Annotated in this window: 105 protein-coding genes (1 of these 105 cut by a window edge); 43 read left to right on the top strand and 62 right to left on the bottom strand. The window is 59.9% G+C overall.

Annotation, left to right across the window (positions count from 1 at the left end):
• The 5 genes in view from BV034_RS09190 to BV034_RS09175 are tightly spaced (at most 55 nt apart) and all read left to right on the top strand, a layout consistent with a single transcriptional unit that may run on beyond the window.
• Positions 1-1,128: the 3' portion of a hypothetical protein gene (locus BV034_RS09190; RefSeq protein WP_050026263.1), read on the top strand. Its footprint begins 258 nt before the window's first position; the window shows 1,128 of its 1,386 coding nt (coding positions 259-1,386); its start codon lies off the left edge, out of view; it ends in the stop codon at positions 1,126-1,128.
• 55 nt (positions 1,129-1,183) lie between these two features.
• Positions 1,184-2,290 carry an aminotransferase class III-fold pyridoxal phosphate-dependent enzyme gene (locus BV034_RS09185; protein ID WP_265592806.1) on the top strand — a complete coding sequence of 369 codons (1,107 nt, stop codon included), beginning with the start codon at positions 1,184-1,186 and terminating at the stop codon, positions 2,288-2,290.
• Entirely contained in the window at positions 2,208-2,528 is a 321-nt protein-coding gene (locus tag BV034_RS35880) for an aminotransferase class III-fold pyridoxal phosphate-dependent enzyme (RefSeq protein WP_265592805.1), read from the top strand. The genes BV034_RS09185 and BV034_RS35880 overlap by 83 nt, the downstream gene beginning before the upstream one ends.
• A 31-nt stretch (positions 2,529-2,559) precedes the next feature.
• Positions 2,560-4,065 carry an aldehyde dehydrogenase family protein gene (locus BV034_RS09180; RefSeq protein ID WP_265592804.1) on the top strand — a complete coding sequence of 502 codons (1,506 nt, stop codon included), beginning with the start codon at positions 2,560-2,562 and terminating at the stop codon, positions 4,063-4,065.
• A gap of 3 nt (positions 4,066-4,068) precedes the next feature.
• Positions 4,069-5,457: a hypothetical protein gene (locus tag BV034_RS09175; RefSeq protein WP_050026260.1), complete on the top strand. Its 1,389-nt coding sequence runs from the start codon at positions 4,069-4,071 to the stop codon at positions 5,455-5,457.
• A 61-nt stretch (positions 5,458-5,518) separates the two neighbouring features.
• On the opposite strand, the gene BV034_RS09170 is transcribed toward BV034_RS09175, so the two are convergent.
• The gene (locus tag BV034_RS09170; RefSeq protein WP_050026258.1) at positions 5,519-5,980 is read right to left on the bottom strand and encodes a YbaK/EbsC family protein; all 462 of its coding nucleotides are present in this window, start codon (positions 5,978-5,980) and stop codon (positions 5,519-5,521) included.
• Between the two features lie 148 nt (positions 5,981-6,128).
• On the bottom strand, positions 6,129-6,944 hold the full coding sequence (locus tag BV034_RS09165) for an arginine deiminase-related protein (protein WP_050026256.1): 816 nt from the start codon (positions 6,942-6,944) through the stop codon (positions 6,129-6,131).
• Between the two features lie 133 nt (positions 6,945-7,077).
• Here BV034_RS09165 and BV034_RS09160 point away from each other — a divergent pair, with 133 nt between their 5' ends.
• Positions 7,078-8,646: a hypothetical protein gene (locus BV034_RS09160; RefSeq protein WP_050026255.1), complete on the top strand. Its 1,569-nt coding sequence runs from the start codon at positions 7,078-7,080 to the stop codon at positions 8,644-8,646.
• A 15-nt stretch (positions 8,647-8,661) separates the two neighbouring features.
• On the opposite strand, the gene BV034_RS09155 is transcribed toward BV034_RS09160, so the two are convergent.
• Positions 8,662-9,012 carry a hypothetical protein gene (locus tag BV034_RS09155; RefSeq protein WP_265592803.1) on the bottom strand — a complete coding sequence of 117 codons (351 nt, stop codon included), beginning with the start codon at positions 9,010-9,012 and terminating at the stop codon, positions 8,662-8,664.
• 114 nt (positions 9,013-9,126) lie between these two features.
• On the bottom strand, positions 9,127-10,884 hold the full coding sequence (gene polX / locus BV034_RS09150) for a DNA polymerase/3'-5' exonuclease PolX (protein WP_050026251.1): 1,758 nt from the start codon (positions 10,882-10,884) through the stop codon (positions 9,127-9,129).
• 242 nt (positions 10,885-11,126) lie between these two features.
• Here polX and ilvB point away from each other — a divergent pair, with 242 nt between their 5' ends.
• The 10 genes from ilvB to BV034_RS09100 all read left to right on the top strand — a co-directional run bounded on the left by ilvB (position 11,127) and on the right by BV034_RS09100 (position 26,751).
• Positions 11,127-12,854: a biosynthetic-type acetolactate synthase large subunit gene (ilvB, locus tag BV034_RS09145; RefSeq protein WP_050026249.1), complete on the top strand. Its 1,728-nt coding sequence runs from the start codon at positions 11,127-11,129 to the stop codon at positions 12,852-12,854.
• A 43-nt stretch (positions 12,855-12,897) separates the two neighbouring features.
• Positions 12,898-13,269, top strand: a complete 372-nt coding sequence (locus BV034_RS09140) for a four helix bundle protein (RefSeq protein ID WP_343123286.1) — start codon at positions 12,898-12,900, stop codon at positions 13,267-13,269.
• A gap of 46 nt (positions 13,270-13,315) precedes the next feature.
• Positions 13,316-13,861: an acetolactate synthase small subunit gene (ilvN, locus tag BV034_RS09135; RefSeq protein WP_050026245.1), complete on the top strand. Its 546-nt coding sequence runs from the start codon at positions 13,316-13,318 to the stop codon at positions 13,859-13,861.
• 240 nt (positions 13,862-14,101) lie between these two features.
• A complete protein-coding gene (locus tag BV034_RS34590; RefSeq protein WP_265592802.1) occupies positions 14,102-16,330 on the top strand; it encodes a PAS domain S-box protein in 2,229 nt (742 codons plus the stop codon).
• A gap of 316 nt (positions 16,331-16,646) precedes the next feature.
• Positions 16,647-17,972, top strand: coding sequence for a hybrid sensor histidine kinase/response regulator (locus BV034_RS09125; RefSeq protein WP_050026244.1), 1,326 nt, complete (start codon positions 16,647-16,649; stop codon positions 17,970-17,972).
• Between the two features lie 296 nt (positions 17,973-18,268).
• Positions 18,269-20,533 (top strand): TonB-dependent receptor, encoded by a 2,265-nt coding sequence (locus BV034_RS09120; RefSeq protein WP_050026242.1) that lies wholly within the window; start codon positions 18,269-18,271, stop codon positions 20,531-20,533.
• Between the two features lie 67 nt (positions 20,534-20,600).
• Positions 20,601-21,209 carry a YfiR family protein gene (locus BV034_RS09115; protein ID WP_050026241.1) on the top strand — a complete coding sequence of 203 codons (609 nt, stop codon included), beginning with the start codon at positions 20,601-20,603 and terminating at the stop codon, positions 21,207-21,209.
• Positions 21,210-21,227: 18 nt separating this feature from the next.
• A complete protein-coding gene (locus BV034_RS09110; RefSeq protein ID WP_050026239.1) occupies positions 21,228-22,910 on the top strand; it encodes a methyl-accepting chemotaxis protein in 1,683 nt (560 codons plus the stop codon).
• A 13-nt stretch (positions 22,911-22,923) separates the two neighbouring features.
• Positions 22,924-25,290, top strand: coding sequence for a response regulator (locus BV034_RS09105; RefSeq protein WP_265592801.1), 2,367 nt, complete (start codon positions 22,924-22,926; stop codon positions 25,288-25,290).
• A gap of 6 nt (positions 25,291-25,296) precedes the next feature.
• Positions 25,297-26,751: a fused response regulator/phosphatase gene (locus BV034_RS09100; RefSeq protein WP_050026237.1), complete on the top strand. Its 1,455-nt coding sequence runs from the start codon at positions 25,297-25,299 to the stop codon at positions 26,749-26,751.
• Between the two features lie 137 nt (positions 26,752-26,888).
• Here the strand turns inward: BV034_RS09100 and BV034_RS09095 are convergent, their stop codons facing one another.
• Genes BV034_RS09095 through BV034_RS09075 form a run of 5 tightly spaced genes read right to left on the bottom strand, consistent with a single transcriptional unit; the run spans position 26,889 to position 31,809 of the window.
• A complete protein-coding gene (locus BV034_RS09095; protein WP_063768722.1) occupies positions 26,889-28,145 on the bottom strand; it encodes a response regulator in 1,257 nt (418 codons plus the stop codon).
• Positions 28,146-28,159: 14 nt separating this feature from the next.
• Positions 28,160-29,242: a chemotaxis-specific protein-glutamate methyltransferase CheB gene (gene cheB, locus BV034_RS09090; RefSeq protein WP_050026233.1), complete on the bottom strand. Its 1,083-nt coding sequence runs from the start codon at positions 29,240-29,242 to the stop codon at positions 28,160-28,162.
• Between the two features lie 29 nt (positions 29,243-29,271).
• On the bottom strand, positions 29,272-29,826 hold the full coding sequence (locus tag BV034_RS09085) for a chemotaxis protein CheW (RefSeq protein WP_050026231.1): 555 nt from the start codon (positions 29,824-29,826) through the stop codon (positions 29,272-29,274).
• A complete protein-coding gene (locus tag BV034_RS09080) occupies positions 29,823-31,334 on the bottom strand; it encodes a CheR family methyltransferase (RefSeq protein WP_050026229.1) in 1,512 nt (503 codons plus the stop codon). Before BV034_RS09080 ends, BV034_RS09085 begins: the two co-directional genes overlap by 4 nt.
• Positions 31,324-31,809 (bottom strand): chemotaxis protein CheW, encoded by a 486-nt coding sequence (locus BV034_RS09075; protein WP_050026228.1) that lies wholly within the window; start codon positions 31,807-31,809, stop codon positions 31,324-31,326. Before BV034_RS09075 ends, BV034_RS09080 begins: the two co-directional genes overlap by 11 nt.
• A gap of 322 nt (positions 31,810-32,131) precedes the next feature.
• Between BV034_RS09075 and BV034_RS09070 the strand changes: the two genes are divergently transcribed.
• The 4 genes from BV034_RS09070 to BV034_RS09055 all read left to right on the top strand — a co-directional run bounded on the left by BV034_RS09070 (position 32,132) and on the right by BV034_RS09055 (position 34,004).
• Positions 32,132-32,560, top strand: coding sequence for a response regulator (locus tag BV034_RS09070; protein WP_050026225.1), 429 nt, complete (start codon positions 32,132-32,134; stop codon positions 32,558-32,560).
• A 96-nt stretch (positions 32,561-32,656) separates the two neighbouring features.
• Positions 32,657-33,049: a response regulator gene (locus BV034_RS09065; protein WP_050026224.1), complete on the top strand. Its 393-nt coding sequence runs from the start codon at positions 32,657-32,659 to the stop codon at positions 33,047-33,049.
• 58 nt (positions 33,050-33,107) lie between these two features.
• Positions 33,108-33,515, top strand: coding sequence for a rhodanese-like domain-containing protein (locus tag BV034_RS09060; protein ID WP_050026222.1), 408 nt, complete (start codon positions 33,108-33,110; stop codon positions 33,513-33,515).
• A gap of 165 nt (positions 33,516-33,680) precedes the next feature.
• Entirely contained in the window at positions 33,681-34,004 is a 324-nt protein-coding gene (locus BV034_RS09055) for an H-type lectin domain-containing protein (protein ID WP_050026220.1), read from the top strand.
• Between the two features lie 14 nt (positions 34,005-34,018).
• Here BV034_RS09055 and BV034_RS09050 read toward each other — a convergent pair whose 3' ends face one another.
• From BV034_RS09050 to BV034_RS09040, 3 genes are read right to left on the bottom strand one after another with little or no spacing between them, the layout of a single operon-like run.
• A complete protein-coding gene (locus BV034_RS09050; protein WP_050026219.1) occupies positions 34,019-34,426 on the bottom strand; it encodes a type II toxin-antitoxin system death-on-curing family toxin in 408 nt (135 codons plus the stop codon).
• A complete protein-coding gene (locus BV034_RS09045) occupies positions 34,423-34,650 on the bottom strand; it encodes a hypothetical protein (protein WP_050026217.1) in 228 nt (75 codons plus the stop codon). Before BV034_RS09045 ends, BV034_RS09050 begins: the two co-directional genes overlap by 4 nt.
• Before the next feature lie 55 nt (positions 34,651-34,705).
• Entirely contained in the window at positions 34,706-36,886 is a 2,181-nt protein-coding gene (locus BV034_RS09040; protein WP_050026393.1) for an ATP-dependent RecD-like DNA helicase, read from the bottom strand.
• A 156-nt stretch (positions 36,887-37,042) separates the two neighbouring features.
• Between BV034_RS09040 and BV034_RS09035 the strand changes: the two genes are divergently transcribed.
• Positions 37,043-37,846 (top strand): TerC family protein, encoded by an 804-nt coding sequence (locus tag BV034_RS09035; RefSeq protein ID WP_050026216.1) that lies wholly within the window; start codon positions 37,043-37,045, stop codon positions 37,844-37,846.
• A gap of 51 nt (positions 37,847-37,897) precedes the next feature.
• On the opposite strand, the gene BV034_RS09030 is transcribed toward BV034_RS09035, so the two are convergent.
• The 3 genes from BV034_RS09030 to BV034_RS09020 are packed head-to-tail and all read right to left on the bottom strand — an operon-like array spanning position 37,898 to position 39,727.
• The gene (locus BV034_RS09030) at positions 37,898-38,284 is read right to left on the bottom strand and encodes a hypothetical protein (RefSeq protein WP_050026214.1); all 387 of its coding nucleotides are present in this window, start codon (positions 38,282-38,284) and stop codon (positions 37,898-37,900) included.
• Positions 38,281-38,802 (bottom strand): CYTH domain-containing protein, encoded by a 522-nt coding sequence (locus BV034_RS09025; RefSeq protein ID WP_050026212.1) that lies wholly within the window; start codon positions 38,800-38,802, stop codon positions 38,281-38,283. Before BV034_RS09025 ends, BV034_RS09030 begins: the two co-directional genes overlap by 4 nt.
• 10 nt (positions 38,803-38,812) lie before the next feature.
• A complete protein-coding gene (locus BV034_RS09020) occupies positions 38,813-39,727 on the bottom strand; it encodes a hypothetical protein (protein ID WP_265592800.1) in 915 nt (304 codons plus the stop codon).
• 297 nt (positions 39,728-40,024) lie between these two features.
• Here BV034_RS09020 and BV034_RS09010 point away from each other — a divergent pair, with 297 nt between their 5' ends.
• Positions 40,025-41,539, top strand: a complete 1,515-nt coding sequence (locus BV034_RS09010) for a cellulose synthase family protein (protein ID WP_050026208.1) — start codon at positions 40,025-40,027, stop codon at positions 41,537-41,539.
• Between the two features lie 208 nt (positions 41,540-41,747).
• The gene (locus BV034_RS09005) at positions 41,748-42,896 is read left to right on the top strand and encodes a L,D-transpeptidase family protein (protein ID WP_050026206.1); all 1,149 of its coding nucleotides are present in this window, start codon (positions 41,748-41,750) and stop codon (positions 42,894-42,896) included.
• Between the two features lie 441 nt (positions 42,897-43,337).
• Here BV034_RS09005 and BV034_RS09000 read toward each other — a convergent pair whose 3' ends face one another.
• On the bottom strand, positions 43,338-45,905 hold the full coding sequence (locus BV034_RS09000) for a bifunctional serine/threonine-protein kinase/formylglycine-generating enzyme family protein (RefSeq protein WP_050026204.1): 2,568 nt from the start codon (positions 45,903-45,905) through the stop codon (positions 43,338-43,340).
• A gap of 68 nt (positions 45,906-45,973) precedes the next feature.
• Positions 45,974-46,726 (bottom strand): outer membrane lipoprotein-sorting protein, encoded by a 753-nt coding sequence (locus tag BV034_RS08995; protein ID WP_265592799.1) that lies wholly within the window; start codon positions 46,724-46,726, stop codon positions 45,974-45,976.
• Between the two features lie 90 nt (positions 46,727-46,816).
• On the opposite strand from BV034_RS08995, the gene BV034_RS08990 reads away from it, so the two are divergent.
• The 3 genes from BV034_RS08990 (at position 46,817) to BV034_RS08980 (ending at position 49,751) form a co-directional block, all read left to right on the top strand.
• A complete protein-coding gene (locus BV034_RS08990) occupies positions 46,817-47,863 on the top strand; it encodes a glycosyltransferase family 39 protein (protein ID WP_050026194.1) in 1,047 nt (348 codons plus the stop codon).
• 103 nt (positions 47,864-47,966) lie between these two features.
• Positions 47,967-48,674: a glycosyltransferase family 2 protein gene (locus BV034_RS08985; protein ID WP_050026192.1), complete on the top strand. Its 708-nt coding sequence runs from the start codon at positions 47,967-47,969 to the stop codon at positions 48,672-48,674.
• Positions 48,675-48,803: 129 nt separating this feature from the next.
• On the top strand, positions 48,804-49,751 hold the full coding sequence (locus BV034_RS08980) for a hypothetical protein (RefSeq protein ID WP_009964013.1): 948 nt from the start codon (positions 48,804-48,806) through the stop codon (positions 49,749-49,751).
• Positions 49,752-49,781: 30 nt separating this feature from the next.
• Here BV034_RS08980 and BV034_RS08975 read toward each other — a convergent pair whose 3' ends face one another.
• The 5 genes from BV034_RS08975 to BV034_RS08955 form a co-directional block, all read right to left on the bottom strand.
• Positions 49,782-50,570 (bottom strand): hypothetical protein, encoded by a 789-nt coding sequence (locus BV034_RS08975; protein ID WP_050026190.1) that lies wholly within the window; start codon positions 50,568-50,570, stop codon positions 49,782-49,784.
• Positions 50,571-50,606: 36 nt separating this feature from the next.
• The gene (gene lpxB, locus BV034_RS08970; RefSeq protein WP_050026188.1) at positions 50,607-51,755 is read right to left on the bottom strand and encodes a lipid-A-disaccharide synthase; all 1,149 of its coding nucleotides are present in this window, start codon (positions 51,753-51,755) and stop codon (positions 50,607-50,609) included.
• Positions 51,752-52,690, bottom strand: a complete 939-nt coding sequence (locus BV034_RS08965) for a Gfo/Idh/MocA family oxidoreductase (RefSeq protein ID WP_009964017.1) — start codon at positions 52,688-52,690, stop codon at positions 51,752-51,754. The genes lpxB and BV034_RS08965 overlap by 4 nt, the downstream gene beginning before the upstream one ends.
• A gap of 73 nt (positions 52,691-52,763) precedes the next feature.
• Positions 52,764-53,645, bottom strand: coding sequence for a UTP--glucose-1-phosphate uridylyltransferase GalU (galU, locus tag BV034_RS08960; RefSeq protein WP_050026186.1), 882 nt, complete (start codon positions 53,643-53,645; stop codon positions 52,764-52,766).
• Between the two features lie 39 nt (positions 53,646-53,684).
• Complete coding sequence (locus BV034_RS08955) at positions 53,685-54,689, bottom strand: GHMP kinase (protein ID WP_050026184.1); 1,005 nt, start codon at positions 54,687-54,689, stop codon at positions 53,685-53,687.
• Between the two features lie 216 nt (positions 54,690-54,905).
• Here BV034_RS08955 and deoC point away from each other — a divergent pair, with 216 nt between their 5' ends.
• From deoC to BV034_RS08925, 6 genes are all read left to right on the top strand, one after another.
• Positions 54,906-55,700: a deoxyribose-phosphate aldolase gene (gene deoC / locus BV034_RS08950; RefSeq protein ID WP_050026183.1), complete on the top strand. Its 795-nt coding sequence runs from the start codon at positions 54,906-54,908 to the stop codon at positions 55,698-55,700.
• Positions 55,701-55,899: 199 nt separating this feature from the next.
• Complete coding sequence (locus tag BV034_RS08945; protein ID WP_050026181.1) at positions 55,900-56,577, top strand: hypothetical protein; 678 nt, start codon at positions 55,900-55,902, stop codon at positions 56,575-56,577.
• A 27-nt stretch (positions 56,578-56,604) separates the two neighbouring features.
• Positions 56,605-56,913 carry a transcriptional regulator gene (locus tag BV034_RS08940; protein WP_009964023.1) on the top strand — a complete coding sequence of 103 codons (309 nt, stop codon included), beginning with the start codon at positions 56,605-56,607 and terminating at the stop codon, positions 56,911-56,913.
• 63 nt (positions 56,914-56,976) lie between these two features.
• On the top strand, positions 56,977-57,867 hold the full coding sequence (gene ispH / locus BV034_RS08935; protein ID WP_050026178.1) for a 4-hydroxy-3-methylbut-2-enyl diphosphate reductase: 891 nt from the start codon (positions 56,977-56,979) through the stop codon (positions 57,865-57,867).
• A gap of 41 nt (positions 57,868-57,908) precedes the next feature.
• The gene (locus BV034_RS08930; RefSeq protein ID WP_050026176.1) at positions 57,909-58,697 is read left to right on the top strand and encodes a ferritin-like domain-containing protein; all 789 of its coding nucleotides are present in this window, start codon (positions 57,909-57,911) and stop codon (positions 58,695-58,697) included.
• Positions 58,698-58,744: 47 nt separating this feature from the next.
• Positions 58,745-59,803 (top strand): hypothetical protein, encoded by a 1,059-nt coding sequence (locus BV034_RS08925; protein WP_265592798.1) that lies wholly within the window; start codon positions 58,745-58,747, stop codon positions 59,801-59,803.
• A 740-nt stretch (positions 59,804-60,543) separates the two neighbouring features.
• Here BV034_RS08925 and BV034_RS08920 read toward each other — a convergent pair.
• The 14 genes from BV034_RS08920 to BV034_RS08855 all read right to left on the bottom strand — a co-directional run bounded on the left by BV034_RS08920 (position 60,544) and on the right by BV034_RS08855 (position 78,128).
• Entirely contained in the window at positions 60,544-62,505 is a 1,962-nt protein-coding gene (locus BV034_RS08920; protein WP_050026172.1) for a heavy metal translocating P-type ATPase, read from the bottom strand.
• Positions 62,506-62,601: 96 nt separating this feature from the next.
• The gene (locus BV034_RS08915; RefSeq protein WP_050026171.1) at positions 62,602-63,096 is read right to left on the bottom strand and encodes a hypothetical protein; all 495 of its coding nucleotides are present in this window, start codon (positions 63,094-63,096) and stop codon (positions 62,602-62,604) included.
• Positions 63,097-63,151: 55 nt separating this feature from the next.
• On the bottom strand, positions 63,152-63,631 hold the full coding sequence (locus BV034_RS08910) for a hypothetical protein (protein WP_050026169.1): 480 nt from the start codon (positions 63,629-63,631) through the stop codon (positions 63,152-63,154).
• 81 nt (positions 63,632-63,712) lie between these two features.
• Positions 63,713-66,844 (bottom strand): CusA/CzcA family heavy metal efflux RND transporter, encoded by a 3,132-nt coding sequence (locus BV034_RS08905; RefSeq protein WP_050026168.1) that lies wholly within the window; start codon positions 66,842-66,844, stop codon positions 63,713-63,715.
• Positions 66,845-66,847: 3 nt separating this feature from the next.
• Complete coding sequence (locus BV034_RS08900; protein WP_050026167.1) at positions 66,848-68,020, bottom strand: efflux RND transporter periplasmic adaptor subunit; 1,173 nt, start codon at positions 68,018-68,020, stop codon at positions 66,848-66,850.
• A 32-nt stretch (positions 68,021-68,052) separates the two neighbouring features.
• Entirely contained in the window at positions 68,053-69,366 is a 1,314-nt protein-coding gene (locus tag BV034_RS08895) for a TolC family protein (RefSeq protein WP_265592797.1), read from the bottom strand.
• A gap of 77 nt (positions 69,367-69,443) precedes the next feature.
• A complete protein-coding gene (locus BV034_RS08890; protein WP_050026164.1) occupies positions 69,444-69,893 on the bottom strand; it encodes a hypothetical protein in 450 nt (149 codons plus the stop codon).
• Positions 69,894-70,094: 201 nt separating this feature from the next.
• The gene (murQ, locus tag BV034_RS08885; RefSeq protein ID WP_050026162.1) at positions 70,095-71,945 is read right to left on the bottom strand and encodes an N-acetylmuramic acid 6-phosphate etherase; all 1,851 of its coding nucleotides are present in this window, start codon (positions 71,943-71,945) and stop codon (positions 70,095-70,097) included.
• Between the two features lie 310 nt (positions 71,946-72,255).
• Positions 72,256-73,137 carry a metallophosphoesterase gene (locus BV034_RS08880; protein WP_050026160.1) on the bottom strand — a complete coding sequence of 294 codons (882 nt, stop codon included), beginning with the start codon at positions 73,135-73,137 and terminating at the stop codon, positions 72,256-72,258.
• Positions 73,134-74,405, bottom strand: a complete 1,272-nt coding sequence (locus tag BV034_RS08875) for a PQQ-binding-like beta-propeller repeat protein (RefSeq protein ID WP_050026158.1) — start codon at positions 74,403-74,405, stop codon at positions 73,134-73,136. The genes BV034_RS08880 and BV034_RS08875 overlap by 4 nt, the downstream gene beginning before the upstream one ends.
• 30 nt (positions 74,406-74,435) lie before the next feature.
• Positions 74,436-75,230, bottom strand: coding sequence for a thymidylate synthase (locus BV034_RS08870; protein ID WP_050026156.1), 795 nt, complete (start codon positions 75,228-75,230; stop codon positions 74,436-74,438).
• A gap of 112 nt (positions 75,231-75,342) precedes the next feature.
• Positions 75,343-75,750 (bottom strand): peptide chain release factor-like protein, encoded by a 408-nt coding sequence (locus BV034_RS08865; RefSeq protein WP_050026392.1) that lies wholly within the window; start codon positions 75,748-75,750, stop codon positions 75,343-75,345.
• A gap of 118 nt (positions 75,751-75,868) precedes the next feature.
• Complete coding sequence (locus BV034_RS08860; protein WP_050026154.1) at positions 75,869-77,233, bottom strand: Gfo/Idh/MocA family oxidoreductase; 1,365 nt, start codon at positions 77,231-77,233, stop codon at positions 75,869-75,871.
• Between the two features lie 40 nt (positions 77,234-77,273).
• The gene (locus BV034_RS08855; protein WP_050026153.1) at positions 77,274-78,128 is read right to left on the bottom strand and encodes a sugar phosphate isomerase/epimerase; all 855 of its coding nucleotides are present in this window, start codon (positions 78,126-78,128) and stop codon (positions 77,274-77,276) included.
• Between the two features lie 196 nt (positions 78,129-78,324).
• Between BV034_RS08855 and BV034_RS35875 the strand changes: the two genes are divergently transcribed.
• Together BV034_RS35875 and BV034_RS08845 are read left to right on the top strand one after the other, a co-directional pair.
• Complete coding sequence (locus BV034_RS35875) at positions 78,325-78,852, top strand: LysM peptidoglycan-binding domain-containing protein (protein WP_050026151.1); 528 nt, start codon at positions 78,325-78,327, stop codon at positions 78,850-78,852.
• Between the two features lie 172 nt (positions 78,853-79,024).
• A complete protein-coding gene (locus BV034_RS08845; protein ID WP_050026148.1) occupies positions 79,025-79,813 on the top strand; it encodes an SDR family oxidoreductase in 789 nt (262 codons plus the stop codon).
• Positions 79,814-79,878: 65 nt separating this feature from the next.
• On the opposite strand, the gene BV034_RS08840 is transcribed toward BV034_RS08845, so the two are convergent.
• Positions 79,879-80,280: a hypothetical protein gene (locus BV034_RS08840; RefSeq protein WP_265592796.1), complete on the bottom strand. Its 402-nt coding sequence runs from the start codon at positions 80,278-80,280 to the stop codon at positions 79,879-79,881.
• 204 nt (positions 80,281-80,484) lie between these two features.
• Here BV034_RS08840 and BV034_RS08835 point away from each other — a divergent pair, with 204 nt between their 5' ends.
• A complete protein-coding gene (locus BV034_RS08835) occupies positions 80,485-83,952 on the top strand; it encodes a PVC-type heme-binding CxxCH protein (protein ID WP_050026144.1) in 3,468 nt (1,155 codons plus the stop codon).
• Between the two features lie 558 nt (positions 83,953-84,510).
• Here the strand turns inward: BV034_RS08835 and BV034_RS08830 are convergent.
• The 6 genes from BV034_RS08830 to BV034_RS08805 form a co-directional block, all read right to left on the bottom strand.
• Positions 84,511-85,302 carry a TatD family hydrolase gene (locus BV034_RS08830; protein ID WP_050026142.1) on the bottom strand — a complete coding sequence of 264 codons (792 nt, stop codon included), beginning with the start codon at positions 85,300-85,302 and terminating at the stop codon, positions 84,511-84,513.
• A 123-nt stretch (positions 85,303-85,425) separates the two neighbouring features.
• Positions 85,426-86,328, bottom strand: coding sequence for a formylglycine-generating enzyme family protein (locus BV034_RS08825; RefSeq protein WP_081887691.1), 903 nt, complete (start codon positions 86,326-86,328; stop codon positions 85,426-85,428).
• A gap of 215 nt (positions 86,329-86,543) precedes the next feature.
• Positions 86,544-87,749: a hypothetical protein gene (locus BV034_RS08820; protein ID WP_265592795.1), complete on the bottom strand. Its 1,206-nt coding sequence runs from the start codon at positions 87,747-87,749 to the stop codon at positions 86,544-86,546.
• 84 nt (positions 87,750-87,833) lie between these two features.
• Positions 87,834-88,775 (bottom strand): prolipoprotein diacylglyceryl transferase, encoded by a 942-nt coding sequence (gene lgt / locus BV034_RS08815; protein ID WP_050026138.1) that lies wholly within the window; start codon positions 88,773-88,775, stop codon positions 87,834-87,836.
• Positions 88,776-88,859: 84 nt separating this feature from the next.
• Positions 88,860-90,926, bottom strand: coding sequence for an FAD-dependent oxidoreductase (locus BV034_RS08810; protein WP_081887680.1), 2,067 nt, complete (start codon positions 90,924-90,926; stop codon positions 88,860-88,862).
• Between the two features lie 120 nt (positions 90,927-91,046).
• Positions 91,047-91,997, bottom strand: coding sequence for a DMT family transporter (locus tag BV034_RS08805; RefSeq protein WP_050026133.1), 951 nt, complete (start codon positions 91,995-91,997; stop codon positions 91,047-91,049).
• A 182-nt stretch (positions 91,998-92,179) separates the two neighbouring features.
• On the opposite strand from BV034_RS08805, the gene BV034_RS08800 reads away from it, so the two are divergent.
• Both BV034_RS08800 and BV034_RS08795 read left to right on the top strand, forming a co-directional pair.
• Complete coding sequence (locus BV034_RS08800; protein ID WP_343123285.1) at positions 92,180-93,067, top strand: aminotransferase class IV; 888 nt, start codon at positions 92,180-92,182, stop codon at positions 93,065-93,067.
• A gap of 94 nt (positions 93,068-93,161) precedes the next feature.
• A complete protein-coding gene (locus tag BV034_RS08795; RefSeq protein ID WP_009964100.1) occupies positions 93,162-93,623 on the top strand; it encodes an AP2 domain-containing protein in 462 nt (153 codons plus the stop codon).
• A gap of 265 nt (positions 93,624-93,888) precedes the next feature.
• On the opposite strand, the gene BV034_RS08790 is transcribed toward BV034_RS08795, so the two are convergent.
• A complete protein-coding gene (locus BV034_RS08790; RefSeq protein ID WP_050026130.1) occupies positions 93,889-94,167 on the bottom strand; it encodes a DUF167 domain-containing protein in 279 nt (92 codons plus the stop codon).
• A 279-nt stretch (positions 94,168-94,446) separates the two neighbouring features.
• Here BV034_RS08790 and BV034_RS08785 point away from each other — a divergent pair, with 279 nt between their 5' ends.
• Positions 94,447-95,088, top strand: a complete 642-nt coding sequence (locus BV034_RS08785; protein ID WP_050026129.1) for a DUF1080 domain-containing protein — start codon at positions 94,447-94,449, stop codon at positions 95,086-95,088.
• A gap of 113 nt (positions 95,089-95,201) precedes the next feature.
• Here the strand turns inward: BV034_RS08785 and BV034_RS08780 are convergent, their stop codons facing one another.
• From BV034_RS08780 to BV034_RS08690, 18 genes are all read right to left on the bottom strand, one after another.
• The gene (locus BV034_RS08780) at positions 95,202-95,957 is read right to left on the bottom strand and encodes an FkbM family methyltransferase (protein WP_050026128.1); all 756 of its coding nucleotides are present in this window, start codon (positions 95,955-95,957) and stop codon (positions 95,202-95,204) included.
• Positions 95,958-96,140: 183 nt separating this feature from the next.
• Positions 96,141-96,614, bottom strand: a complete 474-nt coding sequence (locus BV034_RS08775; RefSeq protein ID WP_050026127.1) for a hypothetical protein — start codon at positions 96,612-96,614, stop codon at positions 96,141-96,143.
• 205 nt (positions 96,615-96,819) lie between these two features.
• The gene (locus BV034_RS08770) at positions 96,820-97,233 is read right to left on the bottom strand and encodes a hypothetical protein (protein ID WP_050026126.1); all 414 of its coding nucleotides are present in this window, start codon (positions 97,231-97,233) and stop codon (positions 96,820-96,822) included.
• A 331-nt stretch (positions 97,234-97,564) separates the two neighbouring features.
• Positions 97,565-98,179 carry a hypothetical protein gene (locus BV034_RS08765; RefSeq protein WP_050026125.1) on the bottom strand — a complete coding sequence of 205 codons (615 nt, stop codon included), beginning with the start codon at positions 98,177-98,179 and terminating at the stop codon, positions 97,565-97,567.
• A 38-nt stretch (positions 98,180-98,217) separates the two neighbouring features.
• Positions 98,218-99,144, bottom strand: a complete 927-nt coding sequence (locus tag BV034_RS08760) for a M28 family peptidase (RefSeq protein WP_050026123.1) — start codon at positions 99,142-99,144, stop codon at positions 98,218-98,220.
• 46 nt (positions 99,145-99,190) lie between these two features.
• Positions 99,191-99,721 (bottom strand): L,D-transpeptidase family protein, encoded by a 531-nt coding sequence (locus BV034_RS08755; RefSeq protein ID WP_050026121.1) that lies wholly within the window; start codon positions 99,719-99,721, stop codon positions 99,191-99,193.
• 69 nt (positions 99,722-99,790) lie between these two features.
• Positions 99,791-100,504 (bottom strand): NlpC/P60 family protein, encoded by a 714-nt coding sequence (locus tag BV034_RS08750; protein WP_265592794.1) that lies wholly within the window; start codon positions 100,502-100,504, stop codon positions 99,791-99,793.
• An 8-nt stretch (positions 100,505-100,512) separates the two neighbouring features.
• Positions 100,513-101,178 carry a hypothetical protein gene (locus BV034_RS08745; RefSeq protein ID WP_050026119.1) on the bottom strand — a complete coding sequence of 222 codons (666 nt, stop codon included), beginning with the start codon at positions 101,176-101,178 and terminating at the stop codon, positions 100,513-100,515.
• A gap of 201 nt (positions 101,179-101,379) precedes the next feature.
• Positions 101,380-101,895 carry a hypothetical protein gene (locus BV034_RS08740; protein WP_050026117.1) on the bottom strand — a complete coding sequence of 172 codons (516 nt, stop codon included), beginning with the start codon at positions 101,893-101,895 and terminating at the stop codon, positions 101,380-101,382.
• Positions 101,896-102,041: 146 nt separating this feature from the next.
• Positions 102,042-102,539, bottom strand: a complete 498-nt coding sequence (locus BV034_RS08735; protein WP_265592793.1) for a YcxB family protein — start codon at positions 102,537-102,539, stop codon at positions 102,042-102,044.
• 230 nt (positions 102,540-102,769) lie between these two features.
• A complete protein-coding gene (locus BV034_RS08730) occupies positions 102,770-103,162 on the bottom strand; it encodes a VOC family protein (RefSeq protein WP_050026109.1) in 393 nt (130 codons plus the stop codon).
• Positions 103,163-103,189: 27 nt separating this feature from the next.
• On the bottom strand, positions 103,190-103,591 hold the full coding sequence (locus tag BV034_RS08725; RefSeq protein ID WP_050026107.1) for a hypothetical protein: 402 nt from the start codon (positions 103,589-103,591) through the stop codon (positions 103,190-103,192).
• Between the two features lie 13 nt (positions 103,592-103,604).
• The gene (locus BV034_RS08720) at positions 103,605-104,273 is read right to left on the bottom strand and encodes a hypothetical protein (protein WP_050026105.1); all 669 of its coding nucleotides are present in this window, start codon (positions 104,271-104,273) and stop codon (positions 103,605-103,607) included.
• Between the two features lie 121 nt (positions 104,274-104,394).
• Positions 104,395-104,934: a hypothetical protein gene (locus tag BV034_RS08715; protein ID WP_265592792.1), complete on the bottom strand. Its 540-nt coding sequence runs from the start codon at positions 104,932-104,934 to the stop codon at positions 104,395-104,397.
• 93 nt (positions 104,935-105,027) lie between these two features.
• Entirely contained in the window at positions 105,028-105,531 is a 504-nt protein-coding gene (locus tag BV034_RS08710) for a hypothetical protein (RefSeq protein ID WP_265592791.1), read from the bottom strand.
• Between the two features lie 375 nt (positions 105,532-105,906).
• Positions 105,907-106,623, bottom strand: a complete 717-nt coding sequence (locus BV034_RS08700; protein ID WP_265592790.1) for a hypothetical protein — start codon at positions 106,621-106,623, stop codon at positions 105,907-105,909.
• Positions 106,624-106,993: 370 nt separating this feature from the next.
• Positions 106,994-107,590, bottom strand: a complete 597-nt coding sequence (locus tag BV034_RS08695; RefSeq protein WP_265592789.1) for a hypothetical protein — start codon at positions 107,588-107,590, stop codon at positions 106,994-106,996.
• Between the two features lie 488 nt (positions 107,591-108,078).
• Positions 108,079-109,419 carry a class I adenylate-forming enzyme family protein gene (locus BV034_RS08690; RefSeq protein WP_050026094.1) on the bottom strand — a complete coding sequence of 447 codons (1,341 nt, stop codon included), beginning with the start codon at positions 109,417-109,419 and terminating at the stop codon, positions 108,079-108,081.
• A 354-nt stretch (positions 109,420-109,773) separates the two neighbouring features.
• Between BV034_RS08690 and BV034_RS08685 the strand changes: the two genes are divergently transcribed.
• The 5 genes from BV034_RS08685 to BV034_RS08665 all read left to right on the top strand — a co-directional run bounded on the left by BV034_RS08685 (position 109,774) and on the right by BV034_RS08665 (position 113,857).
• On the top strand, positions 109,774-111,048 hold the full coding sequence (locus BV034_RS08685) for a beta-ketoacyl-[acyl-carrier-protein] synthase family protein (protein WP_050026092.1): 1,275 nt from the start codon (positions 109,774-109,776) through the stop codon (positions 111,046-111,048).
• 17 nt (positions 111,049-111,065) lie between these two features.
• Positions 111,066-112,172, top strand: a complete 1,107-nt coding sequence (locus BV034_RS08680) for a beta-ketoacyl synthase N-terminal-like domain-containing protein (protein WP_050026090.1) — start codon at positions 111,066-111,068, stop codon at positions 112,170-112,172.
• Between the two features lie 67 nt (positions 112,173-112,239).
• Entirely contained in the window at positions 112,240-112,968 is a 729-nt protein-coding gene (gene fabG / locus BV034_RS08675; RefSeq protein ID WP_050026088.1) for a 3-oxoacyl-ACP reductase FabG, read from the top strand.
• Positions 112,969-113,049: 81 nt separating this feature from the next.
• Positions 113,050-113,313 (top strand): phosphopantetheine-binding protein, encoded by a 264-nt coding sequence (locus tag BV034_RS08670; RefSeq protein ID WP_050026086.1) that lies wholly within the window; start codon positions 113,050-113,052, stop codon positions 113,311-113,313.
• A gap of 364 nt (positions 113,314-113,677) precedes the next feature.
• Positions 113,678-113,857 (top strand): DUF6036 family nucleotidyltransferase, encoded by a 180-nt coding sequence (locus BV034_RS08665; protein WP_050026085.1) that lies wholly within the window; start codon positions 113,678-113,680, stop codon positions 113,855-113,857.
• The last annotated feature ends 129 nt before the right edge of the window (positions 113,858-113,986 follow it).

The raw sequence follows: 113,986 nt of genomic DNA, 5'->3' as shown, positions 1-113,986 counted from the left end.
GACAAACCCATCACCGTGGACGGCCATGGCGCCGTTCTGGATGGCAGCGAACCCGTGCGTGCTGCGGAGTGGGAGTCACTCGGTCAGGGCCTGTATCGCAAGATCAAGATCATCCCCTCCATGAACCCCGCCGTAGTCGGACGGTGGTTCTTCCTCTGGGACGGCAAGATGAATCACATGGGCCGCACCTCCAAAGGTCCCAGCGCCGCTTTGAAGAAGCCCGAGGACCTCAAACCCGACCAATGGACCTATGTCGCGGAGGAGAACGCCTTCTACCTGAAACTGCCGGAGGGACAGGACCTCGACACCGCCAACATCCGCTATCCCGCCCGCAGCAACGGCGTGATCTTCGCCGGAAAGGGCGCGCACGTGACAGTCCGGAATGTGACCAGCACCCATGTGTGGAACGACGGATTCAACGTTCACGGTGCCCAGCGCAGCCTGCGGTTCGAGAACATCGCCGCCATCGAGTGCGGCGATGACGGCTTCAGCGCGCATGAGGACGCCCAGTGCGAGATTGACGGCTTTGTCAGCATGGGGAACTCCACCGGCCTCTGCGACGTGGGCGAAAGCGTGACGCACTACCGCAACGTTTTCATCAAAGACTGCATCGGGCATGATGTCTTTTTCATCGGACTCGATCACTCATTGGAAAACGCCGTGGTGGAGAGCCGCGCCAGCTCTGCCTTCAGCTTCGACGGCGGTCGTCTGCCGGAGGGCAAGACCGCGAATCTCCGTGTGAAGAATCTGCACCTCCTCCGCACGGGGGACGGGATCAAGGAAATACGGCTCGGTTCCCGGGGCAAGTTTGAAGCAGACCGTTGCACCTTCGAGGGGCTGAACGTCACCGCCACCCCCGGGGCCTCCGTCCGATTCCAGTCATCCGTGATCACCGGTGCCCGCAAACCAAACATCGTGATCTGGGCGAACACGACCTGGGCAGGCGGCACCAATGTCTATGACATCGGCAGCCTGAGAGTGGACAAGGCCACGTTCACTGCCTCCACCTTCACCGAGTTCCAGAAGCTCGTCTCCAGTGAGACAGATTCAAGATGGGACGCCGCCTCCACCGCTCCCAGCTCGATCGGCGCTGACCCCGCCGTCCTCGCCAAGCTCCGTCGCGAGTAGCCCGTCACTTGCCGGGCTTGCCCCCGCAGGACCGTTCCGGTATAATGCGGGTGTTATGAGTGCGCGTAGGCTTCACAAGCCCGCGGAGGCTCTCCGCGAGCTGGGCGAACACGTCCTGTTGGACGGTTTCGGCGTGGTCTTGGACCTCGACAAGAGCCACGGTTGCTGGGTGGTAGATCAGGCCAGCGGCAGATCCTTGCTGGATCTGTATGGGTGCTTTGGTTCCCTCCCGGTGGGATTCAATCACCCTGACATGGAGGTGGATGCATTCCAGCACGACCTTCTCACTGCCAGCCGGGTGAAGACGGCCAACTCGGACGTGTACACCTTGCTGTATGCGAACTTTGTCCGAGCCTTCCATGATTTGGCGGGACTCCCTCCCCTGGAGCGCTACTTCTTTATCGAGGGCGGCGCCCTGGCGGTGGAGAATGCTCTGAAAGCTGCCATGGACTGGAAGGTCCGCCTCAACCTCGCCGCCGGTCATGGCGAGCGTGGCACCGCCATCGTTCATTTTGAAAAAGCCTTTCACGGACGCAGCGGCTACACTCTGAGTCTCACGAACACGGACCCCGTCAAGACCGACTACTTTGCCAAGTTCAACTGGCCACGACTGCCAGCCCCTGCGCTGGATTACAGCCTGCCGCCGGAGCTGCGCAACGCCCGGGCAGAAGCCGCCGAACAGCGCATCGAGTCGCAGCTCCGCACCCTGCTGGACTGGCAGGGCATCGATATCGCCGCCATCATCATTGAACCCATTCAAGGTGAGGGCGGTGACCGCCACTTTCGCGGTGAGTGGCTGCGCACCCTCCGTCGCCTCTGCGACGAGTATGAGGTGCTGTTGATCTTTGATGAAGTGCAGACAGGCGGAGGCACCACGGGCCGTATGTGGTGCGCCGAACACTTCCTGGTGGTGCCGGACCTGCTCGCCTTTGGCAAAAAGGCGCAAGCCTGCGGCGTGATGGCAGGGCCGCGACTCGATCAGGTGCCAGACAATGTTTTCCGGCTGTCCGGCAGGATCAACTCCACCTGGGGCGGCAGTCTGGTGGACATGGTGCGGGCGACTTATTTCCTGCGACTCATTGAAAAATCACCGGCTGCTCGACAACGCCCGCCGCGCCGGGAAGCTGCTCACTGCCGAGCTGGAGAAGCTTGCCGGGCGTGAGGCCCTGATCTCCGCCGTACGCGGACGCGGTCTCATGATCGCGTTTGACCTGCCCACCCGGGAACTGAGGGACGAGTTTCACCGGGGCCTCTTTGAGGTAGGCGTGCTCGCCTTACGCTGCGGAGACCGCTCCATCCGCTTCCGCCCTGCATTGGACCTCCCAATGGAAATCGTTCCGCACATCATCGAGCTTCTGGAGCGCCAGTGCCGGCGCATGAACGCCTCTTTGATCGTCTGATCCCCCACCCTGCTTCATCATGCACGCCGCCATGTCAGCCCTGGGTCTGGGCAAGATGAATGCGGGTGTCTTTGATGGCACCTGGCATGGGGCGGGGCCGGTGGAAGACGTGGTCACCCCAGTGGATGGAGAACTGATCGGGCACGTCCGGGAAGGTTCCGCGGCAAACTATGACGACGCCGTCTCGCGGGCCCAGGAAGCTTTTCTCCGCTGGCGAACAACCCCGGCACCGCTGCGCGGTGAACTGGTGCGCCGTTTTGGCCTGCTCCTGCGGGAGAACAAAAGCCGGCTTGCCGAACTCGTGACGTGGGAGACCGGGAAGATCCTGGACGAAGCCGAGGGTGAGGTTCAGGAAATGATCGATGTCTGCGACTTCGCCGTGGGGCTCTCCCGTCAGCTTCACGGGTTGACCATCGCTTCCGAGCGTCCGCAACATCGACTCATGGAGCAGTGGCACCCGCTCGGCCCTGTGGGCGTCATCACTGCCTTCAACTTCCCCGTGGCCGTGTGGGCCTGGAATGCCGCGCTGGCCTGCGTGTGCGGGGATCCTGTGGTGTGGAAGCCCTCCAGCCTCACTCCGCTCTCTGCCATCGCCGTTACGCGGCTGGCGGAGCAGGTATGCCGTCAGACCGGTATGTCGCCCGCGCTCTTCACGCTGGTATGCGGCACCGCCCGTCCCATCGGCCGGTGCATGGCCCGGGACCGACGCCTTCCGCTCATCTCCGCCACCGGCTCTTGTGCCATGGGCCGTCGCCTCGCCCGCACGGTGCACGCCCGGCTGGGTCGCACCCTGCTGGAGCTTGGAGGAAACAACGCCGTCATCATCACCCCCTCTGCCAGTCTGGAACTCGCCCTGCGCGCGGTGGTGTTTGGAGCGATCGGCACCGCCGGCCAGCGCTGCACCTCCACCCGCCGCGTCTATGTTCACGAGAGCGTCATGAGCACCTTCCGCCATCGGTTGCTGGATGCCTACAGCTCCCTGCGCATCGGCAGTCCGCTCGACCGCAGCACCGTCATGGGCCCACTGGTCAACCGGGATGCTGCCTTGCACTACCTCGACGCCGTGGAGCGGGCCAAACACCAGGGTGGCACGGTGCTTCATGGCGGCAAGCCTCTGGACCAGCCCGGCGGCTGCTACGTCACCCCCTGTGTCATGGAGTGTGGTCCGGATCTTCCCCTGCTCCGCACAGAGACTTTTGGCCCCCTCCTCTACCTCATCCCCTACCGCCACTATGCCGAGGCCATCGCCTGGCAGAACGACGTGCCGCAGGGCCTGAGCTCTGCCGTCTTCACCCGTGATTTCCTCGAAGCCGAAACCTTTCTCGGCCCGGCCGGGAGCGACTGCGGACTGGCCAATGTGAACAACGGCACCAGCGGTGCAGAGATCGGTGGCGCTTTTGGCGGGGAGAAGGACACCGGCGGCGGCCGGGAGAGCGGCAGCGATGCCTGGAAGAACTACATGCGCCGCCAGACCAACACCATCAACTACGGCACCACCCTGCCTCTCGCGCAGGGCATCCACTTCGGAGAATCCTGACCCATGAGCGCACTGCCCCCCAACCGCGAAAACCGCTTTGACTGGCCCGTGTGCCAGGAGGCCGAAGACTTCCTGCTGGCCCAGATGGAGCTCTTCCTCACGCACAACGCCTTTGCCCGCCTGCTGGCCGACCGCATGAGCTCAGACACCGGCACCCTGCTGCTGGACTGGGTGGACTACATTGTGCTTTCCGAGAACCACGGCCCCGTCTTGACCACGCTCGGTTTCGTGCCCGATACGACCGCAGAGACTCCTCCGGAGCATGCCGCCTGGCATCACCCGGAGGCCATGCTGCCCCGCATTATTCTGGAAGAAGGGCATGACCGATACCCCAACGCTCTTGCCATCCATGCCGAAAGCCTCCCGGATTTCATGGCAGTGCATGGTATTTCCCGGGAGATTGAAGGCCCGCCACTCAGCCGATTCCGTCGGGCGCTGATTTCCGATGAACACGGCACCTGCTTCTATGCGGTGGAACGCCGCGGGTATCGCGGTTTCCTGCCCGATCCTCATCCTGCCGAAGCTGCGATCGCCGCCCTGCTTCAGGCGATGGAGCTGTGGAAGATCCGTCAACGCCGCTTTGCCAGTGCCGAAGACGGCTACCAACTCACCTTTGCCTTGCTGGACGAGATCGTGTCCATGGTGGGCAGAGATCTGGCCTGCCATCTGGTTTTTGCTGGAGAAAGGGAGTACTGGCAGCGCCGCAATCGCGCCGCGCAAATACAGAAGATCCGGCAGGATCGCCTTGGCTTGGGATGGGCCAATCATGATCACCACACCTTCCGCAGTTCGCGGAGCCAGTTTGTGAATCTGATGCACGTGATGGAGAAACTGGGCTTCGAGCGGCGGGAGCGCTACTACGCTGGAGAACAGGCGGGCTGGGGTGCACAGATCCTCGAACAGCCGGTGGAAGGGATCGTCTCTTTCTGCGACGTGGACCTGCGTCCCGAGGACACGGAAATCGACTTCTCCCGCCAGACTCTGCCGCCCCAGCCCAAGCTGGGCACCATCGGACTCTGGACCGGATTGCATGGAGAAAGTTTCCTCGAATCGGGCATGCATCATCTGGAGTGCCGCTTTGACCACGCCCTGCTCCGCGAACAACTGGCCACTGAGGGCATCAACACCATGATGCCATTCTCTGACCTCCCCTTTCTCAAACAGGCCTTCACAGAGGGCGAACGCTGGCAGGTCCGGCCAGAGCGCGTGCAAGCCCTGCTCGATGCCGGCTCCATCGATTCCGATCAAGCCTCCCGCTTCCTCGCCGAAGGGGCCATCGGCAGCCACCTGGAGAACCTCCAGCGGAAGGGCGGATTCAAGGGGTTCAATCAAAAGTCCGTCAGCGCCATCATCGCGGCGGTGGACCCGCGGAAGATGATGTCAGCAACTTGAACCCTGTATCGACCGACCGCCCTGACACTTGCCAGGACGGCCGGCCTCGGATTGCTCTCGCCTACATCGTGAAGTTCACGACATGCGGCTTCACCAGTTGTTCATAGTCACGCCACGCCATCTTGATCACTTCATGGTGGGATCCGGCGCTGAAGACGATCTCGTGCCGTTCCGCCAGAGCTGGCGAGACATACACAGACATGTCATACAGGTTGCCGAACGGCGGCATGGCCCCCGGTTCACAGTCCGGAAAAGCCTCCCGGAATTCACTTTCATGGGCCAGATGCACATCCTCCGTCTCCGTGATGTCACGCAGGTCTTCGATCAGCACCCGTTGATTCGCAGGCAGCACCGCCATGGCCAGCGCCCCATCTATTTCCACCATCACCGTCTTGGCAAGGAACTGCCCCGGCACATGCACGGAGGCCGCTATTTCCTGGGCGGTGTAGGCGGGTGAATGGGCGACGACCACATACTTCACGTTCCGTTGATCCAGGAACGTTTTGAGCTTCTTCGCAATCATACGCACCTCCCTTCATTCATCGACAACGATTCGATTGTTTTCCGGCCCAGTCTGCCTCTGGGTCAGTCGGCAGGGCGGCGTCTTGGGCAGAGCCCTCGCACTACTTGATCGACCTCAATCCTACCAGTTGGGCATCGCACTGGCGAGGTCAAACTGCCCCACCGTCACGGTCGTGCTCCAGCACCAGCACGAGGCATTTGCAGGCCCCGCCCGCCCTGATGAATTCACTCATCGGCACCGCATGAGGCAGATACCCGCATCCCCCCAGCGTTTGCACCACCTCAGGGCACCCGTCTGGCAGCACCACCTCCCGCCCCAGAACAATCGCATTGCAGGCAAACCGCGCCGCTTCGTCGGCAGAAGCCTCAATGAGCTGAGGAATGGCATCCCTGAGCTTTTTCTGACTCCCGGCATCGAAGGCGTCCGGGTACCAGAGCGCCAACCTCTCCGCCAGAGGACAAAAGCAGGTATCGAGGTGGTAGTAGTGCGGATTCACGAGCCGCAGCCCCACCACGTCACACCCCAGCAGCTGTCCAAGCATCGCGGGTGCTCCCGGGTCAGTTCGAAATCCGTGTCCACAATAGAGTCGCTTCCCGCAAAACAATGCATCCCCCTCCCCTTCAAAGCAGACATCTCCGTTCAGGGTCGTCATCTCGTACCCCTCCCCACCCAGCCACTGGCGGTACCAACGGGTCTCGCCCTGTCGCTCTCTATGCATGAATCTGCTGAGCACACAACGCCGCCGGTGGATCAGCGCCGCATTGGCAGTAAAGACGAGATCGGGCCACTCCGGCTGCGGACGCATCACCTCCACCCTACATCCCAGATCCATCAGGAGCGCCTTCAAGGCCTCCCACTGCCGCACTGCCTGCGCGTGATCGACACTCTGGGAGAGGTCCATCCAGGGGTTGATGGAGTACCGCACCCCATAGAAGTCCGGCGGGCAGAGCAACACCCGGTTCATGAAACCAGTGTACCATGCCAGTCATCCCCCGCCCACCAGATTGCCCGGCCCGGCCCGCGCAAATGTCACCACAACCCCGCATATTGTCCTCTGCTTGGAACATTTGCCCCGGCTGCTCCCGTAAGCGATTCCCATGAAGCCACTCCATGCCCTGTGCCTCACGCTTGTCGCCGGCTTGTCCACCAGCGCGTTGATCTGGAACGCCTCTGCCGCCGCGCCCAGTGTTGCCGCCGCAGGAACGAAGCCTTCACCGGAAGCACTCTCTAAGGTGAAGGCCGGCTTCGCCGAGCGGGACATCACTCCAGCCATCGGCATGGAGCAGCCCGGCGGCTACGGCAAGTCCTTCCACACCACGTTCCACGATCCCTGCAAGGTCCGCATCGGCGTGTTTGACGACGGCACCAAGCGGGTCGCCCTCGTCGGACTGGATGCCCTCATCGTGCCCCGCAGCGTGGTCCTGGCCGCCCGGGAGCAGATCACCAAGAAATGCGGCATCCCGGGTGACGCGGTCATGATCGGCGCCTCGCACTCCCACTCCTCAGGACCCGTCGGGATGATCCAACCGGGGGAACTCGACTTCGCCAGCGATCTGGTCAAAAAACTCGCGTACGAGGAATCCTCCTGCGCCGACCCCGGTTATTTGCAGACCGTCATCAAGGCCATCGTGGACGGCGTGGTCTGGGCGGACAAGAACAAGGTGCCCGCCCAGCTTGGGTTCGGCGTTGGGACTGAGGACAAGGTCGCCTTCAACCGCCGTGTCAAAATGAAGAACGGAGAAGCCTGGAGCCATCCGGGCTCAGGCAACCCCGACAATGTGGACTACGCCGGCCCGATCGATCCCGATGTGGGCGTGGTGGCCGCATGGGACATGACGGGCAATCTCCTTGGCGTGATGGTCAACTTCTCCTGCCATGCCACCACCAACCCTGGCGGTATTTCCGCGAACTGGATCTATGATCTGGAGCAGACCATCCAGGGCGCTCTGCATACCCGGGTGCCGGTGGTCTTCCTCCAGGGAGCCTGTGGCGATGTCACCCAGGTGGACAACTTCAGCAAGTTCCAGCGCCCCGGCCCCGAGGAATGGAGCCGTCTGGTGGGTGGCCGCGTGGGTGCGGAGGCAGCTAAGGTCATCTTCTCCATGCCCAAGACCACTGAAGCCCGGCTCGACGCCAAACAGAAGGTCTGGAAGATCAAACGCCGCATCCCCTCCCCCGAGCGGGTCAAGGAAAGCACGGACCTCGTGCAACAGCCCAAGCCCAAAGGGGACACCACCGCCTGGATGTTCGCCAAGGAGATCGTCATGCTCGACGCCCTCGTGCAAAAGGAGCCCGAGTGCGAGGTGGAGGTGCAGGCCCTCCAGGTGGGACCGCTTGTCTGTGTGAGCAATCCCGCGGAGTACTTCGTTGCCAACGGGCTGCGCATCAAAAAAGAAACTGGCTTCCCCATGACCTTCCCCGTGGAGCTGGCCAACGGCTGCACCGGCTACGTCCCAACTGAGGAAGCCTTCGGCCCCAACGGAGGCGGCTATGAAACCCGCCTCACCTACTACAGCAATCTGGAAGTCACCGCTGGCACCCAGATGGCCACCGCAGGCATCGAGCTCGCAAAGCAGATGACACCTGACAAGATGCCTGAGCGCCTCCCGGCACCGCCCTTTGGCCGGGCGTGGACGTATGGCAATGTGAAACCCGAGGTGAAATAGACCCGTACCAGGCACCTACCCCAGCTCCGTGGCGGCCTGCTCAATCTGGTTCAGGCCTTCCCGGAGCATCTCCGGCCATTGCTCCACCAGCATCTTCTCCACGAGTTGCAGGAAACCATCTGTGCCATCGGCCCCGGCACTCCAGTCCAGGACCACGTACTTCTCACTGGTTGCCTCCGGGTACCAGTGCAGAGTCCGCATAGGATTCTCCAGGCCCAGTACGTGGACCAGATCGGGCTCTGCAGGATCGCGCGGCAGATCGACGCCCGCCCCCACGCCAGAAACCAGCTGATCCAGTCTTTCTGTCACGTATTCCGTAAGGCTGTTCCCCAGCACGAACACCCCTTGTCGGGGGCTACGGCTCATGATGGCGCAACTACGATTTCTCAAGTTTGCCCAGATGCGCGGATTCCCGCCCAGTTCAACGGTGACATACTTTTTGGACATATGTGGTTAGAGCACGAGTTCAGGCATCTCCCACTACCCTTGTCCCTCTTCCCTTAAACCTTTTCCCTCTTTCTTCCCCCTCAGTATTTCCTCGATCTGCCCCAGCGGGAGGCAGTTCACCACATCTGACCGGGTCAGCCAGCCTTTGCGCGCCAGCCGCACGCCGTAGAACACATCGTGGAGTCCGCGGGTCGAGTGGGCGTCGGGGTTGATGGAGCACTTCACGCCTTTTTCCTTGGCCAGCTTCCACCAGCGCCAGTCCATGTCGAGCCGCCAGGGGTTGGCATTGAGTTCGATGATGGTGCCAGTGGCTGCCGCCGCATCAATAATGGCCGGCACATTCACCGCATAAGAGGGGCGCTGCAAAAGCAGACGTCCCGTCAGGTGGCCCAGCATCGTCACGTGCGGATTCTCAATGGCACGGATGATACGCTTGGTCATCTCCGCCTCCGGAAGGGTGAAGACGTTGTGCACAGAAGCCACCACGTAGTCCAGCTCCGCCATCAGATCATCCGGAAAGTCCAGTGATCCATCCTTCAGAATGTCCACCTCACTTCCGGCAAACAGCCTGAACCCCTCATACGTGGCGTTCAGCCGCCGGATCTCCGCAATCTGCGCGCGCAGCCGTTTTTCATCCAATCCGTTGGCCTGGAAGGAGGCCTTGCTGTGATCGGCGATGCCGAGGTACTGCAGGCCCAGCTCCTGCGCCTCTGCTGCCATCTCCTCCAGCGAGTTCACGCCATCGCTCGCCGTGGTGTGGTTGTGAAACACCCCGCGCAGGTTCGAGATCTCCACCAGCCTGGGGAGGTCGCCTTCCTCTGCGGCCTTGATCTCTCCAGTATTCTCCCGCAGCTCTGGCTCCACGAAATCCAGGCCCAGGGCCCGGTACACATCGGCCTCATCGTAGCATTCGGGACTCTCCCCGCCCGGCTCCGTGGGGGTCAGCGCGTATTCATTCAGCGACAGACCACGTGCCAGAGCCCGCTGGCGCAAGGCCACGTTGTGTTCCTTGCTCCCGGTAAAGTAAACCATGGCGCAGGCGTATTCTGCACTGGTCACCGCGCGTAGGTCGCACTGCACACCGCTCTGCAGCAGCACGCTCGATTTCGTCTCCCCTTGCGCCAGGATCTTGGCCACCATCGGCATCTTCACAAAGTCCTCCATCACCGGGCCAGGCTTCTTGGTGGCAACGAGGAAGTCCAGGTCATGCACCGTCTCCTTGGCCCGGCGGTAGCTGCCCGCCACCCCGGCACGCGACACATTGGGATGCTCGCGCAGCATCTCCAGGATCACTTCCACCGTGGGGGCCACCTGTTCCAGGCGGAACTCGTCCGCATGGCTTTCACGGAACGCCAGGGACTCCAGGATCTTCGCCGCCGTCTTCTCCCCAAAGCCCGCCAGCTTGGCCACGGCACCGCTTTCACAGGCCGCCTTGAGGTCCGTCAGCGTGCCCACCTGGAGTTGCTCCCAGAGCAATTTGATCTTCTTGGCCCCCAGCCCCTGCACATCATAGAGTTCCAGAATCCCCTCTGGAAATTCCGCGCGCAGCCTTTCATAGAACTCCAGCTTCCCCGTGCTGGCCAGTTCATTCAGCTTCTGCTGCAGGGCATCGCCCAGCCCCTTCACCCCCTTGAGATCATTGGCGGCGGCGCGGGCCACAATGTCACCGCTAAAGGTCTCCACGATCTCTGCTCCCGTGTTGTACGCCCGGGTCTTGAAGGGGTTCTCCCCTTTAAGGTCGAGCAGGAGCGCGATGTTTCGCAAAACGGTGGCCATCACTTCAGCAGTCATAGTGCGAAGAGTGGCGATGAACTCGGCCGACGCAACGAAATGTGCGCCGCAGAGCAAACCGCTTCATGTTCATACGTCCGCGCCATGCTCTCGACGCAAATCGAGAGTCAATTCGCCAATTTTTAGGCCATCACAGTTTGAAAAAATGCCACTTTGACCAAAAAACTGCAATTTTCGATTGCCGATTGAACCTTTCGTGCGAATTTAACCCCCTAAATTCGCACTTTTCAGGAGACCAACTCATGACCACCGAAAAATTGGACGGCGCACAAGCGCTCATCAAGACACTCGACCAATTGGGGATCGAGTACGTGTTCGGGTATTCCGGCGGGGCCGCACTGCCGATCTTCGACGCTCTGGAAACCGTGAAGTCGAACATTAAGTTCGTCCTGGTGCGTCACGAGCAGGGTGCCGTGCACATGGCTGACGGTTATGCCCGCGCTACAGGCAAGCCCGCTGTGGTGCTGGTGACCTCCGGCCCCGGCGCTGGCAACACCGTGACGGGGATCATGACCGCCCAGATGGACTCCGTGCCCATGATCATCGTTTGCGGCCAGACCGTGTCGTGGATGCTGGGCAAGGACGCCTTCCAGGAAGCGGACATTTTCAACATCACCACACCTGTGTGCAAACACAACTACCTGGTGAAGAACACGAATGACCTCCCGCGCATCGCTCGTGAGGCCCATCACATCGCCACCACCGGCCGCCCCGGCCCCGTGCTCATCGACATTCCCAAGGACATCAGCCAGGGCCCCTTCACCGGTGACCTCAATGCTGAGATCGACCTCCCCGGCTACAATCCTGATGAGTCCCTCAAGATCGACAAGAGGTCTGTGCAGGAGGCCGCCAAGCTCATCATGCAGGCCAAGCGCCCGCTCATCCTCGCCGGCCACGGCGCGATGATCGCCCGCGCCGACAAGGAGCTCATGGCCCTGGCCGAGACCCTCAACTGCCCGGTGACCAACACGCTGCTGGGCAAGGGTGTGTTTCCTGAAACTCACCGTCTGAGCCTGGGCATGCTGGGCATGCACGGCACCGCCTACGCCAACAAGGCCATCTGCGAGTGTGACTGCATCATCAACATCGGCTCACGCTTTGACGACCGCATCATCGGCAAGCCGAGCGCCTTCGCCCGCAATGCCAACATCGTTCACTTCGATATTGATGAGGCCGAAGCCAACAAGATGATCAAGGCGGATGTGTTCGTGAAGGGCGACGCCAAGGCCGCCCTGAAGGAACTGCTCCCGCTCCTCAGCCCGATCGACACCACCACGTGGAATGAGACGCTGGACGGCTACAAGAAGAAATACCCGCTCAACTACAAGAAGCAGGGCGGCCTGCGCATGCAGCAGGTGATCGACGAGCTCTACCAGCTGACCAAGGGCAAGGCCATCGTTTCCACCGACGTGGGCCAGCACCAGATGTGGGCTGCCCAGTTCTACAAGAACGACGAAAGCTTCAAGTGGCTCAGCTCCGGCGGTGCCGGCACCATGGGCTTCGGCTTCCCCGCAGCCATCGGCGCCCAGCTCGGCTGCCCGAATGACATCGTGGTTTCCATCAGCGGAGACGGCGGCTTCCAGATGACCCTGTTTGAACTGGCCACCGCCGCCATCCTCAAGCTCCCCATCAAGATCATCGTGCTCAACAACCACTACCTCGGCATGGTGCGCCAGTGGCAGGAGTTGTTCTTCGACAACCGCGAAAGCGGCGTGGATCTCATCGGCAACCCTGACTTCGTGAAGCTCGCCGAGGCTTATGGCATCAAGGGCTTCCACATCCGCCGCCCCGCCGATGTGGAGCGCGTCCTCCAGCAGGCCCTCGACTACAACGAAGGCCCCTGCCTCATCGAAGCCGAGTGCATCAAGACCGAAAACGTGTTCCCCATGATCCCCGCCGGTGCGGCCCTGGAAGACATGTTGATCGAGCCTCCGAAGCACAAGATGGAGAAGCCCGTGGGTTCGACCTAGAACTCAGTAAAAAGTGGCAAGTAAAAAGTGAAAAGTGCCGGAGATGGCTGTCATGGGTGAGATCAAGAGTTATCGAGATCTGGTGGTTTGGCAAAAGTCGATGGCACTGGTGCGGGAGATCTACCTGGTGTCCCGCAATTTCCCAAAGGAGGAGCAGTTTGGACTCACACAACAACTTCGGCGAGCAGCCGTCTCCATCCCCTCAAACATTGCTGAGGGAAATGGACGCGGCTCAAACTCAGACTACGTGCGGTTCCTTCAATACTCCCGCGGATCACTTTTTGAAACCCAAACCCAGCTCGAACTTTGCCGAGACCTCGGCTTCTTGTCTGATCAGAATCACAACCCGCTAGCCGCCCTTGGCTCCGAGATCGAACGCATGCTCAACACGATCATCTCGAGATTCAGCAGCTAGCTCCCCACTTATCACTTTTCACTCTTAACTTTTTACTCTTTCACCCATGTCCGACCGCAACATCATCACTTCCGACCGCAAACCGGCCCCCCAGCCCGACATCGTGAACGTGCACACCCTCAGCATGTATGTGTCCAACAAGCCCGGGGTGCTCGGCCACATCTGCCAGGTGTTCAGCCGCCGTGGTTTCAATATCGACTCGCTCGTGGTTTCCCAGGGGCGTGACCCCCGCTACTCCCGCATGACCGTGGGTGTCAGCGGCCATCCCGAGGGCCTGCACCAGATCATCATGCAGTGCAACAAGCTCATCGATGTGATCCACTGCTATGAACACACCGACAAGGATTCGGTGGTGAAGGAGCTGGTGCTCATCAAGATCCTGGCCACGGCCGAGCACCGCACGGAGATCCTCCAGATCATCGAGCACTTCAACGGCAAGACGGTGGACCTGCAGGAGCAGTCCATGGTCATCATGATCACCGGCAACAGCGACAAGGTGGACGCCGCCGTGAACCTGCTGGGCCGCTTCGAAATCATCGAGACCGTGCGTACCGGCAAGGTCGTGATGGCACGTGGCGTGGCCGAGACCTAGGCCAGCTGGCATCGCCATCGAATTTCTCCTCCCCATCCACTATGCCCCGCCTGCCCTGCGCACGCGGGGCATTTTTTTGCCCGGGCGTCACCATACCACCAAAGTGGTAGTCAGATGCCTCCGACCCCATCGCCAGGCGGGTTGTGGCTGTTCGCCAATACCCAACTACGTTCTTGCCAAGCGGCAAAGCGTTTCGCTAATATTAGCGGACGTGGAACAAATTCCGGGGAGATAAGCACCATGAACAGTGACGAAGCCGACCTGAAAAGCTTCTTCGATCACTCGCTGGATCTGATGTGCATCGCCGGGTTTGACGGCTACTTCAAGCGGCTGAATCCCGCCTGGGAAAACACGCTCGGCTACTCCACGGAGGAGCTCATGGCCCAGCCCTACCGTGCCTTCATCCACCCGGATGATTTTGCCCGTACCGAGGCAGAGGCCGCTCGCATCAATACCGGAGCCAACACCATCGCCTTTGAAAACCGCTATCGGTGCAAGGACGGCTCCTACCGCTGGCTGGAATGGCGCGCCCAACCGGACATGGACCGGCAAATCATCTTCGCCGCAGCTCGTGACACCACCCGCTTCAAACAGCTTGAAGATGAACTCCGCGCCAAGAGCGCCCTGCAACGCGCCATGCTGGACGGGGCCAATCTTGCCATCATCTCGTGTCGAATTGACGGCATCATCCAGGGGTTTAACGTCGGAGCAGAGCAACTCCTGGGCTACAAAGCCGCAGAGGTCATCGGAAAAACCAGCCCCTCCATTTTCCATGATCCACAGGAGATCGCCCGCAGGGCTGCTTCCCTGACACAGGAGCTCGGCTACCCCGTGGAGGTTGGTTTCCACACCTTTGTCGCCAAGGCTCTCCTCGGGCCTCCAGACGAGAACGAATGGACGTACCTCCGCAAGGACGGCAGCCGGCTGCCCGTGATGCTCACCGTCACGATCATGAGGGATGACTCCGGCCAGCCCACTGGCTATCTGGGCATCGCCAGTGATCTCACTGCCAAACGCAAGGCGGTCCGGGCTCAACTGGAACTGGAAGCCCGCCTTCAAGCCATTCTCGACAACACCACCGCAGTGGTCTTCCTGAAGGACCGGGACGGGAATTACCAGATGGTGAACCGGCGTTTTGAAGAGCTGTTTCATCTGACCAGAGAGCAGATGGCGGGCAAAAGCGACTACGACATCTTCCCCCCGGAGTTTGCCCGGGCCTTTCGCGACAATGACGCGAAGGTGCTCGCCACAGGACAGGCCATGGTCGTGGAAGAAATCGCCCCCCATGCCGGCGAGGCCCATACCTATGTGAGCGTGAAGTTCCCGGTTCTGGACACGGACGGCCAGGTCATCGCCCTCGGTGGTATCGCCACGGACATCACTGACCGCAAGCGAGCAGAACTGGAACTCCGCGACCGCGAGGCGCGTCTCAGCTCCATCCTCGAAACAGCGGTGGAGGCCATTGTCACGATGGACGACAAGGGGCTCATTCAGTCCATCAATCCGGCTGCAGCCCAGATCTTCGGCTACCAGCGCGGCGAAATCATCGGCCGCAACATCAGCGTCATCGTCCCTGCGCCCCACCTGCTCTCCCCCGCCCACTCGAGCTCGGATGCGTCTGCCGCGCCCGATGCCGAACGGGTGGGCCAGAGCCGGGAGCTCCTCGGACGCCGCAAGGACGGCAGCATCGTTCCACTCATCATGTCGGTGAGCGAGACCCACACCGGAAACCGGGTCATCTGCACCGCCATCATGCACGACATCACGAAGCGCAAGCGGTTCGAGGAAGATCTGCGGCGCTCCAACCAGGAGCTGGAGCAGTTCGCCTACATCGCCTCCCACGATCTTCAGGAACCCCTGCGCATGATCACCAGCTACCTGCAACTCCTGGAACGCAGGTACAAGGGCGAGCTCAATGAGGAGGCGGGCCAGTTCATCGCCACGGCGGTGGATGGCGCCGCCCGCATGCGCAACCTCATCCAGGACCTGCTCTCTTATTCACGCGTCGGCACCCGGGGGCGGGAGTTGGGCCCCGTCTCCTGCGGCCAGCTCATCCAGTCTGTTCTGGGCGATCTGGAAGTCTCCATCAAAGAGTCTTCCGCGGTCATCACCGCAGACACGCTACCCACCGTAAATGCAGATGAGCTCCAGCTGCGCCAGGTGTTCCAGAACCTTGTCGGTAACTCCATCAAGTTCCGCAGCGAGCAGACGCCGCACATTCACATCAGTGCTCAGCCCTGTCGGGGCGAGTGGGTCATCTCCATCCGCGACAATGGCATCGGCATTGAGCCCAAGTTCTTTGACCGCATCTTTGTCATTTTCCAGCGCCTGCACGCCCGGGAGCAGTATCCAGGCACCGGCATTGGACTGGCTCTCTGCAAGCGCATCGTGGAGCGTCATCATGGCCAGATCTGGGTGGACTCGTCTCCTGGAAAAGGGGCCACCTTCTTCTTCAGTCTTCCCAGCTAGATCCCAATAAGTTCTATAAACGCATCGCGCGGATTATGACATTTACAACGACGTCGCCATTAAGATGGCGAGGAAACGCGTCTTTTAGGACAATTCCCGACCCTTCGATCTGCCATTTACTTATTAAATTGCATTTTTGAATAACTCTGTCATTAATGGTAAAAATCCGCCGATAACAATCCCGAATACCGGCTGATCTCCACCTGAGGGGCCAGAGCCCCTTCTCCACCCCACTCCCGGCCCGTCTCCACGTGCTGTTTAGGGCGCTGTTTGTTGCGCGTCTCCCGCTGTTTCAGGACTTCCCCTACGTGCTCACATGAATGCCGAAGAAACGCTGCTGGAGGGTGCCCAGCTCAAGGCCGTGGATCTGGCCCGCCTTCCCATCCGCATCCTCTGCATCGAGGACAATGACTCCGATTTCCTTCTGCTCCAGGAGCATCTTAAAGACGCGCCTTTCGAAAAAACGCCTCAGTTGATCCACGCCCGTTCTTTGAGCGATGCCAGCGCCAGGCTGGAGGAGGCGGGTGACGACCCGTTCCACGTCATTCTGCTGGATCTCAATCTCCCCGACGGCCACGGCCCAGAGACCTATCACCGGGTAAGGGAGCTGGCCCCACTCACGGCCATCACCATTCTCAGCGGCACCACGGATCACGAGTTGGCACTCACCTTTGTGCAGCAAGGTGCCCAGGACTATCTCCCCAAAGACTCGATCAACGGTGATCTGCTCATGCGCTCCATTCTCTACGCCGTGGAGCGCCAGCGCCACCGCCGGGAGATGGCTGAACTCAACGAGCGCCTCCGCGCTGCCAAGCTGGAACTGGAGACAGCCCAGATGCAGCTCATTCAGGCGGAAAAGCTCGACTCTCTGGGCCGTCTGGCCGCCAGCGTTGCCCATGAAGTGAAGAACCCGCTCGCCACTATTCAGATGGGTGTGGACTACTTCCAGCGACGTCGCACCACGTTGCCGGAACCCGCCTGCACCATGATCGACTACATGCAAGACGCGATCTCTCGTGCTGAACGCATAATCCACGAGATGCTCGACTTCTCCCGCTCAGAGACGTTGCAGATGCGGCCCTGCTCCATGAATGATCTGGTGACTGACGCCATTCACATGGTACAGCATGAACTTACCCGCCGGAAAGTGCAGGTCGTGACGGAACTTACCGAAAATGTGCCTGAGATTCGGGCGGATCGATCCAAGCTGGTTCAGGTCATCATCAATGTGATCATCAATGCTGCACAGGCCATGCCGAATGGCGGCGTCGTTCAGGTCCGCACCATGCATGGCGAGCTGATCACCATGCATCGCAACGAAGGCCTGCGTGAGATGGACCTGCTGCGTCCCGGAGATCAGGTGGTGTTGTTGGAAGTGATCGACCATGGGCCCGGCATCCCGCCGGAGATACTGCGTCGCATCTTCGAACCTTTTTTTACCACCAAGCCCACTGGTGAAGGCACTGGTCTGGGTCTTCCCGTGGCCAAACGCATCGTCGAGCTGCATCGCGGCCACCTTCAGGTGAAGAATCTTGAAGAAGGGCCCGGGGTGAGAGTGCGAATCATGCTCAAAGCAGACTTCACTAACATCTCCAAGATCCTACCCACTGTGGATACTCCGGCTGAAGGCGTGGCATCGTGAGTCACAGAGAGAGGTTGCTTTTTTACATGCCTAAACTTTTGAGCTTCCCAACTTATGTCATTTCCGCTATCCATTAATGCAGCAAGCAAACAATGGTCGCAGAAAGTTCAGCCCATGAGCATGCGCATACTGCCACAACATGGCGCTGTCTTCATGGTGAATGCAAGCTGGCACCGCCACGCGCCTTTTTGCTGCTGCCTCCCAGGCCGGGATTGATGACATGGCCATGGCCCATGCTCCGGCAATAGCGCGCACGCACAAGGATTTGTCAGTGCATCATCCATCCCAACCCAGCCATGAACTCTTACCATGCTCTGGCCCGGAGTGGCGCGGCAGCCGTCCCCAAGGCTGTCTGCCGCCCAGGCATCGCCGGAGCCTTCGCGCTCCTTCTCTACGCCCCCGACCTCACCGCCCAGGCTCCCGAAGGCGCGGCACAGATCAACCCACCCGCACAGACTCAGCAACTCAAGGAGCTGAGCCTTGAAGAACTGATGAAGGTGCAGGTGGCCACCGTCACCACCGCCTCAAAAAAGGCTGAAAAAGCCACGGATGCTCCCGGGACTGTCATCGTCATCGACAGCACCGACATCAACCTGCGAGGTTACACCCAGCTCAGTGATGTGGTGCGGGATCTTCCCGGCATGGATGTCTCGGAATATCTGTTCACAGAGATCGGCACCCAGGTTTCTGTTCGCGGCATCACCGGCAACAACAAGATCGTGGTGTTGGTCAATGGCATGAGGGTGAACCCGCCGGGCGGTGAATACTTCCCCCTGCGCTCCGATTTCAGCGTTCGTGGTGCCGAGCAGATTGAAGTGATCTACGGTCCCGGCTCAACCTTGTACGGGCAGGATGCCATCAGCGCGGTGATCAATGTCAAAACCAAGAACCCGCCTGCAGACGGTCGCTTTGCCATCCAGGGGGCGATTGAAGGCGGCTTCAATGCAGAACGCGAAGCCTGGGGCTCCTTCGGCAAGGTCTTCGATGCCGAGGAAAACATCTCTCTGACCGGCTATGTCCAGTATCACGACTCAGAACTCAGCCGGTTGGACCGCGAATATCCCGACTGGTGGAAGGAATTCCGGAACATCGCGAAGACCAAGGGCCATGGCACCAGCCTGGATCGCATGGACTATGGCTTGAATGCCTTTGCCAAGTTTGAGTACGGTGATTTCACCATTCAAAGCTGGTATCGAGAGTCCGAGCGCAGCAGTTCCGAGGGGTACGGTCCTGCCGTTCTCGGGTTCCTGCCTGAGGCACGATGGCAGGATCGCTCGTGGGTCACAGAAGCCAAGCACGTGTGGCACATGTCAGACAAAGTGACGCTGGATTCCGCCATCACCTACAACTGGTACGAAGTGGACCCCCACAGCCGGTACATCTTCCCCCAGGATCAGAACCACTGGTTCTTCAACGACTACAAGTACGCGAACGGTACCAGCCTCAGTATTGAGGAGACGCTGCGCATCGAGTTCTCCCCCACCGTTTCAGCACTGCTGGGCGGCATTTATACGAACTACGACATCATCCCCAAGTCCACGGTGCCAGGGGGAGCAAACCGCGGCAGTGATGGCAGCATCGTTCAGCAGGGCGGGAGCTTTGTTTACTACACTGAGGCCGGCAATCCCGAGTCCCGCCAGGAAATCCCCCGGGTGGTGGAGGTGGACTTTGAGCGTTATGGGGCCTATCTCGAAGTGGGCTGGGAGATCACCCCCTCCCTGAAAGTCATCGCCGGCGGCCGCGTGGACAAGGACACGCGCATCGAGGATCCCTCCTACACTCCGCGTGGCGCGATCATCTACAAGGTGACGGACGAACTCACCGCCAAGTACACCTACTCCTGGGCGTACATCTCCCCGGCACCATACTTCGGCTTCGCCACCTATGATCGCGGAGACGTGCTTAACACCTCGAACCCTGAGCTGCAGCCGGAGACGTCCAAGACCCACGAGCTCAGCTTCACCTATGTGAAGGACAAGGTGGATCTCGGGTTGAGCATGTACTACGGGGAGCAGAGCAACCTCATCCTCGTCTCCGATGTCGGCTCTGAGCCCAACATCCTCCAGGACCTGGTGTTCCTTGATGTCGCCGGCACCCAGACCCGCACCCTCACCCGCACGGTGAACAGCGGCACGAGCCACAACGCGGGCGTGGACCTCTACGGTCGTGTCAAACTCGCCCGTAGCCTCAGCACCTGGTTCTCCTACTCCTACACCACCTTCGAAGCGGAGACCGCAGGCGAATTCAGCGGGCTCAATGGCATCTCTGCCCACAATTTCCGCCTGGGTGCCACCTGGGCGGTGACCGACAAGTTCTTCATCACCCCGAGTCTCGTCGCCCGCTCCACTCCCAGGAATCTGCAGGCCGGGTATCTGGCAGACGAGATGAACACACCGTGGGAGCTCAATCTTCATCTGCTCTACAAGCCGACGGACCATGTCGAAGTCTATGCCAGCATCCGCAATCTGACCAACAACCAGAATGCCACCACCGCCTTCCTCCCCTATGCCCAGCCGCAGGAGACCTTCGGTGGGGTGCTTGGCCTCCGGATCAGCTTTTGACAATCGCCCGAGCCACTCACTGTTGTTTCCATCAACCTATTTCCGTCCCACTCGCTGCACTCCCTCCATGAATACCATGGCTAGCAACGCGCCCCACCATCCCGGGTTTCACCTCCGGCCCCGGGACTGCCGCGCCCCCCGGCCGCCTCTGTGTATTTTCCTCGCACTACTCCTCGCCATCCTCCTTCCGGCCCCTGCCGCAAAGGCCCAGTCCAAGGAATATGAGGTGAAGGCCGTGTTCCTCTTCAACTTCTCCCAGTTCGTCAAATGGCCGGCGCGTTCCTTCCCGGACGCCAATGCCCCGTTGATGATCGGCGTGCTCGGAGACGATCCTTTTGGCGGTGCCCTGCAATCCGCGACCCGGGGAGAAACATCCAACGGCCGCAAGATTGTGGTCCGGACCGGGCGCCGGGTCGATGACCTGCGCGGCTGCCAGTTCATCTTCGTCAGCCGTTCGGAGATCGGTCGTCTGGGGGAGATTCTCGCGGCCCTGCAAGGGTCTGGCGTCCTGACCGTGGGGGAGAGCGATCAATTTTGTGACCAGGGCGGCGTCATCAACTTCACCCTCCAGGGCGGCAAGGTCGGTTTCGAGATCAATGTGGCCTCGGCCCAGCGTGCCGGTCTGGAGGTCAGTCCCAAGCTCGTTCGGCTGGGAAAGATTCACCGTGGAGGCTGACCCAGGAAGGAACTCACCATGATTCGTTTTCGAGAAGTGCCCATCAAACGCAAGCTCATGCTGGGTGTGCTGCTGTCGAGCACGGCATCGCTCCTCCTCGCGAGCCTCGCCTACGTGACCTATGAGCGCGCCACCTATCGGGCGGACCAGACGCGCACCCTTACCATCCTGGCGGATGTACTGGCGGCCAACAGCACCGCCACACTTTCCCTCTCCGAGGCAACGGACACCAAGGGCGAAGCCGAAGAGATCCTCAGCGCCCTGAGCGCGGAGCCGGACATCGTCTCCGCAGCCCTCTATGGCGAAGACGGCAAGCTCTTCGCCACCTTCCTGCGCGAGCGGGGCGAGCCGCCCTCCGCCACCGCTCCCACAGACGAAAAAACGGTATTTACCGGGAACCGCATCATCCTGCCCCGTCCGGTCACCCTGGGGGGCAAACGCATCGGCACTATCTGCTTGGTCGCAGACACCCAGCGCATCAACGCCCATCTCCGCCGCTACGTGGAGATTGGGGTCGTGGTCTTGGTAGCTTCCCTGCTGCTCACGGCCTTTCTCGCATCCATCTTCCAGCGCATCATCTCCCGGCCCATCCTCGCGCTCGCCAGCGCTGCCCAGCAGGTGGCGGACAAGAAAGACTACAGCGTGCGTGCGGAACGCTTCGGTGGCGATGAGCTGGGCAAGTTTACCGATGTCTTCAACCAGATGCTCACCGCCATCGACCGGCAGAGCAGTGAACTGAAGACTGCTTTGAAAGAGATCGATGAAAAGCGGTTCGCCCTGGTCTCCGCCAATGAGGCCATGCATACGCAGACCAGCCAGATCACCGAGAGTGTGGATGTGCTGGGCTATTCCGCCCGGGAGATCCTGAACTTCACCACCCAGGCCTCCGCCACCGCCTCGCAAACCGCAACTGCCATCACGGAAACAACTGCCACCGTGGAGGAGGTGCGCCAAACGGTGCACCTTTCCAGTGAGAAGGCGCGCAATGTCGTAGAGTCATCTCAAAAGTCCGCCCAGATCTCTGAACTCGGTCGCAAGGCCGCCGGCGCCAGTGTGGAGGGCATGAACCGCATCCGCCAGCAGATGGAGGCCATTGCAGAGAGCATGGTACGACTCAGCGATCAAACCCAGGACATCGGCCAGATCGTCACTGCCGTGGAGGACCTTGCCGCCCAGTCCAATCTGCTGGCAGTGAATGCCGCCATTGAGGCCGCCAAGGCTGGTGAGCAGGGACGCGGCTTCGCCGTCGTCGCCCAGGAGGTGCGCAGCCTGGCCGAACAGTCCCGCCAGGCCACCACCCAGGTGCGCGCCATCTTGAAGGACATCCAGAACGCGACCAGTGCCGCCGTGATGGCGACAGAGATGGGCACCAAGGCCGTGGACGCCGGCGTGCAACAATCCACGCAGGCCGGCGACTCCATCGTGGCCCTCACCGAGAGCGTCAAACAAGCAGCGCAAGCCGCCGAGCAGATCTCCGCCTCCACCCAGCAACAGCTGGTGGGCATGGACCACGTGGCCACCGCCATGGAAAGCGTCAAACAGGCCAGCGGTCAGAATGTGGAGAGCGCACGCCACCTGGAAGCCGCGGCCCGTCGCCTCAATGAAATGGGCGAGAAACTGCAACACATGGCGAGCCAGTCTGCTGCTGCCGCCCTGGCCGTTCCCAAGACTGTGACAGGACCCGCCTCAAATGGGGTTTGAGACAGCCGTGGGCGTGTCTCCTCTCATCTCCCGACGTCAGCTTCACCGTTTCATGACCGACGACGAGTTCCTCGACAAACTCCGCGAGGCCTTCGCCGTGGAGGCGGGGGAACACATCCAGGCGCTGACATCCGGCCTCCTCGCAGCGGAGAAGTCAACAGATCCAGAAACTCGCAAGCCAATCTTCGAAACCATCTTCAGGGAGGCGCACAGTCTCAAAGGAGCCGCCGGAGCCGTGGATCACAGCAGCATCCAGACACTCTGCCAGGCGCTGGAGAGCGTCTTCTCCCACTGGAAGCAAAAGCCAACAGTGCACATCAGCCAGGAAAGCTTCGATGTGGTGAACGGTGCGGTTGACCTCATCACCCGGCTGCTGCAAGCGGCGCTCCCGGCCGCAGGAGCTGTGCCCGTGCACAACATCTCCGGAACCGTGCGGCGCATCCAGTCACTGCTGCGCCCTGCACCACCCGATTCAGCGCCCTCTCCAGGTAGGCTTCAGGAAGCTCCTGCCCCGGACGTGCCGCAGTCCTCAACCAGCGCCGCCCAACCCCTTCCCACTTTGCCTGCTGGGTTGGCAGACCGAACCCCACCTCCCCAGCAGAACGAGCCGGACATCGCCTACACCACAGAGACTGTCCGCATTCCCGTCAGCCGTTTGGATGCGCTCCTCCGCCAGGTGGAAGAGATGGTGGCGGCCAAGCTCGCCAGCCACCAGCATTCCGAGTCCCTGCGCGTGCTGTCCGACCACATGGTCACCTGGCAAAAGCGCTGGTCCAAAGTGCACCGCCTAGTCCGCCCCGCCCCAGGCGAAGACCATCGCGCAGCCCTCGACCGGTGCCAGGAATTCATCCAATGGACTGCGGAGCACCTCCGCCTCATGGAAAGGCAGCTCACCCTCTCCAGCGCTGCCGCCGCCCAGGACGAGCGTTCCATCAGCGCTCTGGTGGAACAATTGCTCGATGACACCAAGCGCCTCGTCATGCTCCCCTGCGCGACCCTGCTGGACTTCTTTCCCAAGGTGGTGAGGGATCTTTCCCGCGACCTCGGCAAGGAGGCCGAGCTTGTCATCCGTGGTCGGGAGGTGGAGATGGACAAACGTGTGCTGCAGGAGCTCAAGGATCCGCTGCTGCATCTCGTGCGCAATGCCATGGATCACGGAATTGAGGACAAACAAGTCCGTCGTGATCGGGGAAAGCGGCCGGGCGGCCGTCTGGAAATCACCGTCACCCCGCAAGATGGCAACAAGGTGGAGATTCGTGTGCAGGATGACGGTGGCGGCCTTGACACGGCCCGCATCAAGGCGGCCGCGGTGTCAGCCGGATATCTGACCAGCGAGCAAGCCACGCTGTCCGACGATACGATGGCCCATGAACTGGTCTTCAAGTCCGGACTTTCCACCAGTGCCATCATCACGGAAATCTCCGGCCGCGGCCTGGGCATGGCCATTGTTCAGGAGAAAGTCGAGAAGCTGGGCGGCAGGATCGCCATCACCAGCACGATGGGCTCCGGCACCTGCTTTACCATCACCGTCCCCGTGACCCTCGCCACCTTCAAAGGTATTCTTGTTGAGGTCGCCGGTCACGTGTTTGTCGTACCTACCGCCAGTGTGGATAGGGTGAACCGCCACCGGCGCTCTGACATCCAGACGGTGGAGAACCGTGAAACGGTGCTGGTGGACGAGCATCGCCTGCCCCTTGTGTCCATGGAGTCGGTGCTGGAGCTCCCCCCACGGGAGCATCCCTTCCCCAGCGAATTTGTTGTTTCCGTGGTCCTCGGCGACGGCGACCGGCGCGTCGCGTTCACGGTGGATGGCATCCTGAATGAGCAGGAGGTGCTGGTCAAACGGCTGCGCAAGCCCATTTCCCGGGTGCGGAATGTGGCGGGCGCCACCGTGCTACCCTCCGGCGCCCCGGCCATCATTCTCAACACCTCCGACCTGCTTCAGTCCGCCGCCCGCTCCCCCTCCCCGGTGCGCAAGCGGCATGCGGCCATGAAATCCCGTCGGATCGGGGCTCCCGCGCGCAAGATCCTTGTCACCGATGATTCCGTGACCTCCCGCATGCTTCTGAAGAACATCCTCCAGTCCGCCGGATACGACGTGTCCATCGCCGTGGACGGCGTCGAAGCTTATACCGCCCTCAAGACGCATGAATTCGACCTGCTCGTCTCCGATGTCCAGATGCCTCGCATGGATGGCTTCGATCTGACCGCCAAAATCCGCGCCGACAAGAAGCTGGCAGACCTGCCCGTTGTCCTCGTCACTGCCCTTGGTTCCCGTGAGGATCACGAGCGGGGTGTGGATGTGGGGGCGAACGCCTACGTGGTGAAGGGCAACTTTGACCAGTCGAACCTGTTGGATGTCATTCGCAAACTCCTCTAAATCGTCATGAGCGCCCTCGAAGAAATCAGCATGAAAAATGTGGTGGTCCTCAGTGTCGAGGACAGCCCCACCCAGGCGTTGCGCGTCCAGTACATCCTCGAGCGCCAGGGCTGCCGGGTGATCAATGCGCGCAATGGACGTGAAGCCCTGCAGATCATCGGCCAGAACCAGCCCACTCTGGTCATTACAGACATCAACATGCCGGAGATGGACGGGTACGAGCTCTGCCGCCACATCAAGGATGATCCCGCGCTCATCGGCCTTCCGGTCATCCTGCTGACCTCGCTCTCCGATCCCAAGGACATCCTCCGGGGACTGGAATGCGGCGCGGACAACTTCATCGTCAAGCCTTACGAGGAGGAGTTCCTGCTCTCACGCATCCAGTATGTGCTGGCCAACCTGGAACTGCGCAGGGCATCCGAAGGATCGCAGGTCAGAGAGATCTTCTTTGCCGGCCACAAGTACGAGCTCAATGCCAGGCGAATGCACTCCATCGACCTTCTCCTCTCCACCTACGAAACAGCCGTCCAGAAAAACCTCGAACTCAGCAGCGCCAAAAACAAGCTTGAGCAACAGGCCGGTCAGCTGCGCGAAAAGAATGCTGAAATGGAGGCAGATCTTGAGATGGCTCGCGAGTTGCAGTCGTCTTTTCTACCCCGCCACTATCCCGTCTTTCCAGCCTCAGCCTCTCCAGAACAAAGTGCCATTCAGTTCTGCCACCGCTACGCCACCACCACGGAGCTCGGAGGGGACTTCTTTGACATCCTCCGCCTCTCTGACCATCAGGCTGGCGTCTTCATTTGCGATGTGATGGGTCATGGGGTTCGTGCCGCCCTCGTCACCGCCATCATTCGCGGGCTGGTGGAGGAGATGGGGGCTGCCGCATCCGACCCAGGCAAATTCCTTACGGAGGTGAACCGTTCCCTCTGCTCCATCCTTCATCAGACCGTCACCCCGCTTTTCGCCACCGCGTTCTACCTCGTGGTGGATGTGGCCAACTCCCGTCTGCAATGGAGCAATGCCGGCCATCCCGCACCCTATCATGTAAACCGCATCACCCACGCCGTCTCTCCTCTGGAACTACCGGGTCAGAAGCCCTGCCCGGTGCTGGGCCTCATGGAGACCATCACCTATCCCAGCCTGAAATGCGACCTCGACGCCGGAGACCTCATCATGCTGTTCACAGACGGGCTCTATGAAATAGAGGCACCGGATGGTTCCTACTTCGAGCAGGAGCAACTGGCCCGGCTCGTGGCCCGGCATGTGAAACTGCGTACCCCCGACCTCTTCGACACCGTCATCGCCGAGCTCAAGAGTTTCTCCGCCTCCGGCAATTTTGAAGACGACATGTGCCTCGTGGGCGTGGACGTGCTCCATCTTCACACCGCAGCTCCGGCTGCCAGTCCGGGCACCGCAGTCGAAGAAGAATTGGCGGGCATTGGAGGCGCGTCACGCCCATAGCTGCTCCACGCTGCCCATGCCGAAGGCATCCCAGACGGTAGCCAGGGGCCGGGCGAGTTAGACGAGCCCTGCCCCTGGAAGATACAAGAAAAATTTGCACCCTGAAAGGGTGCCAGAACGCATCGCTCTCCCCCGGCTCACCGCCCCGGCTGCGCCCCCAAGGTGAAATGAAACGTGGCGCCCCGATTCAAGGCCCCATCTGCCCAGATCCTTCCGCCGTGGCGATTGATGATCCGCTGCACCGTCGCCAGGCCAATGCCCGTTCCCTCAAACTCATCATCCCGGTGAAGACGCTGGAACACACCAAAGAGCCGGTGCGTCTGGCTCGCGTCAAACCCTGAACCATTGTCTCGGATATAGATCACATCATCGCCGCCGCCCCCGTCTGCCGTGCCAATCTCAATGACCGCACGCTCCTTGAGGCGGGTGTACTTTATGGCGTTGGAAATCAGATTCACAAACACCTGCCGCAACAGCCCCGGATCCGCCCTCAACACCGGCAGGAGCCCCTGATGCCACTCAATGTACCGCCCGGCGGTTTCTGCCTCCATTTCCCTCCGCACTTCCGTTACCAACTTCCCTACATCCACCTCCTCCAGATTTAACTCCGCGTGCGCCGTCCGGGAGAAGGAAAGCAGATCATCGATCAGGCGCCCCATCTTGTCTGTCGCCTGCTGAATCAGTTCCAGATACTCCTTCCCTTGAGCATCCAGCCCTTCGCTGCAACGCTTCGCCAGCAACCCTACAAAGCCGCGCACATGCCGCAGCGGCGCCCGCAGATCGTGGGAGACGGAGTACGAGAAGGTTTCCAGTTCTTTGTTCGCCGCCTCCAGGCGGGCATTCAGCCGTTGCAGATCCTCCTGGGCCCTCGTCAACTCCCGGTTCCGGTGGATCGCCGCATCATAGGTGGAAAGCAGGAGATTCAGAATCTGCGTCCGGTTCGCGGAAATTTTATGCCTGCTCCCCGCCACCACGAAATCCACTCCAGGGCTGTCCAGATCCGCGGGCTCGGCCGGCCCGGCCGCCAGCACCTCCCTCACCCGCCCCAGCAGGTAAGCCTCGTCATAGGGCTTCAGGATGAAGTTGTCGGCATGACACTTCAATCCCATGATGACATCCTCCAGGTCAGACAGTGCCGTCACCAGGATCACCGGCACCTGTTTCAACTCCGGAGTCTCCTTCAGCCTGCGGCAGAATTCATAGCCATCCATCTCCGGCATGATGACATCGCTGATCACCAGTGTGGGTGGCCGGGACCGGGCCGACTCCAGGGCCAGCCTGCCGTTGGACTTGGTCGTGACGGAGTAGCCCTGTTGCTTGAGGATGTGCTCCAGCCTGCAGGCCTGCGTCGGACTGTCCTCCGCCACCAGGATTTCCACTTGTTCCGGTTTCATTTCACTGCCGGGGTTCATGTTGTTACCTCCCTCTTGCCTGTCTGGTTTGCCAGCGCCACGAGCGCCGCGGCGATTCCCTCGGGGGACAGTACGTACATGGCCGCCCCCAGCGTCATGGCCTCGCCGGGCATCCCGTTCACCACGCACGTCTCCTTGTCCTGCACTAGGGTCACCGCTCCCAGTTCCCGCATCTGGCGCAGTTCAGCCGCGCCATCCTTCCCCATACCGGTGAGCAACACGCCGATGGCGTCGCTGCCGCACACCTCTGCCAGTGACCGGAACAGGTGAGATACTGAGGGCCGCAGACCGTTCTCAGGGGGACGTTCATTCACACTCAGAAGCCCCCCGCCTGTCAGGGCCAGATGCCTGCTGTCGGGCGCCACATACACGTTTCCCGGTTGAGCCAGTTGCCCATCCACCGCCAGTTGCACCCGCATCCGGCTCTCCTTGCCCAGCCACTCGGCCATCCCTGCGGCGAATCCAGGCGTGATATGCTGTACCACCAGCACGGGGATGGGATAGTTTTGCGGCAAGGCAGAGACGATCGCCTTGATAACCGCTGGTCCTCCTGTGGAGGCCCCTATGCCGACAGCCTTGAACCGATGCTTGCCCGCCTCCGCAAGGATGGAATTCACCGGCAGCACAGGTGCCAACCCCATCGTGGGGGCCGGCCAATGGCGCACCACTTTCACCTCTGACATCAGCTTCACGGTCTGGAGCAAGTTGGCGATCTTCCGGCCGTCGTCAGCCGTGCCCGTCCCCACAGGTTTCGCGACACAGGCAACCGCCCCGGATTCCAAAACGCGGAACGTGGTCAGCATCTCTCGTGGGTCAGACACACCGGAGCAAATGACCACCGGGACAGGCTGCGTCTGCATGATGGACTTTGTCGCCTCGCTTCCGTCCATCCTCGGCATGTGAAAGTCCATGAGAACTAGATCGGGACGATGCATACGGACAAACTCCACTGCGGCCTTTCCATCCTTCACCGTCCCCACCACTTTGATTCTCGGATCCGTCTGCAGGATGTGAACCAGCACCAGGGTGGCCACGGCGGAATCGTCCACCACGAGCACCCGGATGTCGTCCTCAGTCATATGCAGTGAGTGGATGAAAACCTGGCAACTTACATTTCCTCATGGATCACGATGCCGGGATCCGCCATGACCCGGGCCAGATCAATGACGATGAGACAGTCTGCAGTCACGCCTTTGAGGAACTGGGCCTGAATGCCGGGCATCGCAGGCAGGGTCGTCTGAAGCTTACCCACCGGTAGTGTCACCATGCCGGTGACCACATCGGCAAGAAGCCCAAACTCCAGATCATTGCCCTGCACCAGGATCACACGATGCAGGTCTGTGATGCCGCGGCCCGGCAGATCGAAAAATCGGCGCAGATCCAGCACCGGGAGGATCCGCCCCCGCACGTTCACCACGCCAGCGACAAACGAGGGGGCGCAAGGCAGGGGAGACAGATCCTTGAGGGGATATACCTCACGTACAAATTTCGCCTCCACCGCATAGCGCTCGGATGCCAGGGCAAATTCCAGCACATGCAGCAAGGTGTCCGGTGCCACCGGTGATTCCGGCACCCGGGCCAACTCCTGCGCCCTGGCCCGGAGCGTCACCCGGTCAGCCTCAGCAGCCTGAAGGTCATCGTCTTGATGGATGGCAGCATTCATGAGTGAAGCGATTCTTCAGGCACCAGTGAGGCAATCGTCTCCATGAGCCGACCGGCCGTAAGGCCGTCCGACTCCGGCAGCAACTGATCATGGGGCAGTTCACGCAACAAACGCGTTGCCTGGATAAAATGCCGCGTGGCGTCCCGATGTCGGTGGGCTCCTAGAGCCAGATGCCCCATGGCAAAGTGGGCAAGAACGAAGTCTGGATCCAGATACAGAGCCTTGCGAAAGGAGACCCGCGCCTGAACATGATCCCCACTCTCCATGAGCACCATGGCACGCAGATAGTGACTGGCCCGGTTCATCTTGTCCGAGGCAATCCAAAGGTCACACCACTCCAGGGCTTCCGTCAGCCGGCCCTGATTCCCCAGCGACCTCGCCAGCAGCCCAAAGATCTCCGCCTGTTTCTTCGCTGGCTCTGCCAGTGCCAGCAGCATATCCGTCGCGCTGACATATCGTCCCGCCTGGAAGTGGGCAAGCGCTGCCTCGAAGCTGAGCGGCGCGGGCTCCTCATGAGACGGGGTAGAGTGTCCCTTGGACGACGTCAGCACGGGAGGGCTGACGGGCCGTGGGGATTCAGGTTGCATCGCCTCATACGCATGCCCGTGCCAGAGTTCCGTCGTGGCGCTCTCCCGCGATGCTTCGTGATGATCCTCCTCACTCGGCTTCTCATAGAAGGACAGCCCCCCATGGGAACGATGTATCCAACCTGGAAAATTCACCGCCGATGCCTCCGTTGGACTCACGCATAGAGTGCCTCCCACCACGAGACAATGCCTGACCCGCTCAATCACTTTGCTGATTTGCAACGGAGTAAAGTACATCAGGACATTCCGACACAACACCACGTCCATCGCGTTGGTATCTGTGGCGATGGAGGGATAGATGTCTTCCACCAGATTAAGATGGGCAAAGCTCACCAGGTCCTGCAATTCAGGAAGGATCTGATAGCGGCCCGGTCCCACCGGAGTGAAATATTTCTGTTTCACTGCCGCGGCCACTTCACGAAAGGACCACTCTCCATACACACCGCTGATCGCGTGCTTTAGGAACTTGGCATTCACGTCGGTGGCCAGGACGGTGACCTGCCATTTCTTCAAGTCAGGCAGCAACTGTGTGATCAAAATAGCCAGGGAATACGCCTCCTCTCCCGTACAACAACCCGCGCTCCACAGCCTCAGACGCTGCTCACTGCCCCGCCGCTCCCGAATGATCGCAGGCAACACCTTTTCCGCCAGGTATTGAAACGTTCGGGCATCACGGAAGAAATAGGTCTCACCGATGGTGAGATGATTCGCCAGCAGTTGCAGCTCCTTCTTTGCGGTGGGCTCCGAGAGCACCCGCTCAGCAAGAACTCCCGCATGATCCAGCCCCAATTCCGATGCAGCACGCCCCAGTCCACGTTCAAGATCGGGCCACCGCGTCTCAGGGTATGAAAGCCCCAGCCGGTCTGCCACCAGTGCGCTAAGTCGCGCCCAGTCCACGTTCTTTGCCAGACTACGCGTCATAGGCCCCTCTCCCTCCAGCGGCAGTCCTGTCCAATGCCAGTTCTTGATCCGGGGTCAGGCACCTTTCCAGATCGCAGATGACGATCAAACCACTCTCCAGTTTCACAAACCCTTGCACCGCCCCTTTGCCATCGATCATCTCATCTGCCTTCAAAATCATCTCCACAGCCACGTCGGTCACTTCCTCCACATCATCCACCAGCAACACCAGTGCACGGTGGCTGGAGTGCGCCAGAACAAAATGATCCGACACCCGCACGCTCCTGACGCTGGCGCTATCCTTGCGGAATTTTTGGCGCAAACTGATCACTGGCCTCATTGCACCTGCCACATCCACTGCACCAACAACCACTTCAGGGAGCTCGGGAATGGGGGTGACTTCCACGGCTCTCACCACTCTCTCCACATTTTCCAAAGGCAATCCATAACGGGATCCGTCGAGAGAAAACACCACAAGCTGGGAGGTGAGACTCATGCGGGATTGCGTCCATCCTCAATACGCGGTGGTCGGCCCTCGTTATTTGCCGCCCCTCAGTTCGGAACGCTCAAATCGCCAGATTTTCCCACACGTCATCATTTAAAACGATCCCTTCCCCGTCTGGCAAGGAATGTTTTCAGAACCAGTTTGGACAGGGTTCTCAGTGCATCCAGGATGAACAGCTTAGCATGATCCACACCACGAATTCGATGTATTTAATTTATATGGAAAAAATAACCACCTAATTGAATTGAAGTTTTGCATTACATAGCCAATACTTTCATCAGATTATTTTTGTACTGCAACCTGCTCGTTCGCCATGTTGGTACTACTGGTTGAAGACAATCCGGCTGAAGCCCGGCTGACACAAGAAGCGTTGCAGGAAACCGGATTCAAATATGATCTCCAGATTGTATCCGACGGCGAAATGGCCACGCAATTCCTTCGTAGGGAATGCGGCTTTTCCGAAATGCCCACCCCAAACCTGATCCTTCTGGATTTAAATCTTCCCCGCAAACACGGCCGGGAAGTACTGCAAGAGATCAAGTCCGACCCTCTGCTTTCCTTCATTCCCGTAATCGTCGTTTCCAACTCCCACGCGCCGGATGACATCAACGAAGTCTATCGTCTCCAAGGGAACTGCTACCTCACCAAATCTGCCGATCTGGACGAGTTTTTCTCCGCCATCAAAGCCCTCGCAGAGTTTTGGTTGAGCAAGGCCAAACTTCCAGGGGACTTCAATCGCTAGCTCGAACGCTCCACTCATTTAGCCAGTCTAATACGTTTAGCTTTTTCATTACCCGACATCCATCAGCCCATCCAAGACCCAGCACCTTTTCCCGTTATGAACACCAAGCGCATTCTGATCGTTGACGATGACATGCCACTGGCCCAGTCGTTGAAACTGAACCTCGAAGACACCGGCCTATTTGAAGTCTGGATTGAAAACCACCCTGCCCGGGCTCTCGCGACGGCCAGAGCATTTTCACCCGAGCTGATCCTGCTGGACTACATCATGCCGGGGATGGATGGCGGCGACGTCAGCTCCCTCCTGCATCAGGACCCATACCTCTCTCACGTACCGGTCATCATGATCACAGCGCTCATCTCCAACAGCGAGACAGGTGAAGCCGGCGTGGTCTATCGCAACGGACACTACATGGTGGCCAAGCCCATCAAGTTCGACAATCTCCTCCATTGCATCGAGACCTCGCTCAAGCCCGAGGCTGTCGCCTGAGCCGATCTTGAACTTTCCTGGCAATTGCACGGGGCACATCCTGTCGTAGGATGTCTGCATGCACCGTCGCACCGCTCTCGCCATACTGGTCTGCACACTCGCCTTGGGTCTCCCGAGCCGGGGCGCCGATCCCAAGTCTGTGCCGTCACAACCATTGGACGTCGATCCCGCAGAGGCAGAAAAGCTCATCCGTGAAGGAAAAGTCACAGTCATCGACGTGCGGACCAAAGATGAATTTGACGAAGGTCACATCGCCGGGGCGAAGAACATCGATATCAAGAACGCTGATTTTGAAAAACAGCTCAGCACCCTGGACAAGTCCAAATCCTATTTGGTCCACTGCCAGGCTGGCGGCCGCAGCAAGGCCTCGATGAAGATCTTTGAAAAACTCGGTTTCCAATCCATCTACCATCTCAACGAAGGCATCATGGGGTGGGAAGAAGCGGGCAAGCCGCTCCAGAAGTAGCGCCAGCCCCTCGTGACGCAGGTCACAGAGCCGGGCAGAACCTGTCGCCGCGGGTTCAAACTATCTGTATTCTTCTGACGTACAGGTCCGCATCTTGCTTGTTCAGTGCTCGGGCTGAGCTCTCCCGCCAGCCCGACTCACCACTCATTCTATCGATCACGCTTCATGGAAACACTTGTCCAGCCTTGGAAAACTTTCTCTGCAACCCTTGGCCTGGGAGTTCTGAGCGAAGGCTGGAACCTCGCAGCGGCGCCCGATCCGGGAACCGCTCGTGTCTTCACCGTTGAGATACCTTTCGCCGAATCCTTTGCGAATCCACCGGTGGTGCACGCAAGCCTCACCGGATTTGACATGGACCACGCCTACAGCGGCCGGCTCAGCCTGAAAGTCAGCGACATCACCCCTTCAGGTTTTTCCGTGAACCTGCACACCTGGGAAGACACCCGGGTCTATGCCGTCGAATTGAGCTGGTTCGCCATCGGGGCGTAGCCAGCGCTGAGCGACTATTCCTGTACCAACAATTCTTGAAGACGTTTCGTGGTGTCTTCGCGGCTCAAGCCTCCAGACGCCACATCAAGCACCATGGATTCCCATGCATCAATAGCATGGCTGGTGATTGCGTCGTCTGGAAGCAATCCGTTTTGTTCGAGGAAAACCAAACAGGAGGCGAGCGCCACCCGCTTGTTGCCATCAATGAAGGCATGATTGCAACACAGGTAGTATAAATAAGCTGCAGCGATTTCCATCGCATCCGTGAACATGGGTTGCCCCATCATGGACGCCTGGGGTGCCGCCACAGCGGATTCCAGCAAGGCTTCATCTCGAAGTCCGGGAGATCCGCCATGAGCAGCCAGAACTTCCTGATGAATGGCTTTTACCGATTCAACGGTCAGAAAGGTCCAAGCGATCATGACAGCCGCCTGAACACTTCAGAGTTCCGTGAAATGATCCGCTTTGCAGCTGCTGCAGCATCTTCGGTACGGATGGATTTGCGCAGCGGCGTAAGCGTAACCGTCCCGCCTTCATGCACTTCCACGTTCACCTTGTCCCCAACTTGAAAATGAGCCATGTCCATCAGGGCAGCATCGAAAATGAGGCCCTGTGAATTTCCGATTTTGGTAATCGTCTTGACCATGCCGTAAAACTACGTTTTACGACGCGATTTCGCAAGGGAAACTTCGTGACGCTGGTCAAGCCTTCAGCCTTGCCCCCAGTCCCGTCCACCTCTCCCGTGCCCCGGCCTGCCGGGCGGCCATACCCAGGGCCTTGGACTCTCCCACCACGACCACGAGCTGCTTGCCCCGCGTCACCGCCGTGTAGATGAGGCTGCGCTCCAGCATGACAAAATGCGCCATGGCGAAAGGGATGACCACACAGGGAAACTCGCTGCCCTGGCTCTTGTGGATCGTGATCGCATAGGCAAGCTGCAACTCGTCCAATTCGCCGGGCTCGTAGGCTACTTGTCGCCCTCCGTCGAATAGCACCGTGATTTTCACCGGCTCACTTTCGATGCTGGCAATGCGGCCGATATCACCGTTGAACACCTCTTTGTCATAGTTGTTCCGGATCTGAATCACCTTGTCCCCCGCCCGATAGACCTGGCCAAATCGCTCGACCTCAAACCCCATCTCGCTGCCGGGATTCAGGGCTTTCTGCAACACCAGATTCATGGACCTCGTGCCTAGCAGATTCCGGTTCATGGGGCACAGCACCTGGATGTCCCGCACGGGATCGAATCCATAGCGGGCGGGCAAACGGTCACGGACCAGAGAGACAATCGTATCCTGAATCTCCTGCCCTTCCCCCCGTTCGAGAAAAAAGAAGTCCCCATCCGCCGCCGGCTTCAGGTCCGGCAACTGCCCCTGGTTGATGGCATGGGCCGCGGTGATGATGCGACTCTCCGCTGCCTGCCGGAAGATCTCCGTGAGCCGCACGCTGGGGATAGCTCCACTGACGAGCAGACCATGCAGCACCGCGCCCGGCCCCACCGAGGGGAGCTGGTCAGCATCCCCCACCAGCAGCAGATGCGCCTCCTTGGGCAGGGCCGCCAGGTACTGCGCCATGAGCGGCGCGTCCATCATCGAGCATTCATCCACGACAAAATAGTCACCATCCAGCGGCTTTAGAGCGTTGCGCCCCCAGACTCCCTCCCCTTGGAACTCCAGCAATCGATGCACCGTCCGCGCCTCGCGACGCGTGCTCTCTGCCAGACGCTGGGCCGCCCGGCCCGTCGGCGCCGCCAGCACCATCTGCACCTTTTTGGCTCCTAGAACGGTCAGCACCGTGTTGACAATGGTCGTCTTTCCCACCCCCGGTCCGCCGGTCAGGATCAGCACCCGCTCCCGGAGCGCCCGCTCCACCGCCTGGCGCTGACTGGGCGCAAGCTGCCGTCCCGTCTTTTCCTGCGCCCACTCCAGGGCCTTTTCCATTTCTATTTCCGGGAACCGTGCCGGACGGGACGCCAGTTCCAGCATCCGTTTCGCAATGGATTGCTCGGCGCGGTACAGGGGTGAGAGGAAGATGCGCAGGCCGTCCTCCGCCTGCTCGGAAACGAGGGCCGGTTCCCGGAGCATCTCGCTCAGGACGTTTTCCACCAGCGCAGGATCCACGCCCAGGATCTCGCCAGCCTGCTGCTTCAGCACCGCTTCTGGCAGACAGGTGTGCCCCGCCTCAGACGCCTTTTCCAGCGCAAACATCAGTCCCGCCCGCAGCCTCTGCGGTGCCTCCGGAGCAATCCCCATCTGCCCTGCAATCTCATCCGCCGTCTTGAATCCCACCCCGTGAATGTCCATGGCGAGTCGGTAGGGATTCTGTCGCAAGACCTCCACCGCCTCCTCGCCATAGGTCTTGTGGATGCGCAATGCCCGGGCCGTGCTGATGCCCCGCTCATGCAGGAACACCATGATGTCGTGGATGGACTTCTGCTTCATCCACGAATCGCGAATCTCCTGCCGGCGCTTTTTGCCGATGCCCTCCACCTCCTCCAGCCGGGCGGAGAAGTTCTCGATGATGTCGAAGACTTCACTGCCAAACTTCTCCACCACCCTTTGCGCATACTTGGGCCCGATCCCATCGATCAGCCCGCTGCCCAGATAGCGCACCAGACCATCCGAAGAGTCGGGCCGGGAAAGGCGGATGCTGGTGGCCTTGAACTGCCGGCCGTAATCCGCACTCTGCACCCACTCCCCCGTGGCCTCGATCCGCTCGCCAGCCACCACCCGGGGCGTTTTCCCCAGCACCGCCACCACCTCGTTGCCCCGGTCCGGACGAACCTTGAGCACGCAGTAACCCGACTCCTCCGTGTGATAAGTCACCCTCTCCACCAGCCCACGAAGCCGGGCATGCTGCGGGTGGGAGGTGTGGGCGGGCATGCCCAGACCTTTCCGCATCCCATTTCGAGATTCCAGAGAAACTTCACCTCCCCCCGGCACAACATCTGCCCCCAGTTTCGGCAATCCAAAGATTTCTCCGGGTAAGTTTTGAGTTTGTCGTTTGCAGTCTCCATCATCTTCCCTACTCTCGCGCGCATGGAACTCCTGGCTGCCCTCCCCCTCTTCGACTTCTCCTGGGTCTCGCAACCCGAAGCATGGATCGCCCTCCTGACGCTTACCGTGCTGGAGATTGTGCTCGGCATTGATAACATTGTCTTCATCAGCATCCTGGTGGACAAGCTGCCTGCCGCGCAACAGCCCCGCGCCCGTTTCATTGGTCTCGCCCTGGCGATGGTCACCCGCATTCTCCTGCTGTTCTCCATCACCTGGGTCATGTCACTGAAGGACCAGCTGTTCAGCGTCTTCGGCCATGGTATTTCGGGCAAGGACCTCATCCTCATTGGCGGCGGGTTGTTCCTCCTCTTCAAGAGCACGCACGAGATTCACGCCAAGATCGAGGGTGACCCCGAGGGAGACGTGGAGAAGAAGGCGGCAAAGGGTGCTGCTTTCGGCATGATCCTTTTCCAGATAGCGATGCTGGACATCGTGTTCTCCCTCGACTCCGTGATCACAGCCGTCGGGATGGCCAAGTCCATCATGGTCATGGTCATCGCCGTAATGATAGCCGTGGGCTTCATGATGATCTTCGCCGGAGCCGTGAGCAACTTCATCAACCGCCATCCCACCATCAAGATGCTGGCGCTGAGTTTCCTCATCCTCATCGGCGTGATGCTCATGATCGAAGGCCTCGCCCCTGCCAAGGCGCATGACCTGCACCTCAAGAACTACATCTACTTCGCCATGGCCTTCTCGATCATGGTGGAGCTACTCAACATCCGCGCCTCCCGCAAAAAGGGACACGGGGCCAAGCACCCGGAAATTCCCAACAAGGCAGCCTAAGCCAGCCTTCCCTGGAGGCGGATCATATCCCGCCTCCGGGCCTCCGGCTCATCAATCGAAAAGGGCCCCCACCGCAGAGAACACGCCTTCTACAATGATGCCGAACAAGTCGGCACTGTGAGTGGCGTCCAGTCCATCCAGAATCTTTGAGAGCGTCCGACGGATGCCAAAGATGGCAAAGCAGAAGAAGAGCAGGGCGAGCGCCGCTAGCAGGAAGCCCCATCCGTACAGCTCCGAGGAGAAGGTGTACCAGCTCCCACCGGCCGAGGCCAAGGCCAGCACCGCCGAGCACCACCTTGCCCAAGCCGGAGCCACCTGCACCTTCAGCTTCAGCATTTCCTCCCGGGTCGGAACATGCCCCTCCCGTCGGCCCATCCGCAAGCCAGCCCGTTGGGCATTGCGTACAATCCGCTCCTCCTGCCGTGTCAGCTCACTCACGGCAGCAATTCGGGATTCGACCGCACATCGAACTCCATGTCTCTCAGACGAGTCCCGCCCCACTCAGAGTACGGATGCTCCGCCAGACGCGAGTTGAAGTACCGTGGGTCATGGGAAACTTCCGTCCCCGCCCAGGATGGCTTGTCGAAAGGCGTGTCCTCAGAAGGCAGCTCAATCTCTGCCACCACCAGCCCGGCATTGTCCCCGTGAAATTCATCGATCTCCCACACAAACCCTCCATGAGCCCGGAGATACCGGGTCTTCTCAATGAGGGGAGGAAGACACATCTGCAGCATCAGTTCCGCATCTGCTGGAGGCACGGCGTACTCAAACTCAGCCCGGGAGAGTCCGGAGCGGGCACCTTTGATGGTCAGGTAAGCTTGAGAGCCCGCCAGGCGGATTCTCACCGTGCGCTCTTTGTCGCGACACAAGTACCCCTGCCTGTAGGCTATCCCAGGGGGGCCCGACCGCCAGAGGGTGGAGCAAACCAGGAACTTTCGCTCGATCTCAACTCCCATGGTCTAGCCCCTACTTTTTGGGCAACTGCTCCTGCACCACGAGGGAAAGCAGCTTGGCTTTCTCTTGCAGATCCTTCACCTCGGGGAGCGTGAAGGCCTTTCCTTCCGGCACATCCAGCAGCGGCAGCATCGCCGCCAGGCCGTCGTGCAGGTCTTTGATGTAGGGCTGTTCCTGCACGGTGGGGTGCAGAGACTCCAGGCTGGCCAGGAAATATTCCACGATGTCAGCCCGGCCCAAGTTGCGGCTTTTTTCTTCGCTGTAATTGGAGGCCACCGCCTGCGTGCTGATCTCAAAGGCCCTGAGCCATCCACCGAGGGAGATCAGATGAGCCACGTCGGCATCACGAAGAAGTACCATCTCCGCCTCCACATCCGCTTGGGTGGACGCCAGCTCCTTGCGCAGCGTGTCCCAGTCGCCCTTGATGCTGTTCTCCAGCAGGCTCTGGCTGTGCTTGTTGATCCGCATGCCAGCACCCAGCGCTTTGGCGTACTTCAGCAGGGCCCGGCCCACATTGTCCATCTCCTCGATCTTTTCGCACTGCACGACCAGAAAGCCGTCCCCAATCAGCACCCCCAGCCCGAGAGCGATGAGCACGCGATCCGAAGGGGCTTTGTCACTGATCGGGCGTTTGAGCTGGTCATAGGGCAGCGTGCCCAAGGCGTCCAGCTGGTCAAAAATCTTCCGGATCGAAGGCGTGGTGAATTCGTTGACGCCAAACTCCTCGCGGATGTGCTCATTGCCGACCAGATCCTCAGGAACCACGGCCTTGGTTTTGGCTGGTTTGCCAGCTGCCTCCTCCTTGCCCTTGCCCGTCTTCGCCTTTTCCTTCTCCTGGGCCTGTGCCATTCCACCAAGCGCCACGGACGCCATCAGCAGACCGCCTACGAGGCGCTGACTGACGTTGCCTTCAAACCATGTTCTCATGCCGCGCATCCTAGGCGGACTTTTCAGGATTGCCAATTTTTCTGCATGGCAGGAAGGGGATGGCGGACGGCCAGTGGGAAGCATAGCGGGGTTCGACATGAATCGCCTCGAAGTGTTGTCGAAGTCTTGGCCAAAATCGAGAAGTCGGCTATTGTGCGCACAGTTCCTGCTGGAGGGAGAAGGAGTCACCTCCAAGTGGGCTATTGTTGCGTCGGAAATGCCACTTGACGACGCCCCAGCCCTTAACATCCTTCCGTTTCCGTTTTTCGTGCTCTGCCTCAACGACTAAATCTCTATATGACCGATTGGAATGTGACCCTCTGGCTCGTGTGCTATGTGGCCGTGTTCCTGGGATTGAGTATTTTCGGAGCCCATCGTTTGCGCATCCTCTGGCTGTACTGGCGTCACCGCAAGGCTGAGCCCCAGGTCACCAGCACCTTTGAGACTCTTCCCCTCGTCACCATCCAGCTCCCGCTGTTCAATGAGATGCACGTGGTGGATCAGCTGCTGGATGCCGTCAGCCAAATCGACTACCCGCAAGATCTACTGCAAATCCAGATCCTGGATGACTCCACCGACGACACTACCCAAGTCTGTGAAGACGGCGCCTCCCGGCTCCGCGCACGCGGCTTCGATGTCGAATACCGCCACCGCGACAACCGGACGGGCTTCAAGGCTGGTGCGTTGGAAGAGGCCATGCCCACCGCGAAGGGCGAGTTTCTCCTGATTTTCGACGCCGACTTTCTTCCGCCCTCTGACCTGTTGCAGAAGATGATCCACCACTTCAGCGACAAGAAAGTAGGGATGGTGCAGGCACGCTGGGGGCACATCAACAAGCGCGACAGCCTGTTGACCCGCCTTCAGGCCATGATGCTCGACGGCCACTTGGTGCTTGAGCAGACGGCCCGCAGCCGCGGCGGATTCTTCCTCAACTTCAACGGAACGGCAGGCATCTGGCGCAAATCCACGATTCTCGACGCTGGCGGCTGGGAGCACGACACGCTCACCGAGGACATGGACCTCAGCTATCGCGCCCAGATGAAGGGCTGGCGCTTTGTCTATCTCAAGGACATCCTCGTCCCGGCCGAACTCCCGCCAGACATGGATGGCTTCAAGAGCCAGCAGCACCGTTGGACAAAGGGAAGCATTCAGGTGTGCAAGAAGATCCTCGGTACCGTCTGGCGCAGTGAGGAACCCCTCTCTGTCAAACTCGAAGCGACGGCCCACCTGGCAGCCAACTTTGCCTACCTGCTCATGTTTGGGGTGGTCATCCTGATGTACCCCGCCAACTTCGTCTTCCAGAACTCCTGGCAGAAAGCGGTCTTCCTGGACCTCCCCGTCTTTTTCTTCGCCAGCCTTTCGGTCATCCTTTTCTACCTCACTGCCCAAGGTGCCCAGCGCCCCTGGGGCTGGCTCAAGGCCCTCCCCTATTTGCCTCTCCTGCTGGCACTGGGCATCGGAATGTCCATCAACAACGGCAAGGCCGTCCTGGAGGCGCTCTTCAACCAGCAGTCCGAATTCGTTCGCACGCCCAAGTACGGTCAGCAGACCGCTCCGGTGCGCAAGCGCAGCAAGTACAAGGCCGCCCGCTCCGTCACCTTCTGGATCGAGTTTGCCCTTGCCGGGTACTTCTCTTTCCTGGTCATCATGGCCCTGATCAAAGGCCAGTGGATGTCGGTCCCCTTCTTGGCCATGTTCCAGTTCGGGTTCCTCTACGTCGTGATCGGCTCCATGAGCAAATGGTGGAGTTTCCCCACCCTGTTCCCCCCGGCTCCCCCTGAGGAACCTTCCCAAGATCCTGCTGTGGCTTGAAGTTGGCACAAATTTCGCTATCGTATTTAATCACGGGAGCGGTTGTGCGAAATTGATGGAAAAATTGAGCAACTTTTGCTCCCGGACCACTTATCCGCGCCACCTCTTCCGGTGGAGCGGGTCGGAAACCAGACATCCGGCTTGCAATTCCATTAACATCGCTTAACTAGTTTACCGTCCTCCAGTTGTGAATCACCGGCTCTCGCGCATGAACTTCCGTCGCCTGTCTTCCAACCTGACCCGTTCACTCTGGGTCGTAGGAACAGCCACTCTGCTGAGTCAATGCACGACCAGCAAGGTGGACCGGAACGCCAATGTGGTCGTGAGCGTGAAGGAACAGAAGCTCGCGCTCTACTCCAGCAGTGGACAGCGTCTCAAGGAATACCCGGTTTCCACTTCCAAGTTTGGTTTGAATGACAAGCCCGGGGCCTATGGCACCCCGCTCGGTCGGCATGAGATTGTGGCCAAGATCGGCCAGGGTGTGAAGCCCGGATCCGTTTTCAAGAGCCGCCAGCTCACTGGGGAAGTGCTCAAGCCTGACGCCCCAGGCCGTGATCCCATCGTCACCCGCATCATGTGGCTGCGCGGGATGGAATCGCAGAACAAGAACGCCTACGGACGCTGCATCTACATCCATGGCACGGCGGAGGAGCGCAACATCGGCAAGCCAGTCAGCTACGGTTGCATTCGCATGAAATCCAGAGATGTGGTGGACGTCTTTGACCGCACCAGCATCGGTTCCAATGTCCTCGTGGTGGAAGGCAAGCTCCCAGGCCATGTCCCGGCTGCGATGCCTTCTCCTCTGCCCGCCACTCCAGAGAACGCCCCTCCAATTTTCCTGAGCCCGAATCCCAACATGCAGGGACCTCTCGGCAAGCCTGAGGGTACCGAGGCCATGCTGGCACAATCGAAACAGACTACACCAGCCACCGCGCCCGCAGTTCCGGTTTCTGGTAGCCCAGCGGTTGCACCCACCAGCCCCGCTCCAGAACTGGCTGCCAACACTGCCGCTCCCGCCAAGCGATCCCTCTTCAATTTTGGCAACATGCTGCGCCGCTTGAGCCCAGAAGAAGACACCGTGGTCGCTCCTACGCCCATCCCAACGCAGGCCGCCCATACTCACGCTCCAGCAGTCGCCGCGGCTCCCAGCCACGGCTCCGCCTCCCCTGCCCTCGCTTCCGAAGACGAGGCCCCCGTCCCTGGCAGTGAATCAAGCTCAGGCAACTTTGCTTCCCGCCGCCTCCAGAGCGGAGCCACCGTCATCTATTCTGCCGCCAGCGGCACTCCCGCCACCCCGGTGGTGCTGAAGTCCAAGCGCACAACACCTCAGAAAAAGGTCGCCAGCGCCACGCCTTGATTTCGGCTCATGAGCCGGTAGCGCCAACAGACCTCCTAGGCGCACCGCCACAGGAACACTCGTAGCTGCGCTTCGTAAGAACGTGGTCAGGCCACTCGCCACCCAGCGCTTCCGCTCGCCCCACAAGGCCGCCCCGACCTTCCGCACGTGCAGCTACAAGCTTCCTCCGCACGGCCCCATTCAGTCGTGGCTGCGTTTGTAAAAACGCGGTCAGGCCACTCGCCACCCAAAGCCTTCGCTCAGCCCACAAGGCCGAGCAACCCATCCGCACTTTGACAAGTGCAGCTACAAGCTTCCCTCACATGCCCCCTCAGTCGTGGCTGCGTTTGTAAAAACGCGGTCAGGCAACGCGCCCCCAGTACCTCCGCTCAGCCCACAAGGCCGCGCCACCTTTCCGCACTTTCACAAGTGCAGCTACAGGCTTCCCACCCGTGCCCCCCCCTACTTCTCAGTCGCCGCCGTCTTCCCCGCATCCACCGGCACATCCCTTGCCAGCACCATCCGGAAACCAATCGTATCCCGCCGGGCATTGACCGGAGTCGCCATCCTTGCAGAAGACAACAGCTCATCAGGATTCGAAGTACGCCAGTTGCCTCCTCGCACCGTACCCATCGGCGTCGCCCCCGCCTGCTTTGCCGCGGCGTTGTCGTAGTCGGTGTCCACCCATTCGCTGACGTTCCCGGCCAGCCCGGTGAAACCCTTCTTGTTCATGGGCAGCGACGTCACCACGCCGAGCGCCGGATAGCGATCATCATAGTTGGGAATCGTCGCCGTGAGGTTCATGCGACGAGCCCCTGCCTCGTCGGCAAAGTTGTCGATCCCACGCGGAGGCGGCCAGTCATATCCCCAGGGATAGACGCCCCGGATGCGGCTATTGCGCTCCGCGGGATCACGCCCGCGCTCCAGCGGCAGTCCCACCGCCCGGCTCCATTCTTCATCCGTCGGGAGGCGATAGCGGTCGCGTTTTTCGATCAATCCGAGTTCACGCTCCTTCTGGGTAAGCCATTCACAAAAGCTGCGCGCTTCAGCCCGGTCGACCGCCACGACCGGAAAGGCCGCGCCCTTTTGCTGCTCGGGGGCCGTGCCTGGTCGACGCGCATTGGTCGCTTTCACAAATTCAGTATAGTCACGCCGCCGCGTTTCAAAGGCGGCCATCAAGATGTCTCCGAGGGGGATGAACTTCAGACCCATCGAGTTTCGCCACTCCCGCCCATAGGTCACGTTGCGGCGCGCCTCCATGTCGGCATAGAGTTCGAGGAGCTCATTTTCACTGACGTTCCCCTCCAGCACAAAATCGGTCAGCCCCTCACCCTTGAGATCATACTCGACATCCCCCGTTCGCACACGAGGCAGTTCCAACGGCGTGATACCCAGCAATTCGTCGCGCTGAAAGACCCTTACCCCGCTCGGATTGGTCCGCACCAACACGCTGCCATACCCCTGCCGCTCCACTCGCAGGGAGAACGCCAGTCCCTCCCGCGGCTCGTCCCGGTTGTTGTCCACACCCGGCACGCCATCCAGATCTGGCGGAGCCCCTCCGCCTTCCGCATACGGCAGGGGTTCGATCTCGTAGTGGTGTTCGTTGGCGAGAAATCCCTTGGAACGGTCCGCGTCCGCCAGCCAGTAGCGGAACGCCTCAATATCGCCGGGAGGCACCACCACGATGTAGATCGGATTTTTCTCTCCCCGCAGCAGATACGGCACCACCCGGCCCTCAAAGGGGCGCCCAGTGGCCTTAAGGAAGGCATCGAAGGCCTTCATCTCTACCGGACGCTCACTGGCATGCCCCGCCTGACGCGGCAAAAAGGCCATGCTCAGACTGTTCACCCATCGCTCACCCGGTTGCGGCAGCTTGGAAGGTTCGAGTTTCAACTCATAGGTGGTGGGCGCTTTCTTGTCCGCCCGATGCTCCACCTCTTGCAATCGAAAGCCCGCCAGTCGTAGTTGATAGATCGCCGGCACGCCTTCGGATGGGTTCAGCGACAAAGGCGTGACCCCCAGCTTGAGCCCATTCGAGTACACCTCCGCCCCCGGCGGATCGGTGCGCAGATTCAGCAACGGCTCCGCCCGGCGCAAGGAGGCCTTCACTGGCTCCTGTCGTGCCACCCAGGCCCCCAGCCCCACCAACAGAAGAGCCAGCGCTGCCCCCGCCATCATCAGTTGTTTGCGCCTGGCACCGCGTTCGGGCACACGCTGCCCCTGAAGCGCCAGCACCATATCCTGGGCAGAGGCATATCGTTCCGTCGCGTGCTGGGCGCAGGCCCGGCAGATCACCCGATGAAGCAACCGCCACTGCTCCATGCCCTCACCCGTCTCTTCCGCACTTGGCAGATCGGGGAAATCCAGCCGGTCTTTGCCGGTGCTAGCCTCGTACAACACCATCCCCAGCGAGAAAATGTCTGACTGTGCGGTCCCCGGTCCTTCCGGTGCCACGAAGCCTTCTGTACCAACAAAGCTGCGCTGCCCCAGCAGCGCCACCAGTCCGATGTCTGCCAATCGGCAGACTCCATCGATGAAAATCAAGTTCGACGGTTTCACGTCGCGATGGATGAGCCCGTGCTCATGCATGAAGTGCAATGCGTCCGCCACCGTCTCCCCCAGTTTCAGGCACTCTGCCGCCTTGAGCCGCTTCGTCTTGTGCATGCGCGCCGTCAGCGTGAGGGAGCGGTAGGTCTCAGGATCGATGTCCCTCCCCCGCTCCACATCATCGGCCAGCTCCATGACGTAGTAGTAAAAGCCTTCCTGGTCGTTGCGTCCGACCTGAAGGATCGGAACCAGGCCAGGGTGCCGTCGCGAGACAGGCTCGTAGCGTTTGATGGCCTCGAACTCACGCTCGAAGGCTTCGGGATAATCGTAATCCGCCCGCCAGACCACCTTCACTGCCCGCAGCGCCCCGGTCACCCCACGCGCCAGCCACACCTCCCCATAGGCTCCGCGTCCGATCAGACGCAGGGTCTCATGGTCATGGATGCGAGGGCGGCTACGATCGCTGGAAGTAAATGGATTCACGATTCCTTGGTCACATTACGCAGCCGTATGCCGGTTTGTTCAACACCGGTCCACGGGGCAAGTTGCCCTCAGCCCGCAGGATCTTCAATCTCCAGGTACGTGATGCCGTTCACCTTGTTCTTGTCCGTGTCATACGACTGTACCCGCATCTGTTTCAAGATATAGGCGTCTTTGTACTTCTGCCCTTTACGGACCAGAAACTCCTTCTGCAGTTTCCCCTGTTGGTCATAGGCCCGCATTTTCATCATCGCGCCACTCTCCTGATCCACCCAGATGCGTACTTGGCGGTAGGGTCCACGGTTGTCAGGATTGACGACGTGGACCACCCAGCAGGTTTGAAAGCTCACCTTCTCCGCCCCGACCAGCTCCGGCTTGGGCCAGTACAGGAAGCGCATGGAAAGGTCTTCGTAGTTCAAATGGGTGCCCTTCACCTTCTCTGAGTAGAGCGAAACCGGCATCTCCACCTTCCCCGAGCTGTTGGTACGGGTCAGCTTGGTGCCATTTTCCTTGAGGTCCAGATTGATGATCTCCTTCGATCCGCCCGTGAAAGAAAAGCGGATCACATTGTCAGCCATGGTCAGATCAAACGGAACTTCCTCACCCGTGTCGTTGTTGCGCAGCTTGCCTTTGAGATTCTTCAGGTCCTGGAGGGCTTGGCTCATGCGGACGAGGCGCAGGATGTCCTCCCCTGCTTTCACCTTGTCGGCACCGTCCGCTGCGGCAGGTTGCTGGGCACGGGCGTTGCCCACGGGCGCCATCACCCCCAGACTGCAGGTCACGATGGCAATTAACGGCGCGAGAAAGAAGAATCGGGGGGTCATGGATACTTTTGTTGGAGGCGGCTTTTGACAGCCAGCCGTGAGCATTTACTCAAAGACAGAGGCCCTGCCAGAAAGTCTGCACGTGAACGCATGAACCGCCAACGTTTTCTCCTGCCTGCCATGGTCATCCTGACCCTGGCGCGGAGTCTGTTGCTGCCCATGTCCGGCCTCACGTCTCTGGAAGAATACGTGCTCCGTTGCGCCCACGAGCCTCTGACATGGCATGAGGGGCTCGGCCCGCTGCTCCCCTGGCTGGTGAAGATCAGCACCACCGCCTTTGGAGAGGGGTCCTTCGGCGTGCGGTTCTTCTCACCCTGGATCATCTTTGCCGCCGGGTGGCTGCTCTGGGAACTGGCTCGCGGCCTTTTCGACAACACCACAGCGTCTTGGGCCCTGCTCCTCTTCCAGGTGATTCCCGCCGTCAATATCGCCGCCACCACCATGACCCCCACCACCCTGGGGCTGGCCGGGTCAGTGGGCGTGCTCGCGGCGCTCAGACTCGCCCTGCATCGCACCCATCCCTGGCACCTGTACTGGTGGATCCTGGGCTGCGGGCTGCTGGCCCTGTCCTTGGTGGACTGGCGCTTCGCCATGCTCGGCGTCGCGGGCTGCGCCAGCATGGCGCTCACCCAGCGGGGCCGCCGGGCCCTGACCAAGTGGCCGGTGCTCCCCGTTCTCGGAGGCTTTCTCGTGGTGGCGATCATGCTGTTCTATCTGGGAAACTCGCGGAATGGATGGGCTGGTCTCAACCATTTGCCCATGGCACCCTCTTCCGATGGGGTGGACATTTTGCTGCACCTGCTCGTGGCCTGCACCCCTCTTCTGCTCATCGCCTTCGGCTGGGTGCTGGTGCGTAGCGCCCAGAGGCGCAGCATGACCTACCACATGGCCTTTGTTTATGCCTTCATGTGGCCCCTGCTCACGCTGGACATGCTCATCTGGCGCAGCCTCCCATGGCCCTGTAGTGGCAGCGGAGCCTGGCTTGCCCCCGCGTGCATGCTGCTGGCCCACCTGTCGCTCACCTATGAGCCCGCCCCTCCCCGGCTGAAAGTGGGAATTCGCAGCTTCACCGTGCTGGCCGCAGCTGCCCAGTCCTGCTGGCTGGTGAAGGGCACATGGCTCATCCTGCCCTTCTGATCGGATCGAGTTCCTCTCGTTCAACCTGACAAGCTTGTCATGTTCAGGCTGCAACGAACTTTTCGCTTGCCTCCGCCTTCCCGCACGGCAGGGATAGCCGCCCATGTCAGACATCCACCCGCAGATTTCCGTCGTCGTTCCCCTCTACAACGAGGAGGAGAACGTCGCCGAACTTCAGCAACAGCTCAGCCGGGCTCTGGCAGGCCATCCACACGAACTCGTCTTTGTGGATGACGGGAGCACCGACGCGACGTCCGCGAACGTGCAGAAGTCCGACCAAGTTCGCCTCATCTGTTTCCGCAAGAACTCCGGCCAGAGTGCCGCCATGTATGCCGGGATCATGGCAGCGCGCGGAGAGGTGATCGTCCTCATTGACGGCGATCTCCAAAATGATCCTGCGGACATCCCCGCCCTGGTAAGCAAACTGCACGAAGGCAGCTACGATCTCGTCTGTGGCTACCGCGCCAAGCGGAAGGACACCGCCTTCAAGCGCCTCCAGAGTCGCATTGCCAATGCCGTGCGCAGCCGCTTCATCGGTGATGGCGTGCGCGATACCGGATGCTCGCTCAAAGCCATGCGTCGAGAGTGCCGCCGCGCCCTGCTGCCCTTCAACGGCATGCACCGCTTCATCCCCGCGCTCATCCGGCACTCAGGTTACAAGATCACAGAAGTGCCCGTGAATCACCGCCCCCGCATTCATGGAGTGAGCAAGTACACCTTTGCCAACCGAGCCTGGCGCGCCACCAAGGATATGGTGGGTGTGAGCTGGCTTCTGAGCCGGATGGTAAAAATTGATGCCGAGGAGCGATAACCTCGCTCATCAGAGCGTTAGTTGCAGTGCCACTCCCTGTACTACTGGGAGTTGATTGACTGCATCGTTGGATTCGTTCTTGACTCAACTCCCGCAGTCAGCATTCTCGGCAATAGTTTGTTCCAATCCATGAGCCTACGTGAACAGCTGCGGGAGATCCTGCCGCAAATCCTTCCTTCAGATCCCGCGGAGGCCATCAAAGGCACCGAGTTGATCCGTCTTGTGCGGTTCCGTCTGGGGGATGAGTACAGCGACGCCACCCTGCGCTACCACTTCTCCATCCTCTCATATGATCCGGCCTCCCCGATCGCGAAGGTGGATCAGGGGCAGGGGTATTACATGCGGCTTGGCAAAACTGAGTCGCGTTCCGGAGCACCGCATCTGGGCATGTTCAGCCAGATCGATGACGTGCAGGATCTGCAGAGCATGCGCTTTGCCCGATTCCGAGCCATCGTGGAAAGACACTGCGTCAACGGAGCCCGTTACCCCTATCTTCTCACCGAGCCTCCGGGAAACAACTGGGAGCTGCCGGATGTGGTGGTGACGGACTGGGACTTTGAGACGGACAACGACGACACCCCTCGTCTGGATGAGACGATGCTCAGCCTCAAACGGCACCTCGGAGTCACCACGGTGCGTCTTTCCGCCGTTCAGTTGAAACTGGAGGCCACGCTGGCCACCTGCAACGCCGACTTCTTCCAGGCCATGAGCGCCACCCGCTGGGCCAACCACGGTGAGATCTGGATTGCGGACAAGGTGAGCGATGAAGCCCTCGTAGAGAGTCTGCGGGTGCTGGGCCACCAGTATGGCGTGGGCGTCACCAGCTTCGGGCTCGACCTCACCCTGCTGGACGAGCTGCCCGGCCCAGATGAGATCCGGCGCATGACGGCATCAGAGTTTGAGTCCCTCCAGACGCTGCTCAAATTTCAGCGGCTCTCCGTGGGCACCTCCCGCCCCCATCTGGACTGGCTGCACCTCGCCGCCCTGAAGAAGAAGCACGAAAGCCTCGCCGGCATGCTGGCCTGGCTCAACAGCTGCCTGGAGAACCGCAAGCCGGTCTGGCCCGGACGAGAGTAAGTTCCACGAACCTCAACTCCCCCTGCCCGTCTACTGGGCCGCCTTCCGGATCTCGGCCGCCATCTCCTTCAAGTCCGGGAGGGTCGTTTTCGCCGTTACCGTGACTTTCGTGTAGGGCACATCCTTCCAGACGTCCGGCAGCCGGAACGGCTCCGGTGGATTCCCTGAAGTCAGCGCAATGATCTGTGTAAACTTCAGGTCGCTGATCGTCACGTGGTGCGCGGCCTGCCAGCATCCGTTCGCATCATCGCGGGTGGACAGTCCATTGGGCGCGGCCAGAAAGACAATCGTGCGGGGCTGAGGATCACCTGCGAAGCTGTGAGCAATGCCGAGGAGGGCGGCAGGCGGGGCCGCTTCATCAGGAGCGTTGGCCTCGGTGGTGTCCAGCGGTGCCAGCACCAGCACCGCCTCCTCCGCTTTGGCTTTGCCCATCAGCGGCACCATGATGTTTTCCATCGTCTTGTCTCCCGCCGTGAACTCCTGTCTCACCACTCCGTGTCCCATGTTGTCCGGGCCCATGGTGGACTCCATGAACGCGGCAGCCGCCTCCAGGTTCTCGGCGTGACGCAGGGAACGCTCCCCCAGATCCCTGCCCAAGATGCGCTGGTACCGCTCAAAATCAGGCGTGTTCAGGTCGCGCCGGAGAATGGCCGCAAACTGCGAGGGCTGCACCTCAGGCTTGTTCTTCTTGTTGAAGTAAAACACGAAAGACAAAGCCCCCATCAACACCAGCCCCCAGGGCAATCCGCTGACAAAAAGACGCACCAGACGTCCTGAAGGGGTGATCTGGGAGGCTGGATCTGATTCTTCCTGGTTCATGGATTCGAGGATGCTCGCTGCAAGGACATTCTTATCTTACGCTTTGACTGGGGCCTGCGCCACCTGCTCCCAGACGGCCTGCGCAGCCCTTTGGTAGGCACCGCCCTCTCCCAGTCGCCCCACGGTCTCCCGCAGGTCCTGGAGCAGGCTTTTCCGGGCCTCGCCCTCGTCCATCAGTTCCAGCACGCCTGCGGCCAGCGGCTCGGGGCGGAAGTCGCCCTGCACCATCTCCTTCACCACCTGACGTCCCGCCAGGATGTTCACGATGCCGAGGAACTTGATACGCATCACCGCCCTGCCCACCACGTAAGTGAGCGGGTTGACTTGATACACCAGAATGTAAGGCATGCCAAAACAGGCAGACTCCAGTGTCGCCGTGCCACTGGCCACCACGCCCACCTGCACCTGTTGCATGAGATCATACACGGTGCCGATCTCGATCCACTCCTTCGCTTCCGGGAAGCCCACAGCGTCCGCCAGCTCCTGCATGAGACCTGCCAGCCTGGCATTGGCTGCACTTACCACGAACCGTGTCCCCGGCCGCTGCGATTGCAGGCGTTGGGCCGTCTGGATCAAGGTCGGGAAAAGGCGCCGCACTTCATTGGCGCGGCTTCCGGGAAAGAACCCCACCAGGTCCAGCTGACGCGAGATGTTTTTGGTCAGGGATTTGACGCGGTCCACCATGGGATGCCCGGCAAATTCCGTCTTGAGACCACTCTTCTCATATAGCTCCTTCTCAAACGGGAAGATGCAGATCATCAGATCCAGCAGTTGAGCCATCGTCTTCACGCGGCCCTTCTTCCAGGCCCACACCTGCGGGCTGATGTAGTAGATGATCGGGCGGTCGTAGCCGGCGTCGCGGAGAGACTTTGCCAGACGCAGATTGAAGCCGGGATAGTCCACCAGGATCACCGCATCCGGTTTCTCGCGGGCCACAATGGCCAGGGCATCGGCCATCTTCTGCTTGAACCAGCCGTAAACCTTGAGGACCTCCCAGAGGCCCACCACACCGGCATCCTCCACCCAGTCGAGCATGGCGTCACCGCCCACCTCTTTCATCTGGGGGCCACCGTAGCCGTAGAACCGCACCTCTTCCCCACCCGAAAGTTCGAGGAGACTGCGCATCAATCCGGAGCCGTGCGTGTCCCCGCTGATCTCGCCCGCCAGGAGAAAAAGCTTTCTCATGACAAGTGCACCGGCTCGTTCTTCTCAATGGCCTGCGTGATCAAAATCGCCAGCTTAAGCGCCTCTGTTCCCTGCTGCCCGCTCACCACCGGCGTCGCGCCCTGCCGGGCACAATCCACGAAGGCGGCGAGTTCCAGCTTGAGGGGCTCATCCTTCTCCACCGGCACATCCTCACGGGCGATCCCCATGCCCTCGCGGCGATACATGTGCCCGGACTGCTCCTGGTAGTCGAGCGAGATGTAGCCTTCCCCGTGGAAGACCTGAATCTTCCGCATCTTCTTGTCACTCACGCGGCTGGAGGTGACGTTGGCCACACAGCCATTGGCGAAGCGCAGGCGCGCATTGGCAATATCCTCCCGCCGAGTCAGCACCGGCACTCCCACAGCATCCACGCTTACTACGGGCGAGCGCACAAGGTGCAGAATGATCTCAAGGTCATGGATCATCACATCCAGCACCACGCCGATGTCCATGCTCCGGTTCGGGAAAGGAGAAAGCCGGGTGGCCTCAATGAAGCGCGGCTGTTGCATCCGGCTCTCCAGTTGCTTCATCACCGGGTTGAATCGCTCAATGTGCCCCACCTGCAGCACCAGCCCCTTTGCATCCGCCAAAGCCACCAGTTCTTGAGCCTCGGTGAGGGACTCGCTGAGCGGTTTTTCCACCAGCACGTGCTTCCCCTGCTCGAGCAGGAAGCCCGCCACCTGACGGTGGGCAATGGTGGGAACCGCCACCGCCGCAGCGTCCACTTCCGCGGCGAGTTCTTCCAGAGTGGTCACCGCCTTGGCACCGTAGAGGGACGCCAGCTCTTCGGCGCGAGCCCGGTCCAGATCATAGATCGCCGTCAGTTGCGCCCCGGGCAGACCAGACAGCACGCGGGCGTGGTTCTTCCCCATGGCACCGACTCCGGCGACTCCAACTTTGATACGATCACTCATGTGTCGCGCATGTTGGCCAGCGGGGGATGCAGCCGCAAGTGAAAAGGGGTGCGGCGAAAGGCCGCCTATCCCCCTACTGTTCGAGCAATCCGGCCAGATAACGCTTCAGTTCCTCGCGCATATCCTCCCGCTGCAGGCCCCACCAGAGATTGGCTTTCACGAAATCGAGCTTGTTGCCGATATCATGCCTCCGCCCCGCGTAGCGAACGCCGTAGAGAGCCTCCCGCTGCATCAGTGCCGCCATGGCATCGGTCAGTTGCAGTTCTCCGCCCTTGCCGGTCGGGGTCTGCTCCAGTTGCTCGAAGATGGAAGGCGAAAGGATGTAGCGGGCCGACACCGCCAGCCGGGAGGGAGCCTCCGCAGGACTGGGCTTCTCCACAAATTTGTCCGCTTTAAACACCCCGGGCTCGATCTCAGCGCCACCCAGAATGCCATACCGGCTTACCTTCTCTGCCGGCACTTCTTCCAGCGCAACGGTGGAGCCGCCATGGCGCTCATGCACATCCAGCAACTGCCGCAGCACTGGCTTCGCGCCATCCGTAGGCGAGACCAGCGCGTCCCCCAGCAGCACCGCGAAGGGTTCAGCCCCCACATGCTCCCGGGCGCAGCGCACCGCATCCCCCAGACCGCCCATCTTGGGCTGAAACACGTAATGGATCCGCGCCAGGGACTGCAGTTGCCGCAGTTCCGCCAGCGTCTCGTGACGCCCCTTCGCCTCCAGATCTGCTTCCAGTTCGGGGTTGGCGATGAAGTGCTCCTCGATCGACCGTTTGCCGCGGCTGATGATCAGCAGGATGTCAGTGATGCCACTCGCGACAGCTTCCTCCACCACATACTGGATCACCGGCTTGTCCACCACTGGGAGCATCTCCTTGGGCACCGCTTTGGAGATGGGGAGGAAACGGGTGCCGAACCCGGCGGCCGGGATCACGGCTTTGCGCACTTTAGCAGTCATGATGAATCGTTCTCGGTCTGACGTGAAAGGTTGCTGGAATCAGGGGAGGATTTGAGGATTGATCACCTCAATGTCCCGGCTGCGGAATGCCTCCACCAGCCTGCCAAACATGGCTTCATCCTCAAAGGTGCCGACAATCGCTCCACCGCTCCCGGTGAACTTGGCGCTGGCCCCCACGTCGCGGGCGATGTCCACCATTTCCAGATTTCCCGGACTGATCTTATAGAGCCGGCGACGCAGATCGAAGTTCTCGTTGAGAAGCGGTCCGATTTCCCGCCCTCTTCCCGCGAGCAGCATCTCCTTCACCCGTTCGGCAAGATTTGCCCACTGGTACATGGCAGACACCACTTCCCGTTCTCCGCGATTCCAACGACTGCGGATGTCGTTGTGAAAGACCTCCGTCCCCTCGCTCAGGCGCTTTGTGTAGGCCACATACACGTTCGGCAGGAGGGTCGGATCCAGCTCCTCGTAGATGCCGTGGCCATAGGTTTCCATGTGGCCGCGGTTGAAGTCCATGAAGACCACCCCCTCATACACCTGGATGACGCGATCCTGCAGGCCGGCTGGAATCCCCAGTTCGTCATTCTCCACACTGAGCACCAGACTGGGCTGAATGTGCTTGGGAATCTGCTCCTCGACTCCGTAGAACTCCATGAGCGCGCGCAGGCAGGCGCAGATGATCGCGCTGCTGCCTGCCATGCCCACCTGCGGAGGGATGTTGCTGCTGTAGCGAAGGGTGAAGTTGCGGTCATGCAGGGCGATGCCTTCCTTCGAGCAGTAGTCGTGGAAGCGCTTCACCGTCGCCTTGAGCAGGCGGATGCCACCGTAGTAACCAAACTGGGCCACGTCTCGCGCCAGCTGACCGATGCTGGGAAAGACCGAATGGTCACGGTCACTCGGCTCAATCGTCAGTTCCGGTGTTTCGAACAGGACGATTTCCGCCTCGTAGTTCCGGATCACAAAGGAGATGGTCTTCCCAAAATATCCGTCGGATGGATTGCCGACCAAGCCGGCGCGCGCGTGTGCTTTTTTACGAATGACCATGTGGGAGAAGAACTGCTGTCTGGCGGAAAGGGGCGCGATGTTATAGCCGCGCCGCTCCGTTTGACAACCGCAAAGCAGCGGCTCCGCGCCCTCTCCCCTCCACTGCGAGTACACGGCTCCCTCACGAAACCACCTTGACCCCCAGCTTTTGCCACCCTAGGTATCGCCCGCTCCGTCCTGGCCCCAAGTTTGTCCGCAGCCCCACCACTTTTCACCATGAAATATTGCTACGAAGACCTCGCCGGGATGATTGACCACTCGCTGCTCCATCCCACGCTCACGGACGCTGAGCTGGAGGCGGGTTGCAAACTCGCTGCGGAATACCACGTGGCTTCCGTCTGCATCAAACCCCACGCCGTGAAACAGGCTGCAGCCTGGCTCGCCGGGACCGATGTGAAGGTGGGCACCGTGGTCGGTTTTCCCCACGGCAACAGCCTCACTGAGGTCAAACGTTACGAGACCGAACTCGCCTGCCGCGATGGGGCTGTGGAGATCGATATGGTCATCAATCCCGGCAAGGCCATCGGTGGCGCTTGGGAGGAGGTGGAACAGGAGATCCGCACCATTTGCGACACCGCCCACCAGCATGATGCCAAGGTGAAGGTCATTCTGGAAACCGACTACCTCCGCACAGGCGGTGCCGGACTTTCCAGAGACCAATTGATCGCCAAACTCTGCCAGCTTTCAGAAAATGCCGGAGCCGACTGGGTGAAAACCTCATCCGGCTTCGGTTTCGTAAAGCAGCCTGGCGGCGGCTACAACTACTGTGGTGCCACCGAGCATGACCTGGAACTGATGCGCGCCAGCGTGTCCGACAAGGTACAGGTGAAAGCAGCCGGCGGCGTTCGTGATCTGGATGCACTGATCAAAGTACGCGACCTTGGAGCGACCCGTTGTGGAGCCTCCGCCACCAAGGCGATGCTCGACGAGTTCCGCCGCCGAGAAAAGTCCGAGCGAGCTGGCGTCGCCCCCATCCCCACCACGGGTGTGCTCGGCGCAGGCGGGTATTGAGGCGAAGCCAAAGGGCAGGAGAATCGCCCCCAACCCGCGCTCGACCTGCTCCGACAAGCACTCGAAGGAGTTCTGGCGGTCTGTCTCGCTGGCCCCCGGTTCATTTTCGTGGGAGCAGGTCAACCTCCGTACCCAAGCCGCTGAAAAACATCAAAATCCGTTTGCCTCCCCAAACCACTTTGTGATACAAAGTGAGCCCATGGCCTCCGCGTCTTCCCACGACACTGCCTTGGAACATCTCCGGATCATCCGGACCCTGATGGAGCGCTCCCACATCTACCGGGCCGTCTCCGCCCCCGCGGCCTTGATTGGCGGCGTCCTGGCCCTCCTCGTCAGCGGCTACGGCATCTGGCAGGAGTACCTGCGGGAGGCAGTCACTGGCGGGGATCCTGGTTTTCGCGGGACGCGTTTCCTTGTGGTTTGGCTGGTGCTGCTGGTTCTGGCCAGCGTCATCAATCTGTTCCTCTTGATGAGGGAATCCACTGACAAAGGCGAACCGGTTGTTACCGATGGGTTGAAAATGGCATTGCGGGCCGTCGTGCCACCTCTGCTGACAGGAGGCGTCCTGGGGATCTGCCTCATTGTTTATGTCCGGCAAATTGAGCTGGCAGCCCTGGTATGGATTCTTTGCTACGGACTCGCCCTCCAGGCCACGGTCAGCTTCGCCCCGCGTTCCATCATCCATCTAGCCCGGGCCTTTCTCATCACGGGCCAGGTTCTCACCCTTCTCTGGTTCGCCTTCGGCGGACCCGGTCTGGCCATCTGGAATGGCGCGGTCGCTTCCGCATTTCTAGGGCTGACGTTTGGCCTCTTTCATGTCATCTATGCCGTGGCCGTCTTCTTCAAGTCGTCCACCGCCACCGGCCCGCTTGTCTGAGCCCAGCCCGCCGCCCGCCAAGGAATAATGATCGACTTCTCCCAGCTTGACCGCGTCATCCATGAAAAGGGGCGACTCGCCATCATGACCGTGCTGGCCTCCCGGAGCCCGCGGGCCTTCCAAGACCTCAAATCTGAACTCGGCATGAGCGATGGCAACCTCATCTCCCACCTGCGAACCCTGACCAAGGAGGGCTACGTCCGCGAACTCAAAACCACCGCCGCGGACAGCTCACGCCCCTGCACCAGCTACGAGATCTCCGGGGCCGGGAAGAGCGCCTTCAATGCTTACCTCAAAGTGCTGGAAGCCATCGTGAAGCAATCGCGTCCCTCTTGAGTTTTTTTGCCCACTAACTTTGCCACACAAAGTAAAACCACCCCCACGAACCCCATCTGCAGTATGAACATCACCTTGGCCAAACATCACGGCATGTGCTTCGGCGTCCGCCAGGCCCTGCGCTCCACGCACGACGCCGCCAAACGCGGCCCCGTCACCCTGCTGGGCCAACTGGTCCACAATCCTCTGGTGGATGCCCACCTGCGCACGCTCGGAGTGCAACAGGGCACCTTGGACAGCCCCGGCAGTGCTCCCACGCGGGAGGTCATCATCTCCGCCCACGGAGCATCCGACCGCGACAGGTCTGCCTGGAAGGACATCGGTCATCAAGTCACAGACACCACCTGCCCCTTGGTCCGCAAGGCCCACGATGCCCTGGCCACCCTGGTGGAAGGTGGCTACTTCCCCGTGGTCATCGGTCAAGCCACGCACGTGGAAGTAAGAGGACTGGTAGGAGACTTCCCTCATGCCCAAGTCGTGCTGGAAGATAGCGACCTGGATCATCTGCCCCACCATCGCCGCTACGGCGTCATCAGCCAGACCACTCAGCCTCTGCTTCGTGTGCTGCACTTGGTGGAGGCTCTGAAACAGCAGCATCCCCAGTCGGAAGTGCGCTTTGTGGACACCGTTTGCCACCCGACGAAACAGCGTCAGAGCGCCTTGGAAGACCTCTGCGGACAGTGCCAGGTCATCATCGTGGTCGGCGGTCGCAACAGCAACAACACCCGCCAGCTCACGGAAGCAGCCCGCCAGCTCGGCTGCACAGCCCATCAGATCGAGCGCCCCTCTGAGATAGATCCCGCTTGGTTTTCGCGAGGGCAGGAAGTCGGCGTGACCGCCGGCACCTCCACTCTGGACGAGACCGTTCGCGAGGTGGTGGATCGCCTGAAGAGCATCGCCGCCGAACTGCCCCAACCCGGCCTCTTCCACAGTCTTCTAAAGCAGAAAAGCTGATCTCTACTCCCTCCCCCAAACTCAGCCCCTAAAAAAATGCCATGAACATTCCCAGCTGGATCCAGTACTTCGAACGCAATCGCTCCAACTTTGACGAACCTCCGCTCGACCCGGACGCGAGCCCTCTGCCAGATGGCCTACGCCTGCCCCTGGCCGATTCACTGGCCGTTTTCCAGCTCGGCGAGACCGGTGGTGGCACCCGTCTCATGCGTTACGTGAGACAAACCCTCCGTCACCAGCCGGAAGATCTTGAGGGGTACGACCTGGCAGTCCGGCTGTTTGTAGCGGAGGAACAGCGCCACGCCCAGCTGCTGGAAAAGCTGGTAATCTACCTAGGCGGCACCTTGTTGCAGAAGCACTGGACGAACACCGTCTTCCGGAATCTCCGCACGCTCTTCGGCATGGAGTTCAACATTCAGATCCTCCTCACCGCCGAACTCATCGCCGAGGCCTACTACGGCATGATTTACCGGAAGACCACAGATGAGGCGGTCAGGTCATGCTGCCATAAAATCCTGCGGGACGAAATGCGCCATATCGCCTTCCACACCAGCTTTTTCCGAGAGCGGCTCGCCAGCATGCCCCGCCCGCTCCGGAGATTGTGGCGCTCGGGCTTCAGAGCATGCCATCGAATCACCGCTACCATCGTGGCCTGGGATCACCGTCGACTCTTGAGGTCACTAGGCGTCGGCCAAGGGGAATTTGTCCGCCTCACCCTGAAGGCTGGACAACGCTTCCTCCGACGGCTTGACTCTCCCTCATCTTCCTGGCAGCCTGACATTTCTTTGCGTTCCTGCCAAAAAGCTTCGCAACTTGCCACCCCCAACTAAGTTTAATCGCGACCGCACGTTACGGCAACATGTCCCTGCACGACACCATGAAACGGTTTCTCACTCCCGCATTGCTCTGCGCTCCGGTGCTGGCCTTCTGTCCGACCGCTTCCGCCCAGGAAGCTCCCGCCCTCACTCCCGAGCAGACCGCGAGCATCATGAAGCAACTCGAACAGATCGAGGGGCAGATCACCAAGAACCGCGGCGACGCGCTCGGCGCAGCCTTGACCCGCTTCCGTGCCGCCATGAACGGCGACAAGGAAGCGATCGATCTCTGGTTTGCCTGCAATAAACTTGAGAACTATGACAAGAAGGATCTGAAGGCCACTGACTTCCAGGCCTGGAAGGACGGCCAGGAAAACCGGGTAAAGGACCCTGATTTCCCCATCGGTTTGCGTCTCCAGCTGGAGTACCTGGTCCTGAGCATCCAGGCTCAAGACATCAAGGATATCGAGAAAATGGGACCGACGGTCGCCGCGCTTCAGGCTTTCATTCCTAAGGCGGTCAATGCCGTGCAATCCACCATGAAGCACAGTGCTTCTGGGGCGATTGAGGAGAAGAATCCTGGCCGCGGCAATGGCGGCCCCAGAGGTGGCGGCGGTGGCCCCCGCGGCGGCGGTGGCGGCAGTTTGGGGCAGACGCTCCGCCAGCCCGTGAAAGGCACCATCTTCAGCCAGGCTTACACGCTGGACCAGATGCTGAACAGGCAGGATTGGGAATACTCCCCGCTCAACATCAATGGCATCTACAAGAATGTCATCCTCCCCTACTACCTCGACCAGAAGCCAGCTGAAGTCCCCGCCCAGTATGATGCGATGATCAACGCTGAGCTGGCTATGCGAAAAGGGACCATGAGCGAGACGGAGTTCGCCCAGTACTACAAGGAAGAAGCTCCCGACCTCCAGTGGGGCAAGGCCAACTTCCTCCTCCAGCACAAAATCACCCCCATTCTGGCGATGGCCGACATGCTCAAGATCATCCGTGAGAACCCCACTCATCCCAAGGCTGGCGCTTGGGTGAAACAACTTCGCGAGGCGGTCAACCAGACCCAGATCCCGACCACGCCGACCTCCACCGAGCCTGCCCCGGCTGCTCCTCAAACTTAGCGTCAGGCGGATTCATTCGCATCTCGTTTCCTTCAGCCGGGCTCGCTTTAGAGCCCGGCTGAATTCGTTATGGGGCCGAACCAAGGCTGTGAAAGTTGATGAAGCACAACCCGAGCTTCAGACCTCAGGCCACCATTGAGCCGGTGACGGACAGGCGGAGATCGAAAACGCCAAGTAGCCCGTAGCGGCGCGGAGGTCGCCATCAATGACCAACAGTGAGATCAAACAGGATCTTGTGGAACGACCTGCCATAGATCCACGCCATGAGAATGGAGCGGGAAGAATCCCGCTCACCATTCCAGGAAAAACAACACCAAGGCCATGCATCAACAGAACAGGCTGCTGGAAGAACGGTTTGATCAATAGGAGCGAGGAGTTTTCTCCAGGTCCGCCAGGAAACGCGCTCCATCTTCGCGGCTCATCAGGGTGCTCATGTACTGATGATGCTTGAAGGTCTCCTAAGCGGTATGGATTGCAAAATCTGTAAACGGGTTGCCGTTCCCGTGAAATGAAAGTTCGATCGCCCTTAGCTGTGACACCTGCTCATCGGTGAGATGGTAACTCACTTTCCATTTTTCAAGCTGCTTGTTTAGGGCGAAAGGCTACTGCTTGATACAGGAGAGAATGAACAGCCAGATGACAATGGCACCTCCCACGAAGGCCACAGAGAGAACCTTCAGCTTGTCCCCTAGGAGGATCACCGCGGGAGAGAAGCCCCGTCGGGCCTTGCTTCTTCTTGCTCATATATCGGAGCGGACCTTCAGCAGGCGAAGGGCATTCATAATCACGAGGAGGGTCGCTCCCGTGTCGGCAAGGATCGCCATCCAAAGACTGGCGTGACCTGTAAAGGCGAGCAGCAGAAAGACCGCCTTCACCACAAGGGCAAATGTGACGTTGAACTGGATGATGCGAACCGTGCGGCGCCCAAGATGGATGGCTTCCGCGACCCGGCGAAGATCGTCTTTCATCAAAGCCATGTCGGCTGTTTCGATCGCCGTATCACTCCCGATCGCTCCCATTGCGATGCCGACGCTTGCGATTGCAAGAGCCGGTGCATCGTTTACACCATCGCCGATCATGCCGACATATTGGTAGCGCTTCACCAGTTCGCGGACCCGTTCGACCTTGTCTTCAGGAAGCAGGTCGCCGATCGCCTCATCGATCCCTGCCTGGGCAGCGATCGCTTTTGCGGTCCTCTGATTGTCACCGCTGAGCATGACGACCTTCTCAAGACCAGATTCGTGAAGGAGTTGGAGCGCCTCCTTGGTCTCGGGTCTCAGGGTATCACCGATGGCGATGATCCCCACCACCGAAGGCTTGCAGTCAGAGTGCTGGCGGTGTCCGATGATCGCGAGCGAAAGCCCCTTGGCTTCTATCTCGTGCAGTTGGCTCTCAAGTTCTGGCGTACACGCGCCGAGTTCATGTGCCATGCGATGGTTGCCGACAAAGTAAAGGTGACCTTCGATCGTACCTTCTGCGCCACGTCCTGTTTTTGAAGCGTAGGCATCAGCGCGCATGAAACGGACGCCCCGTTTCGTTGCTTCTGCAACGACGGCTTTCGCAATTGGATGTTCAGAGTGCGCGTCAATCGATGCTGCTTTTGCGAGCACTTCGTCCTCCGAATTGCCATCCATGGGGACGATGTCCACGACCTGGGGACGCCCCTGAGTGATGGTACCGGTTTTGTCTACGGCGAGTGCGCGTAATTTTCCGATCGCTTCCAGGTAGGCACCACCTTTCACCAGGACTCCCCTGCGGGCGAGCGCCGTAAGACCAGACACGATGGAGACTGGGGTGGCGATCACCAGTGCGCATGGACATGCGATCACAAGCAATACAAGCGCGCGATAGGTCCAGACATCCCAGCCCTGCTGGAACATGAGCGGTGGAACCAGCGCAATCAGCAGCGCTACCACAAAGGTCGCGGGGGTGTAAAATGCTGCGAAGCGATCAACGAATCTTTGCGTTGGAGCTTTCTGTTCCTCGGCCTCGCCGACCAGCTGGATGATCCGCGCCAGAGTCGACTCATTGGCGAGCTTGGTCACTTTGACAGTGAGTGATCCTTCCCCATTGATCGTCCCGGCAAACACTCTGTCTCCTGGTTGTTTGTCGACCGGCACTGATTCACCGGTAATGGGGGCCTGATTGATTGCGGAGGAGCCCTTTGTTACCTCTCCGTCCACCGGCACACGACTGCCGCTGCGAACAAGGATCTCGGAACCGATTTTCAGCTCAGCCACGGGCGTTTCTTTTGTGCTTCCGTCAGGCTGGATGACGTCAGCCGTGTCTGGAGCCAGTTCGAGCAGCGAAGCGATAGCCCTACGTGCGCGACCCGCACTCCACGATTCCAGAAGCTCCGACAACGCGAACAGGAATACAACACTGGCGGCTTCTTCCCCTTCTCCGATCAGCCATGCTCCGACGACGGCTACAGTCATGAGGACATTCATGTCCAGTCGCTTCCCAAGCAGTGCCTTCCAGGCCGCAGGGAACACCAGGAGACCTCCCGCGATTGTGGCGAGGGCAAAAGCGATCGTGGCGATGTAAGAGGAAAGTGGGGTGAACCATTCAATCACCAGACCGGCACCAGTGAGGGCGCCGGAAGCACCGACCAGAAACCCGCGTGGCAGTTTCGTGTCATCATGGCCGTGCTCACACCCTGCATGTTTCGTGCCGTGACCGTTTGTGTGCTCTTCACTCATAGATGTAATTGCTTGTGTCGATTAACGGACAAAAAATTCATCTGGTCAGTTGATCGCCGATAGCGGGACGCATCATTCATCCCGGCAATATATCGCTCAGCGCTGGGCACCAGGTTTTAGAGAGATGATGCTATAAGCTTCTCCCAGCAGCTTCTCTCCGTCCAAAACCTCTACCGACCAGCCATGATAGCGGCGTCCCGCAGCAGGGATGCGCTTGCTTTTTGTGCTCCGCCCTGTGCCTGAGGTCTGCCCATGCGCAGGAGTATGCCGGAATGTGACCTCGGGAAGCTCCAGAGTTGCCCGTCCCCTATCCAAACTCGCTGACACCGTAACTTCCTTTTCGACGACCACCTGGACTGCGGTCAGATCATCGGCATAAAATTTGGCTCTTACAGTGAGGCGATCAGAAGCGAGTTTGGGCGCCCCGGAGATGGTGACGACCAGCTGCTTCTTGATGACCTCCTCAACCCCCTCTTTGGGATCGTCATGCTCTGTAGCGAGCCTGGCTTCAACTCGAACCGAATCCGATGCAACAGCAGTTGCATGCGGCACCAGCAAGAGGGCGATAAGGAACAGGGCGGGCATCTTCATGGTTCGGGGGATGCAGCCGCGTGAAACGCGGCTGCACAGGGTGAAGGTTGCGGGGTTACTTCTTCTCCTTTTTGAGGTCATCACCATGCTCGCAAGTGCAGGCGTATTCCTTGTTCTTGCAGGTGGGGCAGTCATTGAGGTTCAGGTTGAACTTCTCATTGACCGCTTTTGCCCCCTCTTTTTCACGGATCTGCACGACGGTGGGAAGATCATTGCCTTCAGGTATCGTCTTGTCGGAGATCAGCTTGTCCCCTTCCTTGGTGAAGGCAAGCTTTGTAGGAGCTGAGCGGTCGCCAAGGACCACACTTATCACCTGGGATCCAGGCGCAACGACCTTGTTGTCGTCATCGACAAAGCGAATCTCCACCTTCTTGTCCTTGTTGACGAAGAACTCCACGTGGGGTTCAACCTCGGTGATAAGTTTGCCGCCGGTTGGGCCCGCTTTTGCTGCGTGGTCATGGTCATGCTTGTCTGCCGCCGAGACAGTGATTGCCATGGCGAGTGCGATGAGAGTGGTGACGAATTTTGTTTTCATTGGATCCTATAGTTTGAGCTTGGTTTGGGTTCTGGCTTGCCGCAGCGGAGCATTTTCCCATGCCCCGCATTGGAAATCTGTTTAGTGAGATGCAGGCGCGTCCCTCTCGATCGCATTTGCTGCCGCTTTGCGGCCAAACGTGTAGAACACAGTGGGTGTCACGCCCAGCCCGAGCAGTGTACTGGTGACAAGCCCCCCACAGATCACGACTGCCACCGGATGGAGAATTTCTTTGCCAGGCGAGTCGCCCGCCAGGACAAGGGGAATGAGGCCGATACCGGCGCTGAGAGCGGTCATGAGCACCGGCACGAGCCTTTCCAGCGTTCCGCGCACCACCATTTCCTTGGTAAAGCCTTCCCCCTCATGCTGCATCAGGTGCAGATAGTGGGAGATCAGCATGATGCTGTTTCTTGCAGCCACCCCAGCCACCGCGATGAATCCCACGAGAGTTGCTATGCTGATGTTGTTGAGCTTGAAGTAGGTGAACACGAGCCCCCCCACCAGCGCCAGCGGGATGTCGAGCAGAACCTGCACGGCGAAGAAGGGTGTGCGAAAGTATCCGTAGAGCAGGAATGCGATCACAACGAAGACCACGCCAGTTAGGATCGCGATCCGCTGGGATGCATCCTTCTGCGCCTGAAACTCCCCTTCGTAGCTGATGAAATAACCTTCGGGGAGCTTCACCCGTTCCGAGACCTTCTGTTGCAACTCATGGACTACCGTTCCAACATCACGCACCGTCGGTTTGATGGCGATGGTGAAGATACGCTGGGTGTTCTCCCGGTTGATCAGGTTTGGCCCCTTCGCCTCTCGCACCTCTGCAACAAGGTTCAGCGGTATGCGCTGTTCGTCGTCCACCTGGATGGGGAGTTCTGCCAGCTTGTCGACAGAGTCGCGCCATTCGATAGGAAGACGGATCGTGAGATCGACACTTCTCTGGCCCTCGCGGAGTTCTGCCACTTCTTTTCCGCCAATCAGCATGGAAAGCTGCTCGTTGAGATGCCCCGGCGTTATCCCGTAGGCTTGTGATCTGTCTCTGTCGGCTTCGATCCGTAGCTGCGGGATGGGCGATTGCTGATCCAGCTTTGCATCCTCGAACCCGGGGATCTTTTTGGCTATCTGCTGAACCTCAGTCCCAATCTCGCGGAGTTTGTCGAGGTCAGGCCCAAATACTTTGACCGCCACTGGAGCAGACACACCGCTCAACATGTGCCCAATGCGGTCTGCCAGCGGTCCAGTCAGCACACTGAAGGTACCCGGCACGGTTTTGATCTTTGCTTTGATGTCGTCCAAGATCTCGGCACGGCTGCGAACCGGTCCGCCGCCAGTTTCCTTCCGGAAGTCCACATCGAACTCGGCCGTGCTTACGGGTACGACGTGGTCCCCGCGTTCAGCGCGTCCGAGTCTTCGTCCAACTTTGCTGACCTCTGGGATGGAGAGCAGTTGCTGTTCTACGACATCGCAGATCCGGTTCATTTCCTCAAGAGAGGTACCTGGCGCTGCGGTAGTTGAGACAAGGGCAGTCTCTTCCTTGAATGCCGGAAGGAAGTCCTTGCCCATTTGGGGGTAGAGCAGGAATGCGCCAACCACAACCATTGCGACCAGGCCCAGAAGAAGAAAAGGCTGGCTGAGGCCAAACTTGAGGAGGGTGTTTTTGAGCACCCACTTCATCCCTCTTGTGATGAGGCCATCTTTATGTTCATGCCCGTGCTTGGGATTCAGCAGGAGAGAGCACAGGACGGGGATCGCGGTGAGAGACACCACGAACGATGCGATCATGGAAATAATGGTAGCGATCGCGATGGGTGCGAACAGGCGTCCTTCGACTCCGCTGAGCCCCAGGAGGGGCATGAATACCAGGATGATGAGGATCGTGGCGTAGAGAATGGAATTCCGCACTTCGCCGGATGCCTGGGCGATCACATGAAGCCTTGGGTGCGGTTTAGGCAGGCCGGCATTTTCCCTGAGACGTCGATAGACGTTCTCGACATCGACGATGGCATCGTCCACGACCATCCCGATAGCGACAGCAAGGCCGCCCAGGGTCATGGAATTGACCGAGATACCGAACCATTTGAACGTCAGCAACGTGATCGCAAATGACAGCGGCATGGCCATCAGGGTGATAAAGGTCGTGCGGAAATTGAGGAGGAACAGGAAGAGGACAATGGTGACCATTATTGCCCCGTCCCGGATCGCCTCTTTGAGGTTTCCGATGGCATGCTCGATGAAGTCCGCTTGACGAAACAAGAGCACTGCCTCGACCCCAGCGGGGAGGGTGGGCTGGAGTTCCTTGATCGCTTCCTCGATCTTGGTGGTGAGGGTCATCGTGTCAAAGCCAGGAGCTTTGGTGATGCTCATGATCACTCCTTTCATTCCATTGACGCTGGCATCGCCGCGCATGGGCTCGACACCCCAATCGACCTTGGCCACGTCAGCGATGCTGATCGGGCGGTCGTTGATCTTCTTGATGACCGTGCGGGCGATCTCGTCAAGATTCACAGTCATGGCGAGATTTCGCACCATGATCTCCTTCGGCCCTGTTTGCAGGAAACCGCCGGTACTGTTGCTCGCGGATTCCTTCGCCGCCTTTTCAAGTTCCTCGATCGAAACCTCGTTCGCCTGCATGCGGTAGGGGTCAGGCTGAATCTGAACCTGCTTCACGCCTCCACCCATGTTGAGCACCTCTGCAACGCCAGGGATCGATTGCAGCCGTCGGCGCACTGTCCAGTCAGCGATGGTTCGCACATCCCGCGGCGGGATAGTTCCATCGGTGCTGCGAATTCCGACGAGCAAGATCTCCCCCATCAGCGAAGCTACGGGAGTCAGGAACGGTTCAGTGCCTTCCGGAAGCGACCCACGAGAGCCTTGCAGTCTTTCCTGCACGAACTGCCGCGCCCGATAGATGTCAGTTCCCCATGAGAACTCTGCATAGATGAGGGACAGCGCGACGTCAGACTTTGAACGCATGCGACTAAGCCCCGCCACTCCCATGAGCGAGCTCTCAATGGGCTGGGTGATCAAGGTCTCAACTTCTTCAGGGGCCAGGCCTGGTGCCTCAGTCAAGATGGTGACCGTAGGTTTCGTGAGGTCTGGAAGGACCTCAACGGGCAGTTCACGCACAGACTGTGCGCCAAGAGCCATGAGGAGAAGCGCCAACCCGATGATCAGGGCCCGGCTTGCCAGGGCCCAGTGAATGAGTTTGTTCAGCATCGCTTACGCTGCCTCCTTCTTGGGTTCGCTTTTTTTGGCGGCGACCTGGGGGTAATCAGCCACCGGTTTGCGGCGCATCGCGACCACCAGCAGGAACAGCAGGATCACATTCACGGTGTATGAGAACATGGCCAGCGGGCCTCCGCCTGAGCCACTTTCTTCATTGGCATGCGCTCCACCTTCGCCTCCTTTGGCCCCCTTCTGTTCGGGCTTGAGTTCCGATCCATCTGCAGCGTGCTCGTGACCATGAGCGGCATCGAGAGCCTCCTTGAGGCTGACGCTGCCGCCACCCGCGAAGGCGAGCGAGTAGCTTCCCTGAGTCACCACCTCGTCACCGGGCAGCAATCCACTGAGGATCTCGCCAAAGCGGTCGTTCATCGATCCGACAGTCACAGCCGTTTTTACGAACGCATTCTTGAGGTCGAAATCTTTTACATAGACGAATCGGCTCGCGGCATCTCCCTGAATCGCACTGCGAGGCACGCTTGTGACGTTGTCGCGCTTTCCTAGAACGATGCTGAACTCTCCACGCATGCCGGGACGGAGCAGGAGGTCTGGATTGGGCAACCGAAAGATGGCGTCAATGGTCCCGCTTTTTGCGTCAGCGGCTGTACCAAACCTCAGCAATTCACCGTCGAATTTCTCGTCTGGAAGGGCGGTTACCCTGATGTGGGCAACGGTTCCGGGCTTCATCTTGCCGGCCTGATGTTCAGGCACACGAGCGACGGCATACACTTCCGAAAGATCCGTGATCTCGAGCAGGGAGTTTTCCGGTTCAACGGGTTTGCCCAGCTGCATGGCTGTGGAGGTGACCAGTCCGCTGAGGGGTGCCACCACTGATATGACGGGCGGCGGATCGCCCGGCTGACGGCTTTCGATACGGGCCACCTCAGATCCTTTTTGAACATGGTCTCCCACGCTAACCTTGAGATCCACCACCCGGCCGGAGATGCGGCTGCTCACAGCCCCGGCGCGGATCGGAATATGCTCGATGCGGCCCAGGGAGAAGATCGTTTCCTCAAAGGTTGTTTCTTCGACCTCGACGGTTTCGATCCGGAGATTTTTCACTCCTGTATCATCAAGAACCACCGTGTTGGCGGCTCGCCTGGCATCAGCCCCTTGCAGAGCCACAGGAATTGCCAATGCGGCGAGAAGGAGCTTTGTGAGATTTGTCATACTGTTGAATGGAGAGTTGAGAAACTGGCGCTCTATTTTCCCGCTGCGGAGTTGTGTTGTGCAGATGCGGGCGCATGCCTGGCTGTCGCGGCCTCGTAGCGGATGCGCGCAAGATGAAAGTCACGCGTCGCGTCAAGCACAGCGGCTTCAAGTTGCAGCCGTTGCTCACGCGCTCTCAGGATGGTGAGAAGGTCAACCTGACCGGTCTCGTAGGCCTTCTCCAGCTTGTCCGTTTGTTCGACAACCAGGGGGAGCAGCTTCCCCCTTGTTTCCATTGCAAGCGCGGCATTGGCGGCCATTTCGGCACGAGCAGCAGCGACTTGATTCGTGATGCCTGCGGCAAGCGCCTTGGTTTCAAGGGACGCCCTGAGGGCTGCTGCATTCTTCTCTGCAATCTCGCCCTGGTTCTTGTTCCAGAATGGAAGCGGAACCGAAACGCGGAATCCAAAGAAGCCGGTGCGTTCGAGACCGTCAGGAGCATCCTCCATGCGCTCCCCCTCCCACATCACACCCGCAGTGACGTCATCCCATTTCTTTGCTTTGGCGAGGTCAACTTCAACGAGAGCAACATCGGCGTAGGTCCGGGAAAGCTGGTAGTCAGGGCGTGAAGTCCACTCTCCTTTCGCCGGCAGTGCCGTGACGGGGAGCCCTCCGGCAACCACCAGAGTATCATTGGCTGCGGCCCCGAGTTTGGGTTTGAGCTCCCCCAGAATGCTTACCCTTTCGGCTTCCAGTTTCCGACCTTCCAGCACCAGGCGCTGGCTGTCGACCTGCGCCTGGGCGGCATCCAGAGGGGAGATCTCCCCTTTGTTTGAGCGATCAGCAGCGAATGTGGAGAGCTTTTGCGCAAGCTCGGTTTGTTGCTGACGAAGGGCTCTTTGCTGGTCGATGGAAAGCAGTTTTACGACCAGTGACTGCGTCTCCGCGATCACCTGGCGCTCCATCTCCCTCACCTCTAGTTCAGCGGCACTAACGAGCTTCTGGGAGATTGTTTTCTCGAGTCGGAGGCGCGCGGTCAGCGGGAATTTCTGATCAAATGAAACGCCCACAGTACCTTCTTCAAAGCGCCGGTCATGAGTGAGGTTCAGGCCGAGGTCAGGATTCGACAGGCGACCAGATCCAAGCAATCTTCCTTTGGCCTCGTCGATCCGTAGCCTTGCGGCAACCAAGTCGGGATTGTGCCTTTTGACATAGCGGGGAGTCTCTGAGAGCGAGACTGAGACATTCCCGGCAAAAGCCGCAGGCGCAGTGATAACCAATAGAGCAAAAAAACACGTACGCATAAGCAAAACAAAAGTTTGGTCGATTGAAGGATTCCGTGGGAGCGAAGTATCGCCACGAGTCACGGCGGAAGTGCAGGCACATTCAGGCCTCGCATTCCACTAGGGAGCCATGAGCGGATCATGCCGCCCGGCCTCTAGTATCAAACCAAAAGCACCATGCACTTGGCCACCTGGACCGCTGAGGTCAGGTTTTTGTGGCCTGGATCCGCAGATGCGCGATTGATCCCTGCCTCGGCTTCAGCCTTGACCTGGATCGCGGGCCATTCAAAGAATGGCACCTCACTCAGGAAGATGGCGTAAAGGGGAGGGATCGAGACGTTGTTGAACGCTGTCGCCCCTGACTTCAGATCCAGTGAGACCGATTCGTGATGCTGCGTGCCGCTATTGCTTGGGCAAGCCTCACCAGCCTTTTTTTCACATGGGGTGTAGCCGGAAGGGCCCAACCCGACATTGTGGCAATGCTCTGCCTGGATTTCGATCGCCTGACCCAGGTGTTCACACAGGAAGCCATGCTTCATTCCATAAACTTGTGCATACCCCACGGCCAGAACGGCCAGGAGAGGTAGCAGAAGCTTGACGAAGCGGATCATGGTCCCAGTAAGACTAGTGATGAAGTGAAACTGTTCAACAGAATTTCAGGTGCAAAATGAAACACTACAGTGTCGGCGCTTGTTTTGGCGTGAAAAGCTGGCTTCACCTCATGACTGCCCCATCGTTACCTGGGGTCTGCAGAACGGGTCCGCTTTGTCATCCGCAACAACTTGAAGATGCGCTTCCGCACCGGCCGCGGTTCAGACGCCCCGCGCCTGCTGCTCCTGCACCAGCTGGACCGCCTCCTTCACCCGCCAGCCAGCGGTCTCCAGCATCGCCAGCGCCGTCGCGGCCCCGCATCCAGTTATTTCCTGCACCAGACGTACCGCCCGATCCTTGAGCTTCACATTGCTCGCGTTCAGGTCCACCATGAGATTGCTCACCACCTTGCCGGTGTGCACCATGGCCAGGGTGGTCAGCGTATTGAGCACCACCTTGGTGGCTGTGCCAGCCTTCAATCGCGTGGAACCCGTGAGCACTTCCGGCCCCGTATTGATCCTCAGGATGCGATCAGGAGTGTGCTCTGGAGCCACCTCCAGCGCGGGATTGAAGCACAACATGGCCGTGACCGCACCGAGGCGACGGGCCTCGTGCAAAGCCCCCCAGACAAACGGCGTGCGACCACTCGCAGCAATGCCCAGCACCACATCTCCACGACGGACGCCGCGATGCCGTACCGCATCCGCACCCGCCGCCGTGTTGTCCTCCGCCCCCTCGACTGCCGACCAGATGGCCCGCCGGCCCCCGGCCATGATTCCTTGAACCTGATCCGGAGGCACGCGGAATGTAGGAGGACACTCGCTGGCATCCAGCACGCCCAGGCGGCCGCTGGTGCCAGCACCCACGTAGTAGAGCCGCCGCCCCGCGTTGAAGGCACTCACGGTTTGCTCGACCAGCCACTCCAAATCCTCGGCGACCTCCAACACTGCAGCGCAGGACGCTTCATTCTCCCGGATCATGAGGCGCACCGCCTCCGACAGCGGCATGGTGTCCAGATGCATGGAGGCAGGATTGCGCTGCTCGGTCGGAGACTTTGCCAGCGAGGCCAGAGCGACCACCTCCACTTCGGCAGGCAACGGCGTGGTGCCTCGCGGACGCAGAGGCCGCCCAGTCTGCGACACAGGAGCCAGTGATCGGGCCAGCGCCACCGCCCCCCACACGCTTTCGCGCTCCAGGGGACTGATGCTTGATTGGGGTCGATGAATAGACAGCAGGCTGGACACTTCGCCAGAAAAACGGGGCTGCTTGAGCAGGGTGCTGCCCGCCAGAATGTACTGCACCTTGGCGTCAGCATGCACCAGATGGTTCGTGCATCGGGCCGCCATGTCGGCCAGCTTCTGCGCCGCATCGTGCACGAGCTGAGCAGCCAGATCGTCACCCCGGCCCGCCTCAGTGAAAACGGTGATCGCCAGCCGGGCGATCTCCTGTTTCTCCGCCTCCTGAGTCCAGGGGATGAGGTCATCAGGGTGATTCAGTAGCAGAGCCTGCAAAATGGCCTCACCCAAAGCCGGGAACCGGCCGTTGACATCATGCTGGTACACCACAGCGCGGAGAGCCTGCAGCGCGATGTCTGAGGCGCTGCCCTGGTCTCCCAGTATGTGCCCCCGCCCTCCCACCTTGACCACCCGCCCCTCGGAATTCCGACCATAGGCACAGGAGCCGGTGCCGCTCAGCAGAAGCACACGGGCCTCCGCATCATCAGGCCAGTCGCCAGCGGCTTCCAAGGCGGTCTCAAGGTCATCGCTGGCTAGAAAAGGCGTGTCAGGCCAGATGCCTTGAACCAGATTCACCACCCGCCGACGGTCGTCTTCATTGCGCAACCCGGCGAACCCGCCGCCAATGGCGGAAGGAGCGAGGGTGAGTCGGTCACGAATCGACTCAAACAGGTGAATGAGTTCTGCGGACGTGGCCAGCCGGATGTTCGCCGGGCCGAGATCAAAGCGGTCCACCACTTCATTCTCCCCCCGGACTGAAAGCACCGTGGTGTGCGTGGCTCCGGTTTCAATGCCCAGCCAAACAGGACCTGGGAGGCGGCTCGCAGCAGTGCTCATGGGTGTTGGGACGAAAAGCCGTCCCTCTAAGATACGCCTTCTGGCGGCGGAGCAACCGCCAAAAACGCCCCTCTACCGCTACCACCAAGCCACCGTCCACGAACGTCTTGCCAGAGTTTCCGAGATGGCATCCACTCAGGCCTTGGTCGTCATGGGTCCACCTCCCCGCGGTAGATTTCGCCCGCCCGCAAACCATGGGCAGGTGAGCCCTCCAGGTTCATGAGTCAATCATCCACCTTTGTGTTCGTCCCGGCAAACCCGGACCCGGGGGGTTCCTGAGACAACTCGCGCAGGAAAGAACCAAGAACCCCTAAACCACATCCGTGTTCACCACGTCAAAGCAGGCGATCTCCGGCGGGCACATGAACCGCACATGGTACTGGATCGTGCCGATCCCCCGGTTCACATAGAGTTTTATGTTGTCCACGTCATAGAATCCTGCCTGGAACTTCACCCCCCAGCTTGGAAGACGAAGGGCACCAATGCCCGGGAGGCGGATCTGGCCACCATGCGTGTGGCCAGAGGCCTGGAAGACGATTTGTTTCTCCCCCGCCAGATGGCTGGCGTAGTCTGGCTCATGCACCAGCATGAGGGTGCGGTCATCCGGCTTCAACCCCTGGGAGGCAACTGCCCAGTTGGGGCGACCACCCCAGACGCTCTGCAGCCCGGTCAGCACCACCTCGCCTCCAGCGCAAGGCACCCGCGTGTGCCGGTTCACCAGCACGTCGATGCCCTGTTTCACCAGGATGTTCTGAATGCGACTCGGCTGGTGCCAGTGATCATGATTGCCCAGGCAGGCGAAGACGCCGCAGGCGGACTGAAACCCGGCCACGACCTGGCCAAACTCCTCGAACCTGCGGCTGGTGCTGGAGATGTAGTCTCCCGTCAGCATGATGATGTCCGGCTTGAGGGCATTCGTCCGCCGCACCACCTCCGCGAGATATTCCTCCTCAAACAGGGGGTCGAAGTGAAAGTCCGTCAGGCTCACGGCCCGGAACTTTGCCGGAGCCCGACTGCCCAAAGCCAGGCGCACATCATGGTGGTCCACCGTCACGCGATGGCGCTCAATGAGAGACGAGTACCCGTAGGTCGCACCTCCGCCCATGATCATGGAGGGGGCCGCCAGCAGCCGAAACCGCTTCAGGAAGGCGCGTCGCTTTTCGCTCAAGGGGGTTCGAGGATCCGCGTTCATGGGGTGCCCACGCAATAAAGCGCGTTCTGGGTGCGGATGAGAAGCTGCCGACCGTTCACCGCGTAGGAGGCCAGCGACTTCTGGCCCAGCGCATTGGTGGAAAGCAGCTCCAATTGGCGGCTGGCCTTGATCACGTAGCCATTGCCCAGTTCATCCTGAATGTAGATTTTGCCATCCGCGTACAAGGGCGAGGCGGAAGTCGCCCGGGCCACCCTCTCCTGCCAGAAGAGCTTGCCGGTCTTGGCCTCGAAGCACGACACGATGCCATTGTCCGCGACAGAGAAGAGATCCTCCCCCACTGCCAGCATGGAGGGCGTCAGCGGAGCCCCTTTCTCCATGCGCCAGACCACGTGGGTTCCGGTGACGTCGCCCTTGCCATCCGGACGAATGGCCAGACCAGTGGGCCTGTCGTAGCCCGTGCTGAGGAACACCAGGCCCTGCGCATAGATGGGCCGTGGCACCACGGAGTAGCCTTCGTAACTGACCTTCCAGATCTCGCTCCCGTCCTTGGGATTCAGCGCGCTCACCACATTGCTGCCAGGAGAGACGAGTTGCTTCTCCCCCTTCACCTCAATGAGCAGCGGGGTGGAAAAGGAGAACGTTTTCTTCGCCCCGGCCGTGCGATCCGTCTTCCACTTCATCTTGCCAGTGCGCTTGTCCAACGCCACGACAAAGGGGTTGCTGGCTGCATCCGCAGGAAAGATGAGCAGATCATCCACCAGCACCGGGCAGGCTCCACCACCGTGTACCGGGCTGTAGGTGACCTGCTGGTTCTTCCATTGAACCTCCCCTTTCGTGTTCAGGCAGGCGGTGCCGAAGTGTCCAAAGTGGGCGTAGATCCGGTCGCCCTCCAGGACAGGCGTGGGGCTGGCATAACTGTTCTTCCCATGAATGCCAAAGGTATGCGGATCCTTGATGACGAACACCTCTTGATCCCAGATCACTTTGCCATCCGTGGCGTTCAGAGCCATCACCCGGAGCGAGAAGGTATCGTGCGGATCCGTGGAGTCCTTGGCCCCCACGGCATTGGTGAGATACACCACCCCATCTCCCACCACAGGGGATGACCACGCCCTGCCGGGCAGGTCAGCCTTCCACGCGATGTTTTCCGTGGCGGACCACTTCACCGGCAGACCGATGGCATCGGAACTGCCCTGTCGGGTGGGCCCGCGGAACTCAGGCCAACTGGCCTCCCCGGCGGGTGCTGACCAGGCCAGCGAAGTGCCGGCGACGAAGGAGAGGGTGAGCACAGCGCGGATGAAGGTCATAGTCGGGCAGGGTCGGCTCTGGCAGATGAGTTAAACGGCGATCTCGGCCTTGATGGCCGGCCACGGGTCGTAGTTTTCCAGGGTAAAGTCCTCGAACTTGAAGCCATCGATGTCGCGCACCTCTGGATTGATCTTCATCACCGGCAGGGAACGCGGCTCGCGCTCAAGCTGCAATCGCGCCTGATCGAGATGATTGGCATAAAGATGGAGATCGCCAAAGGTGTGCACAAACTCTCCGGGCTGCAGATCACAAACCTGCGCCACCATCATGGTGAGCAACGCGTACGAGGCAATATTGAAAGGCACCCCCAGAAAAAGATCCGCGCTCCGTTGGTAGAGCTGGCAGCTCAGGCGGCCCTGGTCCACAAAGAACTGGAACATCAGATGGCAGGGCGGCAGAGCCATCTCCCCAATCCGGGCCACATTCCAGGCACTGACGATGTGACGGCGGGAATAGGGGTTCTTCTTGATGCTGGCGATGACGTCCGCGATCTGGTCGTGCACCAGCCCATCCGCCCCCTGCCAGCGACGCCACTGGGCCCCATAGACCGGTCCCAGATTGCCCTCCTCATCCGCCCACTCGTCCCAGATAGTGACCTTGTTCTCGTGAAGGTACTTGATGTTTGTGTCCCCCTTCAGGAACCACAGCAGTTCATGAATGATGGACCGCAGGTGCAGCTTCTTGGTGGTCAGCACGGGAAACCCGGAGCTCAAGTCGTACCGGGACTGCTCGCCAAACACGGAATAGGCCCCCACGCCGGTGCGATCCTGGCGGAAGCTGCCATGCTCCAAAACTTTCTTCAACAGGCGTTGATATTCGAGCATGAGTAAGAGTGCACAGGTGGGCTAAGGTTGCAACGATTTGACGGCACCATGTCCCGAATGCTCGCAGTTTCCCAAACAAACTTTTGGGCACCACGAAAAATTCCCCTCTCCCTCAGTCGCTGGACGCCGACCGAACCCGGGTGCGCTGCTTCTTCACCTCACTGCGCTGGTGTTTGGTTTTCAAGATCCGTTCCTTCAGCCCCCGGGGCCGCTTGCGGTTCTGGCGCTTCTTTTTCTCCACCGCATTCCGCTTTTCCAGCTTCACGGCGGCCAGCTTCTCCTCCAGCTTGGCGCAGAGTTCCTCTCGCGCAACCAGTCGGTTCAGGCTTTGGGATCGCTCCCGTTGACAGCGAACTTCCAACCCCGTGGGAATATGCGTGAGCACCACGGTGGAGGAGGTTTTGTTGATTTTCTGCCCACCCGCACCAGTGCCACGGATGAAGGTCTCCTCCAGATCTTCCTCCCGAATGCCCAGTTTGAGCATGCGCTGGTGGAGGGCGTTGTCATCAGGAGCGGCCATGGCGGAACTTACCACCATGTAGGAGGATGAAAAGACGCTTGTTCTGCGCCCCCTGAAATACGAGACCCCGGCCTGCCATAGCAAACCGGGGTCTCGAGAATAAGGCTGGAGGGATGGACTACACCACCTTCGTCACGCCTGGGATGGCGATCGGGTAGTTGCCCGACTCATCCGGCTTGCTCGGCGGCACGGTTTCCCACGTCACCTTGGCAGGCATGAGCTGGATCTCGCTCTTGATCGCATCATCCCACTTCACTTCCTTGCCGCCGTAGGTGGCCATGCGTCCGAGGATGGAGGTCATGGTGCTCTCTGCGGTGTAGTAGGCGTCGTTCTTGGGCTTGTTGTTCAGGATGGCGTCCTGAAGCTCGTTGTGCTCCACCTGGTAGGGGTTCTCATCCTTCTGGCGGAAGTCGTACTTCCAGATGACGTTGCCCTTGTAGTCCGTGGCGTAGCACTTGTTGTCGTTCTTGAGGTACAAGATGCCCTTGGTGCCGTGGAACTCTTCGCGGATCTGGTTGAAGCAGCCCTTCTGGTGACGGCACTGGCTGTTCACACGCACGCCGTTGGGGTAGGTGAACTCTACGAAATGATGGTCGTAAATTTCACCGTACTTGCCGGGGGTGTCGCCCTTCTTCTCCTTGCGCACTTCACGGCCGCCCATGCCCTGGGCACTGATCGGCGCACTGCCGATGAACCAGTTGGCGATGTCGATGTTGTGCACGTGCTGCTCGGAGATGTGGTCGCCGCAAAGCCAGTTGAAGTAGTACCAGTTAAGCATCTGGTACTGCATCTCAGTCATGCCATCGAGGCGGTCCTTCACCCAGACGCCACCGTCGTTCCAGTAAACCTGGCCGCTGACGATCTCGCCGATGATGTTGTTTTCCTTCACCTCTTTGAGGGCTTCACGATAGCACTTCTGGTAGCGACGCTGAAGGCCGGTCGCCACTTTGAGGCCCTTCTGATCAGCCACCTTGGCCATCTCCAGCACCTTGCGGATGCCCGGAGCGTCCACGGCCACGGGCTTCTCCATGAACACGTTTTTGCCCGCGTTCACTGCTGCTTCGAAGTGATAGGGGCGGAACCCAGGAGGGGTCGCCAGGATGACGAGATCACACTCCTTGATCACCTTCTCATAGCCATCGAGGCCCACGAACTTGCGGTCGTCGGTCACGGCCACCTTGTCGGCGTGCTTGTTGCTCAGGTTGCTGTAGGAGCCGTCGAGACGCTCCTTGCTGGCATCTGCCATGGCCCACAGCTTAAAGCCGCTGTTAGGGCTGCTCAGCGCCTGGTCCGCCGCGCCGGATCCACGACCGCCGCTGCCGATGAGGCCGATTTTGATCTCCTTGCCGGAGGCGGCGAAGGCGTGAGTGGCGTTGCTGAGAGCGACGCCAGTGCCCGCGGCGAGAGCCCCGCGGAGGAAGCCACGACGCGACGCCTTTTCAGGCACGTAGATGGCATGGTGGTTGGATTCGTGCGTAGTCATGGTTGGAACAGGTTCACTTTAACGTGCACTTCACGCCGTTCTATTCAGCCAGCGTGCTCTTGATCAGTTCGTAGCCTTCCGTATAAACTTCCTCAGGGGAGGAGAAGAAGTCACGCCACACGCGGGTGGCAGCGGCGAGGTCTGGCAGGGAGCCACCAAAGGCTTCAATCGTGAGCCAGCCATCGTAGCCCAGCCCCTTCAGCTTGCGGATCGCCTCACGGCAGGGGGCGTGGCCACGTCCGGGAGTGCCGCGGTCATTCTCAGAAATATGGACGTGGTTCAGCTTGCCGGAGTTGAACACCGTGTCGATGGCTCCAAGCGGGTCCTTCTCCTCGATGTTGGCGTGGAAGGTGTCGTACATGGTGCCGAAGTTCGGGTGGTTGACCCGCTTGGCATAGCTGGCGGCCTGCTCCATCGTGTTCAGCAGGTGGGACTCGAAGCGGTTCAGGGCTTCGATCGCGCACTTCACTCCGGCGGCTTCAGCCACAGGCGAGACCGCGCGGTGCACCTCAGCGGCGTGTTCGAGTTCCGTTTCTGTGGGGAAACGACCCGTGAACTGGCCCAGCACCTGGTAGTAGGGACCGCAAAGCACCTGCACGCCTGCGTTGTGGGCGCATTCGAAGACGGACTTGAGGTGATCGATCGCTCCCTGGCGGTTCTTGGCGTCCGGGCTGATGGCGTTGTGCGCCTCGTCTGGAAGCACGGTCACGGCGGTGGCTTCCAGGCCGTTGTCCTTCAGCGCCTGCCCGATGGTCTTGAAATGAGCGGGATTGCTCGTGTCGAAAATGGGAATTTCCAGACCGTCATAACCCACGGCCTTGAGTTTGGGGAACAGGGAAAAATTCTCTTCGGTCACGTGACCGGTCCAGAGCAGCAGGTTGAATCCGATTTTCATGGGACTGCGAGACTAGGGAGTCCCCGCGGGAGACGCAACTCCGCCGTGCGTGAAAATGTATGCGAAATCAGACAAGGCAAAGGCGCTTGCAACGATTCCCATCACAGCGATAGTTAACCCCTGTTAATCATCTTTCGCTTGCGCTGGCTGCAGGTTTCACCAGCATCTCCACCTCCACCCCTCACCACTCCTTTCCATGAAGCCCGCTCTGATCCTGGCTGCCGCCGCAGCCCTCTGCGTCGCCGCAACATCCTGCAAAACCACCAAGGGTGCCGCTGGTGGCGGTTCAGACTACCAGGAGTACACCAGCGCGGGCGCTGATGGCGGCTACAATCCCTATCCCGGGCAGCCGGGCTATCAGGAGTACACGGCTCCGAGCAAGACCAAGCCGCAGCCGACCCCGTCCTACGCGTCAAACAGCGCGCCCCAGTACCAGCAGTACACGCCGCCACCACAACCCACCTACACCCCGCCGCCTCAGCCGAGCTACACCCCTCCTCCTGCCAAGAAGAAGACGGTGGCCAGCAAGACCACGCCTAAGAAGTCCCCGGCAAAACCGGCGGCGAAGAAGCCCGTCGCCAAGGGCGGCTCCTACGCGGTGAAGCAGGGTGACACCCTCTACCGCATCGCCCTCAATAAGAAGACCACCGTGAGCAAGCTGAAGAGCGTCAACGGCCTGACTTCGGACGTGATCCGTCCCGGCATGACGCTTAAGATCCCATAAGTTCTCCCATAGAGGTCTCAAGACACCTCCAGCCAGGCTCCGCTGAGACGGAGCCTGGCTTTTTTGTGTCCACTCACCGACTCCGAACCTCTCGTCCACTCTCCTCCCGCGAACGTTCCCAATTGGGTACCCCCCAGCACTCCCCCTTCCCGCCAACCGAAATCAGCCAGCCATGAATCTGCATCTCTCCGGCAAGACCGCCCTCGTCACCGCTTCCACCGGAGGCATTGGTTTGGAAATCGCCCGCACGCTGGCGCAGGACCGCGTACGCGTCATCCTCAATGGACGCACGCCGGCGGTGGTGGAAGCCGCCATCGCCAAGCTCAAAGCCGAAATCCCAGAGGCCACGCTCCTTCCTCTCGTGGCAGACAACGGCACGCTCGAAGGGGCAGAGCAGACGATCACGGCCTACCCAGAGGTGGACATTCTCGTAAACAATCTCGGCATCTATGAAGTGAACTCGTTTTTCAAAGAAAGCGATGAGACCTGGCGGCGGCTGTTCGAGGTCAATATCCTCAGCGGTGTGCGTCTCTCCCGTCACTATCTGGAGCGGATGATCGCCAGAAACGACGGTCGCGTCATCTTCATTGCCAGCGAGGCGGCCCTTTCCCCGCCAACCGACATGGCTGCCTATGCGGCCACGAAGTCCATGCAGCTCTCTCTTTCCCGCAGTCTGGCAGAATTGACTAAGAACACGCAAGTGACCGTCAACACCATCCTGCCCGGTTCTACCGAGACAGAAGGAGTGGCCAAGATGGTGCAAGGGCTCTTCCCGGACCTGAGTGTTGAGGAAGCAGGACGCGAGTTCATGAAACGCGACCGCCCGCTTTCCATCATTGGTCGACTCATCAAACCGCAGGAGATCGCCGATCTGGTCGCCTTTGTCTCCAGCCCTCGCGCCTCTGCCATCAACGGAGCCGCACTCCGCGTAGATGGTGGGCTGGTGCATCACATCGCCTGATCCCTCTGCGTCACAAGCCTCTCCATTTCCTTGAACCCTTGCAGACTGGACGAGAGCAGCGGCACCTAGCTCATCTCCAGACGGAACTGAGCCCCTTGAGCTTTTGCGATCTTGAGCACCTCTACCAGAGCCATCAGGTCATCAGCCACAGCTTCGGGGGTCTCCAGAGCCTCTGCTGCATCGGGATTCTGAAGGATAACCCTCGCCAGTGACTCGAACGCGGCGATGCCTTGGGAACAGTCAAACCATTCTTCACACGGTCCCAGCAGCTCATCCAATTCGTCCGGGCCTCCTTCGAAGTCCTCAGGAATCTCACGGGTGTCACCGAATGAAGAAAGCGCCGGAATTTCATATTCCTCCGCCAGTTCATCCAATGCCTCAAACTCCATGGCCAAGTCTTCCCCATGGCTGTCGAAGCTGGCATCTGACACAGGAGGATGGAAGACGGGATAGATTCCTAGACTCATAGCGAAGGTATTGAAAGTGGATTGGAGGTTGTTGGCCGGAAGGCCGCGCAGAAAATTCGACAAATCACAGCACAAACCACCCCACCCGTCAATATTCCGTCCTTTGAGTTGAGATGAATGATGCCTAATGGACCTGCCCATACCGGAGGCATCTCAGAACACCCACTCTGAAGTTTCCCCACCCTGCCTGCGTATGAGAAGGTCATGCACCTTCCTCGAGCTCTCTACCTGTCCCTGATCTTCGCCAGTGGCTGGGGCGCAGGCACCTACGGCCAGGAATCCAGGGACCGCTTGGTCCGGGACACGGAGCCGCTCAGTGCAGTACAGGAACAGGCTACCCTTCAGGTCCCGCCAGGATTTGAGGTGCAACTCTTCGCCGATGACGCCCAACTGGGCGGGAAGCCCATCAACCTCGGGTTTGACCGGCGCGGAAGGCTCTGGGTCACGAGCACCTTGGAGTACCCCTATGCCGTGCCCAAAGAGAGATGGGAAAACGGGGGCGTGCATGCCAAAGGAGGACGCGATTCCATTCGCATCTTGGAAGACTTGGACGGCGATGGTCGGGCCGACCGCTCCACCGTCTTTGCCAATGAATTGAACATCCCCACCGGCGTACTGCCGTACGGCAAAGGCTGCATCGCCTGGAGCATCCCAAACATCGTCTATTTCGAGGACACGGATGAAGACGGTGTCTGCGACCGGCGCACGATCCTCTTTGGACCGCTGGGCTACGAGAAGGACACCCACGGCATGATCTCCAGCCTGCGCCTCGGGCTGGACGGCTGGATCTATGCCACGCACGGCTTCTCCAACACCTCCCACTTCAAGGCGAAGGATGGCTCCACCCTGGATCTCAGCAGCGGCAACGTCTTCCGGTTCAAACCCGATGGTTCGAGGGTGGAACGCTGGACCACCGGCCAGGTGAACCCCTTTGGCCTGTGCTGGGACTCGCGTGGCAATCTCTACTCAGCAGACTGTCACAGCTCCCCCATCTACCAGCTCATCCCTGGAGCGTCGTATCCCAGCTTTGGCCGCCCGCACGATGGCTTGGGCTTCGCTCCGGTCATGTGTGAGCATGCCCATGGCTCCACAGGAATCGCCGGCGTGGTGTACCTGGATCAGGACGTGTGGGGGCCCGAATGGAACGACCACATGCTGGTGGGCAATCCCGTCACCTCCAGGGTGAACCAGGACCTGATCACCTTCACGGGCAGCACGCCGAAGGCGAATGAGAAGCCTGATTTCCTCACCAGCACAGATCCGTGGTTCCGCCCGGTGGATCTGCAACTGGGCCCGGATCGCGCGCTGTACATCGCGGACTTTTACAATCGCATCATCGGTCACTACGAGGTGCCGCTGGATCACCCAGGCCGGGACCGTGCCAGCGGACGCATCTGGCGAGTGGTGAAGAAGGATGCCACCCGTGCGTTGCGGCAGACCGCCCTGCACCAGATGACCAAGGAAGACGTCATCACCAGACTTGGAGACGCCAGCCTGACTCTGCGGGGCCTGGCGGTGGCAGAGCTGAAAGAGCGGCTCAGCGGGCCTGCGGCAAGCGAGGCGCAACAGATACTGGAGAGAGTCGCCCCAGAGAATGCCCTGCAAAGGGCTTCAATGGTCTGGCTGGAAGCAGCCCGTAAGACAACACCCTCTGGCGTCGATCCGCTGGAAGCGATTCATCGTGTTCGCTCGCTCGCGGAAAAGAACACGTTCGATTGGACCCAGACCGATCCACACCTCCTCTCTGTCGCTCTGGAAACTGTCCCGTATCGAGATCACGTGCCGGAAGTCGGACAACTCCTCGCCCTTCGCGCCCGGTTGCCTGAAGGTGATCTGCGCATGCAATACGCCTGGCGACTGGCCGTGCAAAGCGTGTTACGACGTCAGTCCCCCACCGACTGGAACTCGCTAGCCAGGGAGCAATTGGCTGCCCCCATCGAGCGGGAACTCTTGCTCGTGGCCTGTAGCATTCCCTCTCCTGACTCCGCCCGATGGATCCTGCAGCGGCTGCAGCAGTTCGCTTCCCCTGCCTACTTCCAGGCAGTGGGTGGCGCGGGTCCTTTGTTGGCCCATGTCGCCAGACAGGCAGGTCCAGAGCTCGAGACCGAGTTGGTGGAACTGGTGGAAAAATGCCACCCCGGCGATCTGGATGCCCAGTTGGAACTCTATGCCGCCATCACAGAGGGCAGAAAGCGGGCGGGGCAACCAGCTGGCCGCGCTGTGGAGAGATGGGCCGGAAGCCTGCAATCCGCCCTGCAGTCATGGCTCTCTCAGGCGAAACAATCGGGCTGGGTGCGCACGGGCACAGGAAACAACCCCTGGGTGCTCCAGCAGCGCCCCTGTGAAGACGGGAGCGAGGGCAGTTTCCTGGGAAGTCTGCCGCCAGGCGGGGAAAAGCTCACGGGCTCGCTTCGATCTCCAGATTTTGAACTGCCGGATCAGCTTGAGTTCTGGATCGCCGGACACAGCGGCCCGCCCAACCAACCACCTCACGAGCGAAACGTCGTAAGGTTGAGAGATGCGCTCAGCCATGAAACCCTGGCCTCCGCCTGGCCACCCCGCCAGGACCGTGCACTCCCCGTGACCTGGACGTTCTCCCGACAGAAAGAAGCTCTGAAAACCCTGGGACAGGCCTTGCCTCGCGTTTACCTCGAACTCGTGGATGGCGACAGTGGCACCGCCTACGCCTGGCTCGCGGCGGGACGATTCACGCCACAACCAGTGGCCTACCCCGATGACGATGCACAGAGCTTGAACCGGCGCATCGCGTCCCTGGCTCAACTGGTGCGAGACTTCCCCACACCGGACGGACTGAGTCAGTTGCAGAAGGTGGCTGCCCCCACTGGGTCACTTGCCCCTGCCACCCGGGGGCATATCGCAGAAGCTCTCGTCACTGCCCATCCCTCTCTCCAGCCCCTGGCAGGACTGGCGCGGGAGGCGGAACTGGCACCGCTGCTCTTCAGCCTCCTCGCTCAGCCGTCCCAGACGGCCGCACTCCTCGACAAGGCCTTCAAAGAACAGCCTTACCGCACCCAGGTTAAACTGGCGACCGCCATGGCCGCCACCCCGGAACAGAGCGCCCAACTGCTAAAACTGGCGCCCCCTCGCGTCCTGGCCGACCCTGTGGTCACCGGGAAACTTCAAGCGCTGAACCAGGCAGACATCACCCGCCGATTGGATGAAATCACCCGCGCCCTGCCACCTGCAAACACCGGACTGGATGAGGTGCTCAAAAACCGCCTCACCGCGTTCACTCGTGAACGGGGCAACGCCGCGGCAGGCGAACAGTTGTTTCAAACGAACTGTGCCGTGTGCCATCGTATCGGGGTGAAAGGCAACCTGGTGGGTCCCCAGCTCGACGGCATCGGTGCACGGGGTGCCGAGCGGTTGTTGGAGGACATTCTCGACCCCAACCGCGCCGTAGACCCGGCGTTCCGGATGCACTTTGTGAAGAAGCGCGACGGCGGTGTGCTGGGAGGCCTTTTGCGACGGGAGCAGGATGACCAGCTCATCTTTGCCGATGCCGCCGGTCAGGAGCATGCCGTGAAGAAGGCCGACATTGCCGAAGACCAGGAGTCCCCCTACTCCCTCATGCCCATGGGCCTGAACGAGGTGCTGGCGGGACAGGCCCTCAATGATCTGCTGGAGTACCTCCTGGCGAGGAAGCAGTGAGGTTGCTGCCGAGGGAGGACAGCAGACCGATCGCCGCGCTCGGAGTGCCATCCAAGGAGACCCAGCCAGCGATACTACTTCATTCCGCAACTGATCCCTCAACGGGAAGCAGATGTCTGGGCACTTGATCCTGCCTCGCCTCGCGGCCGTGGAGCACACCTTGGGCACTTGGTCGCACTCCACGGGAAAACATCGCATACCAGGAAGTTAGTGCCTCCTCACGTCGACAGCTACGAGCGACGTTGGCGGTCACTCAGCCGAAGGAATCTTCAAACACCTTTTGTATCGGCAAACACCTCCATGGCTCACGCCTTTCCTCTCACCCACTGGTGTTTGATCCCCAACCACCCAGCGCCCCGGTAGTTGTCGGCGTGAGGAGGCACTAGCTGAAGCGTCTACAGGCTTCGCCTTCTCGCCGATGTCACCAGGTTTCAACAGACCCTGGTCCTCCACGCGCGAGACGCTGGGGGGGGAATTGTAACACAGTCCAACGTTGGACGTGCTCTAAGCGAGTCTACGGGCTCCGTCTCCAGAGGCTCCCTTCGCAGGAGCCACAAACTAAGCCGGCTTCCGAAAGAACGCCGCTGCCGTCGCCCCAGTCTCGCTCACCAAATCCTCCAATCGCATCCCACGGAGTGAGGCCACGAACTCCGCCGTATTCGCCACATAGGCAGGTTCATTACGTTTGCCCCGGAAAGGCATGGGGGCTAGATAGGGGCAGTCTGTCTCCAGCATGAATCCACCCGATGGCACAGCACGGGCACACTCCTGGATCACCTGCCCGTTCTTGAAGGTGACAATCCCGGTGAACGACACGAGATGTCCACGCTCAATCAATGGCAACGCCTGCTCACTGCCACCGGTGAAACAATGAAACACCCCACGCAGACGGTCGGACCAGGGCAAGACCTGGGCCACCAGATCCTCAAAGCTTTCGCGGTTGTGCAACACCACGTTGAGCTTCAGCTCCGCGGCCAGTTCCAACTGACGTTCCAGAACGAACGCCTGCTGTTCTTTCCATGAATCCAGCGTGAAGCCCTCCGGGGGCTGGTGATAATGGTCGAGGCCGATCTCCCCAATGCCGACCACTTTGGGGTGCTGGGCGAGTTCTTTCAGCTCTTCCACGAAGGCGTCTCCCTTCACAGTGTCTGCGTCGCATGGATGAATGCCCACTGTCGCCTCCACCTCGGGATACATGTCGGCAATTTCCAGCACTCGCTTGGAATCCTCCAGCGTAGTGCCAATGCACACGATCCGCTTCACTCCCGCCGCCCGCGCACGATCGATGATCTCAGGCAGATCAGTGGCGAACTGCCGGCTGGCAAGATGGGCATGGGTATCGGTGAGCATTGGGAAAGAGTGAAGAGTTATGGGTTATGCGTTAGGTGGAAAGTTCACGATCTCAAGTTCCATCGTCGGCAATCCCGTCCTCACCAGCTCATAACCCATAACATCTAACCCCATAACCCTTCCCTAATTCTTCACACACCGGAAGCCAGTGTGATCCGCGCTGCTGTCGGGATCATTGAACATCCTCGACCCAGGCCGGTAGCCCGTACAGTAGAGAGGGCTGCACAGAAAGGATCCCCCTTTGATCACCTTCTTGGGGAGATCCGGTTCATTCGGATCATACCCTGAGGTGGGACCAGGAGGGTTGAGCTTCGGACTGTTGCGGAAGTAGTCTGGATGGAACCAGTCTGCGACGAATTCCCAAACGTTCCCCGCCATGTCGTAGAGGCCAAATTCGTTGGGCGGGAAACTCTTCACGGGAGCAGTGCCTTTAAAGCCATCGACAGCGCGATCCTCCACCGGAAAGGAACCTGTCCAAGTGTTGGCCATCTTCACCCTCTGCTCACCATTCTCACCCCAGGTAAAGGTGTTTCGCTTGGTGGGCCCCACGCCCCCACGCGCGGCATACTCCCACTCAGCCTCTGAAGGCAACCGCTTGCCCGCCCACTTGGCATAAGCCTCGGCATCCTTCCATGACACACACACCACCGGGTGGTTCATGCGGTCTTTGATGCTGGAGTTGGGGCCCTCTGGATGTCTCCAGTCGGCCCCATGAATGTAGCGCCACCATTCCAGGAAGTTGTCCAGGTTGGGCGGAGCCACGGCAGGAGGCGTAAACACCACCGCACCCGGCTTGAGCTGATCCGCCTTGATCATAGGACGCAATCGTTCCGGAAAATCCTCCACCTTCGGGACCCGTTCTGAAGTCGTGACGTAGCCCGTCGCTTTCACAAATTCCTCGAACTGGGCGTTGGTCACCTCATGCTCGTCCATCCAGAAGCCGTCCACAGCAATCTCATGCACAGGGCTCTCCTCCCGCCTCACATTGTCGCCCATCAACGCCTCGCCACCAGGAATCCAAACCATGCCGGCCGGAGTCGCTCCAGGGGGAGTCTTGGAGGTGTTCTTGGGCCCTGTGGGTTGCTTGGACGAAGGCGAGCAATGGGTTCCCAGGGGCAGAAGGCTCAATGACAGGAGACTAAGGATGCAGCGGGTCAGAGACAGGGAGACGGCCATGAACAAGAGATGTCAGTGTGGGGATCGGAGTGGCAATAACTTGCCGCCCTTGGGAACGAGGCACTTCAAGGATTCTGTCGCTCGTCTTTGGGCTTTGTTCCGGATGCCTCCACCGGAGGAGGAGGAGGCGGCAGATCCCATGCGGTCACCCACTCATCTTTCTGAAGGGTGAAGCCCCTCGCCAGCAGACGCTTCTCCATATCGGGCAAGTGGGCCGCACCATAAAAGATGGCGATGTGCTTTTTCCCCGCCTTGATCTGCTGCTCCATCACGCGAAGCGCCACCTTGTTTCTCTCCGAGACGATGACGGTGCCGTCGCCGGATTCCATGCCGGTCATGACCGTCTCCACACTGTCAAACGTCCGACCGAAAAGACGTTTGAGCTCCGTGGCGCTATCTTTACGGCAAAGAATCTCCAGGATCTTGAGCAAGCCCGGCTGGTTGGCATTCGACTGCGGCTGATTCATCTGCACCTGCACCGCCTTGAGCCACAGGGCAATGAATCCCTCATTGCGCTGATTTTGCATGGCAGCGAACTCCGCCAGACTCATGTCTGCATGGACGAAATTGGCCGCGTGATAGTCAATGACATCGAGCTGCCCGGAGAGAGACAGGGTGTTCTGGATGGTGGCATGCAGGCCGTGAAGCCAGGAGAGCTTGCCCGCGGCGGCCTCCTCTTCGGCCTCAAATGCATCTTGCTCAGGCGTGAGCCCGGTTTTGCCCTTCATGTAAGCCTCCAGATCAGCGACACGCTCCTCAACGCTGAGGGCAGTGGAGGCCGACTTGGGAGTGGAATCTTTCTTTTCCGCAGGTGCTGGCGCAGCTTTTGGAGGTGTGGCCGCCTCGGTCTCAGGCTTCTTCTTCAGATTCTGCGGCTTCTGCCGGGCCTTTTCCGCAGCCAGCTCGCGGCGCTCTCGCTGGCCGATAGGGCCGCCCACCATCTCATAGAGGACGACCTCGTAGCCTTTGAACGCCTCATTGAGCTTCTCGAAGTAAGCCTGGTCCGCCACATGGATCGCCCCGATCAGATCCACGACCACGCCTTCTTTGTTCCGATAGGACGCGATGCCCGTCTGGAGGCGGGCGCCAGCATCGTCCTCCACAAAACGGACAAAGTCCGTGCCAGCAGGCGCTGGAACGGCGGGAGCGACTTGGGCCGTGGGAGATACGCCGACCGATGGGCCGGACTTCGCAGCCGGATCAGCCGCCAGCAACGCTGGTAGCAGAGGGATTGCCACAGCGGCAGCAGCAAAGAGGCGTCGGGGGATCATGGCTGACATGCTAGCATGAGACCCAACGCTTTCGCAAAACTTCAAAATTCAAACCGCAAACTTCGCCTTCTCAACCAGCGGATCCTAGGTCGGGATCTTTTTGCGGTTCACGAAGTAGGCCCAGGCAATGAACGCCAACCCGATCAAGATCATGAACAAGGAGTAGAACTGCCCCTTGGTGATGCCAATGATGAGGCTGGAATCAGGCTCGCGGAAGGTCTCGCAGACGATGCGGGCTATGGCGTAGAGGATGAAGAAGATGCCCGTGAGGATGCCATTGGGAAGGTTCTTCACCTGGGTGCGGACCAGATAGAGCACCGTGAAAAGCACGGCCCCTTCTGCGAAACCCTCATAGAGCTGGGACGGGTGAACCGGGTGCAGTGCCGCCTCGAGCTTTTGCATGCCATCGGGCGCCTGGTTCACCAGGGCAATGATGTCCGGACTATGCTGGGGAAAAACGTCCCCAGCTGCCTGCAAACCCCAGTCGGACGGGCGGATGTCCATCTGATGAAGCTCGGTGGGGAACTTCATGGCCCAAGCCACATCTGTGGGGCGGCCGTAGAGTTCGCCGTTGATGAAGTTCGCGATGCGGCCGAACAGGATACCCAGCGGTGCACCGACCACGAGGTTGTCCCCCAGCCCGGTCCAGGAGATCTTGTGTCGCCACGACCAGTAGAGGGTGAACAAAGCCAGACCCGCAATGCCACCGTGGCTGGCCATGCCACCGTCCCAGAGCTTGAAAATGATCAGCGGATTGCGAATGAACTCGCTGAAGTTGTACAGCAGCATGTAGCCAAGCCTTCCCCCCGCCACCACGCCAAACAAAGCAGCATAGGTGATGAAGTCCCCCACCTGTTCCGCCTTCAACTCCCCGTAGCCCCGGCGCGCCAGCCGCACCATCACCAGATAGCAGCAGTAGAAACCCAGCACGTACGCCAGCCCATACCAATGGATCGCCAGGCTTTTGCTGAAGCGGATGACTTCAGGATTAAGATCGTGGAGGTAGTAGGCGAGCGTAGCGGGCATTCGGAAAGGGGCTGAGACAAACGCAGGGCAGAGCTCCCTGCAAAGCGGGCCACACCCATTAGTCACCCTGCCGGGGAAGGCAAGCTACATCGCAGGCACCGCCGCCAGCTCGTCCGGGGTGGGGGCAGGCTCCGTAGGAGCAGTGAGCAGGTCAAAGAGCGTGAGCATGCCCACCAGTTTCTGATCTGCATCGCACACCACGGCCTTGCTCGCCCCCGTGCGAATCATGAGCTCGAACACTTCCGGCAGCGGCATGTGAGTGGCGATGACCATGGCGCGCTTGATCGGCAGATCCTTCACCAAGGTGTCGGGGTCCATGGCATTGTGTTTCAGCCATTCGTAGCAGTCGGCCCGGCGCAGAAGGCCACGCACCCGCCCTTCTGCGTCCAATACTGGATAGGTGCTATGCCGCTCCCGGTGGAAAAGGTCCAGCGCCTTGTCGAGGCGGTCGTCTTCATTGAGCGACGCCAGTTGGCGCACCATCAGGTCACCCGCCGTGCCGCTGCGGGCGCGCTGGGGCAGCTTGGCCATCACATGCTCAATCTCCTGCGCGCTGTCATAGGTCTCTGCCGTGCGGCGGAAGAGCGTGCTGAGGGAGCCAATCGAGCTGACCAGTTTCTGGAAGGTGCGCTCATCGATGGCCACCAGGGTGCTGGGCTCCTTGGCCGTCGCAGTGTAGCGCCAGATATGGTCCTCCAGCAGCGCCCTCTCGCCAAAATGATCGCCAGCCACAGCAGACTTCACCACCTCACCGCTTTCGTCAGTGATGTCCACCCTCCCATTTTTCACGGCGTAGAAGGAGAAGGCGGGCTCTCCCCGATGAAACAAGGGATCCCCGGCTTCCAGGTGCATCTCCTCCATGGGCGAGGAATACTGAGGCGTCAGGAGGTTGATATCCCGTGGGAAGAAGAGGTCGAAGGTCCATTCCGACATCACCCTGAGCTTGCGGTCCAGCCCCGGGAGCTTCATCAGATAAATCGTCCGCCACATGAACCAGGCAATGATGCCGGAAAAGTGCCAGCCAAAGATCTCCGCCACCGCCTTGCGGTGACCAATGGAGGCCAACTCGCCCAGCCCGGTAAAGGCGAACGGCGTGAGAGCGCGCCCTTGCAGACTGGCCACGAGATTGTCTCCGACCAACAGACCCTGACGGTAGGCAAACTGTGCGGTCTCGGGGCACTTTCCCCCGCCTGATTTCGGGAAGGAGGCACAATCTCCCGCTGCCCAGACATGGGTGAGCCCCTTCACCTGGCCAGTGGCCTCCACCACGACGTGGCCTTTTTCCAGCGGCAGGTCCCCGGAGGCACCGAGGGCCAAAATCTGCGGATGGGGCGCATTCCCCACGGTGCAGACCACCGTGTACGCGTCGATCTTCCGCCCGTCATCCAGAATGACCGTCCGGGCGGTGGCCGCCTTCACCCGGGCTTTAAAGAGGATCTTCACCCCCATGTTCTGCAACTGGGTGCCAGTGTAGTCCGCCAGCTTCGCCGAGAGCATGGGCAGCACCTTCTCACCGCTGTGCACCAGCGTGACGCTGAAGTCCTCCGGCTGCACCTGCTCATAAAAGCGACACATGGAGTGCAGCAGATCGATCATCTGGCCGGCCGTTTCCACCCCTGAATAACCGCCGCCCACCACAATAAAGCTGAGCAGGCGGCGACGCGTTGCCGCATCCGAGATCAAGTTGGCCTCCTCCATCCGGCCGATGATGGTGGCCCGCAGCTTCATGGCATCGCCGCAGTTCCGCACCAGATAAGCGTGCTCGCTCATCCCGGGGATGCGGGTCAAATCCACCTCCGCACCCAGGGCAAAGACGATGTGATCGAACGTGAACTCCACCGTGCCTGCGGTCACGCCGCCGTCCAACAGCAGCCGCTTGCCAGGCAGGTTCACCGATTTTACCAGGCCGCGGAAGACATCCGCCCCGTCACAGATGAGGCGAATGGGGTTCACGACATGCCGGGGGGCCAGAGAGCCTCCCACCACCTCCGGCAGCATCGGCTGGAAGACCATGTGATTCTCCCGAGCTATGACCCCCACTGATTTACCGGTCCCCTTTAGCTTTTTGACCAGCCGCTGGGCGCAGTACACACCTGCGAATCCGCCGCCAAGAATCAAAACGTCGTAGTGCCGTGGGGAAGGAGAACTCATGCGCAGAAGACCATAGCAAGAATGGGGGCAAGGCGAGTGATGTTTTTGTCGCGTTGGGTAGCGACACCAACCCTTGCTCTACTCTCTTATTTATACAGTCATACGGATTCCAGGCACGACTCACGCTGCCACAACCATGCCAATCACGCCAGCCACCGCGATGATCGCGCCGAGGACGCCGCGCCAGCCAGGACGATCCTGCTCCAGCCAATAAGAAAGGGGCATGACCAGCAACGGCGTCGTGGCGGTGATGGACAGCACCACCCCGCTGCGCAACTCACCAAGGGCCCACTGAAAACAACTGACTCCCCCAATGGGCCCGCAACAGGCGGCAGAAAGCAGCCAGAGCCACACCCTTCGATTCATAACCTTGTTTGCACCTCGAATAAATTTTCGTTCATCTGCCCGATTTCCTCCAACTAGCCAGTTGGGTAGTTTCATCGAGAAGTACCACGTCAGCATGGCAAAGCCCATCCCGGGCAGCACGCGCAAAAAAGCCTGCCCGATGCCGGTGATGACCAGTCCCTCTCGAACCGCTTCTGCTTGAGCCAGACGACTCAAAGCGGCCCCAAAGCCCTGCCCACAACCTGCCAGCAATGCCAGCAATACGCCCCAACGAACGGCTGAACGGTGACCCGCACCGCGCAATGCAGGAGGCAATCGCAGCCCTGCACTCAAGGCGACCGCCACGCCGCACAAAATAACTCCGCCCATCAAGGCCTGATGCAGCGTCAGAAAAGTACCAACCAGCCAAATATCCCCTATGGTACCGAACAACGGCGCACTGCACAAATACAGGAGCAGGGTAAGGCGTGCCCCCAGTCTCGGATAGGCAAGAAAAAGCGCGACATCCCCCACCCCAAATCCTACAACGCCACTGTAGAACAATCGTTGCGCCGTACACGTAGTGAGATCCACCGGCCCCGTCCAATACGCCAAACTTCCCAATGCCAGGGTCGCCAGCAACAGCCTCAGGGCGTTGGCTTTCAGCGCCCCCAGGCCCACTGCGGCCCTCTGCCCGCATATGCCCGAACCGGCAAACAAGATGGCAGTGAGAATGGCGGGCAGCATGCCCCCATGCGTTAGCAGTGACGTGAGGACAAGCAAGCCGCATCACCCCTCTCTTCGCGCGAGAACGAAGGGCCGGGTATTTTCTCCGACCAGACCCCGCTCGGCCCAATCCAGTTTTTCCGTCCACTACTCCACCACCCTAATGCATGATAGGTTTGATCCACCCAGTTTTTCCGTGAACGATGGTTCCGTGCTCCAGTCACAACTACATGAAGTCATCTGCTGAACCCCTCGTTTGGATTCGGGGCAAGGTGGTGCCGCACAGCGAAGCTCACGTGTCACCACAGGATCAAGGGTTCTCAGTGGGTGACGGCGTGTTCGAAACCTTAAAGGCCTATAAGGGAAAACCTTTTTCCCTTATGCGTCATTGGAATAGACTGGTGAATTCCTGCCAAAAAATATACGTCCAAACTCCGACTTTCATCGCATTTAAAGACATGATCGAGCAAACCATCGCCGCCAACCATCTGGAGGATGCGGATGCACGTGTGCGAGTGACCGTGACCGCCGGTGAAGGGCCGCTGGGGGCTCCGCGAGGCTCAGTGGAGCCCACGATGGTCTGCACGGCGGCGAAGGTGATCGAGCGGGGAGAGGCTGAGCGTGTAGCAATCGTCCCCTGGACCCGCAACGAGCGGGGCGCTCTGGCCGGGGTGAAATCCATATCGTACGGCGAGAATGTTATCGCCCTGAACCACGCCCGTGCCCACGGAGCTGGCGAACCCATCTTTGCGAATACGGCCGGTCATCTTTGCGAAGGTGCCACGACGAACATTTTTCTTGTTCATCAAGGCGGCCTGCACACCCCGCGGCTCAGCTCTGGCTGTCTCCCAGGCGTCACGCGTGAACTGGTGCTGGAGCTCTGCCGCGAGCACCAGATCCCCGTGTTTGAAGACAATCTTCCCGTCTCTGCCCTGCGCGAGGCAGAAGAAGCTTTTTTGACGTCATCCATCCGCGAAATCCATCCCATTTCGCATGTGGACGACATTCCCCTTTCCCTATGCCCTGGCCCAAAAAGCCTCCAATTGAGGGGCTTGTTCAGGAAGCTCATCAGCGCTCACACTGACCCGTGAAACGCTCGTTCCAAAAACAAGCCCATCTGCCAAACCAAGGCATCGTGGAGAACCCCAGTAAAACAACCAAGAAACCCTAACCCACCAACTAACTATGGCCAAAGATCCAAACAACCGCAACATCACCCGGATTGAAAACACCGGTGGTGAAGGCAAGCGCCCTGTGCGCGGCTTCGAAGTCCGCATCTATCGTCGCGGACAACGCTTCAACCAGTTCTTCTCTGACTCCGCCCATGGCGGCAAGAAGGGCGCCCTGGAGCAGGCTCGCACCGTTCGCGACAAGATGGAGAAGAAACTCAAGCCCTACACCCGGCGTGAACTCGCGGAAAAAATCTCCGCCCGCAACACTTCCGGCTACCGTGGCGTCCGTCTCCGCAAGACCATCGTGACCAAAGACGACAAAAAGTATGTCTATGAGCACGTTGAGGCTTCCTGGAGCCCCGAACCCGGCAAAGTGGTGAAGAAGTCCTTCTCCGTCGCCAAGCTCGGCCTCGACAAGGCCTGGGAACTTGCCGTCGAGTGCCGCAAAAAGGCAGTCTCCAAGATCAAAGGTTAACCTGCTGCGGGCCAGCGCCTGTGTGCTGGCCTGCCGTGAGTAATCCAGCCGCGATCTGATCGCTGGGATTCCCTCCAAATCACCCTGTACCAGGGCACCCCATTGGGGGGAATCCCGCACTCAAAACGAAATATCTCCAGGCACCTGACCTGAAGCAAACCCCATCCTCCGCCGCCGCAATCAAGCGACGACAGGGCTGGGGTTTTTCGTTGGCTGGAGGCACGCCAACGCATCGTTGATGCTTCCCGACTGGGACCAACTGCATCTACAACGCCTGAAGCCTCTCGTGAGCCTTGCCTGGCACCCGCAGAAGTTTGGTGCGGCTGGTATCACCCCTCAAAAGGCTGACCTCACCCTTCGCACAGCCCAGCCACTCTGCCAGGAAGCGGACCAATTCCTTGTTCGCCTTCCCCTCCAGCGCTGGAGCGGCCAGCTTGACCAACAATACCCGCCGCCCCTGCTCATCCGCTCCCCAGCCGATGATCTCACTGCGACGCGCATTCGGCGTCACCTTGCAAGCCAGATTCACTGAGTCATCTCCCATCAGAGGCTGACAGTAGAACGGCCTCGCTCAAGACTCCAGGCCTGAATCGCGTGCCGGATTCGACGGAGCTCTTGGCGATGCAACTTCCTTGGCAGTCACCCCCATCACACGGGCCCGGCAAGATTCACTCACGTCCGTTCCGTACAAGTCATCCCCTCCCTTCCCCATCTTGTAAATCCTCAAAAAATCTTGTTAATCCTGTCTCCACCCGCACCCAGCCAGCCCTGCCCGACCGAATTTGGGTGACAACCACCTGCCCTCGTGCAAAATCCGCGTCCGATGAAAACCACGTTTCTCACCCTCCTCAGCGTCGTCGCCCTGAGCGCCGTCGCCCTCGCCGAAGACGGCTGGACCAGCATGTTCAACGGCAAGGACCTCTCCGGCTGGAAGTCCAACGAAGAAGTTCCCGGCTCCTTCACTGTAGAAGACGGCAAGCTCAAGGTGTCCGGCGGGCGCGCCCACATCTTCTTTGTCGGTGCCGATGGCAACGCCAAGTTCAAGAACTTCGAGTTCAAGGCCAAGTTCATGACCACCCCCGGTGCCAACGGCGGCATCTACATCCACACCACCTACCAAGACAAGGGCTGGCCGGAAAAAGGCTATGAGTGCCAGGTGAACGCCACTCATACCGACCGCAAGAAGACGGGCGGCCTCTACGCTGTGCAGGACGTGCTCGACAACGCTCCCAACAAGGACAACGTCTGGTCGGACTACTACATCAAGGTCGAAGGCAAACACATCACGATCAAAATCGACGGCAAAACCACCGTGGACTGGACGCAGCCCGATGACTGGGATCCCGCAAAGTCCCTCAAAGGCATGCCCGGCCGCAGTCTGAGCGAAGGCACCATCGCCATCCAGGGCCACGACCCAAAGAGCGTCGCCTTCTACAAGGATCTTGAGATCAAACCCCTCCCCTGATCCAAGACCAGTCGAACGACCCATCTGATCCAATAAAAAAGGCAGCCCTCACCGGCTGCCTTTTTTTGCGAACAAACGCCACCGGCTTCCAACCGGATTCAGTCGTCCACCTTCTACGAACGAATACTTCTCCCCCTCTTCACAAAAATCGCATCCACCTGACGCAACTGATTCTCCTTGGTGAGAGAGGCATTGTAAAAATTGTGCAGCTCAAACCCCAACTCGTGATAGAACATCAGCGCCTCGTCCAGGCGCTTCTGTCCCTGGTAAGTCGGCCGGGTGATGATCTCGGAGTACAGCACCTCGATATTTCCCATCTCGCAGGCTGCCCGGGCGCCCTCCATCACCAGCGGCTCCGCCCCTTGCACGTCCAGTTTGAGCACGTCTATCCGCGGCACCTCCAGCTCCTTCATCACCGAATCCAGCGTCCGGATCTCCACCGTCATCGTCCTCTGGGTCGTAAGCAGCCCCTCGCCCCAGGTCACCGCCCCTTCGCCATCTGTTGGCAGCAGTGAATTCGTCTGCTCATGCGCGTTCACGTGGAACGTCCGGGGCCCGTTCTCCTCCCCCAGACCATAGTTAAACACGCGAACCCTTGGGTCCCCCGCCACCTCCGCCTTCAGCACTTCAAACGACTCGTGGAAGGGTTCAAAAGAGTACACCCGGCAGTCCGGCAACAACTCGCGAAACGCCTTCACCATCATTCCATGGTGCCCGCCCACATCAAATACCACCGGCTCCACCACCCCCTTCATCAGGCGCTTCAGCTCCCCCATCGCCGACTTCCCCCCAGCTTCTCGCACACGAGGAGTTTTTGAGATCGTATAGCCCAAACGGCCTGCCATCGTCTTGATCACACCCTTCAACATGCCGCAATCCTTGCATAGGAGCGCCCATCTGACAACCCACGGCTACGATACCATCTCCTTCCTCGAACCTCTGCAGGCGCTCACAAGTTACCGCAATCCCCGGCCTGCGTTTTTAGCCAAGCCTTCCCTTCCCATCTTGTTAATCTCTCTCAAATCCTGTTAATCCCGTCAAAAATCGCCAACTCACCGCACGACCGCCTCCGCCGGCCGCTCCCGCGCCAGGATCTCCAGGAGATTGGACAGGTCCACCCGCTGTTGGGCCGTCAGGGCCTGTTCAGCCTTGCCAGCGGGAGCCAGGATCTGGCCTTCCTTGTCATAGCCCTTCTCCGGACCCAGCACATAGCTCGACACCGTCTTGAGCGACGGTTCCTTTCCCGCCAAGAGGTCCGCCAGTTGATCCCTTTCCCCTTTGAGGTGCGACACCCTGACGGTGCCGCCTTTTATCACATACTCCGTCACGGTAGGATCATTCTGCGCCTCTCCGTTCCAAATCCACCGGACCCGCTGCACCGAATCCCCCGTGCAGTACAAAAAGTAGTAGTGCGTACTCGTCGCATCCTCGCCTTCCTCCAGAAGATAGACCTTGTCGCCCTCCGCCGCCCGGACCATCGACACGTCCGCCAGAATCATGAAGAGCGCTGCAACAACCCATTTCATGCGATTCAGCCTACCAGCTATCTCCCTCTGAAGCACGCCTTTTCAAGCCCGATCCAGAGTCAGCCGGCCATCAGCCATTCCCGGCGACTCTCATCAGCGTGATTCCTCACACCGGTAATGGCAGGTGACACACGTCGATGCCAGCTCAAACGGGGCTCAATGTGCCTCAGCCCCTTCTCCCTTATCCCTTTCCCGCTCTTCCCTTCTATTCGTCATACTCGCCCGGCTCAAACCGGATGGCATGGAGGGCCGTCACCGGGCGGGGTTCGTCGCTCTGGCCGATGAACAGGTCATAGGTCTCCCCGTTGTCCGTAGAGATGGAGTCATCCTGCAGCACATCATGCCGGGGCTGCCCAGGGCCCACGCCCTCCGCATGCGCCGCTGGCAGGGCTTCTGCCAGGAATTCTGCCACCGCATGGGCCACGCCACGGTCGCCCTTGGCGCTGAACATGAAGTAGGTCTCCGGCATGGTCTCCTGCGGCTGCTCCCAGGTGAAGTAGTGGTTCAGCGTCTCCGCGAGCGCCTCCCGCACATCCGTATCGGTCAGCTCCTCGTGATCTTGGGCCAGATCTTCAAGGGCTTGATACAAATGGCCAACGGCGTCTCTGAGCGAGGTCATGGGGTAATTGATGAAATATTTTTTTTGGCGAACGCAAGAATATCAGGGTGAGCCCGCTGCTCCTGCCCCCGACCGCCCCGCCATATCACCCGAACTCCCTGTTGTCCACCCTCTCGCAACACTTTTACCCGTTCCATCATCCCAAAGCGCTTCTTTTTCTCTTCAGGCTCCTGGTGCCGACTCACCCTGCCAGAACCCGGGGGGACGGTCTCGATGACGCCAAGCGGCGGTTCATGATCTAACTTTTTCTCCTGAAAGAGAGGGTCACGGCCCTCCCCGGATCAGGGCCGCAAAAGGTCTCACATCGTGATCAGCTTTCTCACGAGCCCGGCTAGACCCCCGGGGAGCGATTGTCGATTCGAGTCACTTTGACCTTTTCCGTCTTTTTGAATCGGACGGCCCCGTAGATCAATGCTGGCCCTGCAAGAAAGCAGAACAGAAGGTCCCAGACCGTCTTTTTTTTGCGCCCGACCTCGAACAAAAGCACCTTGTGGAAATCGACGTGGGGAAACCCAGCCTGCAATAGCTCCCGATCTTTGCCCTTCACTCCGCGCAAAAACAGGCCTGAGACAGCAGGCTGCTTTTCAACCCCCGATGGCAGATCGCTGACTTTACGAGCCCGGTGATCCCTGACCACTACTCGAAACTCCAAATTTTCACCGGGCGCAGCGGGCAGTTTAGAAACTACTGGGTAGCAATACCCGGAAACGGTATCATTTTCTTCGGGAGGTTTGCCCCGCCTCGTCTGATACGTGAACACCATGGCATCAAACAGGGCCCAGTGTGAATCAAGCCTTCCGTTCAGGTTTGACACCGCCGCCCCCTCCTCCAGGGCGGCCAAAGAATATTCTGTCGGCTCGGATCGACTTTCCCACCTCAACTGCAACTCAGAAATGCCGATCCATAGCACCGCAAGACCGGATAAAATGATCAAGATGCGCCCCATGTTTTTTCTCCCATCCAATTCTGCACTATGAACTTAACTTAACCTGCGCTGCCACCCGCGGCTCCCACCAAATACCCCACCACCATTTTTGTCACGTCCGCCATTGCCTCATAGTCCAGCGTTTCCGGAAGATCGCTCGGCAGATGGTAGTGGGGATTGCGAAAATTGGAGGTGTCTGTCCACATGAGCGCCGGCAGTCCTGCTTTCCAAAAAGGAGTATGGTCACTCCGCAACAGATCGCCAAAGACCTTCTCCAGGCCGAACAACACCTTCAGCGATACAAGGGGCGTGTGGCTGCCCCATGTGCCCACCGCGCGCAACACTTTAGAGGCGATCCGGTTGGACTTGGAGTTGCTCACGAGGCCGATAAAGTTTCCTTGATCCGGAAGGGAGACAGGCAGCCCCTTCGGCTTGCCCTGTGATCCCGGTGCCGTCGTAAAGTAGCCCACCATCTCAAAGATGTGTGCCTCCCGCAGTTGCTTGCGCTCCTCAGCCCCCAGGCCTCCCACGTATTCCGTGCTCCCCAAAAGTCCGTCTTCCTCGCGGTTGAAAATCGCGATGGTCAGCGGCACCATCGTGTCTTCCAGGCCGGTGCCCTTCGCCGCCAGCACCCGTGCCACCTCCAGGCACACCGCAATGGCACTGTTGTTGTCATCCGCTCCAGGGGTCGTCGGCACCGTGTCATAGTGCGCGCCCAACAACACTCGCGGGCCAGATGCCTTTCCTCGCGATTCAGCAATGACATTGTCGTACTGCCCTTGCAAACGCACCTCATACCCCAGGCAGCGCAATTCCTCGACGAGCCAGTCCCGAGCCTGCTCGTTGGCGGCGCGATTGGCGACATAGTGACGTGGATAGCTCAGCTGCTCCACGGTCGAGCGAAGTTTTGCAACAGACACATCTGCCATCGCCGGATGGAACGCGGTTGCGGAGGCAGAACTTACTTTGGCGTGGGTGATCAACATCGTGTTGGAAACGTTGAATGAGTGCCTGAGTTTAGCCCTTGATCCATCACGGCCTCAACTCCACCACTGAGCCATCGGGCACGGCTTGCCAAAGCCTGTCCATCTCCGAGTTGGTCACCGCGACACATCCCGCGGTCCAGTCCAACCAGCGATGACAGCGGCCGAGCCATCCCCACCCGTTTTTCAAGCCGTGAATCATGATGTTTCCGCCCGGACTCTTCTGTTCTGACTTCGATCTGGCAACCTGTTGAGCACTGGGATAAGAGATGCGAAGCGCGCGATAGCATGTGCTGTCGGCCTTGTGTTGGGAGATCCGATAGGCTCCCTCTGGCGTCCGCTGGTCGCCTTCTGTGGATTTTGCCCCCACTGGCTGCCCGCCCAAGGACACTGGATACACCACCAAGACCTTGTCATGTTTCCACACCGTCAGCGTCCGTTGCGACTTGCTTACCACGAGCCGGTCAGCCCTGGTACCCTTGGGCAACTGGGAGGCTGGCCAGTTGGCCCACACCAGAAGGAGGACCACTATGCCTGAGCCAGCCAAAACGGCTCGCAATCCAACTTTGAAAAACGACATGATCTCCAAACTGACCGGTCGCTGCGTTCCTGCAACCGCTTCTCTGTCCTTTGACCGGCACTGCGCAGACTACGGATCCGCCAAGACTCCCCATCGATGCAACGTCACCTTGGCTCCGAACCAATGGTTCTCATCCCGCCTTCCATCCAGTGTCGCGACCTTCTCCAGTCCAGGGTCCGCCTGGATCCAGCGATTCCCACCCACATAGACAAGCACATGAGCTCCACCCTGAGTTACTGCCAGATCTCCCGGTTTCAGTCCGGTATAGTCCATCTCCTTCACGGTGCCCTTGCGCCCCAGTGATACCGTGTAGCCCCGGTAGCCTTCACTCAAGGCCTTCGCGCTAGCGTCATACCACCAGTGCTCCAGCGCCATGCGCAACGCGCCGCCATCAGCGTGCCCCGTCCCATAGGCGATCAACGCTTGACGCAAAGACCGACGCGGCAGGCCCGAGCAATCAATTCCTCGACGCGCTTCCCCTCCCCAATGATAGGGTGAGCCCTCGAACCCCGTCAACGCCTCCACATAGCGTTGTCGCAGTTCCATTTCGTCCATCTTCCGCCCCGGCAGCAGGAACGGCAGTGCCACCAGGCCCGGCAGCATCGCCCACCCGAGGCGAACCCCTTTGCTCGGCCATACCAGGATCAGCACTCCTAGCCACACCACGCCAATAGCGCCCACCAACGCCAGCCGGAGCATTCCGCTGCTCACGGGATTGATCAAGATCAACGCCGTCGCCAGCACCGCCCCCACCGTCATCAAAATCACCAACCTTCGCATCATACCCTCCATCACTCCTCCTCCGTCGCCGCCGCCGCCTTCTTCTTCTTCTTCGGGTCATCCCGCTCCACCTTGTGCTTGTCCAGCAACCGGTTCATGAGCGACTCCACCACCGGACTGGGAAAGGGATTGACCTTGCTCTGCGGCGCCACCGCACCATAAATGGCCAACCCACTGCACTCGAAGCAGATCAGCATGTCTATTTCGCCGTCCGGCAAGACAAAGCGCAGGCCATGACGCGGCCGGAAATCACAGGCAAAAAATGCCCCCGGAATTATCTGGCTCCTTAGAAAATCCCCCCATCGCACCGCCTCCCCGTCCGCCTCTATCGCCACCGTGCCCAGCACCGGATAGCCATGAAACTTCGGCAAGATACCAAACGCCGCCGCCCGCTCAGGATACAGCTTCTGCACCCACTCCCCCTCCGCCGGCACCAGAGAGTACAGCACCATCTTCGTCACCCTGGGAATCTTGGGTGACAGCGCATGATGGGCCTGGCTGAAGTCAATCAATTGCTGCATGCCCCATCCCGCAGTAACCAGTCCGACCCGATCTGCCCACGGCTTGAAGTCCTGCTCCACCTCCTCCTTGGTCAGCGATGGCGTGAGATCAGGAACCCTCGTCAAAAGTCCGACGCCGCCTTCCGGCAAGTCCGCCGCCGACAGAAGTCCCCCCATCGCAAGTGCGAATCCCAAGGTGCAAAACCTCGTCCTCGAAATCATCGCCATCATTCCTTTCGGGTCGCTTCGCAGTTCCGGCATTTCTCCATCCCAGCACAAGACACCACATTCTGGCCAGCCAAATCATTCACATCACCCGCAGACCCATGGGCCCGCCGAACGGGTCCCACCTCTTAACCCTTAACCCCTAACCCCACCTCAGTGCATCAACCCTTTGGCACCCGGCAGTCTCCAGCACCTCAGACACACACCGGCCAGCGCCACTGCCAATCCCACCACCAGGTAACCCCACCTGTTGCGCTCGCTACAGAAGACCACCGCATGCACCGCCCCCAGACCAGTCAGCAGCGTCGTCACCACCACCGCCAGATCCGCCGGCGTGCGTATCCCAAAATTGTCCGGGAAGAGCACCATCATGCCATTCAATCCCAGCGCCAGCACAACCACCCCGGTCACCAAGGCATACAACAGCCCAGCCCCGATCCCTGCTCCCATCGCCCCCCGCCAGCACTGCGTCCCACTAACCGCCCGAAAAACCGTACCACCCCGAACGACTCCTGAAACCACCATCATCCCCGCAAACAAGTCCATCATCAGAGACGCCAGCACCGCCGCCGAATTGTCCAGCACCAGATTGAGTGCCGTGTGCACGATCACCCACACCAACGACACCACCATGGCGGCCACAAACAAGCTCTGTTCCGAACGATTCACCTCCGTGACCTCTGTGGCAAAACCCGCATTCCGTAAGCGACAATCAGCGCCCATTAGCGGTTCCCCCATTCCTCACTCACATCCTGTTAATCTTCCTAAATCCTGTTAATCCTGTCTCAAGATTTCACTCGCCGTTTCCACCAAAGTCACTTCCTCCTCGTAATCCGGGCGCCACCGGCCTCCGCGATGCGGCATGCCTGTTCAAAGCTCTCTGCAGAGTCAAAGGCCTCCACCGGCACCCAGAGACCTCCGGCTTTATTCATATAGACCATCATCCCTTTTGGCACTCGAACAACTTCTGCCTCAGTCGTCCAGTCCACACGCACCTCGCAGCCAGGCGAGTCAATTTCCAATCTTTGGTCTATAAATCGAATGTGACTCGGTTTGCCCTTCAGAGAACGGCTTCCGACGACCGCCAAGACCCAAGCAAAGATCCACTTCTGCAAAGCCATCACAAGTCCCAGCAGACCAAGCAGGACATTGGACACCCGCACCGGTTGCCCTGAAATGATCATCTGCGCCAGCAGTAGAAACAATCCCCACCCTATCAGCTTAATCCACCAAGGATACGAACTGCGCAACATCATCACCTTGCCAGCATCATACAAGGTTTTTGAAGTAGGGATATACGAGGCTTCAATCATGGTCATCAACTCCACAGCTCTAACTTGCTCCTGTTCGCAGTTCAAATTTTTGTTTACTTCTATCACCACCGAGGTTCACAGAGTTCGCCAACTGATCCCATCTGTGAACCTCCGTGACCTCTGTGGGTAAATCCGCATTCCATGAGCGTCATAAGCGTCCATTAGCGGTTCCCCATTGCCTCTCCCCCATCCTGTTAATCTTAAAAAAATCTTGTTAATCCTGTCAAAAATCAACTTTCCCCCTCCCCATACACCGCCACCTCCACCAGATTTAAATCCGGATCCCGGAAATAAACCGACATGATCGGCCCCATGGCCCCCGTCCTTGGAACCGGCCCCTCCGTGACAAACACCCCCTGCTCCTCCAGATGAGCCAACACCTCTTCCATGGATGACGTCGTGATCAAACAAAGATCGGCCGAGCCCGGTGTGGGATGCATGGCATGCGGGGCCACGGGGGCGTCAGCCGAGTGCAGATTGATCTTCTGCTGACCAAACGTCAATGCCCGCCGGCCGCCTGCAAACGTTACCACCTCCATTCCCAACACACGAGTATAGAAGTCGCAGGATGCGTCAACATCGCGCACTGTGAGAACGATGTGATCAAGACGGTCGATGGTCATGGCAATGCGGAGAATAGGGTCGCTCTCTTACTCCCTGTAAATCGGTGTTGGAAAAGTGCCGCTGGCGAGATGAATGGCCACTTTGGCGAAACCTTGCGCCTTCAGCCTCGCTTCCAGATCCTCTACTGCCGCCTTGAACTTGTCATCGGGCCACAACCTTGTGACCTTGCTCATGATGATCACGGCGAGTTTCCGCTCCTTGGTAGCCTTGGCCACCCTGGCCGTGAGGACATCCAATTTGAAGGCTTCGCGCTGCCCGACTGGGCGCTCGATTTGAATCGCGTCGGGTCCATCGAAATACAACACCACGTCTGCCTTCAGATATTGTTCTTCTGCGCGCCCAGAGGGGATGAGTTTGTCCTCGGCCCGCAGCGTCGCAGCGCAACCCACAATCAACATCAAACACAAGGCAGCAACGTCCGTTCTCATGGCTCGGAATCGATTACTGGGCCGCTTTCAACGCTGCCCCAGAAACGCCCCTTCTCACCAGCACCAGTTCTTTGTGTCGGGGTTGAATGGTGATGCGCGTGGCCATCGTCGTCGCCTTCGCCTCATGCTTGCTTACCAGCGCCAGCTCCCCGCCACCTTGAGGAAACAAACTGATGCTGAACTCCCTTCCTGAGGCCGGATTCTTTCCTTCCTCAAACTGGGGCAGGTACGCCACCAGACCGCGGATCAGAGGCTGCTCATAGGTCACCACAATGGCAAACTGCGGGGCCGGTGAGCCCCCCAGGTTGAAGCGGCACTGAGCCAGCCTCATCCCTTCAGGCAACGAGGCATCTTCAGAAAATTGAACTCCCTTGGGGCGATGGACAATTCCCTCGAGTTCCAGGCGGGGATCGGCATCCCGGATCACTTGATCCGGGTCTTGTGCAAGAGCCTTCGACCAGATCACAGGAACCGAGAAGGATAGCGGATCCTGCAAAGGCCCTTTTGCCACGTAGCCCACGGCGCAAGAAACGGTGGCCGTCTCCGTGCCCACACCGATCAGGCAACGCTCCCAGGTCTTCTCGACAAGTGCCACTGCAAGGGGATTCGCCCGGGCGTGGACGACAGCGCCCCATGTGACGATAGACAGGGTGCTGGTTTTAAGGAAGGTTCGCCGCATCATAACTCACACAGGGCTCCAAGAGGGATGGATTGACGAGAATAAACAAGCCTATCAAACGGAGAAAAAGACCACAACCCTGATTCGCCCGATACGCAGCGATCCGGAATCGCTCCGTTCAAGCTCATGGTCCCTTGCTCAAGTTTCGCTGTCCTTGCGGATGAGATCGGTGATAGTTGTGAAAATTGTTTACGAACCACCAGCGTCCCGTTCCGTCCCGAAAACAGGCTTCCGTTTTCCAGACAAGGAGTCTCCCTGTCCTGTAGCCTTTCTTTTCTGCAGCAAGTTGCTTCTGATAGTCCTGGCTGAACTCGATCAGACACTCGATCTCCGGCAGGCCCACGCCCTGTGACCAGATCTGGAACGAATAGCACTCGCTGCGTTCACTCGCCAGGATGCTGGCCAAATACGCCTTCACCTTCTGGTGATCCACGTCCGGCCAAACTTTAGCATCGGCATAGCGCACTTTCACCTTCTCAATGGCATTCCCAAATAGCTTCGCCAAGGTGGTCCCTGGTTCCACCTTCACCATCGGCTGATCATGTGCCTCTGGCGGAACGCCCCACTCCGGCCGTGGATCAAACTCAATCACCGGCTCCGCGGCTCTCAATGGAACACTACAAATCAGACCCGTCAGGGCTGCAACAATCACTCCTGATTTCATTCTTAACCGAAACACCAGTTACCCCGTCTGTTTGTAAGAAGATTGTCTATCAATCGTGCAGATGAATCAGTAGAACTTTCTCCTGCATCGGCTTCAACGTGTCCGCAGGGATCTCAGCATCTCCATGGTCTGCGCTTCCATCATGGCACTATCCACTCCCGCAGGCCATTTCACCTGGATTCGCGTGTAGTGCCCGGACTTCAATTGACACAACGTCTCTAGAACAGTCCCACCACCGACCCCGGCCCGGTGTTCCCGCGACGGGATCTGCATTTGCGCAGCCGGAAGACCGCCGACAAGCAAGGTCTCAGTCCTTGCGGGTTCGAAGGGCAGAGCCCTCAAACACATCCCATACCACATCTGTCGCCACGACTCGCTGGTGACCTCCCAAGACGGGGCCACTCCGGCTTCAATCACTGCATCCGTGAGCAGGATCTTGAAGCCCCGGATCTCGACATGCTCCAGCAACACCTGTTCAGGGGATGGCGCTGCAATCCGCCAACTGCCTGACGGAAAGTACATCACGGAGTCAACAGGCTTCCAATAGTAAGGTTCCCCCCCTTCGATCACATCACGAGGTTCAGATCCACTCATCATGCCCCCGGTGGAATAGAGTGCCGGATTTCGCGTTTGCACCCCTCTCACCATGGCGTTCAGAGGTGACACCGCGAACATTCCAGCCGCGACAAACACTCCGAGCAGCGCATGAATCCGAAGGGATCGGATGCTCTGGGGCCGACAGAAGCAAGCCATCGTCACTCCCACCATCGCACAGCCACCAAGGCAAAGCTCAAATTAAGCGTCACCCTCATCCAGTTCGAGGGGAAGGAATCGAGCATCCGCAACCAAACCAAGCAGCATGATCCTGCAAAGACCAAGCCGACACCTAGCACCAACTGTACGGATCCTTGAACAGGTCTCATGAGTTCAATTCCACAACGCCTTCCTCCGGACACATTCGGGGAAAGTGACTCATTGTTCTGACGCTTTGACCCAGATGGCTCCATCGACATAGGTCGCCTCTACGGTGTAGTCCCCATTCGTGAGCCGATACACTGGTGCCTGGGCCTTAGGCACTCGCCACCACATAGCGCGATCGTCTCTCCACCACGAAACGTCCTCCACGCCTGCAGGCTCCAGCTTCAGTCGCTTCACGTACTCCTCAAATTGAACCAGGCTGACTCGGGCACTCAAAAACGTCGTAAAATCAGGGAGGAAACCTTCATTCCAGGTCCACTCTCGAATTTTGGACGCTCCCCACGGTAGCGCAGCACGCAACGGCGTAACCGTGGCATGGTAGCACAACCATAGCCCCGCCAAATAGACACCTCCAACCGTCCACATCGCCCGCGATTTTCTCCTGGTCTTGTCCAATGCTCGCAGATGAGAGCGCTTCAACAAATAGAGCGCCGTGACAGCAACTGGCAGAGTCAGTGCGACTGCCCCCCTTTCATCGGTAGGACGCACCGGATACTCAGGGAAAAGAATGCGTGCCAACACCATCGATAAGGCACACACACCGGCGGTCACAATTCCCCCAAACAAGAATCCGCCCCACCAAGATCGCTTTTGTCGCGATCGGCTTCTTGCAAACAGCAGTGCCGTCACTGACACCACCACAACACCGCAATAAAAAAACATCAACTGCGCCCAAGTCATCTGCTTCAGTGTTGAATCTCGAAATTGCAAGTACACCTCTCATCGGACGCCGGAAGACACGCCAGACTCATGCAATCGAACCACCAGCGTCCCCCCGTCCGTCAGCTCCAAAGCTCCGTTTGGAGTTTCATTGGCTTTCCCTAGATGACGTAGAAACTCCTTCTCAGTTGCACACCAAGATGGCGAGTACTGTAAAAGCAGCGCACCATATCTCGGTGCGCTGACCTGCACTCCCACCCGCGGCTCTGAATACAAGGCCCACCCAAGCGGACCCAGGCCCCAAGGTCGAACGGAGGCCGTTCGGATCGACGGCTCAGGCCGGAACATCCCAGTCTGCGTCTTTGTCACCCTTAACGGCTTCCAACCTTCCAACGCCTGCACATTGCATTGCGGCCATCGGCTAGCCGACTTCCATTTTGGCACCTTCAGTTCGCGTTTTGTCATCCAGATTCACCTCACGAACTGCCATCGTCATTCCTCGGACAGATGGAGATGCGAACCAAGCCAGGACATGCGCATACCCTTCGAGCTTTCTCTCCCAGAAATGGTTCTCAAGCTCCCTTCGCCCCAGAGCCAGAACATTCATTTCGCAATAGGAAATCACATGCCCAGGGGACTTCTCGATACGTTGCAAAAAGGGGCGCACGTCCCAGTTTGCGTGAGCGATCCCGCAGATCCACCCGTCAATCGCATAGCCGGAATCCTCTTCCCGCAGGAGTTCCTCAATCACCTCCTCAAACAACTCCGTCAGCGCCTGTCTCTGCTCGGGTTGCCACTTCTCTGGAGTCGAGTCTCTGATGGCACGGCCTGTGACTTCAAAGTCCGGCCACCATCCGAGCTCCGAGATCGTGATCTCCATGATGCGAGGTAGAAAATAGAGGTAGTCGTCCACATCCCCCGCCGTCAGGAATGCTGAGGCCGAGTAGGAAGCGAGCTCTTCAGGAGTCAACTGTCGCAAAGGACGGCGGAGCAGCACGTCCACTCTTTTGGATTCCATACAGCAAGGGCATCCGTCGATGCGAGCAGGCTTGGGAACTTTCGCAAACACCTCATAGAGGCGCTCCATACTCTTCTGAAGTGGAGACTTTGATTCCATTTGTTCCACCCGAGTTTCAGCCTTCAAAGCTCCATCTCCCCATCTTGTTCATTCTTCAAAATCTTGTCAATCCTGTCTAAGCAGCTTCCACTCACTCCCGCACCGCACCGCACAAACACAAGCTGCCGCCATCGGTTGCGATACCCTGAGGCTCGCAATCGCAAGGGACCCAACACAGGGGGCTGTGGTTTTGGAAATGCACATCACAACTGGCCCGAAACTCGTGTGGGGTTGATCCAGGACGCTGCGAGATTTTGGAGAAAATCGTCTCGAAATTACCTGATCCGGCCAGATCACGCAATTGAATCCACCAAAAAACCTTCAAGAGAACTGCCGCCACGCCACACCCCCGCCGCTCACTCCAGTTCAGCGACTTGCCCCCTGGGCAGTCAGTCCTTTAAGAACCCCGTCAACTCGGTCTCTAAAAACCGGCCACGCCACTCGGCCCGGGAGAATTTGCCCCGGGCATTGGGCACCAAATCCTGACGCAACCAGTAGCGACGCGGCCTCTGCCAGCCCGGGAGACGCTCCCCCATCCAGCGCACCAAGTCCTCCTGCCGCACTCCGGCGGCGGCGTCCACATTCACACAAGCTACCGTTTCCTCGCACCGCACCTCGTCCGCGCTGGGCACGCCGAAGACGACGCAATGACGAACACCGTCGCAAGAGAGCAGGGCCGCCTCCACCTCGGCAGGGTTCAGCTTTCTGCCAGCAACATTGATGGTGTCACTGAGGCGTCCACGCATGGTCACCCCACCGGTCTCGACATTAAGGTCCACCACATCACTGGTGCGGAACGTCCCGCCACCCAAGGTCGCACGCTCCTCGGTTTCCGCAGGCCAATAGCCCTCCCCCACCGCCTGACTGTGCACACCCAGGCACCCATCCGCTCCCAGCGACAGACTCACCCCATGCATGGCTTGCCCCGCATAGCTGGCATCGACCCGCGGCTCCGGGCTGGCATCGTAGGCAATGCCGCCGCACTCACTGGAGCCGTAAAAATTGTGAATCTTGATTCCCGCAACCGCATAAATCTCCTCCTCCAGCTGCAAGGGCAAAGGAGCCCCTGCCGAGATGGCCAGGGCAATGGGAGCGTCCTTCAACAAGCCAGCCTGATGCCAGGCCCGCCACATGGCAGGGACAGCGGGCACAGTGTAGCGAATGCCCAAGGCGTGCGCCTGTCTTTTGGATGACGGCATGGGATCCGGCACCAGCACCATGGGGTGCCCCTGGAGAAGCAGCGGCAGGATCAGGTTGGAGAAGCCGTAGCTGTGCGCCAGCGAGATCACCGCCAGGTTGGGGCAGGCCTGGTCCAGCCCCATCGTCAGGCGGATATTTTCTGCATCCGCCACAAGCTGGTCGCCGCGAAAGAGCACGCCACGCGGCTGCCCCGTGGAGCCAGAGGTGAATTTCAGGTGGCAGATCTCCGGAGCGAACCTCGTCCCCCGGGCCACCGCATCCGCCAGGAGTGGCGGCGTCTCCACCTCCACTGGGCAAAGGACAGCGTCATCCCGCCAAGCCCGCAGACACTCCAGCACGAATTGTCGCGCACCACCCACCCCTCGCACAGAAGCCACGTGGACCTGCCTGGGTGCCACTGGAGGCAGTGCGGTGACCTCTTCTTGCAGAGCCGAAAAGGTCCATTGCGCTCCCGTGGCTGCGTCTCTCACCGCCACGGCATCGGCGTGCCGGTTCAGTGTCTGCAGCCAGAGTTCGTGGAGAGTGGGCATCAAGATAGGCAAAAAAGAAGAAATGAATCCGGTGTCAGGCAACCAGAATAGGCGCGCTCGGAACCAAACCGCTAACTAGGCCCATCCACCTGGTTTCGCAAGCAGTCGCCACAGCGAAGCCCCCCACAAGTGTGTATGTGAGGCCAGTCATGGACCAAGAAGGTGCCTCCACCGGAATTTCCCAGTTGTCCCCGTCACCAAGCCTTCACACTCAACAAACACCTCATGGACGAAACACCATCGAGCACCCGCACCCCCTCTGCCCGTGCCAACCTTGAACTCTGACCAAGATCCCCTTGAGCGCCCCTCGCACCCTCGCTAGAGGTGGAGGTTCATTTCACCCGTCATTCCTCCATGCCGTATCCCTCCTCCCCCTCCCCCGGTGCGCCCTTTCGCGTGGCGGTCACAGGTGTAGGCATCATCACCTCCATGGGCATCGGCTGGCGACAGAATGCCGACGGATTTCGCGAGGGTCGACAGGCACTGCGCCCCATCACCCTTTTCGATGCCTCCAGCCAGCGTGTGCAGCGTGCTGGCGAGGTGGTTTTTGACCAGCCCCTGCCTAACACCCGACTGGGCCGCCGCCAACTGGCCCGTCTGGATCGAGCCTCCCGCCTGCTGATCCACGCCGGCTCGGAAGCTTTTGCCCAGAGCGGTTGGTCGGCACCGGAGGATGCGAACCATGCTCCTGCCGATGACATCCCCATTGTGCTCGGCACCAGCGCGGGAGCCATGGCCGTGGGAGAGAGCTACTATCGCCAGAAGGTAGGCACCCCGGGCGAGGCCCACACCCTGCCGCACAAGGTCGTCCTGTATCAGCCGCACACGCAGGCGCAGTTCCTGGCGGATGCGCTGGGCGTCCAAGGCCCGGTCACGATGATCTCGAATGCCTGCGCCTCTGGAGCAAATGCGATTGGCCATGCCTTCCGGCTCATCAAAACGGGTCGTGCATCCCGGGCCATCGCAGGCGGCTACGACGCGCTCGCTCAGATGGTGTTTGCGGGATTCGACTCCCTCCAGGCCCTCAGCACCACTTCCCCCCGCCCCTTCGACGCCCAACGGGATGGCCTTGCCCTGGGGGAGGGCGCAGCCGTTTTCACCCTGGAGCGCTATGAAGACGCCGTGAGTCGCGGGGCAATGATCCTGGCAGAAGTTACCGGATACGGCGCGGCGACCGATCTTCACCACCTGACGCAGCCCCACCCGCAGGGGGACGCCGCACTCATCAGCATGACTCGCGCCTGCGTTGAGGCCGCTGTGGAGCCTTCCCAGGTGCAGTACATCAACTCCCACGGCACCGGCACGCCGCTCAATGATGTGGCGGAGGGCATGGCCATCCAGCGCTGGGCCGGCCCGCACACGCCAGGCCTCATGGTCAGCAGTACGAAGGGGGCCATCGGTCACCTGCTAGGGGGTGCGGGGGCCGTCGAGGCCGCCATCTGCGTGATTGCGCTGCGCGAGGGCTTCGTGCCGCCAAATGCCCCTGTCTCGAACCCGGACCCGGTCTGCACCTTCGACCTTGTCCGCGAGCCCCGTCAGGCGGAGCTCAACTGCGTACTGACCAATTCCTTCGGTTTCGGCGGAGCCAATGCCACCCTGGTGCTCCAGCGCCCCCCTTCCAGACCGTGACACCGCCGCCTTCCTCCATGTCCCCGTCTTTAGGATCTCCCGCTTCGATCAGTCTCACAGGCTGGGGGGCCGTTTCCCCCGCAGGCTGGAGTGCAGCCGCCCTGGCGAACGCCGTGCTGGCTGGAGCCCCACTGCCCCATGCCGCAGAGCGCCGCGTCCCAGAGGCTCCAGAGCGCATGTTCCGACGCGTGCCCGCCATGCTCACCACGCCGGACTGGATGAAACAACCCCGCCTGCGCCGCACCACCGCAGCCGCGCGCCATGCCGTGCACGCGGCCGTGCAGGCTCTGGGCGAAGGCAATCTCGATGCGATCCGCAGCAGCAAACGCCGCATCGGCACCATCTTCTGCACCATGAGCGGGTGCGTGCAGTTCAGCCGCCGATTCTACGCGGAAGTTCTGGCCAATCCCCTCCTGGCCAGCCCCATCCTCTTTCCTGAGACGGTTTACAATGCCCCGGCCAGCCATGTTTCCTCGCTCCTCGGCTCGCCGGAGATGAACTACACCCTGGTGGGAGACTCCGCCCAGTTCCTCGCTGGCCTGGATCTGGCCGCCCAGTGGCTGGATGACGGTCTGGTAGATGCCTGCCTTGTGATCGCTGCCGAGGAACTGGACTGGATCTCTGACGAGGCGCTCCTGCTCTTCGCCCCCCACGGGGTGGCCGCAGAGGGTGCCGCGGCGGTGTTGCTGGAGAAAGGAGCAACTTCCCCGTCATCGGCCCCTGGAGTCACCCTGCACGCGGTGACCGAGGCCTTCACCTACGGCCAGGGGCGCGACCGCTCCCAGGCTGCAGCGGCTGTGCGTCGCACTCTCGAACCGCTCACTGCACCAGGAACGGTGTTGTGTGATGGCTCGAACCCCAGCGCCCACTCCACCAGCAACCCTCGCACCAGAGGTGACACCACCGAACAAGACCTCTGGCAGGACTGGGGCGGCTCCCGCTACGGCGTCAAGCCAGTAGTGGGCGAGGGCTTTGCCATCACCTCCGGCTGGCAGACGGTGCTCGCGTGTGAGCTGCTCCAGCGCGGCCTCGCCAGCCAGGCCCTCATCAGTGCCGTGGGGCTCACCCAGCAGGCCATGGGCGCCATGCTGAAGGGTTCTTTACCAGAGCTTCACCAGCCCTGACCTCCCCTCCCGGCAAATTCCATCGTTTTACCTCGTTCCTGCCTCTTCTTCTCAAGCATCTTTTTAAATGCCCACAGTCACTCTCATCACCGGCGGCAATGGCGGCCTGGGCATCGCCCTCGCCACCGCCTTTCTCCAGGCCGCCCCTGACAATGTCGTCTGGCTGGGCGTCCGCAACCGCCGGAACAAAGCCGAAGCCCTCGCGGAGGAGCACCCGAAGCGCTGCCACCTCATCCCGCTGAACGTGACCGTGGATGCCGAGTGGACCGCGGCCATTGCCGAGATCGTCGGCGCGTCAGGCAAGCTGGATGTACTGGTGAACAATGCCGGCCATCACGAGGATGCACTGCTGGCCACCATGTCCGATACCATCTGGCAGGACGTGTTGCAGAGCAACCTGACCGGGACCTTCCTGGGCTGCCGCGCGGTGGTGAAGCATATGATGGGGCAGCGCTTCGGCCGCATCATCAACATCTCCTCCCTCAGTGCGCTAATGGCCCCCGCCGGCCAGACCAACTATGCCGCCGCCAAGGCGGGCATCATCGGCCTCACCCAGAGCTTTGCCAAGGAAGTGGCTCGTGCCGGCATCACCGTGAATGCCGTCTGCCCCGGCTACATTGAGACCGATGCCCTCGTCCAGATGTCTCCCGAGGAGCGGCGGGCTGCCGCCATGCGGGTGCCCATGCGCCGCCTGGGCAAGCCGGAAGAAGTGGCCGCCGCCGTCCTTTTCCTTGCATCCCCGTCCGCTGCCTATATCACAGGAGCCGCCCTCAAGATCGATGGTGGCATCCTCTGAGCCCAACACCTCCGATCCCTCAGCAAAGCCCTCCCCACCTGCTTCAAATTCTTCGTCCAACTCCGATCCGACCCCAGCAAAATGGCAGACCTCGACCTCGACGCCCTTCGGCAGCAAATCAAAGAAGCCATGGTGGAAGAACTCATGCTCCCTCAGGGTGCCGATGAAATCGCCAGCGATGCGGCCATTTTCAGCCCGGAAGGCCTCGGCCTAGACAGCGTGGACGCCCTGCAGCTCGCTGTTGCCCTGGAGAAACGCTTCGGTCTGAAGCTCGCCGATGCCGCCGCCGCCCGCGAGGTGCTGCGCTCCGTGGACACCATCGCCGCCGCCATCCTGGCGAAGTAGCTTCTCAGTGCGTCCGTGGGCGGTGCGTCAGTGCGTCAAGCCCTCAGACTCTCAAGGTTGGAAGAGCCAAAGGATTCCTATCCCGCTTGGTCGCCATCCCGAGTTCTCCGCCTCCAGAAATAGGCGGACTCCTTTGGAATGCAGCACTCCCCAACCAGCAACGCGTCTCAACAGGCGCTTGCACTGGATCCCCCTCGCCGCTACCCTATCAAGCAAGCGCAGAGCATGAACAATCAGCTTCAAGAGCCGATCCGTCGCAGGGTCGGCGGAAGTCTCTCCCAGCTACCTCCGCTGGTCCGGTTGGCGATGCTCCAACGTAATGCACTCCTTCTCCGGGGTGGCAAGTGGCAGCCTCCTTCCAACGATGGAACCCTCGTTCGAAAAACTGTTGGTGCGCCTAATTGACGCCGGAGTGCAGTTTGTGGTTGTTGGCGGAGTCGCCGTCACCCTAAACGGCTATGTTCGTCTGACTGAAGACGTGGACCTCCTCTTGAACGGAGCACCCGACAACATCAACCGTCTGCTTCAAAGCCTTGCCACCTAAGGCGAAGGATTCGCGAGTGAACTCACTCTCGATGACTTTGGGGATGAAGAGGGCGCAATTCGCATCGTCGAGGTCACGGAACAGTGCCAAATCGACCTTTTCACCCGCATGTCGGGGTTACATTTTTCC

It is taken from the genome of Verrucomicrobium sp. BvORR034, from assembly GCF_000739635.1.
Taxonomy (GTDB): Bacteria; Verrucomicrobiota; Verrucomicrobiia; order Verrucomicrobiales; family Verrucomicrobiaceae; genus Verrucomicrobium.
Note: the sequence above shows the minus strand (reverse complement) of the source record. Positions and strands in the feature narration are given on the sequence as shown.

Excerpts from the sequence above, each read along its gene's own strand:
- BV034_RS09185 (WP_265592806.1), top strand. The coding sequence starts at position 1,184 with ATGAGTGCGCGTAGGCTTCACAAGCCCGCGGAGGCTCTCCGCGAGCTG.
- BV034_RS09180 (WP_265592804.1), top strand. The coding sequence starts at position 2,560 with ATGTCAGCCCTGGGTCTGGGCAAGATGAATGCGGGTGTCTTTGATGGC.
- BV034_RS09175 (WP_050026260.1), top strand. The coding sequence starts at position 4,069 with ATGAGCGCACTGCCCCCCAACCGCGAAAACCGCTTTGACTGGCCCGTG.
- BV034_RS09170 (WP_050026258.1), bottom strand. The coding sequence starts at position 5,980 with ATGATTGCGAAGAAGCTCAAAACGTTCCTGGATCAACGGAACGTGAAG.
- BV034_RS09165 (WP_050026256.1), bottom strand. The coding sequence starts at position 6,944 with ATGAACCGGGTGTTGCTCTGCCCGCCGGACTTCTATGGGGTGCGGTAC.
- BV034_RS09160 (WP_050026255.1), top strand. The coding sequence starts at position 7,078 with ATGAAGCCACTCCATGCCCTGTGCCTCACGCTTGTCGCCGGCTTGTCC.
- BV034_RS09155 (WP_265592803.1), bottom strand. The coding sequence starts at position 9,012 with ATGAGCCGTAGCCCCCGACAAGGGGTGTTCGTGCTGGGGAACAGCCTT.
- polX (WP_050026251.1), bottom strand. The coding sequence starts at position 10,884 with ATGACTGCTGAAGTGATGGCCACCGTTTTGCGAAACATCGCGCTCCTG.
- ilvB (WP_050026249.1), top strand. The coding sequence starts at position 11,127 with ATGACCACCGAAAAATTGGACGGCGCACAAGCGCTCATCAAGACACTC.
- BV034_RS09140 (WP_343123286.1), top strand. The coding sequence starts at position 12,898 with ATGGCTGTCATGGGTGAGATCAAGAGTTATCGAGATCTGGTGGTTTGG.
- ilvN (WP_050026245.1), top strand. The coding sequence starts at position 13,316 with ATGTCCGACCGCAACATCATCACTTCCGACCGCAAACCGGCCCCCCAG.
- BV034_RS34590 (WP_265592802.1), top strand. The coding sequence starts at position 14,102 with ATGAACAGTGACGAAGCCGACCTGAAAAGCTTCTTCGATCACTCGCTG.
- BV034_RS09125 (WP_050026244.1), top strand. The coding sequence starts at position 16,647 with ATGAATGCCGAAGAAACGCTGCTGGAGGGTGCCCAGCTCAAGGCCGTG.
- BV034_RS09120 (WP_050026242.1), top strand. The coding sequence starts at position 18,269 with ATGAACTCTTACCATGCTCTGGCCCGGAGTGGCGCGGCAGCCGTCCCC.
- BV034_RS09115 (WP_050026241.1), top strand. The coding sequence starts at position 20,601 with ATGAATACCATGGCTAGCAACGCGCCCCACCATCCCGGGTTTCACCTC.
- BV034_RS09110 (WP_050026239.1), top strand. The coding sequence starts at position 21,228 with ATGATTCGTTTTCGAGAAGTGCCCATCAAACGCAAGCTCATGCTGGGT.
- BV034_RS09100 (WP_050026237.1), top strand. The coding sequence starts at position 25,297 with ATGAGCGCCCTCGAAGAAATCAGCATGAAAAATGTGGTGGTCCTCAGT.
- BV034_RS09095 (WP_063768722.1), bottom strand. The coding sequence starts at position 28,145 with ATGAAACCGGAACAAGTGGAAATCCTGGTGGCGGAGGACAGTCCGACG.
- cheB (WP_050026233.1), bottom strand. The coding sequence starts at position 29,242 with ATGACTGAGGACGACATCCGGGTGCTCGTGGTGGACGATTCCGCCGTG.
- BV034_RS09085 (WP_050026231.1), bottom strand. The coding sequence starts at position 29,826 with ATGAATGCTGCCATCCATCAAGACGATGACCTTCAGGCTGCTGAGGCT.
- BV034_RS09080 (WP_050026229.1), bottom strand. The coding sequence starts at position 31,334 with ATGACGCGTAGTCTGGCAAAGAACGTGGACTGGGCGCGACTTAGCGCA.
- BV034_RS09075 (WP_050026228.1), bottom strand. The coding sequence starts at position 31,809 with ATGAGTCTCACCTCCCAGCTTGTGGTGTTTTCTCTCGACGGATCCCGT.
- BV034_RS09070 (WP_050026225.1), top strand. The coding sequence starts at position 32,132 with ATGTTGGTACTACTGGTTGAAGACAATCCGGCTGAAGCCCGGCTGACA.
- BV034_RS09065 (WP_050026224.1), top strand. The coding sequence starts at position 32,657 with ATGAACACCAAGCGCATTCTGATCGTTGACGATGACATGCCACTGGCC.
- BV034_RS09060 (WP_050026222.1), top strand. The coding sequence starts at position 33,108 with ATGCACCGTCGCACCGCTCTCGCCATACTGGTCTGCACACTCGCCTTG.
- BV034_RS09055 (WP_050026220.1), top strand. The coding sequence starts at position 33,681 with ATGGAAACACTTGTCCAGCCTTGGAAAACTTTCTCTGCAACCCTTGGC.
- BV034_RS09050 (WP_050026219.1), bottom strand. The coding sequence starts at position 34,426 with ATGATCGCTTGGACCTTTCTGACCGTTGAATCGGTAAAAGCCATTCAT.
- BV034_RS09045 (WP_050026217.1), bottom strand. The coding sequence starts at position 34,650 with ATGGTCAAGACGATTACCAAAATCGGAAATTCACAGGGCCTCATTTTC.
- BV034_RS09040 (WP_050026393.1), bottom strand. The coding sequence starts at position 36,886 with ATGCCCGCCCACACCTCCCACCCGCAGCATGCCCGGCTTCGTGGGCTG.
- BV034_RS09035 (WP_050026216.1), top strand. The coding sequence starts at position 37,043 with ATGGAACTCCTGGCTGCCCTCCCCCTCTTCGACTTCTCCTGGGTCTCG.
- BV034_RS09025 (WP_050026212.1), bottom strand. The coding sequence starts at position 38,802 with ATGGGAGTTGAGATCGAGCGAAAGTTCCTGGTTTGCTCCACCCTCTGG.
- BV034_RS09020 (WP_265592800.1), bottom strand. The coding sequence starts at position 39,727 with ATGAGAACATGGTTTGAAGGCAACGTCAGTCAGCGCCTCGTAGGCGGT.
- BV034_RS09010 (WP_050026208.1), top strand. The coding sequence starts at position 40,025 with ATGACCGATTGGAATGTGACCCTCTGGCTCGTGTGCTATGTGGCCGTG.
- BV034_RS09005 (WP_050026206.1), top strand. The coding sequence starts at position 41,748 with ATGAACTTCCGTCGCCTGTCTTCCAACCTGACCCGTTCACTCTGGGTC.
- BV034_RS08995 (WP_265592799.1), bottom strand. The coding sequence starts at position 46,726 with ATGACCCCCCGATTCTTCTTTCTCGCGCCGTTAATTGCCATCGTGACC.
- BV034_RS08990 (WP_050026194.1), top strand. The coding sequence starts at position 46,817 with ATGAACCGCCAACGTTTTCTCCTGCCTGCCATGGTCATCCTGACCCTG.
- BV034_RS08985 (WP_050026192.1), top strand. The coding sequence starts at position 47,967 with ATGTCAGACATCCACCCGCAGATTTCCGTCGTCGTTCCCCTCTACAAC.
- BV034_RS08980 (WP_009964013.1), top strand. The coding sequence starts at position 48,804 with ATGAGCCTACGTGAACAGCTGCGGGAGATCCTGCCGCAAATCCTTCCT.
- BV034_RS08975 (WP_050026190.1), bottom strand. The coding sequence starts at position 50,570 with ATGAACCAGGAAGAATCAGATCCAGCCTCCCAGATCACCCCTTCAGGA.
- lpxB (WP_050026188.1), bottom strand. The coding sequence starts at position 51,755 with ATGAGAAAGCTTTTTCTCCTGGCGGGCGAGATCAGCGGGGACACGCAC.
- BV034_RS08965 (WP_009964017.1), bottom strand. The coding sequence starts at position 52,690 with ATGAGTGATCGTATCAAAGTTGGAGTCGCCGGAGTCGGTGCCATGGGG.
- galU (WP_050026186.1), bottom strand. The coding sequence starts at position 53,645 with ATGACTGCTAAAGTGCGCAAAGCCGTGATCCCGGCCGCCGGGTTCGGC.
- BV034_RS08955 (WP_050026184.1), bottom strand. The coding sequence starts at position 54,689 with ATGGTCATTCGTAAAAAAGCACACGCGCGCGCCGGCTTGGTCGGCAAT.
- deoC (WP_050026183.1), top strand. The coding sequence starts at position 54,906 with ATGAAATATTGCTACGAAGACCTCGCCGGGATGATTGACCACTCGCTG.
- BV034_RS08945 (WP_050026181.1), top strand. The coding sequence starts at position 55,900 with ATGGCCTCCGCGTCTTCCCACGACACTGCCTTGGAACATCTCCGGATC.
- BV034_RS08940 (WP_009964023.1), top strand. The coding sequence starts at position 56,605 with ATGATCGACTTCTCCCAGCTTGACCGCGTCATCCATGAAAAGGGGCGA.
- ispH (WP_050026178.1), top strand. The coding sequence starts at position 56,977 with ATGAACATCACCTTGGCCAAACATCACGGCATGTGCTTCGGCGTCCGC.
- BV034_RS08930 (WP_050026176.1), top strand. The coding sequence starts at position 57,909 with ATGAACATTCCCAGCTGGATCCAGTACTTCGAACGCAATCGCTCCAAC.
- BV034_RS08925 (WP_265592798.1), top strand. The coding sequence starts at position 58,745 with ATGAAACGGTTTCTCACTCCCGCATTGCTCTGCGCTCCGGTGCTGGCC.
- BV034_RS08920 (WP_050026172.1), bottom strand. The coding sequence starts at position 62,505 with ATGAGTGAAGAGCACACAAACGGTCACGGCACGAAACATGCAGGGTGT.
- BV034_RS08915 (WP_050026171.1), bottom strand. The coding sequence starts at position 63,096 with ATGAAGATGCCCGCCCTGTTCCTTATCGCCCTCTTGCTGGTGCCGCAT.
- BV034_RS08910 (WP_050026169.1), bottom strand. The coding sequence starts at position 63,631 with ATGAAAACAAAATTCGTCACCACTCTCATCGCACTCGCCATGGCAATC.
- BV034_RS08905 (WP_050026168.1), bottom strand. The coding sequence starts at position 66,844 with ATGCTGAACAAACTCATTCACTGGGCCCTGGCAAGCCGGGCCCTGATC.
- BV034_RS08900 (WP_050026167.1), bottom strand. The coding sequence starts at position 68,020 with ATGACAAATCTCACAAAGCTCCTTCTCGCCGCATTGGCAATTCCTGTG.
- BV034_RS08890 (WP_050026164.1), bottom strand. The coding sequence starts at position 69,893 with ATGATCCGCTTCGTCAAGCTTCTGCTACCTCTCCTGGCCGTTCTGGCC.
- murQ (WP_050026162.1), bottom strand. The coding sequence starts at position 71,945 with ATGAGCACTGCTGCGAGCCGCCTCCCAGGTCCTGTTTGGCTGGGCATT.
- BV034_RS08880 (WP_050026160.1), bottom strand. The coding sequence starts at position 73,137 with ATGAACGCGGATCCTCGAACCCCCTTGAGCGAAAAGCGACGCGCCTTC.
- BV034_RS08875 (WP_050026158.1), bottom strand. The coding sequence starts at position 74,405 with ATGACCTTCATCCGCGCTGTGCTCACCCTCTCCTTCGTCGCCGGCACT.
- BV034_RS08870 (WP_050026156.1), bottom strand. The coding sequence starts at position 75,230 with ATGCTCGAATATCAACGCCTGTTGAAGAAAGTTTTGGAGCATGGCAGC.
- BV034_RS08865 (WP_050026392.1), bottom strand. The coding sequence starts at position 75,750 with ATGGCCGCTCCTGATGACAACGCCCTCCACCAGCGCATGCTCAAACTG.
- BV034_RS08860 (WP_050026154.1), bottom strand. The coding sequence starts at position 77,233 with ATGACTACGCACGAATCCAACCACCATGCCATCTACGTGCCTGAAAAG.
- BV034_RS08855 (WP_050026153.1), bottom strand. The coding sequence starts at position 78,128 with ATGAAAATCGGATTCAACCTGCTGCTCTGGACCGGTCACGTGACCGAA.
- BV034_RS35875 (WP_050026151.1), top strand. The coding sequence starts at position 78,325 with ATGAAGCCCGCTCTGATCCTGGCTGCCGCCGCAGCCCTCTGCGTCGCC.
- BV034_RS08845 (WP_050026148.1), top strand. The coding sequence starts at position 79,025 with ATGAATCTGCATCTCTCCGGCAAGACCGCCCTCGTCACCGCTTCCACC.
- BV034_RS08840 (WP_265592796.1), bottom strand. The coding sequence starts at position 80,280 with ATGAGTCTAGGAATCTATCCCGTCTTCCATCCTCCTGTGTCAGATGCC.
- BV034_RS08835 (WP_050026144.1), top strand. The coding sequence starts at position 80,485 with ATGCACCTTCCTCGAGCTCTCTACCTGTCCCTGATCTTCGCCAGTGGC.
- BV034_RS08830 (WP_050026142.1), bottom strand. The coding sequence starts at position 85,302 with ATGCTCACCGATACCCATGCCCATCTTGCCAGCCGGCAGTTCGCCACT.
- BV034_RS08825 (WP_081887691.1), bottom strand. The coding sequence starts at position 86,328 with ATGGTTTGGATTCCTGGTGGCGAGGCGTTGATGGGCGACAATGTGAGG.
- BV034_RS08820 (WP_265592795.1), bottom strand. The coding sequence starts at position 87,749 with ATGATCCCCCGACGCCTCTTTGCTGCTGCCGCTGTGGCAATCCCTCTG.
- lgt (WP_050026138.1), bottom strand. The coding sequence starts at position 88,775 with ATGCCCGCTACGCTCGCCTACTACCTCCACGATCTTAATCCTGAAGTC.
- BV034_RS08810 (WP_081887680.1), bottom strand. The coding sequence starts at position 90,926 with ATGAGTTCTCCTTCCCCACGGCACTACGACGTTTTGATTCTTGGCGGC.
- BV034_RS08805 (WP_050026133.1), bottom strand. The coding sequence starts at position 91,997 with ATGCTGCCCGCCATTCTCACTGCCATCTTGTTTGCCGGTTCGGGCATA.
- BV034_RS08800 (WP_343123285.1), top strand. The coding sequence starts at position 92,180 with ATGGTTCCGTGCTCCAGTCACAACTACATGAAGTCATCTGCTGAACCC.
- BV034_RS08795 (WP_009964100.1), top strand. The coding sequence starts at position 93,162 with ATGGCCAAAGATCCAAACAACCGCAACATCACCCGGATTGAAAACACC.
- BV034_RS08790 (WP_050026130.1), bottom strand. The coding sequence starts at position 94,167 with ATGGGAGATGACTCAGTGAATCTGGCTTGCAAGGTGACGCCGAATGCG.
- BV034_RS08785 (WP_050026129.1), top strand. The coding sequence starts at position 94,447 with ATGAAAACCACGTTTCTCACCCTCCTCAGCGTCGTCGCCCTGAGCGCC.
- BV034_RS08780 (WP_050026128.1), bottom strand. The coding sequence starts at position 95,957 with ATGTTGAAGGGTGTGATCAAGACGATGGCAGGCCGTTTGGGCTATACG.
- BV034_RS08775 (WP_050026127.1), bottom strand. The coding sequence starts at position 96,614 with ATGAAATGGGTTGTTGCAGCGCTCTTCATGATTCTGGCGGACGTGTCG.
- BV034_RS08770 (WP_050026126.1), bottom strand. The coding sequence starts at position 97,233 with ATGACCTCGCTCAGAGACGCCGTTGGCCATTTGTATCAAGCCCTTGAA.
- BV034_RS08765 (WP_050026125.1), bottom strand. The coding sequence starts at position 98,179 with ATGGGGCGCATCTTGATCATTTTATCCGGTCTTGCGGTGCTATGGATC.
- BV034_RS08760 (WP_050026123.1), bottom strand. The coding sequence starts at position 99,144 with ATGTTGATCACCCACGCCAAAGTAAGTTCTGCCTCCGCAACCGCGTTC.
- BV034_RS08755 (WP_050026121.1), bottom strand. The coding sequence starts at position 99,721 with ATGTCGTTTTTCAAAGTTGGATTGCGAGCCGTTTTGGCTGGCTCAGGC.
- BV034_RS08750 (WP_265592794.1), bottom strand. The coding sequence starts at position 100,504 with ATGATGCGAAGGTTGGTGATTTTGATGACGGTGGGGGCGGTGCTGGCG.
- BV034_RS08745 (WP_050026119.1), bottom strand. The coding sequence starts at position 101,178 with ATGGGGGGACTTCTGTCGGCGGCGGACTTGCCGGAAGGCGGCGTCGGA.
- BV034_RS08735 (WP_265592793.1), bottom strand. The coding sequence starts at position 102,539 with ATGATTGAAGCCTCGTATATCCCTACTTCAAAAACCTTGTATGATGCT.
- BV034_RS08730 (WP_050026109.1), bottom strand. The coding sequence starts at position 103,162 with ATGACCATCGACCGTCTTGATCACATCGTTCTCACAGTGCGCGATGTT.
- BV034_RS08725 (WP_050026107.1), bottom strand. The coding sequence starts at position 103,591 with ATGAGAACGGACGTTGCTGCCTTGTGTTTGATGTTGATTGTGGGTTGC.
- BV034_RS08720 (WP_050026105.1), bottom strand. The coding sequence starts at position 104,273 with ATGATGCGGCGAACCTTCCTTAAAACCAGCACCCTGTCTATCGTCACA.
- BV034_RS08715 (WP_265592792.1), bottom strand. The coding sequence starts at position 104,934 with ATGAAATCAGGAGTGATTGTTGCAGCCCTGACGGGTCTGATTTGTAGT.
- BV034_RS08710 (WP_265592791.1), bottom strand. The coding sequence starts at position 105,531 with ATGATGAGTGGATCTGAACCTCGTGATGTGATCGAAGGGGGGGAACCT.
- BV034_RS08695 (WP_265592789.1), bottom strand. The coding sequence starts at position 107,590 with ATGGAATCCAAAAGAGTGGACGTGCTGCTCCGCCGTCCTTTGCGACAG.
- BV034_RS08690 (WP_050026094.1), bottom strand. The coding sequence starts at position 109,419 with ATGCCCACTCTCCACGAACTCTGGCTGCAGACACTGAACCGGCACGCC.
- BV034_RS08685 (WP_050026092.1), top strand. The coding sequence starts at position 109,774 with ATGCCGTATCCCTCCTCCCCCTCCCCCGGTGCGCCCTTTCGCGTGGCG.
- BV034_RS08680 (WP_050026090.1), top strand. The coding sequence starts at position 111,066 with ATGTCCCCGTCTTTAGGATCTCCCGCTTCGATCAGTCTCACAGGCTGG.
- fabG (WP_050026088.1), top strand. The coding sequence starts at position 112,240 with ATGCCCACAGTCACTCTCATCACCGGCGGCAATGGCGGCCTGGGCATC.
- BV034_RS08670 (WP_050026086.1), top strand. The coding sequence starts at position 113,050 with ATGGCAGACCTCGACCTCGACGCCCTTCGGCAGCAAATCAAAGAAGCC.
- BV034_RS08665 (WP_050026085.1), top strand. The coding sequence starts at position 113,678 with ATGGAACCCTCGTTCGAAAAACTGTTGGTGCGCCTAATTGACGCCGGA.